Source organism: Kocuria sp. CPCC 204721, assembly GCF_040980945.1.
Lineage (GTDB): Bacteria > Actinomycetota > Actinomycetes > Actinomycetales > Micrococcaceae > Kocuria > Kocuria marina.
Window position 1 is genome coordinate 115,344 of the sequence record NZ_JAVKPO010000004.1, and the last position, 115,343, is coordinate 230,686.

100 protein-coding genes, 5 tRNA genes and 1 pseudogene (2 of these 106 cut by a window edge) are annotated in these 115,343 nt (G+C 69.3%); 78 read left to right on the forward strand and 28 right to left on the reverse strand.

All coding sequences use genetic code 11. The features are described from left to right. Positions 1-3,473: the 5' portion of an ATP-dependent RNA helicase HrpA gene (hrpA, locus tag RF637_RS05735; protein ID WP_368844366.1), read on the reverse strand. 655 nt of this gene lie to the left of the window's left edge; only the first 3,473 of its 4,128 coding nucleotides appear in the window; its start codon is at positions 3,471-3,473; the stop codon falls past the left edge of the window. Between the two features lie 165 nt (positions 3,474-3,638). Here hrpA and RF637_RS05740 point away from each other — a divergent pair, with 165 nt between their 5' ends. The 4 genes from RF637_RS05740 to RF637_RS05755 are packed head-to-tail and all read left to right on the forward strand — an operon-like array spanning position 3,639 to position 6,879. Next, positions 3,639-4,625, forward strand: a complete 987-nt coding sequence (locus RF637_RS05740; protein WP_098056156.1) for an ABC transporter substrate-binding protein — start codon at positions 3,639-3,641, stop codon at positions 4,623-4,625. A gap of 5 nt (positions 4,626-4,630) precedes the next feature. Further along, on the forward strand, positions 4,631-5,590 hold the full coding sequence (locus RF637_RS05745; protein WP_313361902.1) for an ABC transporter permease: 960 nt from the start codon (positions 4,631-4,633) through the stop codon (positions 5,588-5,590). Positions 5,591-5,594: 4 nt separating this feature from the next. Continuing rightward, positions 5,595-6,503: an ABC transporter ATP-binding protein gene (locus RF637_RS05750; RefSeq protein ID WP_368844367.1), complete on the forward strand. Its 909-nt coding sequence runs from the start codon at positions 5,595-5,597 to the stop codon at positions 6,501-6,503. 4 nt (positions 6,504-6,507) lie between these two features. Then, a complete protein-coding gene (locus tag RF637_RS05755; RefSeq protein ID WP_064845341.1) occupies positions 6,508-6,879 on the forward strand; it encodes a hypothetical protein in 372 nt (123 codons plus the stop codon). Between the two features lie 97 nt (positions 6,880-6,976). Here the strand turns inward: RF637_RS05755 and RF637_RS05760 are convergent. Further along, positions 6,977-7,052 (reverse strand) — tRNA-Arg (locus tag RF637_RS05760). 123 nt (positions 7,053-7,175) lie between these two features. On the opposite strand from RF637_RS05760, the gene argS reads away from it, so the two are divergent. The 9 genes from argS to RF637_RS05805 all read left to right on the forward strand — a co-directional run bounded on the left by argS (position 7,176) and on the right by RF637_RS05805 (position 19,593). After that, positions 7,176-8,846 carry an arginine--tRNA ligase gene (gene argS / locus RF637_RS05765; RefSeq protein ID WP_167318347.1) on the forward strand — a complete coding sequence of 557 codons (1,671 nt, stop codon included), beginning with the start codon at positions 7,176-7,178 and terminating at the stop codon, positions 8,844-8,846. A gap of 4 nt (positions 8,847-8,850) precedes the next feature. Then, complete coding sequence (gene lysA / locus RF637_RS05770; RefSeq protein WP_368844368.1) at positions 8,851-10,281, forward strand: diaminopimelate decarboxylase; 1,431 nt, start codon at positions 8,851-8,853, stop codon at positions 10,279-10,281. 170 nt (positions 10,282-10,451) lie between these two features. Beyond that, positions 10,452-11,768 (forward strand): homoserine dehydrogenase, encoded by a 1,317-nt coding sequence (locus RF637_RS05775; protein ID WP_368844369.1) that lies wholly within the window; start codon positions 10,452-10,454, stop codon positions 11,766-11,768. 62 nt (positions 11,769-11,830) lie between these two features. Beyond that, positions 11,831-12,940, forward strand: a complete 1,110-nt coding sequence (gene thrC / locus RF637_RS05780; RefSeq protein WP_064845337.1) for a threonine synthase — start codon at positions 11,831-11,833, stop codon at positions 12,938-12,940. A gap of 89 nt (positions 12,941-13,029) precedes the next feature. Then, positions 13,030-13,992 carry a homoserine kinase gene (thrB, locus tag RF637_RS05785; protein WP_240919133.1) on the forward strand — a complete coding sequence of 321 codons (963 nt, stop codon included), beginning with the start codon at positions 13,030-13,032 and terminating at the stop codon, positions 13,990-13,992. A 291-nt stretch (positions 13,993-14,283) separates the two neighbouring features. Further along, a complete protein-coding gene (gene rho / locus RF637_RS05790; RefSeq protein ID WP_368844370.1) occupies positions 14,284-16,428 on the forward strand; it encodes a transcription termination factor Rho in 2,145 nt (714 codons plus the stop codon). Positions 16,429-16,476: 48 nt separating this feature from the next. Next, positions 16,477-17,583 carry a peptide chain release factor 1 gene (gene prfA / locus RF637_RS05795; RefSeq protein ID WP_144998098.1) on the forward strand — a complete coding sequence of 369 codons (1,107 nt, stop codon included), beginning with the start codon at positions 16,477-16,479 and terminating at the stop codon, positions 17,581-17,583. A 6-nt stretch (positions 17,584-17,589) separates the two neighbouring features. Beyond that, the gene (gene prmC, locus RF637_RS05800) at positions 17,590-18,456 is read left to right on the forward strand and encodes a peptide chain release factor N(5)-glutamine methyltransferase (protein WP_368835580.1); all 867 of its coding nucleotides are present in this window, start codon (positions 17,590-17,592) and stop codon (positions 18,454-18,456) included. Between the two features lie 108 nt (positions 18,457-18,564). Beyond that, positions 18,565-19,593 carry an L-threonylcarbamoyladenylate synthase gene (locus RF637_RS05805; RefSeq protein WP_368844371.1) on the forward strand — a complete coding sequence of 343 codons (1,029 nt, stop codon included), beginning with the start codon at positions 18,565-18,567 and terminating at the stop codon, positions 19,591-19,593. A gap of 127 nt (positions 19,594-19,720) precedes the next feature. Here RF637_RS05805 and RF637_RS05810 read toward each other — a convergent pair whose 3' ends face one another. Next, positions 19,721-20,689, reverse strand: a complete 969-nt coding sequence (locus RF637_RS05810) for an NAD-dependent epimerase/dehydratase family protein (protein WP_368844372.1) — start codon at positions 20,687-20,689, stop codon at positions 19,721-19,723. Between the two features lie 244 nt (positions 20,690-20,933). Between RF637_RS05810 and RF637_RS05815 the strand changes: the two genes are divergently transcribed. The 15 genes from RF637_RS05815 (at position 20,934) to murA (RF637_RS05885) (ending at position 35,307) form a co-directional block, all read left to right on the forward strand. Then, positions 20,934-21,866 carry a glycosyltransferase gene (locus RF637_RS05815; RefSeq protein ID WP_131332675.1) on the forward strand — a complete coding sequence of 311 codons (933 nt, stop codon included), beginning with the start codon at positions 20,934-20,936 and terminating at the stop codon, positions 21,864-21,866. Continuing rightward, positions 21,853-22,710, forward strand: coding sequence for a glycosyltransferase (locus RF637_RS05820; RefSeq protein ID WP_368844373.1), 858 nt, complete (start codon positions 21,853-21,855; stop codon positions 22,708-22,710). Before RF637_RS05815 ends, RF637_RS05820 begins: the two co-directional genes overlap by 14 nt. A 26-nt stretch (positions 22,711-22,736) precedes the next feature. Beyond that, entirely contained in the window at positions 22,737-24,695 is a 1,959-nt protein-coding gene (locus tag RF637_RS05825) for a polysaccharide biosynthesis protein (RefSeq protein ID WP_368844374.1), read from the forward strand. Then, positions 24,692-25,822 (forward strand): glycosyltransferase family 4 protein, encoded by a 1,131-nt coding sequence (locus tag RF637_RS05830; protein ID WP_368844375.1) that lies wholly within the window; start codon positions 24,692-24,694, stop codon positions 25,820-25,822. Before RF637_RS05825 ends, RF637_RS05830 begins: the two co-directional genes overlap by 4 nt. Then, the gene (locus RF637_RS05835; protein ID WP_085106347.1) at positions 25,819-26,412 is read left to right on the forward strand and encodes a hypothetical protein; all 594 of its coding nucleotides are present in this window, start codon (positions 25,819-25,821) and stop codon (positions 26,410-26,412) included. The genes RF637_RS05830 and RF637_RS05835 overlap by 4 nt, the downstream gene beginning before the upstream one ends. Continuing rightward, a complete protein-coding gene (locus tag RF637_RS05840; RefSeq protein WP_064845328.1) occupies positions 26,409-26,789 on the forward strand; it encodes a hypothetical protein in 381 nt (126 codons plus the stop codon). The genes RF637_RS05835 and RF637_RS05840 overlap by 4 nt, the downstream gene beginning before the upstream one ends. 30 nt (positions 26,790-26,819) lie before the next feature. Beyond that, complete coding sequence (gene atpB / locus RF637_RS05845) at positions 26,820-27,611, forward strand: F0F1 ATP synthase subunit A (protein ID WP_144930710.1); 792 nt, start codon at positions 26,820-26,822, stop codon at positions 27,609-27,611. Between the two features lie 113 nt (positions 27,612-27,724). Continuing rightward, positions 27,725-27,925, forward strand: coding sequence for an ATP synthase F0 subunit C (gene atpE, locus RF637_RS05850; protein WP_035964663.1), 201 nt, complete (start codon positions 27,725-27,727; stop codon positions 27,923-27,925). A gap of 49 nt (positions 27,926-27,974) precedes the next feature. Further along, positions 27,975-28,526, forward strand: coding sequence for a F0F1 ATP synthase subunit B (locus tag RF637_RS05855; RefSeq protein ID WP_035964661.1), 552 nt, complete (start codon positions 27,975-27,977; stop codon positions 28,524-28,526). Between the two features lie 38 nt (positions 28,527-28,564). Next, positions 28,565-29,338: a F0F1 ATP synthase subunit delta gene (locus RF637_RS05860; protein ID WP_240505585.1), complete on the forward strand. Its 774-nt coding sequence runs from the start codon at positions 28,565-28,567 to the stop codon at positions 29,336-29,338. Between the two features lie 169 nt (positions 29,339-29,507). Beyond that, positions 29,508-31,133 (forward strand): F0F1 ATP synthase subunit alpha, encoded by a 1,626-nt coding sequence (gene atpA / locus RF637_RS05865; protein WP_368844376.1) that lies wholly within the window; start codon positions 29,508-29,510, stop codon positions 31,131-31,133. Between the two features lie 57 nt (positions 31,134-31,190). Next, positions 31,191-32,102 (forward strand): F0F1 ATP synthase subunit gamma, encoded by a 912-nt coding sequence (locus RF637_RS05870; RefSeq protein WP_144998107.1) that lies wholly within the window; start codon positions 31,191-31,193, stop codon positions 32,100-32,102. A gap of 42 nt (positions 32,103-32,144) precedes the next feature. After that, positions 32,145-33,611 carry a F0F1 ATP synthase subunit beta gene (atpD, locus tag RF637_RS05875; RefSeq protein WP_085106342.1) on the forward strand — a complete coding sequence of 489 codons (1,467 nt, stop codon included), beginning with the start codon at positions 32,145-32,147 and terminating at the stop codon, positions 33,609-33,611. A gap of 2 nt (positions 33,612-33,613) precedes the next feature. Then, positions 33,614-33,892 carry a F0F1 ATP synthase subunit epsilon gene (locus tag RF637_RS05880; RefSeq protein WP_064845716.1) on the forward strand — a complete coding sequence of 93 codons (279 nt, stop codon included), beginning with the start codon at positions 33,614-33,616 and terminating at the stop codon, positions 33,890-33,892. Between the two features lie 131 nt (positions 33,893-34,023). Beyond that, positions 34,024-35,307, forward strand: a complete 1,284-nt coding sequence (gene murA / locus RF637_RS05885; RefSeq protein WP_144998111.1) for a UDP-N-acetylglucosamine 1-carboxyvinyltransferase — start codon at positions 34,024-34,026, stop codon at positions 35,305-35,307. A gap of 262 nt (positions 35,308-35,569) precedes the next feature. Here murA (RF637_RS05885) and RF637_RS05890 read toward each other — a convergent pair whose 3' ends face one another. From RF637_RS05890 to RF637_RS05900, 3 genes are all read right to left on the reverse strand, one after another. Beyond that, complete coding sequence (locus tag RF637_RS05890) at positions 35,570-35,773, reverse strand: cold-shock protein (protein ID WP_064845714.1); 204 nt, start codon at positions 35,771-35,773, stop codon at positions 35,570-35,572. Positions 35,774-36,065: 292 nt separating this feature from the next. Then, positions 36,066-36,761, reverse strand: a complete 696-nt coding sequence (nucS, locus tag RF637_RS05895) for an endonuclease NucS (protein ID WP_064845713.1) — start codon at positions 36,759-36,761, stop codon at positions 36,066-36,068. Between the two features lie 199 nt (positions 36,762-36,960). Continuing rightward, complete coding sequence (locus tag RF637_RS05900; RefSeq protein WP_368844377.1) at positions 36,961-38,142, reverse strand: AI-2E family transporter; 1,182 nt, start codon at positions 38,140-38,142, stop codon at positions 36,961-36,963. Positions 38,143-38,292: 150 nt separating this feature from the next. On the opposite strand from RF637_RS05900, the gene RF637_RS05905 reads away from it, so the two are divergent. The 4 genes from RF637_RS05905 (at position 38,293) to RF637_RS05920 (ending at position 42,542) form a co-directional block, all read left to right on the forward strand. Further along, a complete protein-coding gene (locus RF637_RS05905; protein ID WP_368844378.1) occupies positions 38,293-39,252 on the forward strand; it encodes a co-chaperone YbbN in 960 nt (319 codons plus the stop codon). 186 nt (positions 39,253-39,438) lie between these two features. Further along, on the forward strand, positions 39,439-40,440 hold the full coding sequence (locus RF637_RS05910) for an ABC transporter ATP-binding protein (protein WP_368844379.1): 1,002 nt from the start codon (positions 39,439-39,441) through the stop codon (positions 40,438-40,440). Beyond that, positions 40,422-42,167: a hypothetical protein gene (locus RF637_RS05915; RefSeq protein ID WP_368844380.1), complete on the forward strand. Its 1,746-nt coding sequence runs from the start codon at positions 40,422-40,424 to the stop codon at positions 42,165-42,167. The genes RF637_RS05910 and RF637_RS05915 overlap by 19 nt, the downstream gene beginning before the upstream one ends. A gap of 24 nt (positions 42,168-42,191) precedes the next feature. Then, the gene (locus RF637_RS05920; RefSeq protein WP_186368835.1) at positions 42,192-42,542 is read left to right on the forward strand and encodes a DUF3039 domain-containing protein; all 351 of its coding nucleotides are present in this window, start codon (positions 42,192-42,194) and stop codon (positions 42,540-42,542) included. Positions 42,543-42,600: 58 nt separating this feature from the next. On the opposite strand, the gene RF637_RS05925 is transcribed toward RF637_RS05920, so the two are convergent. Next, positions 42,601-42,780 carry a hypothetical protein gene (locus RF637_RS05925; protein WP_121544245.1) on the reverse strand — a complete coding sequence of 60 codons (180 nt, stop codon included), beginning with the start codon at positions 42,778-42,780 and terminating at the stop codon, positions 42,601-42,603. Here RF637_RS05925 and RF637_RS05930 point away from each other — a divergent pair, their 5' ends adjacent. Then, positions 42,781-44,568, forward strand: a complete 1,788-nt coding sequence (locus RF637_RS05930) for a DEAD/DEAH box helicase (protein ID WP_167318356.1) — start codon at positions 42,781-42,783, stop codon at positions 44,566-44,568. Positions 44,569-44,647: 79 nt separating this feature from the next. On the opposite strand, the gene RF637_RS05935 is transcribed toward RF637_RS05930, so the two are convergent. Together RF637_RS05935 and RF637_RS05940 are read right to left on the reverse strand one after the other, a co-directional pair. Further along, the gene (locus RF637_RS05935) at positions 44,648-45,265 is read right to left on the reverse strand and encodes an isochorismatase family protein (protein ID WP_368844381.1); all 618 of its coding nucleotides are present in this window, start codon (positions 45,263-45,265) and stop codon (positions 44,648-44,650) included. Positions 45,266-45,279: 14 nt separating this feature from the next. Then, on the reverse strand, positions 45,280-46,620 hold the full coding sequence (locus RF637_RS05940) for a nicotinate phosphoribosyltransferase (RefSeq protein WP_144998125.1): 1,341 nt from the start codon (positions 46,618-46,620) through the stop codon (positions 45,280-45,282). A 112-nt stretch (positions 46,621-46,732) separates the two neighbouring features. Between RF637_RS05940 and clpS the strand changes: the two genes are divergently transcribed. From clpS to RF637_RS05980, 8 genes are all read left to right on the forward strand, one after another. Continuing rightward, positions 46,733-47,035, forward strand: coding sequence for an ATP-dependent Clp protease adapter ClpS (clpS, locus tag RF637_RS05945; protein ID WP_183085797.1), 303 nt, complete (start codon positions 46,733-46,735; stop codon positions 47,033-47,035). Then, the gene (locus RF637_RS05950) at positions 47,035-47,610 is read left to right on the forward strand and encodes a DUF2017 domain-containing protein (protein WP_085106333.1); all 576 of its coding nucleotides are present in this window, start codon (positions 47,035-47,037) and stop codon (positions 47,608-47,610) included. The genes clpS and RF637_RS05950 overlap by 1 nt, the downstream gene beginning before the upstream one ends. A gap of 68 nt (positions 47,611-47,678) precedes the next feature. After that, entirely contained in the window at positions 47,679-48,569 is an 891-nt protein-coding gene (murI, locus tag RF637_RS05955; RefSeq protein ID WP_098054744.1) for a glutamate racemase, read from the forward strand. A 25-nt stretch (positions 48,570-48,594) separates the two neighbouring features. Then, on the forward strand, positions 48,595-49,434 hold the full coding sequence (locus tag RF637_RS05960) for an MBL fold metallo-hydrolase (RefSeq protein WP_064845704.1): 840 nt from the start codon (positions 48,595-48,597) through the stop codon (positions 49,432-49,434). Positions 49,435-49,444: 10 nt separating this feature from the next. Continuing rightward, a complete protein-coding gene (gene rph, locus RF637_RS05965) occupies positions 49,445-50,254 on the forward strand; it encodes a ribonuclease PH (protein ID WP_085106331.1) in 810 nt (269 codons plus the stop codon). Next, positions 50,244-50,945 (forward strand): RdgB/HAM1 family non-canonical purine NTP pyrophosphatase, encoded by a 702-nt coding sequence (rdgB, locus tag RF637_RS05970; protein ID WP_098054742.1) that lies wholly within the window; start codon positions 50,244-50,246, stop codon positions 50,943-50,945. Before rph ends, rdgB begins: the two co-directional genes overlap by 11 nt. A gap of 3 nt (positions 50,946-50,948) precedes the next feature. Continuing rightward, positions 50,949-51,809, forward strand: a complete 861-nt coding sequence (locus RF637_RS05975; RefSeq protein WP_144930731.1) for a phosphotransferase family protein — start codon at positions 50,949-50,951, stop codon at positions 51,807-51,809. 39 nt (positions 51,810-51,848) lie between these two features. Further along, positions 51,849-52,430 (forward strand): 3'-5' exonuclease, encoded by a 582-nt coding sequence (locus RF637_RS05980; RefSeq protein ID WP_368835565.1) that lies wholly within the window; start codon positions 51,849-51,851, stop codon positions 52,428-52,430. 28 nt (positions 52,431-52,458) lie between these two features. On the opposite strand, the gene RF637_RS05985 is transcribed toward RF637_RS05980, so the two are convergent. From RF637_RS05985 to RF637_RS05995, 3 genes are all read right to left on the reverse strand, one after another. Further along, positions 52,459-53,667: an ADP-ribosylglycohydrolase family protein gene (locus RF637_RS05985; RefSeq protein WP_368835564.1), complete on the reverse strand. Its 1,209-nt coding sequence runs from the start codon at positions 53,665-53,667 to the stop codon at positions 52,459-52,461. Positions 53,668-53,881: 214 nt separating this feature from the next. Continuing rightward, a complete protein-coding gene (locus RF637_RS05990; protein WP_368835563.1) occupies positions 53,882-54,853 on the reverse strand; it encodes a hypothetical protein in 972 nt (323 codons plus the stop codon). 131 nt (positions 54,854-54,984) lie between these two features. After that, positions 54,985-55,764, reverse strand: coding sequence for a DUF6318 family protein (locus RF637_RS05995; protein WP_368835562.1), 780 nt, complete (start codon positions 55,762-55,764; stop codon positions 54,985-54,987). Between the two features lie 314 nt (positions 55,765-56,078). Between RF637_RS05995 and RF637_RS06000 the strand changes: the two genes are divergently transcribed. From RF637_RS06000 to RF637_RS06010, 3 genes are read left to right on the forward strand one after another with little or no spacing between them, the layout of a single operon-like run. After that, positions 56,079-57,302, forward strand: coding sequence for an exonuclease SbcCD subunit D (locus tag RF637_RS06000; protein ID WP_368835561.1), 1,224 nt, complete (start codon positions 56,079-56,081; stop codon positions 57,300-57,302). Next, the gene (locus RF637_RS06005) at positions 57,299-60,586 is read left to right on the forward strand and encodes an AAA family ATPase (RefSeq protein WP_368844382.1); all 3,288 of its coding nucleotides are present in this window, start codon (positions 57,299-57,301) and stop codon (positions 60,584-60,586) included. The genes RF637_RS06000 and RF637_RS06005 overlap by 4 nt, the downstream gene beginning before the upstream one ends. Positions 60,587-60,595: 9 nt before the next feature. Beyond that, positions 60,596-61,882, forward strand: coding sequence for a hypothetical protein (locus tag RF637_RS06010; protein ID WP_368844383.1), 1,287 nt, complete (start codon positions 60,596-60,598; stop codon positions 61,880-61,882). A gap of 79 nt (positions 61,883-61,961) precedes the next feature. Here RF637_RS06010 and RF637_RS06015 read toward each other — a convergent pair whose 3' ends face one another. The 8 genes from RF637_RS06015 to bcp all read right to left on the reverse strand — a co-directional run bounded on the left by RF637_RS06015 (position 61,962) and on the right by bcp (position 70,022). Beyond that, positions 61,962-62,645 carry an MBL fold metallo-hydrolase gene (locus RF637_RS06015; protein WP_085106324.1) on the reverse strand — a complete coding sequence of 228 codons (684 nt, stop codon included), beginning with the start codon at positions 62,643-62,645 and terminating at the stop codon, positions 61,962-61,964. Then, complete coding sequence (locus RF637_RS06020; protein ID WP_167318364.1) at positions 62,642-63,739, reverse strand: S-(hydroxymethyl)mycothiol dehydrogenase; 1,098 nt, start codon at positions 63,737-63,739, stop codon at positions 62,642-62,644. The genes RF637_RS06015 and RF637_RS06020 overlap by 4 nt, the downstream gene beginning before the upstream one ends. 257 nt (positions 63,740-63,996) lie before the next feature. Next, a complete protein-coding gene (locus RF637_RS06025; protein WP_167318365.1) occupies positions 63,997-65,076 on the reverse strand; it encodes a YihY/virulence factor BrkB family protein in 1,080 nt (359 codons plus the stop codon). Positions 65,077-65,388: 312 nt separating this feature from the next. Next, on the reverse strand, positions 65,389-65,739 hold the full coding sequence (locus tag RF637_RS06030; protein ID WP_231885488.1) for a MarR family winged helix-turn-helix transcriptional regulator: 351 nt from the start codon (positions 65,737-65,739) through the stop codon (positions 65,389-65,391). A 307-nt stretch (positions 65,740-66,046) separates the two neighbouring features. Continuing rightward, positions 66,047-67,531: a malate:quinone oxidoreductase gene (locus RF637_RS06035; protein ID WP_144998145.1), complete on the reverse strand. Its 1,485-nt coding sequence runs from the start codon at positions 67,529-67,531 to the stop codon at positions 66,047-66,049. 115 nt (positions 67,532-67,646) lie between these two features. Beyond that, complete coding sequence (locus tag RF637_RS06040; RefSeq protein ID WP_368844385.1) at positions 67,647-69,254, reverse strand: ABC transporter substrate-binding protein; 1,608 nt, start codon at positions 69,252-69,254, stop codon at positions 67,647-67,649. 52 nt (positions 69,255-69,306) lie between these two features. Beyond that, positions 69,307-69,391: transfer RNA gene (locus RF637_RS06045), tRNA-Leu, on the reverse strand. A 157-nt stretch (positions 69,392-69,548) separates the two neighbouring features. Then, positions 69,549-70,022, reverse strand: a complete 474-nt coding sequence (bcp, locus tag RF637_RS06050; protein ID WP_368844386.1) for a thioredoxin-dependent thiol peroxidase — start codon at positions 70,020-70,022, stop codon at positions 69,549-69,551. 287 nt (positions 70,023-70,309) lie between these two features. On the opposite strand from bcp, the gene RF637_RS06055 reads away from it, so the two are divergent. Further along, positions 70,310-70,825, forward strand: a complete 516-nt coding sequence (locus RF637_RS06055; RefSeq protein WP_064845690.1) for a MarR family winged helix-turn-helix transcriptional regulator — start codon at positions 70,310-70,312, stop codon at positions 70,823-70,825. Between the two features lie 127 nt (positions 70,826-70,952). Here RF637_RS06055 and RF637_RS06060 read toward each other — a convergent pair. Next, positions 70,953-71,025 (reverse strand) — tRNA-Lys (locus tag RF637_RS06060). Between the two features lie 165 nt (positions 71,026-71,190). On the opposite strand from RF637_RS06060, the gene RF637_RS06065 reads away from it, so the two are divergent. The 13 genes from RF637_RS06065 to RF637_RS06125 all read left to right on the forward strand — a co-directional run bounded on the left by RF637_RS06065 (position 71,191) and on the right by RF637_RS06125 (position 86,871). Then, positions 71,191-72,168 carry an NAD(P)-dependent oxidoreductase gene (locus RF637_RS06065; RefSeq protein WP_131332693.1) on the forward strand — a complete coding sequence of 326 codons (978 nt, stop codon included), beginning with the start codon at positions 71,191-71,193 and terminating at the stop codon, positions 72,166-72,168. 364 nt (positions 72,169-72,532) lie between these two features. Further along, positions 72,533-74,410, forward strand: a complete 1,878-nt coding sequence (locus RF637_RS06070; protein WP_368844387.1) for an acetolactate synthase large subunit — start codon at positions 72,533-72,535, stop codon at positions 74,408-74,410. A 3-nt stretch (positions 74,411-74,413) separates the two neighbouring features. After that, positions 74,414-74,923 carry an acetolactate synthase small subunit gene (ilvN, locus tag RF637_RS06075; protein WP_064845687.1) on the forward strand — a complete coding sequence of 170 codons (510 nt, stop codon included), beginning with the start codon at positions 74,414-74,416 and terminating at the stop codon, positions 74,921-74,923. A 98-nt stretch (positions 74,924-75,021) separates the two neighbouring features. Next, positions 75,022-76,047, forward strand: coding sequence for a ketol-acid reductoisomerase (ilvC, locus tag RF637_RS06080; protein ID WP_368844388.1), 1,026 nt, complete (start codon positions 75,022-75,024; stop codon positions 76,045-76,047). Positions 76,048-76,191: 144 nt separating this feature from the next. After that, positions 76,192-77,745, forward strand: a complete 1,554-nt coding sequence (gene metG / locus RF637_RS06085; protein WP_368844389.1) for a methionine--tRNA ligase — start codon at positions 76,192-76,194, stop codon at positions 77,743-77,745. Positions 77,746-77,957: 212 nt separating this feature from the next. Next, the gene (locus RF637_RS06090) at positions 77,958-79,046 is read left to right on the forward strand and encodes a 3-isopropylmalate dehydrogenase (protein WP_368844390.1); all 1,089 of its coding nucleotides are present in this window, start codon (positions 77,958-77,960) and stop codon (positions 79,044-79,046) included. A 108-nt stretch (positions 79,047-79,154) separates the two neighbouring features. After that, positions 79,155-80,252: a branched-chain amino acid aminotransferase gene (locus tag RF637_RS06095; RefSeq protein ID WP_167318372.1), complete on the forward strand. Its 1,098-nt coding sequence runs from the start codon at positions 79,155-79,157 to the stop codon at positions 80,250-80,252. Positions 80,253-80,369: 117 nt separating this feature from the next. Next, positions 80,370-81,143: a fumarylacetoacetate hydrolase family protein gene (locus RF637_RS06100; protein WP_368844391.1), complete on the forward strand. Its 774-nt coding sequence runs from the start codon at positions 80,370-80,372 to the stop codon at positions 81,141-81,143. A 216-nt stretch (positions 81,144-81,359) separates the two neighbouring features. After that, entirely contained in the window at positions 81,360-82,880 is a 1,521-nt protein-coding gene (gene gltX / locus RF637_RS06105) for a glutamate--tRNA ligase (RefSeq protein ID WP_368844392.1), read from the forward strand. Between the two features lie 143 nt (positions 82,881-83,023). Beyond that, positions 83,024-83,095, forward strand: a tRNA-Gln gene (locus tag RF637_RS06110). A 164-nt stretch (positions 83,096-83,259) separates the two neighbouring features. Continuing rightward, positions 83,260-83,332: transfer RNA gene (locus tag RF637_RS06115), tRNA-Glu, on the forward strand. Between the two features lie 120 nt (positions 83,333-83,452). Beyond that, positions 83,453-85,207 (forward strand): dynamin family protein, encoded by a 1,755-nt coding sequence (locus RF637_RS06120; protein WP_167318373.1) that lies wholly within the window; start codon positions 83,453-83,455, stop codon positions 85,205-85,207. Continuing rightward, complete coding sequence (locus RF637_RS06125) at positions 85,204-86,871, forward strand: GTPase (protein ID WP_368844393.1); 1,668 nt, start codon at positions 85,204-85,206, stop codon at positions 86,869-86,871. The genes RF637_RS06120 and RF637_RS06125 overlap by 4 nt, the downstream gene beginning before the upstream one ends. Before the next feature lie 63 nt (positions 86,872-86,934). On the opposite strand, the gene RF637_RS06130 is transcribed toward RF637_RS06125, so the two are convergent. Next, positions 86,935-87,669 carry an IclR family transcriptional regulator gene (locus RF637_RS06130; RefSeq protein WP_167319135.1) on the reverse strand — a complete coding sequence of 245 codons (735 nt, stop codon included), beginning with the start codon at positions 87,667-87,669 and terminating at the stop codon, positions 86,935-86,937. A gap of 238 nt (positions 87,670-87,907) precedes the next feature. Between RF637_RS06130 and leuC the strand changes: the two genes are divergently transcribed. From leuC to RF637_RS06165, 7 genes are all read left to right on the forward strand, one after another. Beyond that, positions 87,908-89,341 (forward strand): 3-isopropylmalate dehydratase large subunit, encoded by a 1,434-nt coding sequence (leuC, locus tag RF637_RS06135; RefSeq protein WP_368844394.1) that lies wholly within the window; start codon positions 87,908-87,910, stop codon positions 89,339-89,341. 46 nt (positions 89,342-89,387) lie between these two features. Then, a complete protein-coding gene (leuD, locus tag RF637_RS06140) occupies positions 89,388-89,987 on the forward strand; it encodes a 3-isopropylmalate dehydratase small subunit (RefSeq protein WP_368844395.1) in 600 nt (199 codons plus the stop codon). 97 nt (positions 89,988-90,084) lie between these two features. Beyond that, positions 90,085-91,404, forward strand: coding sequence for a UDP-N-acetylglucosamine 1-carboxyvinyltransferase (gene murA / locus RF637_RS06145; RefSeq protein ID WP_368844396.1), 1,320 nt, complete (start codon positions 90,085-90,087; stop codon positions 91,402-91,404). A gap of 72 nt (positions 91,405-91,476) precedes the next feature. Next, positions 91,477-92,220, forward strand: a complete 744-nt coding sequence (locus RF637_RS06150; protein ID WP_144998166.1) for a 1-acyl-sn-glycerol-3-phosphate acyltransferase — start codon at positions 91,477-91,479, stop codon at positions 92,218-92,220. Next, complete coding sequence (locus RF637_RS06155; RefSeq protein ID WP_368844397.1) at positions 92,217-93,287, forward strand: NAD(P)H-dependent glycerol-3-phosphate dehydrogenase; 1,071 nt, start codon at positions 92,217-92,219, stop codon at positions 93,285-93,287. Before RF637_RS06150 ends, RF637_RS06155 begins: the two co-directional genes overlap by 4 nt. After that, the gene (locus RF637_RS06160; protein ID WP_085106304.1) at positions 93,284-94,435 is read left to right on the forward strand and encodes a D-alanine--D-alanine ligase family protein; all 1,152 of its coding nucleotides are present in this window, start codon (positions 93,284-93,286) and stop codon (positions 94,433-94,435) included. Before RF637_RS06155 ends, RF637_RS06160 begins: the two co-directional genes overlap by 4 nt. A 59-nt stretch (positions 94,436-94,494) precedes the next feature. Further along, a complete protein-coding gene (locus tag RF637_RS06165; protein ID WP_368844398.1) occupies positions 94,495-95,577 on the forward strand; it encodes a sulfite oxidase in 1,083 nt (360 codons plus the stop codon). Positions 95,578-95,586: 9 nt separating this feature from the next. On the opposite strand, the gene RF637_RS06170 is transcribed toward RF637_RS06165, so the two are convergent. Further along, positions 95,587-96,210: a DUF3515 family protein gene (locus RF637_RS06170; RefSeq protein WP_368844399.1), complete on the reverse strand. Its 624-nt coding sequence runs from the start codon at positions 96,208-96,210 to the stop codon at positions 95,587-95,589. Between the two features lie 74 nt (positions 96,211-96,284). On the opposite strand from RF637_RS06170, the gene thiL reads away from it, so the two are divergent. The 4 genes from thiL to rsmD all read left to right on the forward strand — a co-directional run bounded on the left by thiL (position 96,285) and on the right by rsmD (position 101,200). Next, positions 96,285-97,400 carry a thiamine-phosphate kinase gene (thiL, locus tag RF637_RS06175; protein WP_368844400.1) on the forward strand — a complete coding sequence of 372 codons (1,116 nt, stop codon included), beginning with the start codon at positions 96,285-96,287 and terminating at the stop codon, positions 97,398-97,400. After that, a complete protein-coding gene (locus RF637_RS06180; protein WP_368844401.1) occupies positions 97,390-98,337 on the forward strand; it encodes a DAK2 domain-containing protein in 948 nt (315 codons plus the stop codon). Before thiL ends, RF637_RS06180 begins: the two co-directional genes overlap by 11 nt. Before the next feature lie 65 nt (positions 98,338-98,402). After that, positions 98,403-100,610 (forward strand): ATP-dependent DNA helicase RecG, encoded by a 2,208-nt coding sequence (locus tag RF637_RS06185; RefSeq protein WP_368844416.1) that lies wholly within the window; start codon positions 98,403-98,405, stop codon positions 100,608-100,610. Beyond that, positions 100,607-101,200 (forward strand): 16S rRNA (guanine(966)-N(2))-methyltransferase RsmD, encoded by a 594-nt coding sequence (gene rsmD, locus RF637_RS06190; RefSeq protein ID WP_064845671.1) that lies wholly within the window; start codon positions 100,607-100,609, stop codon positions 101,198-101,200. The genes RF637_RS06185 and rsmD overlap by 4 nt, the downstream gene beginning before the upstream one ends. Before the next feature lie 140 nt (positions 101,201-101,340). Here rsmD and RF637_RS06195 read toward each other — a convergent pair whose 3' ends face one another. Continuing rightward, entirely contained in the window at positions 101,341-102,609 is a 1,269-nt protein-coding gene (locus RF637_RS06195) for an aminotransferase class I/II-fold pyridoxal phosphate-dependent enzyme (RefSeq protein ID WP_368844402.1), read from the reverse strand. Positions 102,610-102,647: 38 nt separating this feature from the next. Here RF637_RS06195 and coaD point away from each other — a divergent pair, with 38 nt between their 5' ends. After that, a complete protein-coding gene (gene coaD, locus RF637_RS06200; RefSeq protein ID WP_368844403.1) occupies positions 102,648-103,118 on the forward strand; it encodes a pantetheine-phosphate adenylyltransferase in 471 nt (156 codons plus the stop codon). Positions 103,119-103,132: 14 nt separating this feature from the next. Here coaD and RF637_RS06205 read toward each other — a convergent pair whose 3' ends face one another. After that, complete coding sequence (locus RF637_RS06205; protein WP_368844404.1) at positions 103,133-103,339, reverse strand: hypothetical protein; 207 nt, start codon at positions 103,337-103,339, stop codon at positions 103,133-103,135. A gap of 227 nt (positions 103,340-103,566) precedes the next feature. Here RF637_RS06205 and RF637_RS06210 point away from each other — a divergent pair, with 227 nt between their 5' ends. From RF637_RS06210 to RF637_RS06240, 7 genes and pseudogenes are all read left to right on the forward strand, one after another. Continuing rightward, positions 103,567-103,770 (forward strand): hypothetical protein, encoded by a 204-nt coding sequence (locus RF637_RS06210; RefSeq protein ID WP_368844405.1) that lies wholly within the window; start codon positions 103,567-103,569, stop codon positions 103,768-103,770. 60 nt (positions 103,771-103,830) lie between these two features. Continuing rightward, positions 103,831-104,421: a DUF177 domain-containing protein gene (locus RF637_RS06215; RefSeq protein ID WP_064845669.1), complete on the forward strand. Its 591-nt coding sequence runs from the start codon at positions 103,831-103,833 to the stop codon at positions 104,419-104,421. 2 nt (positions 104,422-104,423) lie between these two features. Continuing rightward, on the forward strand, positions 104,424-104,627 hold the full coding sequence (gene rpmF, locus RF637_RS06220) for a 50S ribosomal protein L32 (protein WP_012398114.1): 204 nt from the start codon (positions 104,424-104,426) through the stop codon (positions 104,625-104,627). Position 104,628: 1 nt separating this feature from the next. After that, a complete protein-coding gene (rnc, locus tag RF637_RS06225) occupies positions 104,629-105,333 on the forward strand; it encodes a ribonuclease III (protein WP_368844406.1) in 705 nt (234 codons plus the stop codon). Positions 105,334-105,340: 7 nt separating this feature from the next. After that, positions 105,341-106,270, forward strand: a complete 930-nt coding sequence (gene mutM / locus RF637_RS06230) for a bifunctional DNA-formamidopyrimidine glycosylase/DNA-(apurinic or apyrimidinic site) lyase (RefSeq protein ID WP_368844407.1) — start codon at positions 105,341-105,343, stop codon at positions 106,268-106,270. Positions 106,271-106,399: 129 nt separating this feature from the next. Further along, positions 106,400-107,056: a cation transporter gene (locus tag RF637_RS06235; protein WP_144930780.1), complete on the forward strand. Its 657-nt coding sequence runs from the start codon at positions 106,400-106,402 to the stop codon at positions 107,054-107,056. A 71-nt stretch (positions 107,057-107,127) separates the two neighbouring features. Continuing rightward, positions 107,128-107,223, forward strand: a pseudogene (locus RF637_RS06240) (type II toxin-antitoxin system YoeB family toxin); the annotation flags it as partial. Positions 107,224-107,308: 85 nt separating this feature from the next. Here RF637_RS06240 and RF637_RS06245 read toward each other — a convergent pair. The 3 genes from RF637_RS06245 to RF637_RS06255 all read right to left on the reverse strand — a co-directional run bounded on the left by RF637_RS06245 (position 107,309) and on the right by RF637_RS06255 (position 112,528). Next, complete coding sequence (locus RF637_RS06245) at positions 107,309-108,469, reverse strand: NAD(P)-dependent oxidoreductase (RefSeq protein ID WP_259462897.1); 1,161 nt, start codon at positions 108,467-108,469, stop codon at positions 107,309-107,311. A gap of 245 nt (positions 108,470-108,714) precedes the next feature. Next, the gene (locus RF637_RS06250; RefSeq protein ID WP_240919112.1) at positions 108,715-111,456 is read right to left on the reverse strand and encodes an alpha/beta fold hydrolase; all 2,742 of its coding nucleotides are present in this window, start codon (positions 111,454-111,456) and stop codon (positions 108,715-108,717) included. A 46-nt stretch (positions 111,457-111,502) separates the two neighbouring features. Next, positions 111,503-112,528: a 3-oxoacyl-ACP synthase III gene (locus RF637_RS06255; protein ID WP_368835536.1), complete on the reverse strand. Its 1,026-nt coding sequence runs from the start codon at positions 112,526-112,528 to the stop codon at positions 111,503-111,505. A 344-nt stretch (positions 112,529-112,872) separates the two neighbouring features. Between RF637_RS06255 and smc the strand changes: the two genes are divergently transcribed. Continuing rightward, positions 112,873-115,343, forward strand: the 5' portion of a protein-coding gene (gene smc, locus RF637_RS06260; RefSeq protein ID WP_368835535.1) for a chromosome segregation protein SMC. Its footprint extends 1,180 nt past the window's final position; only the first 2,471 of its 3,651 coding nucleotides appear in the window; it begins with the start codon at positions 112,873-112,875; the stop codon falls past the right edge of the window.

Below are 115,343 nucleotides of genomic sequence, written 5' to 3' on the forward strand. Positions count from 1 at the left end.
GACGGCAGGGTCCGGTGCAGCAGGGCGATCACGCCGTCGCGTTGCGCGGCGCGCTGTTCCTCCGCGTCGCTCAGGATCCGCAGGTCCACGCGGGGTGGCTGCGAAGCATCGGTGTCCCGCACCGCCACGAGTGTGGGGTATCCCGTGACCGTCTGACCCGCCACGGTCGTCTCCACGCGGCGCGGCGGATCGGGTTCGGGCCACGCCGTGAGGTCGGTGCGTTCCAGCGAGGCGGCCTGGGGTGCGCCGGATCCGGGGGAAGTCCCTGGGGCCGGTCGCGCCGAGCCCCGCTTGCCGCGACCGCGACGGGCCGCGGCGGCGTCGTCACCGGACGAGGCCGAACCCTCGGCGCTGCCCCGAGCGGCGTCGTACAGCTGGGCCGCAGCGCCCCCGAGGGACTCGGCGAGCGCCGCGCGGACCTTGGGCCGCAACCGCTGTTTGAGCTCCGTGAGGTCGTCGCCCCGGCCCAGTACCGAGTTGCGGGCGTCGCGCACCTCGAAGCGCATGCGCAGGTGGGCGGGCAGGGCCTCCGGGTGGAAGTCCGAGGCCTGGACGGGGTGGCCCCGCAACCGCCGCAGAACGGTGGCCAGGGACTCCAGGAGGGAGTCGCGGGCCGGATCGAACTCGGCGTCCAGGTGCTTCACGGCGGTGACGGCGGTGTCCGGGGCGGGCACGAAGTTGCGCCGCACGGCCTTGGGCAGCGATTTGATCAGCGCGGTCACGAGCTCCACACGCAGCCCGGGGATGTGCCATTCGAACTGCTCGGGGGCCAGTCGGTCCAGGAACAGCACGGGGACCCGCACCGTGACGCCGTCCGCGGTCTCCGCCCCGGGCGCGAATTCGTAGTCCAGGTCCAGACTCAGCTCGCCGTCCGGGGATGCCACGGTCCAGGACCGCGGGAAGGAGGCCGTGTCCAGCTCCGCGACCTCGGGCGCGATCAGGTCCTCGGGAGTGAGGTCCAGCAGGTGCTCGTCCCGCTGGCGGGCCTTCTTCCACCACGCATCGAAATGCCGCTGGGAGACAACGTCCGCGGGCACGCGCGCGTCGTAGAAGTCGAACAGCACCTGGTCGTCCACGCGCAGGTCCTTGCGGCGCATGCGGTTCTCGAGCTCCTCGACCTGGGCCAGGGCCTTGCGATTGCGCTTGACGAACGTGTGGCGGGTCTGCCAGTCGCCCTCCACGAGCGCGTGGCGGATGAACAGTTCCCGGGAGAGTTCGGGATCGATCCGGGAGAACAACACGGGCCGCTCGGACACCACGGGCAGCCCGTAGAGCGTGACCTTCTCGTACGCCATCACGGCCCCGCGGGAACGGGACCAGTGGGGTTCGGAGTAGCTGCGCTTGACGAGCTGCGGCGCGATCTCCTCGGCCCACTCGGGCCTGATCGCCGCGTTGGTGCGCGCCCACAATCGGGAGGTCTCCACGAGCTCCGCGGACACGAGCCAGTCCGGGGACGTCTTGAACAGGGCCGAGCCCGGGAAGATCGCGAACTTGGTCCCGCGCGCGCCGCGGTACTCGCGCGTGCGTTCGTCCCGCACGCCGATGTTGCTCAGCAGCCCGGACAGCAGGCTCTTGTGCACGGCCTCCTGGTGCGAGGCGACGTCGATCTCCCGGGACGCCCCGGCATCGATCCCCACCTGGCGTGCGATCTGTCGCAACTGCGCGTAGAGGTCCTGCCACTCGCGGATCCGCAGGAAGTTCAGGTACTCACGTCGGCACAGCTTGCGGAACTGGGACGAGGACAGCTCGCTCTGCTGCTCCTGCAGGTACTGCCACAGCAGACCGTAGGACAGGAAGTCGGAGGTCTTGTCGCGGAAGCGCGCGTGGAACTCGTCCGCCGCCTGGCGCTTCTCGAGCGGGCGTTCCCGCGGGTCCTGCACCGTGAGCGCGGCCGTGAGCACGAGCACCTCGCGCACGCACCCCCGGCGCTGCGACTCCACGATCATCCGGCCCAGTCGTGGGTCCACCGGCAGCGCGGCGAGCACCTCGCCCGTGCGGGTCAGCGGACCCCGCGGTCCGCTCTGCCGACCGCGGTGGCGCCCGGACCGCGAGCGCCGCCCCCGGTGCCCGTCACGCGCGGACGACGACGCCGCGTCGTCGCCCGCGTCCGCCGCGCCCGAGCGCAGGGCACCGAGTTCGCGCAGCAGCACCACGCCGTCCTTGACCGCGCGCGCATCGGGTTTCTGCACGAACGGGAACTGGGTGATGTCGTGGGGTTGCTCCACCACGCCCACCGAGATCATCTGCAGGATGACCGCGGCGAGGTTCGTGCGCAGGATCTCCGGGTCCGTGTACTCCGGCCGGGACTCGAAGTCCTCCTCGGAGTACAACCGGATGCACACGCCGTCGGACGTACGCCCCGAGCGCCCCGCGCGCTGCCGCGCCGACGCCTGGGAGATGCGCTCGATGGGCAAGCGCTGGACCTTGGTGCGCGCCGAGTACCGGGAGATCCGGGCGGTGCCCGGGTCGATCACGTACTTGATGCCCGGGACCGTGAGCGAGGTCTCGGCCACGTTGGTCGCGAGCACGATCCGGCGGTGCGAGGACGGCGCGAACACGCGGTTCTGTTCGGCCATGGACAGCCGCCCGAACAGCGGCAGGATCTGGGTCCCGGCCAGGGAGCGGTGCGAGTCGATGACCTTGTGCAGCGCGTCCTGGGCGTCCCGGATCTCACGCTCGCCCGCGAAGAACACGAGGATGTCCCCGCGGGGTTCGCGCGAGAGTTCCACGACGGCGTCGCACACGGCGTCGATCGGGTCGCGGTCCTCGTCCACGAGCCCGTCGCCGGTGTTGTCCTCGTCCTCGCCGCCGTCCCCGCTGCGCTCCTGGGCCAGTGGCCGGTAGCGGATCTCCACGGGGTAGGTGCGCCCGGAGACCTCGATGATCGGGGCGGGCTCTGGGTCGGCGTCCGGGTGCTGCGGGTCCGGCAGCACGAAGTGCTCGGCGAAGCGTTGCGGGTCGATCGTCGCGGACGTGATGACGACCTTCAGGTCCGGGCGCTGGGGGAGCAGTCGCTTGAGGTAGCCCAGCAGGAAGTCGATGTTGAGGGAGCGCTCGTGGGCCTCGTCGATGATGATCGCGTTGTAGCGCGACAGCTGCGGGTCGTGGCCGATCTCGGCCAGCAGGATGCCGTCCGTCATGAGCTTGATCCGCGAGTCCTTGCCCACCTCGGACGTGAAGCGCACCTGGTAGCCCACGGTGTCGCCCACGCGCTGCCCGAGTTCATGGGCGATGCGCTCGGCCACCGAACGCGCCGCAATCCTGCGCGGCTGGGTGTGACCGATCAGACCGCCGTCCCCCAGACCCAGCTCCAGACACATCTTGGGCAGCTGGGTGGTCTTGCCGGAACCGGTCTCACCCGCGATGACCACGACCTGGTGATCGCGGATCGCGGCCATAATGTCCTTCCGGCGCGCGCTGACGGGGAGGTCGTTCGGGTACACGATGCGGGGCTGGATGCGAGGCTCAGTCATGTCAACGGAAGAGTCTACGGGCCCCGGCGGACACGCGCCCACGGGCCGCTGCGGGAGCCCGACGACGCGCCCGATTGTCCGCACATGTGAGCTGCGTCTCTTTTTCGACCGATTGTTAGATAATATCCACTCATCATTGATCCTCGGGGAAAGGAATTACCCGTCATGAAGCGTTTACTCCCGGTCGCCGCCGTGGCCACCACCGCGGCGTTGCTGCTCACAGGTTGCGGATCCGACAACGGTGGGCAGTCCGGTGAGACCAAGAAGGTCACCGTGGGCATTTCTCAGTTCGTGGAGCACCCCTCGCTCGACGCCGCCCGCGAAGGTTTCGTGCAGGCCCTCAAGGACGGCGGCTACACGGAGGGTGAGAACCTGACCCTGGACGTGCAGAACGCCTCCGGCGACCAGGCCACCGCGACCAACATCGCCTCCAACTTCGCGTCCTCCAACGACGATCTGATCCTGGGCATCGCCACGCCGTCCGCCCAGTCCTTGGCCCAGGCCGTCACGGACAAGCCCGTCCTGTTCACCGCCGTGACCGATCCCGTGGACGCGGGGCTCGTGAACTCCATGGATGCGCCCGGCGCCAACGTCACCGGCACCACGGACATGAACCCCGTGGCCGAGCAGATCCAGCTCATCAAGAAGCTCAAGTCTGGCGCCAAGTCCGTGGGCATCATCTACAGCTCCGGTGAGACCAACTCCCAGGTGCAGGTGGACGAGGCCAAGAAGGCCGCGCAGGCCGAGGGTCTGAAGGTTGAGGAGAAGACCGTGACCACCACGGCGGAGGTGGCCCAGGCCGCCGAGTCCTTCGACACCGACTCCATCTACGTGCCCACCGACAACAAGGTCGTAGCCGGGCTCGAGGCCGTGATCTCCGCGGCGGAGGCCAAGAAGATCCCGTTGATCGCGGGTGAGGGCGACTCCGTGGAGCGCGGTGCCCTGGCAACCCAGGGGATCAACTACACGGACCTGGGTAAGCAGACCGGTGAGATGGCGGTGCGCATCCTCAAGGACGGCGCCAAGCCCGGCGAGATGGCCGTGGAGTCCCAGAAAGAGACCAAGCTCATCATCAACGCCAAGGCCGCCAAGGCCATGGGCGTGGAGGTCCCGCAGAGCCTGCGGGACCAGGCCGACCAGGTCATCGAGTAACGCCGGTGATCGCTGGAATCGAACTGGGGCTGATCTACGCGATCATGGCCCTGGGCGTGTACCTCACGTTCCGCGTGCTGGACTTCCCGGACCTGACCGTGGACCAGTCCTTCACGAGCGGGGCAGCCACCGCGGCCATGGTGATCCTGCACGGCGGCAGCCCGTGGTTTGCGACCGTCGTGGGCTTCGTGGTCGGCGCCTTCGCCGGTCTGATCACCGCGCTGTTGCACACCAAGGCGCGGATCAACGGGTTGCTCGCGGGCATCCTGACCATGACCGCCCTGTACTCCGTGAACCTGCGGCTTATGGGTGGCAAGGCGAACCTCGCGCTGTTGCGCGAGGAGACCGTCTTCACGCCCCTGCGCGAGGCCGGGCTGCAGGGGACGGTCGTGGGAGTGTTGTTGTTGTTGGCCGGTGTGCTGCTCGTGAAGCTCGCACTGGACTGGTTCCTGTACACGGACGCCGGCCTGGCCATGCAGGCCACGGGTGACAACCCGGAGATGATCCGTTCCTTCGGGGTGAATACGGACCGGCAGAAGATCCTCGGTCTGTGCCTGTCCAACGCCCTCGTGGGCTTGTCCGGTGCCCTGATCGCGCAGTACCAGGGCTTCGCGGACATCGGCATGGGCATCGGCATGATCGTCGTGGGCCTCGCCTCCGTGATCCTCGGCCAGGGCATCTTCGGCACGCGCACCGTGGTGATCGCCACGCTCGCGGTGATCCTCGGCTCGGTGCTGTACCGCCTGGTGATCACCGTGGCGCTGCAGGCGGGACTGAACCCCTCGGACATGAAGCTGATCTCCGCGGTGCTCGTGGTGATCGCGCTCGTGCTGCCGCAGCTCGGCGTGTACAAGCGGTGGAAGCGCCACCGCACCCTCAGGGCCGCGCAAGCGGTGCAGGCGGACGTGCGATCCCGCGCCCGGCGCACCGTGGACGCCGGTGTGTCCGGACGAACGGGAGCGTGATCGGATGTTGAACGTACAGGACGTGCACAAGACGTTCTTCGCCGGGACGGTCAACGAACGCGTGGCGTTGAACGGGGTGAGCCTCACGGTCAACCCCGGGGACTTCGTCACGGTCATCGGCTCCAACGGTGCGGGCAAGTCCACCCTGCTCAACACGGTGTCCGGGACGATCATCCCGGACAGCGGCCGGATCATGGTGGGGGACCGGGACGTCACGCGGCTTCCCGAACACCGCAAGGCCACGTGGATCTCCCGGGTGTTCCAGGACCCCATGAAGGGATCCTCGCCCACCCTGAGCATTGAGCAGAACATGGCCATCGCGCAGCGCCGCGGTCGCTCCCGTGGTCTCGCGCGCGGCGTCACCCGCGCCCGACGCCACGAGTTCGAGCAGGAGCTCAAGACCCTCGAACTGGGTCTGGAGCACCGGCTGGGGGCCAAGGTGGGGTTGCTGTCCGGCGGGCAACGCCAGGCGCTGTCCCTGCTCATGGCCACGTTCTCCGCACCCGAGATCTTGTTACTGGACGAGCACACGGCCGCCCTGGATCCCGAGCGTGCGCAGCACGTCACGGAGATCACCGAGCGGATCGTGAACGAGCGTCACCTGACCACGCTCATGGTCACGCACAACATGGACCAGGCCCTGCGGCTGGGCAACCGGCTCATCATGATGCACGAGGGTCGCATCCTTTTCGAGCTGGACGCGCAGCAGAAGGCCGAGGCCACCGTGGCGGATCTGCTCGCCGAGTTCCGCAAGCTGCAAGCGGCCACGGGCGAACCGGCCCTGGATGACGCTACGCTTCTGGAGACAGCTCGCAGCGCCGAACCGGCCGGTGCCCCGTCCCGGGGTGCCCCCGCCCACGGCGCCCCAACGGGTGGTTCCTCCGCTCCGGGGGTGTCACCGGAAGGCCATTGATCGTATGAAGCAGCCCCACCGCAGACAACGTTTCACGTCCGTCATCACCGCGGTGGGGCTGCTTTTGTTGTTCGTGTGTTGTTTCACCCTCCCGGAGGCACTCGTGGCCATGAGCCGGGCCGCGGCTGACCACGGGGGAGAGCCCTTGAACACTCGCGGGTGGACCATGATCGCGGTGGGTTTCGGAACCCTCGCGGTGGGTGGCTTGCTCACGATCGTGGGGGTCGTGCTGCGGCGCACGGCTCCACCCCGCCCGGTGGAGGAGGACCAACTGCTCGAAGAGCACTATGGCAGCGACTCCGTGGTCAATGAGTACGACCCACTCGAGCTGAACCCCCACCTGAGGACCCGCGAGCAGCGCCGCGGTCACCGCTGACCCGCTAGCTCGAACCACCCGCGATCCGGGTGCCGGCCCCGTAGGGCGTGGGGGTCCCCAAAATGCGAAAATGCCCTCCCCGAGGGGAGGGCATTCGTGGTGCCCGCGACAGGATTCGAACCTACGACCTTCTGCTCCGGAGGCAGACGCTCTATCCACTGAGCTACGCGGGCGTGCGGTGTCACAGGATCCGAGAACGAGGCCCGCGACGACAACTCGACGATACTACCAGGTCGCGCGGGCGCACCAATCGGCGCGGATCGAGCGGGGTGCTCCCGCGCCGTTACACTGGCACAGTGACTCCTGAAGAACTTTCCTCCGCTGTGTCCGCATGCCTGCAAGACGCCGTGGCCGCCGGTGAACTGACCCCGGTGGACGGCGCCGAACTCCCGCACGCGAAGGTGGAGCGACCCAAGAACCGTGAGCACGGGGACTGGGCCACCACCGTGGCCATGCAGGTGGCCAAGAAGGTGGGCCGTTCCCCCCGGGACGTCGCGCAGATCCTCTCCGAGCGCCTGTCGGCCGTCCCCGGTGTGAAGACGGTGGACATCGCCGGTCCGGGCTTCCTCAACGTCACGCTCGACGCCGCCGCGGCCGGTGAGCTCGCGCAGTCGATCGTGGAACAGGGGCGCGCCTTCGGGACCGCGGACACCCTGTCCGGCACGACCATCAACCTCGAGTTCGTCTCCGCGAACCCCACCGGTCCGATCCACCTGGGTGGCACGCGGTGGGCCGCCGTGGGTGACTCCCTGGCCCGGATCCTGGATTCGCAGGGTGCCTCGGTCGTGCGGGAGTACTACTTCAACGACCACGGCAACCAGATCGACCGCTTCGCCCGTTCCCTGCTGGCCCGCGCCCGCGGGGAGGCCGCCCCGGAGGACGGCTACGGCGGGCAGTACATCTCCGAGATCGCGGACGAGGTCCTGGCCCAGCACCCGGACGCCCTGGAATCCGAGGACCCGCAGGAGGTCTTCCGCGCCGCGGGCGTAGAACTGATGTTCGCCCAGATCAAATCCTCGCTGCACGATTTCGGCGTGGACTTCGACGTCTTCTTCCACGAGAACTCGCTGTTCGAGGACGGCCAGGTCGAGAAGCTGCTCGACCAGCTGCGTTCCTCGGACGCGCTGTACTTCGAGGACGGAGCGTGGTGGCTGCGCTCCACCGACCACGGGGACGACAAGGACCGCGTGGTCATCAAGTCGGACGGTCACGCCGCGTACATCGCGGGGGACATCGCCTACTTCAAGAACAAGCGGGACCGCGGTGCGGACCTGTGCATCTACATGCTCGGCGCGGACCACCACGGCTACGTGGCCCGGCTCAAGGCCGCCGCGGCCGCGCTCGGGGACTCCCCGGACGCCGTCGAGGTGCTGATCGGTCAGATGGTCAACCTGGTCAAGGACGGCACCGCGGTGCGGATGTCCAAGCGCGCGGGCACCGTGGTGACCATGGAGGACCTCGTGGAGGCCGTGGGCGTGGACGCCGCGCGGTACTCGCTGACCCGCTATTCCGTGGACTCCAACATCGACATCGATTTGGACGTGCTGACCAAGCGCTCCAACGAGAACCCGGTCTTCTACGTCCAGTACGCCCACGCACGCACGTGCGCTGTGGAACGCAACGCCCACGCCGCCGGTGTCGCGCACACGGACGAGGCCGGTGCCACCCGGTTCGACGCGTCCCTGCTCGAGCACCCGCGTGAAGCGGACCTATTGGCCGCGCTCGGACAGTACCCGTCCGTCGTCGCCCAGGCCGCGGCCCTGCGCGAACCGCACCGCGTAGCGCGCCACCTCGAGGCCCTGGCCGGGGCGTACCACCGCTGGTACGACGCCTGCCGGGTCACCCCGCAGGGCGACGACCCCGTGGCGCCCGTCCACCACACCCGCCTGTGGCTCAACGACGCCGTGCGCCAGGTCCTCGCCAACGGGCTGGACCTGCTGGGCGTCTCCGCTCCCGAAAGGATGTGATCCCATGACCGAACTCGCTCCCGCCCACCCGCTCGCCCCGGCCTGGCTGCAGGTCCCCGCGGACCCCGCGACACTGGACCCCGTGGTCTTCACGTCCCAGTACGCCCGGGATGACACGGGGTGCGTCACCGTGGATTCCGTGCCCGTGACCGAGATCGCCGCGCGCCACGGTTCCCCGAGCTACGTGGTCTCTGAACGGACCTTCCGGGACCGCGCCCGCGGTTTCCGCGAGGCGTTCGAGGCCGCCCTGAATCCTCTCGGCGTGGAACTCGAGGTCTACTACGCCTCCAAGGCCCTGCTGAACACCGCCGTGGCGCGGTGGGCCACGGAGGAGGGCCTCAATATCGACACCGCCTCCGGCGGGGAACTCGCCGTGGCACTCGCCGCGGGTGTGGCCCCGGGCCGGATCGCGTTGCACGGCAACAACAAGTCCGCGGAGGAACTCGACCGGGCCCTCGAGGTGGGCGTGGGACGCATCGTCGTGGACTCGCTCGCCGAGATCGAGCTCGTGGCACGGCTGGCCCGCGACCGCGGCACCCGCGCGCCCGTGATGATCCGCGTGACCCCGGGGGTGCACGCGTCCACGCACGAGTTCATCGCGACCGCCCACGAGGACCAGAAGTTCGGACTCTCGCTGAACCCCGTGCAGGAGGGGGAGGACTCTCCCGCACTCGTGGCCGTGGCTGCATGCGTTCACGCCTCCGATGCACTGGACCTGCGCGGGCTGCACTGCCACATCGGATCCCAGATTTTCGCGGCGGAGGGCTTCGGTCAGGCCGCCGAGCGCGTCTTCGCGCTGCGCGAGACCGTGGCCGAGCGCTGGGACGTGACGCTGCCCGAGATCGACCTGGGTGGCGGCCACGGTGTGGCGTACACCGCCGCGGACAGCCCGCGCGAGGTCGCCGCGATCGCCGCGGACCTCGCCCCGCTGCTCACCTCCGTGCTCGAGTCCTCGGACCTGCCCACCCCGCACCTGTCCTTCGAACCGGGCCGGTTCATCGCCGGACCCTCCGGGTGCACGGTCTATACGGTGGGCACCGTCAAGACGGTCACGGTCAGCCCGGGCGTGCAGCGCCGGTACGTGTCCGTGGACGGCGGCATGAGCGACAACGCCCGTCCCGTGCTCTACGACGCCGACTACACCGCTGTGCTCGCCAACCGCGTGTCCGAGGAGTCGCCCGTGCTCTCGCGCGTGGTCGGCAAGCACTGCGAGTCCGGTGACATCGTGGTCAAGGACGTCTACCTCCCCGGGGACGTCACCGCGGGTGACCTGCTCGTGGTGCCCGTGACCGGTGCGTATTGCTGGTCCCTGTCCAGCAATTACAACTGGCTGCCCCGCCCGGGGATCGTGGCGGTCGCACCGGACGGTGCCACCCGCGAGATCGTGCGCCGCGAGTCCCTCACGGATCTGCTCGCCCGCGACACCGGGGTGTGAGCCGCCCGGCGCGGTCGAGGTACGCGAGCGACGTCGCACCCCGCCACCGCGCCGGACGCCGCCCCGCCGCGCCCGCCTCGCCGCGCCCATCGGGCCGCGACCGCCCGCGGGGCGCGGCCCCACCCATTGACACGCCCCGACAGCAAGCCCCCGACAGAACACCAGGAGCCATGAACACTTCACCCGCAACCGACCGCGAGACGCCCGTGCTGAAAGTGGGCCTGCTGGGTGCCGGCACCGTGGGCTCCCAGGTGGCCCGCGTGCTGCTCAACCACGCCCACGAGCTGGCCCTGCGCAGCGGCGTGTGCCTGGAGCTGAGCGGCGTGGCCGTGCGCAATCCGCAAGCCCCGCGGGACACGGAGCTGCCCGCGGAGCTGCTGACCACGGACGTGGACGCGGTGATCGACGCCGCGGACGTGGTGGTGGAGCTGACCGGCGGGATCGAACCCACGCGCACGCGTGTGCTGCGTGCCCTGAACGCCGGGAAGTCCGTGATCACGGGCAACAAGGCGCTGCTCGCGGAGCACGGGCGCGAACTGCACGACGCCGCGGCGGCGTCGGGCGCCCAGTTGTCCTACGAGGCCGCAGTGGCCGGCGCGATCCCCATCGTGCGCCCCATGCGCGACTCGCTCGCGGGGGACCGGGTCAACCGTTTCCTGGGCATCATGAACGGGACCACCAACTTCATCCTGGACCAGATGGACACCACGGGGGCCGCGTTCGACGACGCCCTCGCGCAAGCTCAGGAGCTCGGCTACGCCGAGGCGGACCCCACCGCGGACGTCGAGGGGCACGACGCCGCCGCCAAGGCCGCCGTGCTCGCGTCCCTCGCGTTCCACTCGACCTACACGATCGCGGACGTGCACTGCATGGGGATCACGGGCATCACGGCGCAGGACGTCGCGGCCGCCCGCGAGGCGGGGTACGTGATCAAGCTGCTGTCCGTGGGCGAGCGCTGCGGTGACGGCGTGAATCTGCGCGTGAACCCCGTGATGATCCCGCGCGACCACGTGCTCGCGGGTGTGCACGGCGCGTACAACGCGGTGTTCGTGGAGGCCGCGAACGCGGGTTCCCTCATGTTCTACGGACAGGGCGCGGGTGGTCACCCCACGGCGTCGGCGGTGCTGGGCGACCTCGTCTCCGCGGCGCGCGCGATCGCGCTGGGAGCTCAGGGCATCCCGCTCGACGCCTACGCGGCGCTGCCCGCCGTGAGCATGGACGACGCCACCACGCGGCTGTCCATCACGGTGGCCGTCACGGACCGACTGGGTGCGCTCGCGCAACTGGCCCAGGTGTTCGCGGACCACGGGGTCTCGATCTCCACGATGCTGCAGATCGAGGACCCGGACGCCCCCGGGATGTCCCAGCTGCGGCTCGTGACGCACAGCGGCCGACACGCGTCCCTCATGGCCACGGTCGCGGCCCTGCGCGAGCTGGACGTGGTGCGGGACATCGTGTCCGTCACACCGGTGGAAGCCGGAGAATAATTCTTGAGCGCCCCGCGCACCACGCGGCGCGGGGCCACGATTCGAACCGAGGAGCACGCGGCATGGCACACGTCTGGCAGGGCGTCATCAACGAGTACAAGGACCGGTTGCCGGTCACCAAGCAGACCGAGGTCATCACCATGGGAGAGGGTGGCACCCCTCTGATCCAGGCGCGGGCGCTGTCCGAGCTCACGGGCTCCACGGTGTGGCTCAAGTTCGAGGGCATGAACCCCACCGGTTCGTTCAAGGACCGCGGGATGACCATGGCCATCACCAAGGCCAAGGAGTCCGGGGCCAAGGCCGTGGTGTGCGCGTCCACCGGCAACACGTCCGCATCCGCGGCGGCGTACGCCAAGCAGGCCGGGATGCGCAGCGCGGTGCTCGTGCCGGAGGGCAAGATCTCCATGGGCAAAATGTCCCAGGCCGTGGCCCACGGCGCGGACATCATCCAGATCGACGGCAACTTCGACAACTGCCTGGAGGTCGCGCGCAAGCTCTCCGAGTCCTACCCGGTCTTCCTGGTCAACTCCGTGAACCCGTACCGGATCGAGGGTCAGAAGACCGCGGCCTTCGAGGTCGTGGACACACTGGGCGACGCCCCGGACATCCACGTGCTGCCCGTGGGCAACGCCGGGAACATCACGGCGTACTGGAAGGGCTACCGAGAGTACGCGCAGGAGACCCCGGCCACCTCGGGTGAGACCCTGCCCGCGGTGTCCACCCGCACGCCCGCCATGTGGGGCTTCCAGGCGGAGGGTGCCGCACCTCTCGTGCTGGGCCATCCCGTGACGGAACCGGAGACCATCGCGACTGCGATCCGGATCGGCAACCCCGCGTCCTGGGACACGGCCATCGCCGCGCGTGACGAGTCCGGCGGGCTCATCGACTCCGTGAGCGACGTCGAGATCCTCGAGGCCCACCGTTGGCTCTCGTCCCGCGAGGGCGTGTTCGTGGAACCGGGCTCCGCATCCGGAGTGGCGGGTCTGCTCAAGAAGGCCCGGGCCGGGGAGGTACCCACGGACGCGACGATCGTGGTGACCGTCACGGGCCACGGCCTGAAGGACCCCCAGTGGGCGATCAAGGGCGCCGAGGCCGAGGACCCCACGGCTGCCGAGCCCAAGCGCGTGGCCTTCGACGTGGTCTCCGTGGCCTCGGCCCTCGGCCTGGAATGACCGGCTCCGCCGTGAATAACGCACCGTTGCACGCCACCCGCACCGACATGTCCGACAGCGCACCCCGCATCGGGAGCGTGCCGGGCGCCATCACGCCCGTGGGTACCACCGTGAGCGTGCGGGTCCCCGGCTCCACGGGCAACGTGGGGCCGGGCTTCGACTCGCTCGGTCTCGCGCTGGGTCACTACGACACCGTGACGCTCACGCGCATCGAGCGCGGACTCGAGTTCGACCTCTCGGGGGAGGGCGCGGCGGGCGTGCCGCGCGGTCCCGAGCACCTGGTGATCCGTGCCATGCAGGCCGCGTTCGACGCCGCCGGGGCCGGTGAGCTGCCCCCGCTGCGCTTGCGCGCCCACAACGCGATCCCGCACGGCCGGGGCATGGGCTCGTCGGCCTCCGCGGTGGTCGCCGGTGTCCTCGCGGCCAACGCGCTGCTCCCCGCGTCCCACCGGCTCTCACCGGATGCGGTGCTGCAGGTGTGCTCCCACATGGAGGGACACCCGGACAACGTGGCCCCCACCCTGCTGGGTGGTCTGACGATCTCGTACGAGGACGAAGGTCGTTTCCACAGCGTGCCCGTGCGCGTGCACCCGGACGTGGTCCCCGTGGTCGCGGTGCCCGACTTCGAAGTCGCCACGTCGGTGGCCCGCGGGCTGCTGCCGGAGATGATCGCGCATCGAACGGCGGCCGTGAACGCCGGCCGCGCGGCGCTTCTGGTTGCGGCCCTGAGCGAACGGCCCGAGTTGCTCGTGCCCGCGACGTTCGACCTGCTGCACCAGCCCTACCGCGCACAGGCCATGGCACCGAGCTGCGAGCTCATGACCCGATTGCGCGACCTCGGTCACGCCGCCCTGATCTCGGGTGCGGGCCCCACCGTGCTCACGCTCGCGAACGGCGCGGAGCACGCTGGGCGAGTGGCTGCGGCAATCGAGGAGATCGCGGCGGACGCGGCGTCGTCGGCGCGCGAATACCAGGGGCGAACGGTGACGTGGCGTGTTCATGTCCTGCGGGTGCCCGAAGAGGGTGCTAAAGTGAGCGTATCCACGCAATAGGCCCCGGGTTCGCGTCCGTGCCGGACAGTGCAGCCCCGCAGCCGAGCCTCGTGCGCAGTTCCTCAACGCAGGTGTTCGACCGCGTCGCCTCTCTGCGATCCTCTTCCGCGTAGACCAGCCACCTCTGTAATGTGGCGTCCCGGCTCCGCGGGAGATTCGGGGGACTTCATTGCTGATGACGCGCGCCTCCGGCGCGCACTTTCGTGGCCCGCCGCGGGTGGCCCACACCATCATCGTCGGGTTGCTGGCGATCTGAGTGCCGCAACCCCCATCGAGTCAGAAGGAAGCTTCGTGACAGAAACCACCGCCCCCGAACAGGGAACGGACACCTCGAACGCCCAGAGCACCGGTCTGTCCGGGCTCAAACTCGCGCAGCTGCAGGCCCTCGCGGCCCAGTTGGGCATTACCGGCGCGCGTCGCATGCGCAAGTCCCTGCTGGTCGAGGCCATCGAGGCCCACCAGCGCGGGGGCGCCGTCGCCGAGCGCGACAAAGCCGTGGAGGCCAAGATCGAGCAGACCGCTCGCAAGGCCTCCCAGCGCCACTCCTCCGACGCTCCGCAGTCGTCCTCCGCCGACGACGCTCCGGCCGCCGCGTCCGCGGACGCGGCGTCGTCGGACTCCTCCTCGAAGCCCCAGGAGGGCTCGGAGGGCGAGAACGGCGAACAGAACGTCCCGCGGCAGGGCGGTTCGCGCCGTTCCCGGCGCGCCACGGCCAGCGGCACCGGTGAGCACGGGCGCTCCGGCCAGGACCGTTCCGCCCAGAACCAGCAGGACAAGGACCAGGCGGAGAAGGGCCGGGACGAGTCCGGGCAGGACTCCGCCCAGGGCTCTGACGACTCCGGCAACGAGTCCGGGCGCGGCCAGCGCAACCAGCGCGGTCGCCGCAACGAGAAGTCCGAGCAGAACGGCTCGTCCCAGGACGAGAACCGGCGCGAGAACAAGCAGGGTCAGGTGGACGGTTCCCGCCACGCCAACCACCAGAAGGATTCCAAGGACAACGGTCAGGACCGGGACAACCGCCGTGACTCCAAGGGCCAAGGCGGTTCCAACGATTCCGGTGACCCCAAGGACGGCGGTCAGGACAACCAGAACCGCAACGACCGGCGCAACCGCAACAACAACGATCGCAACAACGACGGTGAGGGCAACTCCCGCCGCAACCGGCGCAACCGCAATCGCAACGATCGCAACGATCGCAACGACCGTAACGATCGCAACGACCGCAACGAGCGGCGCAACCGTCGCAACCGGCACAACGGTCCGGACGTGGACGACGTCGAGATCACCGAGGACGACGTCCTGCTGCCCGTGGCGGGCATCCTGGACGTGCTCGACAACTACGCGTTCGTGCGCACCTCGGGCTACCTGCCCGGCCCGTCGGACGTGTACGTGAGCCTGTCCCAGGTCAAGAAGAACAACCTGCGCAAGGGCGACGCGATCGTGGGTGCCATCCGTGCTCCCCGCGAGGGCGAACAACACAACAACTCGCGCCAGAAGTTCTCCGCGCTCGTGCAGCTGACCACGGTCAACGGCCGCAAGCCCGAGGAGAACAAGGACCGGGTCGAGTTCAACAAGCTCGTCCCGCTGTACCCCCAGGAGCGGCTGCGCCTGGAGACCGAGCCCAAGAAGATCGGTCCCCGCGTGGTGGATCTCGTGGCCCCGATCGGCAAGGGCCAGCGCGGTCTGATCGTTTCCCCGCCCAAGGCCGGTAAGACGCTCATGCTGCAGTCGATCGCCAACGCGATCACGACCAACAACCCCGAGGTCCACCTCATGATGGTGCTCGTGGACGAGCGCCCCGAAGAGGTCACGGACATGCAGCGCACGGTCAAGGGTGAGGTTATCGCCTCGACCTTCGACCGGCCTGCGGACGACCACACCACGGTCGCGGAGCTCGCGATTGAGCGGGCCAAGCGCCTGGTGGAGATGGGCATGGACGTGGTGGTCCTGCTGGACTCCATGACCCGCCTGGGCCGCGCGTACAACCTCTCGGCACCGGCGTCCGGCCGCATCCTCTCCGGTGGTGTGGACTCCGCCGCGCTGTACCCGCCCAAGAAGTTCTTCGGCGCCGCGCGCAACATCGAGAACGGTGGCTCGCTGACCATCCTCGCGACTGCGCTCGTGGAGACCGGGTCCAAGATGGACGAGGTCATCTTCGAGGAGTTCAAGGGCACGGGCAACATGGAACTGCGCCTGTCCCGCCAGCTCGCGGACCGGCGGATCTTCCCGGCCGTGGACGTCAATTCCTCCGGTACCCGCCGCGAGGAGAACCTGCTGTCCGCGGACGAGATCAAGATCATGTGGCGGCTGCGCCGCGTGCTCTCCGGTCTGGAACAGCAGCAGGCCCTGGAACTGCTCACGAGCAAGCTGCGGGATACCCAGTCCAACACCGAGTTCCTGCTGCAGGTCCAGAAGACCACGCTGGCCGGTCACTAGGAACCCGCGAGCACCGCGTTCCACCCGTCGATCCCAGGAGAGCACCGTATGTCCGACCCCGTTCAGCCGCTGCTGGATGAGCACGCCGAGCTCCAGCGCGCCCTGGCGGATCCCGCCGTCCACGCGGACGCGAGCAAGGCCAGGAAACTGGGTCGGCGCTACTCCGAACTCAACGGCATCGTCGAGGCGCATCGCCGGGTGGAACGCATCTCCGAGGACCTGGGCGCCGCGCGCGAGCTCGGGAGCGTGGATCCCGAACTCGCCGCGGAGGTCAAGCCCCTTGAGGACGAGCTCGTCGTGGCGCGCGAGGAACTGCGCCGCAAGCTCATCCCGCGGGACCCGGACGACGGCCGCAACGTGATCCTCGAGGTCAAGGCGGGTGAGGGCGGGGACGAATCCGCCCTGTTCGCCGGGGACCTACTGCGCATGTACATGCGTTTCGCGGAACAGTCCGGGCTCAAGACCGAGATCCTCTCGTCAACCCCCACCGAACTGGGCGGCTACAAGGACGTCCAGCTCGCGGTCAAGGGGTCCTCCTCCGATCCGGCCGAGGGCGCGTGGGCCCGGTTCAAGTACGAGGGCGGGGTGCATCGCGTGCAGCGGGTGCCCGTGACCGAGTCCCAGGGGCGCGTGCACACGTCCGCTGCGGGGGTGCTGGTCTTCCCCGAGGTGGACGAGCCGGACGAGATCGACATCAACCAGAACGACCTCAAGATCGACGTCTACCGGTCCTCGGGTCCGGGTGGGCAGTCGGTGAACACCACGGATTCCGCGGTGCGGATCACGCACGTCCCTACGGGCATCGTGGTGTCCATGCAAAACGAGAAGTCCCAGCTGCAGAACCGTGAGGCGGCCATGCGCGTATTGCGCGCCCGGTTGCTCGCGCACCAGCAGGAACAGATCGACGCCGAGAACGCCGCAGCCCGCAAGTCGCAGGTGCGCACCGTGGACCGTTCGGAACGCATCCGCACCTACAACTTCCCCGAGAACCGCATCGCGGACCACCGCACCGGGTACAAGGCCTACAACCTGGACCACGTCCTGGACGGCGCATTGGAACCCGTGATCGCCTCCGCCGTGGAACTGGACGAGAAGCACCGGTTGGAACAACTGGGTCAGGACTCCGCACAGCACGGGTCCGTGGGCGGGAAGTAACTTCCCGTGGCCACGACTCTCGCCCAGGCGATCGCGTGGGGCCGGTCCCGGTTGCTTCGCGCGGGTGTGGCCTCCCCGGACGTCGACGCCGTGTTGCTCGCCGCCCACACGCTGGGCCTGGGCCGCGGGGACACCGAAGCGCGGGCCATCCTGGGCGCGCCGGAACCGCACGGGTACCGCGACCTCGTGGAACGCCGCGCACGGCGTGAGCCCCTGCAACACATCACGGGCACGGCCCCGTTCCGTAAGCTCGAGCTCGCGGTGGGTCCCGGGGTCTTCGTCCCCCGCCCGGAGACCGAACTGCTCGTCCAATTGACCCTGGATCTGGTGCGCGTATGGCGCGGGGCCGGCGAGACCCACCCGGGGGTCATCGACCTCGGGACGGGCAGTGGCGCGATAGCCCTGGCCGTGGCGAGCGAGGATCCCGCGAGTAGGGTCACCGCCGTGGAACGCGAACCGGCCGCACTGGAGTGGACCCGGCGCAATCTGGCGGGCTCCCGCGTGCGCTTGCTCGAATCCGACTACCGCGATGTCACGGTCGAGTCGGCGGGGCGGTTCTGCGTGGTCGTGACCAACCCACCCTACGTCCCGGACGGTGAGATCCCGGAGGATCCCGAGGTACGCGATTACGATCCACCCACGGCGCTGTACGGCGGGGACGAGACCGGGATGACGTTCCCGTGCGCCGCGATGGACACCGCCGTGCGGATCCTGCGTCCGGGCGGTTCGTTCGTCATGGAACACGCCGAGTCCCAGGTCGCGGCCGTCGCCCGCGCCCTCGAGGACCGGGGGTTCCGGGACATCCACACGCACCACGACCTGACCGACCGCCCGCGGGCCACGACCGCCACGCTGCCGGGGCCGGGGGGCTGAGAGACCGGGCGCCGCAGCGCCGTCGTGCCGGGAGACGTACCGTGAACGGGACGGCCGGGTGCGCGGAGCACGGGAAGAACACGAAACACGTCAGCAGAGGAGTTGCTCGTGAGTGAGATCCGATCCTGCGGGACCCCGCAGGAACTCGAAGCGGCCGTGACCGAGGCCGCGGGCGTCGTCGCGGACGGCGAATGCCTCGTGCTGCCCACGGACACCGTCTACGGCATCGGCTGCGATGCGTTCTCGGCGCCCGGTGTCCAGGGACTGCTGGGCGCCAAGGGCCGCACGCGGGAAATGCCCCCGCCCGTGCTGATTGCCCGCCCCGAGGTGATCGACGGCCTCGCGGACCAGATCTCCGACGACGCCCGCGCGCTCGCGCAGGCGTTCTGGCCCGGCGCCCTCACGATCATCTGCTGGGCCCAGCCCACCCTGGGCTGGGACCTGGGGGAGACCCATGGGACAGTGGCGCTACGCGTTCCCGACGACGCCGTGACCCGCGCGGTCCTCGAACGCGTGGGTCCCATGGCCGTGTCCTCCGCCAACCGGACGGGGATGCCCGCCGCGCGCACCGCCGAGCAGGCCCGCGAGATGCTGCAGGACCGCGTGGCGCTCTACCTCGACGACGGTCCGCGGCCCGCGGGTGAGGTCCCCACCGGTGCGCAGGACGTGGCCTCGACCATCGTGGACTGCACGGGGGAGACGCCCGTGGTGCTGCGCCACGGCGCGATCACGCTGGCGCGGCTGCGCGAGGTCGTCCCGAACGTGGACGGCGGCACCGAACCGGCAGCTCCGGCGACCGGTGAGAGCCCGGAGGCGGCCGCTGCAGCCGGCGGTGCCGGCGCGGCGGTCTCGGACGACGACGCCGCGGCGTCGACACAGTCCGCGCGTCAGAACCCCGAAGCGAATGCACCGGAATCGTTCGGCGAGGGCGCGGCCCTCTCGGCCGGCTCGACTTCCGCGGACGAGGACCTCGTGACCGACCTGGTCCGCAGTTCCCCCGCGGAGGCCCGTCCGTTCGTGGACCAGGGACGGGAACGCACACCGGACACCGAGCCGCGCTGGGACGGGACCGGGGCACTGAGCATGGAGGAGGCGCAGCGGCTCGTCGCCGGGGAACCCGAGAACCACGGGGCCTGAACAACAGGCGACTTGACGAGACGATCCCCGCACCATCCCATGACGGGTACGGTGCGGGGATCGTTCTGTCAGCGCGGGAGTGCTCCGGTCCGGGCGCGGCCGCGCTGCGAAGAACCCAACGCGCGGCTCAGCGACCCAGCGCGAGGTGCGCCTGGCGCAGCACCTCCTGCACGTGGGGCTCGGGGAGCACACCGTTCTCGTGGGCCCACCCGGGGACCTGGCGCTGACCGAACCACGTGACCTCCAGGCGGCGGATGAGCCCGCCGTAGCGGTAACCGGCAGCGGCCGAGGCCGTGCGCGCGGTCGCGATCACCGCCCGGCACACCCAGGACGGCAGCTGCAGGGGGTGGCGGCGTCCGGCGTCGCGCAGCACGGAACCGGTCGTGGCGCCCTCCCACGGTTGCAGGATCACGGGGGGCAGGACCTCAGGGAACTCGCCCACGGCCACCGTGAACTGCGCGAGGGCGGTCACGGAGGTCACGGGGGTGGGGGCGGAACCGTCCCCGGCGACCGAGCTCAGGGGCGAGGACGCGAACCGTGCGAGCATGCGCGTGGTGCGCCGCCCGCTGCCCATCACGGACGTCGCGCGGATGACGCTCAACTGCGGAGCGCCGGATTCCTCGCGCCATTGGGAGCGCAACCGGTAGAGCGCGGACTCGCCCAGGGCCTTGGAGAAGGAGTAGGGGGAGAACGGTGCGGTGCGGATGGACTCGTCCAGCACGGGTGCGTCGGCCTGCACGGACGCGGAACTCATGTGGATCACCCGGCGCACGCCCGTGCGGTGGGCGGCGAGCGCCACGAGGACGGGAAGCAGCGCGTTAGCCCCGGTGAGGGACTGCTGGTGCGTCTGATCGGGGGCGGCCAGACCGGCGGCGTTGACCACCACGTCCGCGCCGGCGAAGGAATCGGCCAGGTAGTCGATCACGGACTCGAGGCGGTGCGCGTGCTCAATGAGGTGGTGCACCGTGGTCGCGGGCGAGGCCAGTCGGGGGGTGGCCACCGGGGTGACCGGGATGTTCCGGGTCTGCAGGGCAGTGGTGATGGCGGAACCGATGAACCCCGTGGCCCCGAGAACGCGCCAGCTGTGAGTCGTCACTGTTGTGTCTCCTCCTGTGATGGTGTCTTCATCGTACGGTAGCGCCCCGGACCCGTTCTTGGTGGTCAGCCCGTGGTCGTCAGCACGGCACATCACCCGTACGGGTGACGTCGAGGTGGCGTCAAGGTACGCGTTGATAGACTCCCGGAGTTCACCGGCGTGCCGGGCGCCCGCGCGAGCGGCTGCGCGTGCGCCGCGGTCGAGCACATCTTCCTTGCACATCACGAGTCGTCCCGGGGGCGCCATGACCGAATCCACCGCGCGGGCGAGCGACCGTCCGGACGCGAACGTGAGCGTCGCGTGCGTCACGCAGGACCGCCCCGAGGACGTCGCGGCGCTGATCGACGCGCTGCGCGTCCAGACCGACCCGATCGCGAGTCTGTGTCTCGTGGACGCCGGGCGCACTGCCCTGGACGAGGCCGCGCTGGGGGAGCGGATCGGGGGAGCCTTCACGCTGCACTACCGCCGCTCCGTGGCCAATCTGGGCGGGGCGGGCGGATTCGCGCTCGCCATCCTCACGGCGCTCGCGAGCGGCGCGGACCAGGTGTGGCTCATGGACGACGACGCCCATCCCGAGGACCCCGAGTGCCTACACACCCTGCGCGAAACAGCGCGCGAGCGGGGGCTCGCCGTGGTGTCACCGCTCATCGTGGCGCCCCAGGACCACGACGCCCTCGCGTTCCCGTTCCGCTTGGACGGTGGGATCACCCACCGTCGCGCGGACCTGGAACCGCTGGGCTTCATCGATTCCTACGCCAATTTCTTCAACGGTGCGCTCATGGACGAGTCCGTGTTCTTCCGGGTGGGGTTGCCGGACCTGAAACTGTTCCTGCGCGGGGATGAGGTCGACTTCCTCGTGCGCCTGCGCAAGAGTGGGCTGCCGTTCGGCACGGTCACGACCACGGCCGTGTCCCACCCGCCGGGCTGGGCCGAGGAACACGTGGTGATCCCCGGCAAGCTGCAGGTGTTGATCCCGCCGGGGGAGTTCAAGCAGCGCCACTTCTTCCGTAACCGCGGGTACGTCTCGTGGCGTTACAAGCGCGTGGTGCAACTGGTCGCGGACGCGATCGGCTACCCCGCCCACTACGCGCGCCACCGTGATCTGCCCGGACTGGTGCGGTGGGCGCGGCTCTACGGCAACGGCATGCGCGGACGTGGTTTCGGTGGCCCTCGCTGACCCGCTGACCCCCGCGCAACTGCCGGCTCGGTTCTCGGTGCTGATCCCCGTGTACGCCGCGGACACCGCCGAGCGGATCCGGCGCGCGGTGGAGTCTAATTCGGTGGAGCAGACCCGCCCGCCCGCGGAGGTGCTGCTCGTCCAGGACGGTCCGGTGCCGGCGTCGGTCACGGCGGAGCTCGAGCGGCTCGCGAAAGAATCCCCGATCCCCGTCCGTGTGCTGCGGATCCCGGAGAACGGTGGCCTCGCCCAGGCGCTGACCGTTGCGTTGCCGCGGTGCGCGTACGACGTCGTCGCGCGCGCGGACGCGGACGACGTCTCCTACCCCCGCCGGTTCGAGAGGCAACTGCCCCTGATCGAGGACGGCGCGGACCTCGTGGCTGCGTCCATGCACGAGATCGGCGACGACGAGACTCGGCCCGTCGCGCTGCGCACAGCCCCCGTGGGGGCCGCGCGGATCGCCGCGGTGAGCCGATACCGCAACCCCATCTCCCACCCCACGGTCGTGCTGCGCCGCAGTGCCGCGCTCGCCGTGGGTGGTTACGAGGACGTCCCCATGGCCGAGGACTACTGGTTGTGGACGCGCATGCTCCATGCCGGGGCGGACGTGCGCAACGTGGCGGAACCGCTCGTGGGTTATCGCGTCTCCGCGGGCTCCTACGAACGCCGCGGCGGGTACCGCGTGCTGCGAGCCGAACTGACGTTGCAGCACCGGTTGCGCACCCTGGGCCACGTGGGGTTCCTACAATGGGCCGTGAACGTCATGGTGCGCGGCGGCTACCGATTCGTCCCCCTGAGGGTACGGGAAACGGCGTACCGGCTCATGGTGGGTCACCGCCACTGACCCGCACCCGAAAGGACTACGACTGCATGGTCACCCCCGCAAGCCCCATCCCCCGAGCGGACAAACCGGTCGCGTGGCTGTGGATCCAGATGATCTTGGATTCCGTCGCGTGGATCGTGGCGCTGTGGGTCGCGGCGTTCCTCCGGTTCGAGATGAACGTGGAGCTCATCTCCGTGGGGGGCGTGATCATCACGTGCGTGGTGGCGGTCGTGCTGCAACTGCTCGTGGGCTTCTCGTTCGCCCTCTACAAGGGCCGGTACTCGTTCGGCAGTTTCGAGGAGGCCAAGCTGCTCGTGGTCGTGACCGTGATCGTCACGGCACTGCTCGAGGCCGTCCTGCTGGTCTTCGGTGTGGCCCTGTGGATCCCGCGCTCGCTGGGGTTCATCGCGTTCCCGTTCGCGTGCCTGCTGATGGCCGCGTTCCGCTACCTCAAACGCATGTACCAGGAATCCACGGCCAAGCCGGGTGAGCAGGCGCAGAACGTGGTGATCTTCGGTGCGGGCGCGCTGGGCACGTTCCTGGTACACCGCATGATGCAGGACCCCGCCTCCGGTTTCCTGCCCGTGGCCCTGCTCGACGACGACCCCGCCAAGAAGCACCTGCGCATCTCCTCTGTCCCAGTCATGGGCACGCTGCACGACGCCGCGTCCGTCCTGGAGCACACGCGCGCCGGCGTGCTGATCGTGGCCGTCGCGGACGTGGACCCCCGCACCATGCAACGCGTCTCGGAAGCCGTGGAGGGCACCGGGACCCGCGTCATGACCGTCCCGCCCCTGACCGAGATGCTCACCGGCGCAAACCAGAGCGTGGACCTTCGTGACATCTCCATGGAGGACCTCATCGGACGGCGGCCCGTGGACATCCACGTGGAGGCCATTGCGGGGTACGTGACCGGCAAGCGCGTGCTCGTCACGGGCGCGGGTGGGTCGATCGGTTCGGAACTGTGCCGCCAACTCGTGGGTTTCGAACCCGCCGAGCTGATCATGCTGGACCGTGACGAATCCGGATTGCAGGCCACCCAGATCTCCATCACCGGGCGTGGCCTGCTGGACGGCAACGACACCGTGCTCTGTGACATCCGCGATCCGGACGCGCTCACCCGGGTGTTCCAGGACCGCCGCCCCCAGGTGGTCTTTCACGCTGCGGCGCTGAAGCACGTGTCCCTGCTCGAGCAGTACCCGGACGAGGCGTGGAAGACCAACGTCATGGGCTCGCTGCACGTGTTGAGCGCCGCGGCCGCCGTGGACGTGGACGTGTTCGTGAACATCTCCACGGACAAGGCCGCCAACCCCACCACGGCGCTCGGTCACTCCAAGCGCGTGGCGGAGAAACTCACCGCGTGGATGGGGGACCGCACGGGCAAGCGCTACGCGTCCGTGCGCTTCGGCAACGTCTTCGGTTCGCGCGGGTCCATGCTACCGCTGTTCGCGGAACAGATCCGCCAGGGCGGGCCGATCACCGTGACCCACCCGGATGCCACCCGGTACTTCATGACCATCCCCGAGGCGTGTCAGCTCGTGATCCAGGCCGGTGCGATCGCGCACGGGGGAGAGGTGCTCATCCTGGACATGGGGGAGCCCGTGCGGATCCTGGACATCGCCCGCCGGTTGCGGTCGATGTCCGGGCGCGAGGACATCAGCATCGAGATCACCGGGCTGCGCCACGGTGAGAAGCTGCACGAGGACCTCATCGGCACGGGTGAGACCGACGAGCGGCCCTTCCACCCCAAGATCTCCCACGCCAAGGCCGAGCGCCTGGATCCCGCGAACCTGGACCGTCACGTGTGGAAGGTGCGCGGCGGGATGATGTTCACGGGGTCCATCCCGCAGGTCGTGGTGAGCACCCAGCCCAAGGTCACGGACTTCTCCGTGCCGCGCGCCGCCGAGTGCGCCCCGGCCACCGGACCCCGCGCCGAGGACGCGGACGCTGACGGTGCGGACGGCGACGCCGCCGAGGGACACACGGGCTGGAGGCGCCACGCATGAGCACCGTCCTCGCGTCCACCGCGTTCCTGCCCGCCCACGGCGTACCCACGGCCCCCGCGGTCGACACCGGCCCCGCCGCTCTCACGGACGGCCAGGCGCTGAACCTGTTGCTGGCCCTCGCCCCGTGGACACTCGCCGCTGCCTTCGTGCTCTCAGTGCTCCTGCCGTTCGCGGTCAAGCCGTTGCTGCGCCGGTGGGGCGTGATCGACATCCCGTCCGACCGGTCCTCGCACTCGCGGCCCGTACTGCGCGGGATGGGACTCGCGGTGGCCATCGCCCTGATCCTCACGTACGGGTTGTCCCTGGGGTTCGGTCTGATCCCCGTGGACCGCTCGCTCGCCCTGTCCGTGCTCGCCATGACCGCGGCCAGCGCGGCCCTGGGCTGGGCCGAGGACTACCGCGGCGTGTCCATCGGAGTCCGGTTGGGCATGCAGGCCCTCGTGGGCGCGCTCGGGACCGCCGCCATGATCGTGGCCCTGGGCATCCCCGCGTGGTGGTGGCCCGTGGGTGTGCTCGCGACCGTGGCCTACGTCAACATCGCCAACTTCATGGACGGTATCAACGGGATCTCCGGGCTGCACGGCGGCGTGGTGGGGCTGTTCTACGCGTGGGCCGGTGCGGCAAACGGGATGCCGTGGATGGTGTGCGCGGGCCTCGCGCTCGCCGGTGCGTTCCTGGGCTTCCTACCGTGGAACCTGGGGCGCGGTACGGTCTTCCTGGGCGACGTCGGCTCCTACGTCCTGGGCGGTGCCATCGCCGCGATCGCGATCGGCGCGTTCCTCTCGGGCGTCTACGTGGAGTACCTGCTGTCTCCGCTGCTGGTCTACCTCGCGGACACCGCCGTGACGCTCGTGCTGCGGATCCGCCGCGGAGAGGTCTGGTACACACCGCACCGGCAGCACGTCTACCAGCGCCTCACGGACGTGGGCCTGTCCCACGTGCAGTCCGCCACGGTGGTCACGACCGCCACGGCGTGCGTCAGTCTGATCTCCCTCTACGGTCTGCGGGCCGCGGGCACGGGTTCCGTGCTCGCCGGTGTGGCCGTGGTGCTCGTGATCGTGCTGTACCTCGTGTCCCCGGTGCTGCTCGACTGCGCCCGGAGCACCGCACGGAGTCTGCGCCCGTGACCCCTGACCGCGCTCCGCGTTCGTCGGCGGAATCCGCCGCGCACGACGCCGCCCGCTCCCGCCCCCCTTCCTACGCCCGGGGTGTGCGGGCCGGGGCCGTCATGTTCCTGATCCTGGGTGTGATTCTGCTTACACTTTCAGCCGTCGTGGACATGCTCTCGGCACCGCGCTCGGTGCTGCTCGGGGCGGGGATCATCGCGGTCAGCTCCGCAGCCACCGCCCTCGTGGCGGCTCAGATGTACCGCGTGGCACCAGCGGCCACGGCTCCCGCGCTCGCCGCGCTGTACCTCCTCAAGGTGCTCGTGCTGGGCTGGTTCCTGCTGTTCCTGGGGGCCCCGCCGTGGCTCGTCCCGCGCGTGTTCGCCGTGACCGTCCTGGTGTGTCTCGTACTCGCCCTGGCCGGTTTCACCGTGCTGACCCGCGGTGTCACCCGGCAGGACGCGCCCGAGCCCGCACCCCACGCGGCGTCGTCGGCCGTCGAACACGCCCACGACGACGCCGCTGCCGCCCCGTCCGTCCCTCCCGCCCGTGACTCGAGTGGCGGCCGGGCGGGGCACGACCGACCCACTCACGAAAGGCGAACGCCATGAGTTCCGCACCGAACGAGCCGGGAGACCGGCGCCCCAGGGACCTGCGGGGGATGTCAACGCGCATGCGGGACAACGCGCGCAAGGAAACCCTCCACACCGCGGGGGAGCTCGTGGAGCGTGGCGGTCTGGGTGGTGGGATCGCGGTCCTGCTGTACATCGTGGTCGGTGCGGTGTTTTGGAGTTTGGTAGGCTGGTTCCTGGATCACCTACTGGGAACTCGGTGGATTGTGATCGCGGGAGCTGTCTTTGGGGCGGCCGCCGGGGTGTACCTCGGTTATCTTCATATGAGGGACGCCTTGAACCGCAGTACCGCCCCGCAAAAGACCCCGTCGGAGACGAAGAAGTCATCCGGCATGGGCCCCGAGCCCAGAGTGTGACCGGTCTGGATACCGCAGAAAGGACCCGTATTGAACCCCGCCCTGAGGATTCCGGCCGAATTCGTGGCCCCGACCACGGAAGATGCGCATCTGCCCCCGTTCTTCGAAGTGGGTTCCTTCGCCCTCGGTAAGCACTCGTTGCTGATCCTGTTGTCGGTCGTTCTGATCGCCGCGTTCTTCATGTACGTGGTGCGGCGGCGAGCGCTGGTCCCCACCAAGGGCCAGTACCTGGGTGAGATGGGCTACGGGCTCGTGCGTAACCACCTGGGTCGCGACATCATCGGCGAGAAGGACTTCCGCCCGTTCGTGCCCCTGCTGTTCACCTTCTTCTTCTTTATCCTGGTGAACAACCTCTTCGGGTCCATCCCCGTCCTGCAGCTGCCCACGTTCTCGCACCCCGGCACCGCGTACGTCTTCGCGGCAATCGCCTACGTCGTGTGGGTCGGGGTCGGCATCAAGCGCCACGGTCTGGGCCACTTCATGGCCAAGATGACCATGCCGCCGAACGTCCCCAAGGTCCTGTACCTCATCCTGATCCCGCTCGAGTTCCTCTCGAACATGATCATCCGCCCCGTGACCCACGCACTGCGTGTGTTCGCCACCATGTTCGCCGGCCACATGGCCATCATGGTCGCGGCGGCCTTCATGGCGTACCTCGCCACCGAGGTGGGCGGCGCCCTGGGCATCGGCGGTTCGATCTTCGGTCTGGTCCTCGGACTGTTCATCTACTTCCTGGAGGTTCTGATCCAGATCCTTCAGGCCTACATCTTCACCCTGCTGTTCGCCGTGTACGTACAGGGCGCACTGCAGGAGGGGCACTAGCCCCACGAAGGAGCGCGACCTCCGGGCCGCTCACGTGACCATCGACCATTCACGGTTTCCCGTAATGGCACCACGGCCCGCTCCAGCGGGCACCCAGAAAGGAAATATCCATAATGGAAGGTTCGCTCAGCGTTATTGGCTACGGTCTCGCTGCCATCGGCGGTGGCATCGGTGTGGGTCTCATCTTCGCGGCTTACATGCAGTCCGTGGCCCGTCAGCCCGAGTCCCAGCGCGTGATCCAGCCCATGCTGTTCATGGGCTTCGCCGTGGTCGAGGCGCTCGCCATTCTGGGCTTCGTCCTGGCGCTGCTCTAAGGGCTCTCCCTTTCGCACTCGCCCTAACTAGAGAACAGGAATCGCGCTCATGAACGCAATGGTGTTGGCAGCTGAAGAGGGGCAGAGCCCTCTGTTCCCCAACGGCTGGGAAATGCTGATTACCTTTGTGGGGTTCGCAATTCTGCTCTTCATCGCGTACAAGTTCATCGTCCCGGCGTTCGAGAAGGTCTTCAGGGACCGCGCTGACGCCATCGAGGGTGGACTGGCCAAGGCCAAGGCTGCTCAGGCCGAGGCGAAGGCCGCTCGCGACGAGTACAACCAGCAGCTCGAAAGTGCCCGGCTCGAGGCCCAGAAGATTCGTGAGGAAGCTCGCTCCGAGGGCGAGAAGATCCTGGCGGACTTCAAGGATCGCGCCAACCTCGAATCCGCGCGGATCACCGAGAACGCCCACAAGGCCATCGAGGCCGAGCGTGCGGCCGCTGTGGTCTCACTGCGTGACGAGGTCGGCACTTTGGCAACACAGCTCGCGTCCAAGATCGTCGGGGAGTCCTTGAACGACGACGATCGCGCCAACCGCGTGGTCGATCGTTTCCTGGCTGATCTCGAGGCCGAGCAAGGTCGCACGGGAGCTGCACGGTAATGGCAGAAGCATCGAACGAACCCTATCGTCCGCTCTCCGTGGACGTTGACCGCTGGGCATCTGCCGCGAGTCCCGAGATCGCACACCAGTTGTTCGAGATCCTGGACATCGTGGACGAGAACGGCGCACTGCGCCGCGCTCTCACGGATCCCTCCCGGCCCGCAGAGAACCGCGCCCGGTTCGTGCACACGCTGCTCGACGGCCGCGCGCACGAGGTGGCCGTGGACGTCGTCGCCGAACTCGCGTCCCAGCGCAGCGCCACCGAGCGCCAGCTGGGTGACGGGATCGAACGCACGGCCGTGTTGTTCGCGGCCGCGTCCGCCGAGAACCGCGGCGGCGTGAACGCGCTCGAGACCCTCGTGGACGAACTGATCCGGTTCAAGTCCGTACTGGAACACTCCACCGAGGTGCAGAACGCGTTCTCGGACTCGCGCGCGAGCGCGCAGGCCAAGGTCACCCTGGCCCGTCGTCTCATGACGACGAGCTCGGAGGAGGTCTCCTTGCTGATCGAACGCGCGGTGAGCGAACCCCGGGGCGCACTACCCGGTCGCCTGCTCGGGCACTTTGCCGAGTGGGTCGCGGACCGTCAGCAGCGCTGGATCGCGCGGATCACCACGGCTCGTCCCCTCCGGGAGGACCAGACGGAGAAACTGCGCCAGGGTCTGAACCGGCTGTACGGACGGGACCTGAAGCTCACCACGGAGGTGGACCCGTCGTTGGTGGGTGGCCTGCGGGTGCAGGTGGGCGAGGAGGTCATCGACGGATCGGTGACCCACCGGCTGGAACAGTTGCAGCAGCGGATCGCAGCCTGATCCCCGCGCGCAGCGGGGATCGCGGGGAGTCGGTCGATGCCGGCATCTCGTCACGTTGCCCCCCGACCGCTGAGGCGGCCGCACGGCGATGGGGCAACGCATCGCGACAAGTACAACCGTGGTCATGGCTCGAGCGATGATCACAAGACGTAGAGAGCAGGGACAGTAGATGGCCGATGTGACCATCAATGCCGATGAGGTCCGTAGTGCGCTGAATGAGTTCGCGGCGTCCTACGATCCCGGCAATATGGAACGAGTAGAAGTCGGACGCGTGTCGTCCGCCGCGGACGGTATCGCGCATGTGGAGGGCCTGCCCTCCGTCATGGCGAACGAGTTGCTCAAGTTCGAGAACGGGGTGCTGGGCCTGGCCCTGAACCTCGACACCCGCGACATCGGCGTCGTGGTGCTCGGTGACTTCCAGGGCATCGAGGAAGGCCAGGAGGTGCACCGCACCGGCGAGGTGTTGTCGGTGCCCGTGGGCGAGGGCTACCTCGGTCGCGTCGTGGACCCCCTGGGCGAGCCCCTGGACGATCTCGGACCCATCGCCACCGAGGGTCGCCGCGAACTGGAGCTGCAGGCTCCGGGCGTGACCATGCGTAAGTCGGTGCACGAGCCGCTGCAGACCGGCATGAAGGCCATCGATGCCATGATCCCGATCGGGCGTGGCCAGCGTCAGCTGATCATCGGTGACCGCCAGACCGGTAAGACCGCGATCGCGGTGGACGCCATCCTGAACCAGCGCTCCAACTGGGAGTCCGGTGACGTGGACAAGCAGGTGCGCTGCATCTACGTGGCCATCGGTCAGAAGGCCTCCACGATCGCCGCGGTGCGCCAGACCCTCGAGGACAACGGCGCCCTGGAGTACACCACGATCGTGGCCGCTCCCGCGTCCGAGTCCGCCGGTCTGAAGTACCTGGCCCCCTACTCGGGTTCCGCGATCGGTCAGCACTGGATGTACGGCGGCAAGCACGTGCTCATCGTGTTCGACGACCTCTCCAAGCAGGCCGAGGCCTACCGTGCGGTGTCGCTGCTGCTGCGCCGCCCGCCGGGACGTGAAGCGTACCCGGGTGATGTCTTCTACCTGCACTCCCGTCTGCTCGAGCGTTGCGCCAAGCTCTCCGACGAGCTGGGCGCGGGCTCCATGACCGGTCTGCCGATCATCGAGACCAAGGCGAACGACGTCTCGGCGTTCATCCCGACCAACGTCATCTCCATCACCGACGGCCAGATCTTCCTGCAGTCGGACCTGTTCAACGCCAACCAGCGTCCCGCTGTGGACGTGGGCATCTCGGTGTCCCGTGTGGGCGGTGCCGCGCAGGTCAAGGCCATGAAGAAGGTCTCCGGCACGCTGAAGCTGGACCTCGCGTCCTATCGTTCCATGCAGGCGTTCGCCATGTTCGCCTCGGACCTGGACGCCGCGTCCCGTCAGCAGCTGACCCGCGGTGAGCGGCTCATGGAGCTGCTCAAGCAGCCCCAGTACACGCCGTACCCCGTCGCGGACCAGGTCGTGTCCATCTGGGCCGGTACCACGGGCCAGCTCGACGACGTCGACGTCGCCAACGTCGCGGACTTCGAGCGCGCGCTGCTGGACCAGGTCCGGCGCACGACCAACGTGATGGACTCGATCAACTCCACGGGCAAGCTCGAGGACGACGCGGTCGAGGCGCTCAAGACGGCCGTGGCCGAGGTCAAGCGGGACTTCCACGGTTCCAAGTACGGGATCGAGGCCGGGGTCGAGGAGCACGAGTCCCTGGGCGCGACCGCTGTGAACCAGGAAACGATCGTCAAGAAGTAACCGTTCTCGTGGTGCGCCGGGATCCGGCGCACCACGGCGGTGCCGAAAGGAAATTTCATGGGAGCGCAGATTCGGGTCTACCGACAGAAGATCGCGTCCACGTCGTCGATGAAGAAGATCTTCAAGGCGATGGAGATGATCGCGACCTCGCGCATCAACAAGTCCCGTCAGAGTCTCGAAGCCGCGTACCCGTACGCCAATGCGCTGACCCGCGCGGTCTCCCAGATCGCCACGCAGCACAACATCTCCCACCCCCTGACCACCGTCCCCGACGATGTGCGGCGTTCGGCCGTCCTGGTGTTCACGTCGGACCGCGGGCTCGCGGGGTCCTACTCCTCCAACGTGCTCAAGCGCACGGAGGAGTTGCTCGAGCTGTTGCGTTCGCAGGGCAAGGAAGCGCGCGTGTACCTCGTGGGCCGCAAGGCCAAGGCGTACTTCGACTTCCGGCACCGTGACTACGACGAATTCTGGACGGGCAACACGGACAACGCCACGACCGAGCGCGCCGAGGAACTCACGGACCAATTGATGCGCGACATCAACGCCCCGTACGAGGACGGTGGCGTGGACGAGGTGCTGCTCGTGTACACGCAGTTCAACTCCATGGTGAACCAGGAGCCCCGGGTGTTGCGCCTGCTGCCCCTGGAGGTCGTGGACGCGAACGACCTCGGGGACGAGATCTCCGAGCGTTACGAGGCCCTCGAGGAGACGCAGAACAACTTCGAGTTCGAGCCGAACGCGGAGGAGCTCTTCAACCAGATCCTGCCCCGGTACGTGAAGGCGCGGATCTACTCCGCCCTGTGCCACGCGGCGTCGAGTGAGCTCGCCTCCCGCCAGCGCGCCATGAAGGCCGCCGGGGACAACGCGACCGAGCTCATCAAGAAGTACACGCGCTTGATGAACAACGCCCGCCAGGCCGAGATCACCACCGAGTTGACCGAAATCGTCAGTGGCGCCGAGGCACTGTAGCCCGCGCTGCCCGCCCTTGCCAGCCGAAACGAAGTGAGAGAAATGACTGCCACAATCAACGACCAGGCCACCCAGCCGGTCTCGGAAGGTGCCACCGGCCGCATCGCCCGGGTGATCGGGCCCGTGGTCGACGTCGAGTTCCCCGAGAACCAGGTCCCCGACCTCTACAATGCGCTGACCGCGGACTACGAGTTCAACGGTCAGCCCCGCCGGATCACCTTCGAGACGGCACAGCACCTGGGCACCAACGTGGTGCGCGCGATCTCCCTGCAGCAGACCGACGGTCTGGTGCGCGGGACCCCCGTGCAGGACACGGGCGCCCCCATCTCCGTGCCCGTGGGTGACGTGGTCAAGGGCCACATCTTCAACGTACTCGGTGACGCGCTGGACCTGCCCACCTCCGAGCTGGACATCAAGGAGCGCTGGCCCATCCACCGCAAGGCCCCGTCCTTCGCGGAGCTCGAGGGCAGCACCGAGATGATGGAAACGGGCATCAAGTCCATCGACCTGCTGACCCCCTACATCAAGGGCGGTAAGATCGGCCTCTTCGGCGGCGCGGGGGTGGGCAAGACCGTGCTGATCCAGGAGATGATCACGCGTGTGGCCCGTAACTTCGGCGGTACCTCCGTGTTCGCCGGCGTTGGTGAGCGTACCCGTGAGGGCAACGACCTGTGGGTCGAGATGGAGGAGGCGGGCGTTCTCAAGGACACCGCCCTCGTGTTCGGCCAGATGGACGAGCCGCCCGGAACGCGTCTGCGCGTGGCCCTGACCGGTCTGACCATGGCGGAGTACTTCCGCGACGTGCAGAACCAGGACGTGCTGTTGTTCATCGACAACATCTTCCGGTTCACGCAGGCCGGTTCCGAGGTCTCCACGCTGCTGGGCCGCATCCCCTCCGCCGTGGGCTACCAGCCCACCCTCGCGGACGAGATGGGTGTGCTCCAGGAGCGCATCACCTCGACCCGTGGTCACTCCATCACGTCCATGCAGGCCATCTACGTGCCCGCTGACGACTACACCGACCCGGCTCCCGCGACCACGTTCGCGCACCTGGACGCGACCACCGAGCTCTCGCGTGAGATCGCCTCGCGTGGTCTGTACCCCGCGATCGACCCGCTGTCCTCGACCTCCCGCATCCTGGACCCGCAGTACGTGGGCCAGACCCACTACGACGTGGCCACCCGTGTCAAGGGGATCCTGCAGGAGAACAAAGAACTGCAGGACATCATCGCGATCCTCGGTGTCGAAGAACTCTCCGAGGAGCAGAAGGTCGTGGTCTCCCGCGCCCGCCGCATCGAGCAGTTCCTGTCCCAGAACACCTACACCGCCAAGCAGTTCACCGGCGTGGAGGGCTCCACGGTTCCCCTCGAGGAGACCGTCGAGGCCTTCGGCAAGATTTGCGACGGCGAGCTGGACAACGTCCCCGAGCAGGCGTTCTACAACGTCGGCGGCCTGGATGACGTCATGCGGCGCTGGGACGAGATCAAGGCCGAGACGGGCGAGAAGTAATCATGGCCGAACTCATCGTGGAAATCGTCGCCCTGGATCGCAAGATCTGGACGGGTACCGCGCGCCTCGTGCGGGTACGCACCACCGAGGGCGACATCGGCATCATGCCGGGACACGAGTCCATGGCGGGGCTGCTCAAGCCGGGGGAGTTCGCCATCGACCGTGTGGACGGCGACCGTCTCGTGGGCAGCATCGACTCCGGGTTCGTCTCCGTGGACAACAACCGTGTCACGGTGGTTGCGGACGAGGTCTCCCTGGATTCGGAGGCGCGTTCCGCCTGAGCGGTATCGCGTGACCCGTCGACGTCGACCCTCGTGCCTTCGGGTGCGGGGGTCGACGTCGTTCGCGTACCGTGGTGCGCCGGCCCAGGTGTCGCGGCGGACTGTCCCGTACTCGTGATCGAGGAGAATGCATGGAAGAGAAGATCGAAGTACACGGGCCCACGAAGGTCAACGGTGAGCTGCCCGTGTACGGCGCCAAGAACAGTGTGCTCAAGCTCATGGCTGCGGCGCTGCTCGCCACGGGCCATTCCACGATCACCAACGTCCCCGAGATCCAGGACGTCACGATCATGGCGGAGCTGTTGCGCCGGCTCGGGTGCGAGGTCTCGTACGAGCCCTCGGCGCACACCGTGACCATCGACGTCCCGGAGGAGCTCGGTCACCAGGCCGACTACGACCTCGTGCGGGCCATGCGGGCGTCCATCTCCGTGCTGGGCCCGCTCATGGCGCGCTGCCTCCAGGCCGAGGTCGCCCTGCCGGGCGGGGACGCGATCGGAACCCGGGGCCTGGACATGCATCGCGCGGGACTCGAGGCCATGGGGGCCCGGCTGACCATCGAACGCGGGTTCCTGCGAGCTAGTGCACCGGACGGTCTGACGGGTGCGACCTATCGACTGGACTACCCCTCCGTGGGGGCCACCGAGAACCTGATGACCGCGGCCACGACCGCCCGGGGCGTCACGGTGCTGGACAACGTGGCCCGCGAACCGGAGATCGTGGACATCGGCCGGATGCTGCAGGCCATGGGTGCACGGATCGAGGGGCTCGGTTCCACCACGATCATGGTCGAGGGGGTCCCGCGGCTGCACCCGGTCACACACCGCACGGTCCCGGACCGTATCGTGGCCGGGACGTGGGCCTTTGCCGCCGCGGTCACGGGCGGTCGCGTGGAGATCGTGGGCGCGGAACCGGAACACCTGGACGTGGTGCTGGCCAAGCTGCGCTGCGCGGGTTGCGAGATCAACACCGCCGATGGGCGGTTCGTGGTGCGCGGTCCCGAGCGGCCCAAGGCCATCAACGTCTCGACCCTGCCCTATCCGGGGTTCCCCACGGATCTGCAACCGTTCGTGGTGGCGCTCAACGCGGTGGCCGAGGGTAGTGGGATCATCACGGAGAACGTGTTCGAGGCCCGGTGGGGATTCACCGCGGAGCTTGAGCGGCTCGGTGCGCGTGTGCGCCTGGACGGGCATCACGCCCGGGTGGACGGCGTCCCGTCGAACAAGCTGTCGGGTGCTCCCGTGGAAGCCATGGACATCCGGGCCGGCGCGGCTCTCGTGATCGCGGGGATGGCGGCCCACGGGGTCACCGAGGTCTCCGGGGTGGGGCACATCGACCGCGGCTACGAGCACTTCGTGGACCATCTGGCCGGAGCGGGAGCCAAGGTGCAGCGCCGCATGGCGCGCAGTTGGAACTGACCGCCCCCGCGGCGCTCCTCGGATAACCCACCGCGCCCACCCCCACCCCTGCTCCTACTCAGCAAAAGCAGATTTTGGCGCGCTGAGCTGCTTCTGCTCCACTTGACATTCTGTGGAGTGGGATTGCCGCGGCGTGCGAACGTCCCGTGCGTTCCGGCATCTGCCCCTCAGCTCACCCGGCCCCGCGACTCGCTCGCGTAACAGCGGGCACGAGAAAACCCCCGCCACCTCGAAAGGCGACGGGGGTTTCGTCCGGGGAATGTCAGATGACGTTCACGCCGGTGGCCTGCGGGCCCTTCTGGCCCTGACCGATCTCGAACTCGACGCGCTGGTTCTCTTCGAGGGTGCGGAAGCCGCCCGACTGGATTTCGCTGTAGTGCACGAAGACGTCGCCATCAGCGTCGTCCGGCGTGATGAAGCCGAAGCCCTTCTCTGCGTTGAACCACTTAACGGTGCCCTGAGCCATAATGGGGCATCTCCTTCTGGAGTATGTAGTGCGTGCACACGATTGTGCACCTGAACCGGTACCGCGAGAAGGCTGTGGATGCGGCTCACAAGATGTTGTGCCACAGCGCCAGTCAGAACTTCACGCTCGCTACCATTCCTGCGAGCATGTCAAACATGATGCGAGAACACCTCAAGCATCACATACTGCCGCCCCAGGGTCAATCGGCATCAGGTGATTTACTACGAGGTCCGAGAATATGACCGGTTTCCTCCCACGCTATCCGTAGACGGATTCCGACATAGGGGGCTGATCAGAAGAGGCGGGACTGGGTGTCCACGTTGCCGCGCATCTCGTCGTAGTCCAGGGTCAGGCACTCGATGCCGCGGTCGCGCGCGAGGACACGGGCCTGCGGTTTGATCTGCTGGGCCGCGTAGACACCTCGCACGGGGCTCAACAGAGGATCGCGGTTGAGCAGTTCGAGGTAGCGGGTCAGCTGCTCCACGCCGTCGATGTCACCGCGGCGCTTGAGTTCCACGGCCACCGTGGCCCCGCCGGCGTCCCGCGCGAGGATGTCCACGGGGCCGATGCTCGTGGGGTACTCGCGACGCACCAGGGAGAACCCGTCCCCGAGCAGGGTGATCTGCTCCGCGAGCAACCGCTGCAGATCGGCCTCCACACCGTCCTTGACCAATCCGGGGTCCGTGCCGAGGTCGTGGGTGAGCTGGGAGTGGACGGTCATGATGTGGATGATCAGCCGGTCGTCGGACTTGCCCGCCTGGACCTCCCACACCTCGCTCACACCGTCCGCGGCAAGCTCGTCGGACGGTTCGCGCACGTGCATCGTGGCGGGCGGGCTCATCCAATTCAGCGGTTTGTAGGATCCGCCGTCGGAGTGGATCAGCACCGAGCCGTCCGCCTTGAGCATAATGAGCCGACGAGCCAGGGGCAGGTGCGCGTTCAAGCGCCCTTCGTACCGGACCGAGCAGTCTGCAATCACTAAACGCACCAGGACAGCCTAGCGGTCCGGCTGCCCCCGGCTCACGCGCTCTTGTGCACCGGCGACGACGCCGCGCGTCGGCATGGGCGGCAACGGCACGGAGCTGCCGCCGCGGACGACGGCCCGCACCTGCCTGCTCGGACGACGACGCGCCCCCACCTGCACGGGCGACGACGCGGCGCGGCGGGGTACAGCGGCGTCGCCGCCGTCAGCGCGCGTCCTGGCGCGGGACGAAGACCTCGCGCACCAGCAGCAGTCCCGCGGCCGCGGTGGGGATGGCGATGAGTGCACCGAGGATGCCCCACAGCGCACCGCCGGCGGCCACCGCGATCACCGCGACCGCGCCGGGAACGGCCACCGCGCGGGCCATGATCCTGGGCGAGACCACGTAGGCCTCGAGCTGGAGGTACGCGAAGTAGCACAAGGCAAACGGGATCGCGGTGTCCCACCCGCCGAGCGTGGCCATGAGCGTCACGAGGATGCCGGCGAGCACGCCACCCACCAGGGGGACGAACGCGAGCAGCGCGACGAACAGGACCAGCAGTGTGGCGTAGGGGACCCCCGTGACGTTCATGAGGATGAACGCGACGAGCGCGTTGAGCAGTGCCACGCACGCCTGACCCATGACGTAGTTGCCCACGCCCTTGGTCATCTGGTCGCCCAGGTGCTTGACCCGGGCGCGCTTGCTCGCGGGGGCCAGGCGATAGCACCAGGCCTTGATCGTGGGCAGCGAGAAGAGGAAGTACAGGCTCAGCGCCATGACGATGAGCGTCCCGGTCACTGCATTGATCACCACGCCGCTCACGCTCACGACCGAACCGAACATCCCGCCCAGCAGGTTCTCGTCCGTGGCGAGGCGTTCCTGGAAGGCCCCGGTGGTGTGTTGCACGGACGCGGCGATGTCGAAGCGGTCGTCCAGGCCCTGGAACAACTCGGAGTTCATGAACTCGGTCACGAGCTCGGGGGCGCGGGCCACGAGTTGCTGGGCCTGCTCGATCATGCGGGGGACCACGACCATGATGAACGCGGTGATCACCAGGGCCAGGGCCAGGATCACCACCCCGGCGGCCACCGCGCGGGGCAACCCCTTGGTCTCGAGCCGGCGGACCAGGGGATCCATCCCCAGACAGATGAACGCGGCCGTGACGATCCACCCCACGAGTCCGCCCACGTTGGTCAGCAAGTAGTAGCCCAGCAGCGCGATCCCCACGCCCACGGTGAGCAGGAAGCCCGTCTGGATGGGATGCGTCCGCGTGTTCACGGGGTGGTCCCACGGCGCACGCCGCACGGGCTCTCCACCCGCAGCGGGTTCGGGCGGCACCTCGAAGCGGTGGCGGGTCGGACGGAAACGCGCGGGGGGCCGACCCTGCGCTCCTGGGGATGTGCTCACGCCGGAAGCGTACAACGCCGGGCCGCCGGGACTTCCAGCGTTCCCGGTGCACATAATGGGAGCAAAAGACACCCGTCCGTGCGCCCGGGAACAGGGCGCACGATCGAGTCCGCGTCCCATGTCGCGGACTCGCCGTCGAAGGAGGTTCCCATGAGCGAATTCCCCCGTTCCACCCCGGACCAGCAGCCCCCACGGGACGAGCAAGCGGTTCCTGCGTCCGTGCGCGGTGCCGTGGATCTCGGCGCGTCGGGCGGTGCCCGGACGGGTGCCCCGAACGACGACGCCGCGGCGGCGTCCGCGGGCGTCGGTAGCTACCGCGTGGAGCTGACCACCGCCAACTTCCAGCGCTACGCCGAGGCGTCCGCGACGTACCCTGTGGTCGTGGTGCTGCACGCGCCCCAGAGCCCGGAGTCGGAGACGTTCGTGGACGTGGTCGGGCGGGTCGTGGACGAGTTCCGGGGTCGGCTCATGCTGGGGACCGTGGACGCCGCTGCGGAACCGCAGATCGCGCAGGCGTTCCAGGCGCAGACCGTTCCCACCGTGCTCGCATTGCTCGGTGGGCGCGTGGTGCCGCTCGTGAACTCCACGGTCTCGGAACAGCAGTTGCGTGAGCTGCTGACCGAGCTCGTAAGCCTCGCGCAGCAAAACGGCGTCACGGGGACGGCCGAACCGGTCGCGGCGAACGAGCCCAAACCCCTGCCCCCGCTGCACCAGGAGGCCCTGGACAAACTCGAGGCCGGGGACCTGGCCGGCGCGGAGGCCAGTTACAACAAGGCGCTCGCGGAGAACCCGGGTGACCACGACGCCAAGCTCGCACTCGCTCAGGTGCACCTCTTGCAGCGCGTGAGCGCGATGGACGCGACCGCCGTGCGGGAAGCCGCGGCCGCTGATCCCACGAACGTGCAGGCCGCTCTGGACGTCGCGGACCTGGACCTCTCCGGTGGGCACGTGGAGGACGCGTTCCGGCGCCTGCTCAACCTCGTGCGCACCACGGCCGGGGACGACAAGGATGCCGCGCGGGCGCGTCTCGTGGACTTCTTCGACGTCGTCGGCGCGGAGGATACCCGCGTGGTGGCCGCGCGCGCCCAGTTGATGCGGGCGCTCTTTTAGGCTGCCGCTGATGTCCGGGCTGCGGCTGAAGTCGACCGGTACGGGCGGTGGGCCTTGCGCCGACGCGCGGCCCCGGACGGGCGTCGGCGCAAGGCCCCGGTGAAGGGTTGGCGGGATCCTCGGGTCGACAGTGATGAGGTCCGGTGAATCCGCCATGCCACGCGGGTCACTCAGTACATTGGTGACATGAGTAGCCCAGTGAACGGACCCACGACCCCGCGCCGCGAGCCCGCCCCCGGCGCCGGGGGACCCGTGGCGAACGACCCCTCGACAGAGCAGCAGGGAGCACCCCGGCACGCGGCGCCCTCTGAGTATGCGGCACCCCCTGGGGCCGCCCAGCGGTATGCGGCGCCCCATGCCACCACGCAGTACGCGCCCCGAGACCCCGCGCTGCACTCCGGCACGGGGACGCCCGCGCTCACCGTGCGGGACCTCACCAAGTTCTACGGCCAGTCCGGCCGACCCGCCGCGGATCATGTGAACCTCACGGTGCCGCGGGGCTCCTTCTACGGCCTCGTAGGGCGCAACGGCGCTGGCAAGACGACCACGCTGTCCATGGCCACGGGATTGCTGCGCCCTTCCGCGGGCTCGGTGCTCGTGGGCGGGGGAAGCCGCGACGAGCTCGTGGACGTGTGGCGTGATCCCGTGACCGCCAAGCGACGCATGGGTGTGCTGCCCGACGGCGCCCACCTGTTCGACCGGCTCACGGGACGCCAGCTCGTGACCTACTCGGGTCTGCTGCGCGGGATGGACCGCGAGCTCGTCGCGCAGCGGACCGAGGACCTCATCGTGGCCATGGACCTGCAGGACGCAGCGGGGCGCCAGGTGCAGGACTACTCCGCGGGTATGACGAAGAAGATCGCCCTGGCCGCGGCCATGATCCACGCACCGAGCCTGCTCGTGCTGGACGAGCCGTTCGAGTCGGTGGACCCGGTCTCCGCCGCGAACATCCGATCGCTGCTGCACCAGTACACGAATTCGGGCGGCACCGTGGTGGTCTCGAGCCACGTGATGGACCTTGTGCAGCGCATGTGCGATCACGTGGCCGTGATGGACCAAGGCCGTGTCCTCGCGCAGGGGACCATGAACGAGGTGTGCGTCGGCATGTCCCTCGAGGACCGGTTCGTGTCCTTGGTGGGCGGACGCACCGAAGCGGGGGAGGGGTTGCAGTGGCTGCGTCCCGAGTGAACGACCCGCGCGACGCCGCGGCTCCCGACCACCTCGACACCGCATTCGCAGAAGGCCCCGCACAGGACGTCGCGCCCGACGCCGCCGTTCCCGCCTCCGTGCGCCCCTCGCACGGCGGGGGTGAACCCGTCACGCGCAGCATCGGGGCGTTCGAGGAGGCCCGGCGGTTGGCCGGGCTGAAATGGCGCGTGCTCATCAACACCCTGACCCGCAGCACGTGGATCCTGGTGGGCACGATTCTGGGTGGCCTCTACGCACTGTTCCTCCTGGGGATGGCGCTGACCGCGTTGATCGCGCTCGGGGGTGAATCCCTCGAGACCGTGGTGGTCGCGTCGGTCCTGCTGGGTTCCCTGCTGCTCGTGGGCTGGTGGCTCGTACCGCTGGTCTCGTCCAAGGCCGACTCCACGCTGGACCCTTCCCGGCTCGCCCTGTTCCCCCTGAGCACCACGGGTCTGGTGGCCGGCCAGGTGGCAGGCGCGGTCGTCGGGATCCCGGGGGTGCTGACCGTGATCGCCCTGCTCGGCTGGCTGTTCTCGTGGCGCGGTTCCACGGTGGCGCTCATTGCGGCAATTCCGTGCGCGATCATCGGCGCCCTGCTCGCGTTCGTCGGTTCGCGCTGCGTTACGGCCCTGGGCGCGAACTTCGCGAAGGGGCGGCGCGCGAACGAGATCATCTCCATGGTCGTGCTGGTTCTCGTTGTGCTGCTGGGGCCCCTCATCTCCTTGTTTGCGACCGGCCTGGGCCAGGTGTGGCAGCTGCTGCCCACATGGGCGGGGGTTCTCGCGTGGACCCCCCTCGGTGCGATCTGGGCGGTCCCCGGCGACGTCGCGTCGGGTCACTGGCTCGCGGCCCTCGCCCGGGTGGCGATCTCCTTGGTCACGCTGCTCCTGCTCGTGGTCGCCTCGCGTGCGGGTCTGCGCCGCGCCCTCGGCGACGCCGCCGGCGGAGCCGCCCGGGGGACGTCCCGCCCGCAGGAGGGCGTCGGTCTGTTCGACCGGTTCCCGGCGAACCAATGGGGTGCGGTGGCCGCACGGTGTCTCACGTACTGGCTCAAGGACCCGCGCTACTCGGCGTCGCTGCTCATGATCCCCGCGATCGGGGCGGTCTCCTGGTTCATCGCGGGTGAGTCGGGGTTCAGTCTGTGGGCGCTGCCCCTGTTCGTGTCGCTGCTCATGGCGTACGCGATCTCCGCGGACGTCTCCTACGACAACACCGCGTTCAGCCTTCACGTGCTGGCGCCGGTCTCCGGGCGTGCGGATCGGCTGGGGCGCGTGGTGGCCCTGCTGATCGTGGCCGTGCCGCTGGTGCTGCTCTCGATCGTGCTCTGGCTCGCGGGCGTGCAGCGCTGGGACGCCCTGCCCGCCGTGGTGGGCGTGTGCGTGGGGATCCTGCTCGGTGGCGCCGGCGTGGTCTCGATCGTCTCGGCCCGGTACACGTATCCCACGCCGCCCCCGGGCGCGTCCCCCATGAAGACACCCCAGGGGTTCACGATCCTCAACCTGGTGGTGCAATTCGTGATCATGGGTCTGATGGCCCTGCTCGCGTTCCCGGCCGGGATCCTGCTGATCGTGTACCTCGTCACGGGAGCCGCCGTGTGGTGCTGGCTCGCGCTCGCGGTGGGCCTCGTGGAAGGCTTCGTGGTGTTGTGGATCGGCGTGCGTTCGGGCGGTAAGTGGCTGGACGCGCGCGGGCCCGAACTGCTCCAGGAGGTGGCCGCCTACCGGTGAGCCGGGCCCGGTGCGCGGGGTAGAGTGGGGGACATGGAAATCACCGAAGCCCAGGAATTCACGGGTCCTTCCGTGCGCTCCTCCCGGGTGATCAGCAACGGTCTGTTCGGCACGAAGCCCGAGACCGTGGGTGGCACCTCCACGATCGAGCGCGAGGACACCCGGCAGCTGCAGGAACCCGGTGATCACGAGCGGTTCGCGCACTACGTCCGGAAGGAGAAGATCATGGAGTCGGCACTGTCCGGCGAACCCGTGATCGCCCTGTGCGGCAAGGTGTGGACCCCGGGTCGGGATCCCCAGAAGTTCCCCGTGTGCCCGGAGTGCAAGGAGATCTACCAGGGCCTGCGTCCCGGCAAGGACGAGCCCGAGAACTGACCACCCTTCCCTTCTCGTGAGGTCCCGCGCCGGGCGGGACCACCGGCGGCGCCCGCGCTCAGCGGGCGCCTTTGCCGTGCAGGGTCGCGCGGGCGTCGTCGTCCGTGCCTCGTACGACGGCGATCCGAGCGTCGTCGTCCGCGCGAGCGAGACCCCCGATCCGTGTGACGGGACCGGAGTGGATGCGCGCCAACGAGCGCGCGGAGAGGACGAGCACCACGTGTCTGACAGCGATCAAATGTCCCTTTTCGGAGCCGCGGCGGATCTCCCGCCGGCCTATCCGGACCGGGCGGCGTGGGGGACCGCGCCCAAGTTGCGCGCGTGGCAGGCGGAGGCGATCCACCGCTACGAACAAGCCCAACCGCGTGATTTCATGGCCGTGGCGACCCCTGGTGCGGGTAAGACGACCTTCGCGTTGACCGTGGCCAAGAAGCTGCATGACGCGGGGACCGTTCAGCGCGTGACCGTGGTGACCCCCACGGAACACCTCAAGCGCCAGTGGGCCGACGCCGCGGCGCGCGTGGGACTCGCGATCGACCCCAACTTCAAGAACGCGGACGGCCAGCACGGCCGCGGCTACATGGGCGCGGCCGTGACGTACGCACAGGTGGCCAACAAGCCGCTGCTGCATCGCGCGCGCACCGAGGCCGGGCGCACGCTCGTGATCATGGACGAGATCCACCACGCCGGTGACTCCCTGTCCTGGGGCGACGGGCTGCGCGAGGCCTTCGAACCCGCGACCCGCCGGCTCGCCCTTACGGGTACACCGTTCCGCTCGGACACCTCGCCCATCCCGTTCGTGAGCTACGAGGAGGACGGGGACGGGATCCGCCGGTCCACGGCCGATTACACGTACGGGTACGCGGACGCCCTGCACGATCACGTGGTGCGTCCCGTGATCTTCATGGCCTACTCGGGTCAGATGCGCTGGCGGACCTCGGCCGGTGAGGAGATGGCCGCCCAGCTCGGGGAGGGGTTCACCAAGGACATCACGTCCCACGCGTGGCGTACCGCCCTGGACCCGCACGGGCAGTGGATCCCGTCCGTGCTGCGCGCCGCCGATCAGCGGCTCACGCAGGTGCGGCGCACCGTCCCGGACGCCGGGGCGCTCGTGATCGCCACGGACCACCAGGACGCCAAGGCCTACGCCGAACAGTTGCACGCCATCACGGGGGAGCGGCCCACCGTGGTGCTCTCGGACGACAAGACCGCGTCCAACAAGATCGACGAGTTCTCCGAATCCGACAAGCGCTGGATGATCGCGGTGCGCATGGTCTCCGAGGGCGTGGACGTGCCCCGGTTGGCCGTGGGCGTGTACGCCACGTCCACCTCCACGCCGCTGTTCTTCGCCCAGGCGGTGGGTCGCTTCGTGCGCGCCCGCAAGCGCGGGGAGACCGCGTCCGTGTTCCTGCCCTCGGTGCCCACGCTCATGGCGCTCGCCAACTCCATGGAGGAGGAGCGGGACCACGCGTTGGACAAGCCCAAGAACATGCCGGGGGTCGTGGACTTCGACCAGCCCATGGAAACGGGCTGGGACGACGACCTGCTGGATGAGGCCAACCGCGAGGACAAGGCGTCGTCGTCCCTGGCCCAGGGCAACTTCCAGGCCCTGGACTCGGACGCGTCCTTCCACGGTGTGCTCTTCGATGGCGGCGCCTTCGGCGGTGGCGCGGCGGTTGGTTCCGAGGAGGAAGCCGAATACCTGGGGATCCCCGGGTTGCTCGACGCGGACCAGGTCTCGGCCCTGCTGCGGGAGCGGCAATCGCGCTCGGCCCAGCGCAACGGTCGGAGCGGCCATGACGCACCCCAGACCCCCGCGGTGCCGGATCACCGCCGCCTGAAGGACCTGCGCTCGCAGCTGTCCAAGAACGTCTCCGCGTGGTCCGCGCGCACCGGAACACCGCACGGGGTGATCCACAACGAATTGCGCACCAAGTGCGGAGGCCCGGCCGTGGCCCAGGCCTCCGAGGACCAGCTGACCGCACGGATCGCCCTGTTGCAGCGCTGGTTCATCGGCCGGAAGTAGCCGACGCCGCGTAGTGGCCGACGCGGCGACGCGGCCAAGCGACGCAGCGTCGCGGCCCGCACGGCGGCGCGGCGGGCGTTCAGTCCAGGTCGGTCACGACCTCCGCGCCCGCGGCCTCGAGTTCCTCGACCGCCCGCTCACCGGACTCGGCTGCCACGGGCGCGGTGAGCGGCAGCAGCACCCGGGTCTCGTAGCCGGCCTCCACGGCGTCCTTGGCGGTGGCCAGCACGCAGTGGTCCAGCGCGAGACCGACGACGTCCACGGCCTCGACGCCGCGTTCCTGCAGCCAGTCGTCCAGGCTCACGCGTTCTTCGCCGGAGTCCTCCTCCGGTTCCCCCATGGGGACGTCCACGTCCGGGGCGGACAGGCCCTCGAAACCGGAGTAGGCGGCGTCGTATGCGCCCTTACGGAAGTACTCCGTGACGTACTCGGTGTCGAGATCGGGGTGCGTGTCAGCGCCGGTGGTCTCCGCGACGCAGTGCACGGGCCAGCTCGTGACGAAGTCGGGGGTGTCGCTGAAGTGCTCCCCGGGGTCAACATGCCAGTCCTGGGTCGCGGCCACGGCAACGTAGTCGCCGTGGTGGTCCTCGAGGTACTCGGAGACCTGCGCGGCGACCGCCGCCCCGCCTTCGACGGCCAGGCTGCCGCCCTCGCAGAAGTCGTTCTGGATGTCCACGATCAGCAATGCAGTGCGCATGGCTACCTCCCTGGTCAGTGTGCGGTTCCGGGTTCGATCACGGTGGGGATCACGGGCTCGCCCTCGGAGAGTCGGCGCGCCGCGCGGGGCAGTTCGGCCACGGAATCGACGTGGCGCTGCCGGGCACGGGTTACGGCCTCGGGGCCCGTGTAGCCGTCGTGCAGCTCGCCGCCGGTGACGTAGTCCACGAGCAGGGGGCGGTCATCGCCGTCGTCCTCGGGCATGTGTGACACGCCCACGATCTCGTGTGTGGCCACGCCCTTGGGATCACGACGGCGCAGCGCGTACTTCTCGCCGCCCACCGACTTCTTGCCGGAGGACGCCTTGGCCACGGGTTCCATGGCACCCGAGGCGCCCTCGCGCGAGACGAGCTTGTAGACCATCGACGACGTGGGGGCACCCGAGCCCGTGACGAGGCGCGTGCCCACGCCGTATGCGTCCACGGGAGCGGCGCGCAGGGCGGCGATCGCGTACTCGTCCAGGTCGCTGGTGACCGTGATCCGGGTGTTGGAGTTGCCGAGCTTGTCGAGCAGCGCGCGCACGGACGTGGCCTGCGTCACGAGGTCGCCGGAGTCCAGGCGTACGCCCCCGAGGTCCTTGCCCGCGATCTCGACGGCGAGCGTGACGGCCCGTTCGACGTCGTACGTGTCGACCAGAAGGGTCGTGGACACACCCAGCGCGTCCAGTTGGGCGCGGAACGCCTGCTCCTCGGAGTCGTGCAGCAGGGTGAATGAGTGGGCCGCGGTGCCCACGGTCTTGACCCCGTAGCGGAAACCGGCCTCGAGGTTGGAGGTCGAGTCGAAGCCCGCGACCACGGCGGCGCGGGCCGCGGCCACGGCCGCCTGCTCGTGGGCGCGGCGCGATCCCATCTCGATGCACGGGCGCTCTCCCGCGGCACCCACCATGCGGGAGGCCGCCGAGGCCACGGCGGAATCGAAGTTCAGGACGGAGAGGATGTAGGTCTCCAGGACGCACGCCTCGGCGAACGAGGACTCCACGCTCAGCAGCGGCGAGTGGGGGAAGTACGTCTCGCCCTCGGCGTAGCCGCGGATCTGGCCGGTGAAACGGAAGTTCTCCAGGTACGCCACGGTCTGGGCGTCCACCACGGCGGTGTCCCGCAGGAACCGCAGCTGCTCGTCGGTGAATCGGAACTGCTCGAGCCCCTCGAGCACCCGGCCCATCCCGGCGAACACCCCGTAGCGGCGGCCGTTGGGGAGTCTGCGGGCGAAGACCTCGAACACGCTGCGGCGGGACGCGGTGCCTGCCCGGAGCGCGGCCTGCAACATGGTGAGCTCGTAGTGGTCCGTCAGCAAGGACGTGGGCTGCGGGTGCCAGGAATAGGTGTGCTCGTTCACGTGGCCAGCCTAGTGGGCCGTCCGTCGTGCGCACATCCGTGTCCCCGTGACTACCATGGAGGCGATGTTCACTACGCACCGCGCCGTCCCCGCCCGGATCCCGGCCGTCCTGATGAGCTCCGCGCCGGCGGAGTCCCCCGTGCTCGAACGGGAGGAGCAGGCGGTCACGGCCATGAACGTGCCGTGGAACGTGGTGGTGTGGGACGATCCAGTGAACCTCATGAGCTACGTGGTCTACGTGTTCCGCACCCACTTCGGCTACTCCGACGCCAAGGCCCGCACACTCATGCTCGAGGTGCACAACCGGGGCCGCTCGATCGTGTTCACGGGAACCCTCGAGGAGGCGGAGACGCACGTGAGCTCGCTGCACGGCTACGGCCTGTGGGCCACGTACGAGAAGGCGGGGGAGCACTGATGGCGCACGGGTTCAAACGCACGCGCAAGGGCATCGTCGGTCGGTTCGAAGCCCCCGAGGTGCGGTTGTTGCAGAAACTGTTCTCGGACGTGGGGGAGACCCTGGCGCCCGCAGCGCGCGAGGACGGACCGGCTCGCAACGACGACCCGCTCGAGGCGCTGGTCGGCTGGGACGAGGAGGTGGCCGAACCCACGGACCCGGCGGTGCGCAGGCTGCTGCCCGCGGCGTCGTCGGACCCGGAACAGGCCGCGGAGTTCCGGCGACTCACGGACCGCTCGCTGCGCGAACGCAAGACCGCGGCGTTGCGTGCGTCCTCCCTGGCCCTGGAATCCCAGCCCGTGGTGCTGAGCCTGGCGCAGGCACAGGACTTCGCGCGCTCCCTCAACGACGTCCGCCTGGTGCTGGCCTCCCGGCTGAACATCGACTCGACCGAGGCCGCCGAGCGCGTGGCCGAGCTGACCGACTTCGGCCGGGCCGAGGACGTGGAGCAGTACATGGGTGTGGTCTACAACTTCGTCTCCTGGCTTCAGGAGACCCTCATGAACGCGCTGCTGAAGACCCTGCCGCCCCGGTGACCGGGGATCGCCAAGGTCACACGTCTCATGCGCGAGGGCGCGCGCGAAAAGCACTACAGTTTTCCGGTATGCAGGTGCACGAACGTCCCACCGGTCCCAATCCCAACTCGCCCATCGGCGTGTTCGATTCGGGTGTGGGCGGGCTCACGGTGGCGCGGGCGATCATCGACCAGCTGCCCAACGAGGAGATCCTCTACGTCGGTGACACCGCGCACGGCCCCTACGGGCCCCTGCCGATCGCCGAAGTGCGTTCCAACGCCCTGCGCATCATGGACGACCTCGTAGATTCCGGGGTCAAGCTGCTCGTGATCGCGTGCAACACCGCGTCCGCCGCAGTGCTGCGGGATGCGCGCGAGCGTTACACGCGCGGTTACAACATCCCCGTGACCGAGGTCATCCAGCCCGCGGTGCGCCGCGCGGTGGCCACCACGCGCTCCGGTCGGGTGGGGGTGATTGGCACCGAGGCGACAATCGGCTCGCGCGCGTACGACGACACGTTCGCGGCCGCACCCCAGCTCGAAATCACGTCCGTGGCGTGCCCCGAATTCGTGGAGTATGTGGAGCGCGGCGTCACCACGGGGCCCGATCTGTTGCGCACCGCCCAGCACTACCTCCAGCCCCTCAAGGACGCGAGCGTAGACACCCTGGTGCTCGGGTGCACGCACTACCCGCTGCTCACGGCGGTGATCTCTTACGTCATGGGCGAGAGCGTGAACCTGGTCTCGTCCTCGGAAGAGGCCTCGCGGGACGTCTACCGCTGCCTGTTGGACAACCACCTCGAGCGGGATCCCGAGCTCGCTCCCCACCACGAATTCCTGGCCACGGGGGACCCCGTGAGCTTCGAGGTCCTCGCCCAACGGTTCCTGGGCCCCGAAGTGGTCCGCGTCCGGCACACGGCGTCCGTCGCGGAGCAGTACCCCACCGGTTCCCTCGCCACGATCCACGCGGCTCAGCGCTGAGTCGGCACCAGAAAGGCGATCACCCATGATCCTCACAGTGATCGGTAACACAGGAAGTTTTCCCGGGCCCGATGCCCCCGCCTCGTGCTACCTGCTCTCCGGCGAAGACGCGCACGGGCGCACGTGGCGCATCGTGCTGGACATGGGCAACGGTGCCCTGGGTGTCCTGCAGCGCCACATCGACCTGCACGAGATCGACGCGATCATGCTCTCCCACCTGCACCCGGACCATTGCGTGGACGTGGGCGGTCTGCACGTGGCCGTGAAGTGGGATCCCCGCGGATGGCAGGGCGGTCGCATCCCGATCTACGGTCCGTCCATGCTGCACGGCTACCTCAACCAGCTGCACCTGTTGCCGCCCGAGCATTCGATGGACACCGAGTTCGACTTCCACGTGTGGCAGGCCAACCAGCCCGTGACCGTGGGTCCGTTCACGGTCACACCCCACCCAGTGAACCACCCGTGCCCCGAGCCCTATGCGCTGCGCGTCGAGTACCGCGGGGCCCAGGGCACGGAAGTCCTCACGTATTCGGGGGACACCGACGTGTGCGACGAGCTCGTGGCAGCGGCCCGAGACGCGGACGTGTTCCTGTGTGAGGCCGCCTACCAGGAGGGCCGCGAGGACCATCTGCGCGGGATCCACCTCACGGGCAAGCGCGCGGGAGAGACCGCGACCGCCGCGGGTGTGCGTCGGTTGCTGCTGACCCACCTGCCCGTGTGGAACTCGGTGGACACGGCCACGGCGGAGGCCGTCGGAGCGTTCTCCGGCCCGGTCACGGTGGCCCGCGTGGCCACGAGTTACGACGTCGCCGGGCCGACCGACCAGTCGTTCACTGCATTGGCAAGCGCGGTGACCGGGGACTAGGCTGAAACCCATGACTTCGCCTACCGAGCCGGCACGATCCACCGAGAATTCCACGGGCGAGGGTGGCTCCGCCGCATCGGGGCTGGTACGAGCGGACGGGCGCGCCGTCGACGAACTGCGGCCCATCACCATCACCCGCGGTTGGTCCGAACAGGCCGAGGGTTCCGCCCTGATCGAATTCGGCGGCACCCGTGTGCTGTGCACCGCGTCCCTCACGGAAGGCGTTCCCCGCTGGCTCAAGGGTGAGGGCCGGGGTTGGGTCACCGCGGAGTACGCCATGCTCCCGCGCGCTACCTCCACGCGCTCGGCCCGCGAATCGGTCAAGGGCAAGGTCGGTGGCCGTACCCATGAGATCTCGCGTCTGATCGGCCGCTCCCTGCGTTCGATCATCGACCTCAAGGCCCTCGGGGAGAACACCGTGGTCCTCGACTGCGACGTCCTGCAGGCCGACGGCGGTACGCGCACCGCGTCCATCACCGGCGCGTACGTCGCGCTCGCCGAGGCCATCCGCTGGGCCCACGACAACGGCATCCTCAAGCCGCGGGTCAACCCCCTCATCGACACGGTCTCGGCCGTGTCCGTGGGGATCATCGACGGTGTTCCCATGCTGGACCTGCCGTACGTGGAGGACGTGCGCGCGGAAACCGACATGAACGTCGTCGTGACCGGCTCGGGGGACTTCGTGGAGGTCCAGGGCACGGCCGAGGGCGCACCGTTCAAGCGCGCCGAACTGGACGTGCTGCTCGACCTCGCCGTGGCCGGGTGCGCCCAGCTGGCCGAGATCCAGCGGGAGACCCTGGAGGCCACCCGTGGCCGATGACGTACGCGGTGCCCGCGTGGTGCTCGCGACACAGAACGCGGGCAAGGTGCGCGAGCTGCAGGCCATGCTCCGCGACGCGGGGCTGACGGATCCCGGGATCGTGGTGGACGCGCGCACGGCCGGGCTGAGCGACGTCGTCGAGACGGGCGTGACGTTCCAGGAGAACGCGCTGCTCAAAGCGCGCACTGCCGCCGCGGAGACGGGACTCATCGCGCTCGCGGACGACTCGGGACTCAGCGTGGACGTCATGGGCGGCGCCCCGGGCATCTTCTCCGCGCGGTGGAGCGGGGTCCACGGCGACGACGCCGCCAACCTCCAGCTGCTGCTCGCCCAGCTCGGGGACATCGCCCCCGAAAACCGCCGCGGCTCCTTCCTGTGCGCCGCCGCGGTCGTCGCACCAGACGGCGCCGAGCACGTGGTCACGGGTGAGCTGCCCGGGAACATTCTGCGCGAACCCGCGGGGGAGAACGGGTTCGGCTACGACCCGATCTTCGCCCCGGACGGCCAGGACGGCCTCAGCTGCGCGCAGTTGAGCCCAGAGCACAAAAACAGGATCAGCCATCGTGCGCAGGCCATGGCCGCCGTGTTGCCGCACTTGTTGCAGCTGCTCACGGGTTCGAGTGGGACCGCGCGGCAGGACGGGCCGGAAGCCACAGTGGCGTCCCCCCTGGAACCGGAGCCAGAGGACTGACCCATGACTTTCGCGTGCGGACACCTACCTTTTGCTCCGGCTGTCGAGGCTGTGTTGGCGGAGGCCAGGGTGCGCGTGGATCGCTCCGAGTGGGAGCTGCACGCCGGCGGGTCCGCGCACATCGTGGTCAACGCGGGGCACGTGATGAGCGTGCGGATCGCCAAGAACCCGACCTCGGGGGAGAACGTGCGCAGGCGTACCCGTGCGCTGTCGCGGCTACCGGAGTTCGACTTCGCCGTGCCGCGCCCCCTGACCCCCGTGCTGCAGGACGGGCGGTACACCGCGGTGGGGATGACCTGGATCCCGGGCAGCCCCCGCCCGCCGGGGCACGCGGACCCGCGGGAGCTGCGCAGGGTCCTCGAGCAGATACATAATGCGGACGCGCGCGCGGCGGAACCGTGGCTGGACCGGCCCGGTCAGCACTGGGGCGGTCACCGCCGTCGCCACGTCCTGCTGGACCAGGTGCTGCCGCTGCTGCTCCCGCGGAACCGGGACCGCGCCATGAATGCGATCGAGGACCTCGTGGCCCTGGACAACGTCCCGCCGCGGCTCGTGCACGGGGACCTCATGGGCTCCAACATGCTGTGGCAGGACGATCACCTGGTGGGCGTGATCGACTGGGACCACGCGAGCATGAGCGATCCCGCGTACGACGTCGCGTCCCTGGGACTCTGGTTCGGATGGTCCAGCGTGCGCCAGGCCACGGACGAGGAGAACTATCTGCGCGCGCGGTTGCACTCCCGGATCTTCCCTCTGCAGGCCGTGGCATACGCGCTGCACCATGAGCTCGACACCGCCCAGATCCGCCAGGCCGTGGAGAAGGCGGACGCGTGGTACGAGACCCGAGCCATGGCCTCCGTGTGAGCGACATGCCATGTCGGAGGCGTTGCCTACCCTGATCGGGTGCCCGTCAGTTTCACCGCCATAGATTTCGAGACCGCCAATCGCAGCCCTGCGTCCGCGTGCGCCCTGGGGGTGGTACGGGTCCGGGACGGCCAGGTGGTGGACACCCGGTACTCACTCATCCGTCCGCCGCTCGGTCACGACGGGTTCGAGCCCGGCAACGTCCGGATCCACGGCATCCGGCCCGCGGACGTCGCCCACGCGCCCACGTTCGACCTGCTGTGGGACTGGATGTGCGAGAACATCAGCCCGGGGGATCCGGATTCGGTTCTGGTGGCACACAATGCCGTCTTCGACACCGGCGTGATCAAGGCGGCGAACCGGGCGTGCGGCGGAACCGCTCGGAACTGGGACTACGCGTGCACTCTTCGCTTGGCCCGTGCGGCCTACACGCTGCGTTCCTACGCTTTGCCGTCGGCGTCCCGTGCGGCGGGGGCGGAGGTCGTGGAGCACCACAATGCGCTCAGTGACTCCCTCGCGTGCGCCGGGATCGTGCTCGATCTCGCGCGCCGCAGTGGGGCGCGCAGCATGGCCGAACTCACGGCGCACTACGGGGTCAGGCTGCAGCGCGCGACCCTGTGACGCGACGCGCCTCCGATCGGGGTGATTCTCAGGCGTGCGGCCGCCACAGGGCGAGCCAGCGATCGGCCAGGGCGAGCAGTTCACGGCGGGTCGCCCCGCGGGTTCCGGAGGGATCCGTGCCGGATGTGTCCGTGCCGCTGTCCGTTTTTGTGGTGCGGCTGTTGTCGTCGGCCACGGCGTCCTGCCGGGCCATGCGGTCGTCGCCGGCGGCGCCGTTGCCGCCGGGCGCGCCGTTGCCGCTCTCCCCGATGTCCTCGCCGTGTGTGGCGTCGCCGAGCCCCCAGCGCGCGGCAGCAACACTGACCGCGACGGTACGTGCCGCGTCGTTCGCCGCCGGGTGACCGGACAGCAGCGAGAGAGCCCGCTGAGCGACGTCGTCCCCCGAGTTGTCCGCGTGCGGCGTATCCTCGGCGCACAGCACCGCCGCGAGCCCCAGTGCCAGGGCCGACGACGCCGCGGTTCCGTCCCCCACGGCCCGCGTGAACGCTCCCGCGGGTTCCGTCATCCCATCGAACAGGGAGTCCCGGGCGGATCGGTCCGCGCACAGGTCGAGCAGCTCCCGGGTGAGGGGCGCGGGCCGGGTCATGAGTGCGACCACTCGGCCGGTTTCCTCGACCACGTCCTGCAGTGAGGCCCCACTGCCCCGCGCACGGCCCGCCGCGTGAACGGTCAGGGCCGCACCAACAGCCGCGGTCTGTGCCTCGGCGCTGCCGTGGGTGATCGCGGCCGAGTCCACGGCGAGGGCCACGAGCGACTTCCACCCGATGTGGGGCACCAGTCCATAGGGCAGCGTGCGGGCCAGGATCTCGGCGCTGTCCGCGAGTGGCAGGACCGGACGAGTGACCTCGCCCAGGCGGCCCGTGGACAGGGCGGTGAAACCGTCCCCGGCGTGCTCACCCGGTGCGGTGAGGAGGGGGTAGTCGTGGTCCAGGTCGTCGTCGGGCGGGTGCGGTGCGTCGCCGGGGAGCTTGGCGCCGTTGCGCATGGCCCAGCGCAAGTACGCGAGCCACGCGCACGCCGTGGGATCCGCGGCCTGACCGTCATTCGCCCAGTGGGCCACCTCGTTCAGCGCCCCCGCGGTGCGCGCGAGGAGCTGGGTTCCCTCGCCGGGTCGTTCGGCCGCGGTCGCGCGCCACGGCGAGAGGAACACGCTCCTCACGAGCGACGGATACCACGACGACGCCGCGTCCAGACCGCGGTCTTGTTCCAACAGTTCGGGCGTGCGCGGTGAGGTCATGGGATCAGTCTATGAGGGCGGCAATGGAGCGTGCGGGGTGACGCAGCTCGGGCATGGGCCGTTCAAGAGGCCCGGGCGGCATGGGAGCCTGCCCGGGCTGGGGGCGCCTCGGGTACGGGACGGATTAAGTCGGCCGGGTGCCTCAGGAGATTGTGAGGGCTAACGGGCATGTCCGGCCTCGAGAGCGTGGGGGCGCGACCCTCCCTGGGCTCGGCTATTTGTCGGTGCCGGGGCAGCCGATGCCGGTGGGGTTGGTGTGGCAGTCATCGGCGACGTTGTGCACGGTGGCCCGCCACACACTCAACGCGACCGGGGGTGAGGTGACTTGGTTGTAGCCGGCGACCGGTTGCCAGCCGGTGTCGGCGATGTTGTATTCCCCGTAGAACGAGGTTGTCAGGGTCACGGTGAAGTCCCCGGTGGTCGTGTAGACGTGGGAGGTGTCGGTGGGCTCATCCCACGCACCGTCGGGTAGGGGTGCCCCGGTCAGGGGTGTGGGGCCCAGGGTGGTGCCGTCCCCGTAATACCAGGTGTATTGGACGGGGTAGGCCCGTACTTGGACGGGGTATCCGCCCAGGGTCGTGGTGAAGGTCTGGGGTTGGGCCTGCGCATAAACATTGGTGTGCATGTTCTTCAAGGTGTCCGGGGCGGGTTGGACATGACTGGCGGCGGGGGCGACGGCCAGTTGTTGGAAGTCCTGGAGGGTGAACACCGGCAGCGGCACGTACCCGTCGTCGCTGGCTTGATCGGCTTGGGTGTTGCTGACGCACAGTTGGGTACCGCGCGCGGCGCGGGTCCTGTCATTGGCCCCGCCAATGACGATGTCCATGTTCACACCGGCGGCCCCGGTGTCGTCGGTGCATTCTTGGGTGGTACGGCACCGTGTGAGTGCTGCCCCACGTTGGTCGGTGCAGGGGTCTTGGAGGCCGTAGACGGTTTTGTTCTTGGCGGTGTCCATCAGGCGGGCGTTGAAGAAGATTGAATCCTCGTTGGACATGAGCCGGTCACGCAGCGCCTTCTGGAACGCAGGATCGGTATCCGGATCCCACGCCGCAGCTTGGCGGGTCGCGTTCGAGGTAGTGCCTCCGTTGCGCTCATTGACCTCAGCCCTCGACATGGCAGATGAATTGCTTCGACTTTTCAGAATGACATTGATTGTTGCCCCGTGCGCATGGGCATTCGTTGACATCTGACTTTCCTTGGAAGAGATTCCGAAATCCGGAACGCCACCGTCATCGGCGGAAGCGGACTGAGGTAGTAAACCTGCGAATCCAAGAATTACAAGGGGCATGACAAACACCCTCAGGGACGATGACCATTTCACAGGGAGCCTCGTGGTGATCCGGTGAGGTACATCCAGCGATCCCCGTCGCGGTAGATGTAGCAATCGAACGCATCTTTTTCTGCGAACGGTAGTTGTCGTCTCGGGATGGCTTGGTCGACGAAGGCCACGGATCCCGAGCTCTTGACGTCGACGGGAAGGTTGTAGCCTCCGTCAGGCCGCTGACTGAAGGAGCCGGGTACGATCGTGGGCACTTCGAATCCACCCGCTGCCCAATTCCCCTTGGCGTACATGGCCTCATACGCGTCGTATTGCTCGGTGCACTTCTCGCAATCCGTCGAGGTGACTTCCCGAATCAGCGAGGTGTCCCCGGTCTGGATCGAGTACCACTGGGCATCGGCGCGGTAGTTCAGGAACGCCTGCGCGCCGGCCTCGGTTTCGTCCCTGGCCTCCGCGGGCATCACGGGCTTGGGAACATTGCGGGCCGGATGCTCCAGCGTGGCGGGTTCGTAATCCTCCGGGACCTGCTGGCCCGTGGCCAGCACCGTGGGTTCCTCCGGACGCCAGTCATCGGGCAATGCGCTGTCGGACCCGCTCGGGGACCCGCTCTGCGGCGTCGTCGGGGATGCGGGGGAGGCGTCCGGCGCGGGGGACGTGGGCTGCGCCGTCGTCCCCGCGGAAGTGACTCCCGTGGGCGCGGCGCTGTCACCCCCACCCGCTCCGGGCGAGCCGTTACCGCACCCGGTGAGTAGCAGCGCTGCGAGCAGGGCGAGGGTCGTTCCCCGGCCGGCCGTGGCGATCAGTCGTGGTGAATGCATCCCGGTGAACCCCCTCGTGCCACACCGTTGTGTGACGTACCAGACATCCCCCAGAGCATAGAGGCGCAAGACGGCGCGGGCCATGGCTGGGCCGTAGCTTGTGGACGACGAAGAACATGCGCATGCATGACCCCTGGTCACGGCGTGGAAGAGGGAACTAGCGAGTAGAAACAATCCGCCACGTGGCGCGCCGCCGGCCTAGCGAAGCGGTGGCGGCCGCGGTGGATCACACCGTCAGGGGCGCCCGCGCCGTGTGACCTGCACATGTGCGGGAGGTCGCTGTGGGTGTCCGAGACCGCGGTTACATTGACCCCATGCTGATCTTGCACACCTCCGACTGGCACCTGGGGCGTACCTTCCACGGCGTCGACATCCTGGACGTCCAGGCGCAGGCCATGGCCGAGATCGTCGAGTGGGTACGGCACCACGGTGTCTCCGCGGTCCTGGTCTCGGGGGACGTGTACGACCGCGCCCAGCCCCGCACGGAGGTGGTGGAGCTGCTCAGCGCCACCCTGGCGCAGATCCGCGAGGCGGGCGCGTACGTGATACTCACGAGCGGCAACCACGACTCCCCGGTGCGGTTGGGTTTCGGCTCCGGCATCATGTCCCACGGCGGCGTCCACCTGTTGACCCGCGTGCCGGACGCCCACGTCCCGGTCCTGCTCTCGCAGTCGACGGACTCCACGATCACGGTCGCCCGGGCGACGACGCCGCCCGCCCCCGGCCCGCGCGGTGCCACCCTGCCGGGGGCGTTCACGGTGGCCGTGTACGGCATCCCGTACATCGAACCGCGCGCGGCCGCGCCGTCGCTCGACTGTGCACCCACGCACCAGGCCGTGCTGGGCACCGTGATGGAGCGCATCGATGCGGACAGGAAAGAACGAGGCGACATCCCGTCCGTCGTCATGGCGCACGCGTTCGTGACGGGGGCGCAACCCACGGATTCGGAGCGCGTCGTCGATTCCGGGGGCCTCGGCACCGTCCCGGCGGAGGTCTTCGCCCGTCATGACTACACGGCGCTCGGCCACATCCACCGCCGGCAGCGAGTCGCGGACGCCGTGCGCTACAGCGGCTCGCCCGTGGCCTATTCCTTCTCCGAGGCCGGACACCCCAAGGGAGCGTGGCTCGTGGACGTCCAGGAGACCGGGGTCCATGAGGTCACCGGCTTGGACCACGCCGCGCGCATGGATCTGGCGTGCCTGCGGGGGACACTCGACGAGTTGTTACGGGATCCGGCGCACACCTCGGCGGAGGGTGCCTGGTGTCAGGTGGTCCTCACGGATCGTGACCGCCCGGCATCCGCGATGGATCGGATCAGGACGCGGTTTCCCCGCACGGTGGAACTGCGCTGGGAACCCGAGGGCGGCCGGACTCTGACCCAGCAGGCGTACAGCGCGCGGGTCGCGGAAGCCGCCGGTGCCGAGGAGCTGTGCGCGCAGTTCTACGACCACGTGCGGCACCGGGGGCTGTCCGGGCCGGAGCAGGACGAGATCGCGGACGCGGTGGCCGCCGCGCGCAGCAGGGGAGTGGAGCAGTGAAGCTGCATCGGATGGAGATCACCGCCTTCGGGCCGTTCGCCAAGCGGGAGACGGTGGATTTCGACGTCCTGAACGAGGCAGGGGTCTTCCTGCTCAACGGCGAAACCGGGTCGGGTAAGACCAGCGTGTTGGATGCCATTTGCTTCGCGCTCTACGGATCCGGGCCCACGACTGTCGCCAAGGGCGGGCGCAAGGCCCAGCACAGTGATCACGCGGATCCCCGCACCGGGCCGCGCGTCGAGTTGGAGTTCACGGCGGGTGGCCGGCGGTGGCACGTGAGCAGGACGCCCGCGTGGCGCGAACCGTCCTCCCGGGCTGCGTCCGGGTGGAGCGACCGTCACGCCACGGTGTCATTGCGGGAACACGTGGCGGGGCAATGGGTGGACCGCGGTTACCGCCCGGACGACGTGGGGCAGACCATCCACCACGTCGTGGGCCTGGACCGTGAGCAGTTCACCCAGGTGATGATGCTTCCCCAGGGCCAGTTCGCCAGGTTCCTGCAAGCCGGTTCCAAGGAGCGGGAAGACCTTCTGGAAACGCTGTTCGGCACGGACGTCTACGCGGACATCCAGGATGAGCTGAAAACGCGCTCGGATCGAGCCAAGAGCGTCCTGTACGAGGCGGAACGCGAGGCGGAAAGAGCGGACGAGGTCCTCGCCCGGCTCAGGGAACGCGTGGCCCACACGGTCGCCCGGTTACCGGAGGACGTCTTATCGGACCTCCCCGGGGCGCTCCGGACCCGATTGGATCTCCCGTCGGACGAGGGGTCGGTCGGCGACGTCGCCGTGGGCACCGCGGCGGACGCCAACGGTGGAGAAACCGACGCGGATTCGTCTGACCAGGGCCGAGCCTCGACCAGTGCTGCGTCGGCCGCTTCGGAGGAGGGGCCCGCGGACGGGAAATCGGGGGACGCCGACAACGAAGGGGGCCCGGATCGATGGCGTGAGCTGGTCGACGACTGCGTCACCCTCGTAAACACGGTGGGCCGGGCACGGGACGGCGCGGCGTCGTCGTACACAGGGGCCCAGCAGCGCTACGCACAATTGGAGACCCTGCATTCGCTGGTCAGGAGGCGCGGCGAACTCACGCGGCGCCGGGATGAACTCGCGGAGCACGCGGAGCAGTCGGAGGGTGCGGCCCGACAACTGCGCGAGCACGAGGCGGCACAGGAATTGCAAGCGCCGCTCGTGGAACTGCGTGACGCCCGACGGCGCGTCGCGACCCTTGACGCCGCCGTCACCGACCTGCGTGCCACTGTCACGGGGGACGCGCCGTCGGCCCGCGTGGCTCAGCACATTCTGGGCCCGAACGCGAGCCTCATGGACGCCGTGGACGAGTCCGGGCAGGTGCCCGCGGGTCTGCGCGATGCAGTCGTGACCGCGCGCGAATCCGCCAGGGGCGCCGTGGCCCAGGAGGAGTCACTCACGAGGGACGAGGAGGAGGCGGCTCGCGAACGCAAGGCCCTTTCGGCGCTCGAGGAGCGGGCGACGCACCTCACCCGGGATCTCGCCTCCGCGCGGGACGCCTTGACCCGCAGCGAGGAATCGCATCGCGAACTCCTGGGGGAGGTCAAGGACGAGGCCCTCGTGCGCGAACGGGCCCGCACCGCGCGGGAGGCCGTGGCCGCGAGTCGGGAATACGCACGGGCCCGGGCGGAGGAGCAGGAACGGGCGCGCCGGTACCGGGAGGATGAAACCGCACGGCGGGCCGCCGCCCAGCACGTGGAAGCGCTCGAAGCGCAGCGCTACGCGAGTGCGGCCGCGACCCTCGCCACCGGGCTGGAGCCGGGGGATCCGTGCCCCGTGTGCGGAGCCACGGAGCACCCGCACCTCGCCGGCGCCGGAACCGAGGACGAGGTCACCGATGACGCACTCGATCGCGCACGCGCCGCCCGGGACACCGCACAGGACACCGTGGATGCATCCCACGCAGCGTGGCAGCGGGCGCAGACCGGTGCGGCCGAGGCGCTCGCGCGCGGCGCGGACACGGACGTCGACGCCGCCGTGGACCGGTGTCGCCACGCCGATGAGGAACTGGCCCGACTCGAGCAGAGCCTGACCCGGGTGCGCCGGGGTGAGGCCGAGATCGCGGCTGCTCGGCGGGAGGTCCAAGATCTCGAGGGGGAGGGGACGCGGATCAACGGTGACATCGCGGGGACCCGTGCGCGCCTCAAGGGACTCCTGACACGGTGCGACCGGGCGCGTGAGGAGTTGGCCCGGCGCATCAGGGGTTTCGATTCGGCCACCGAGTTCCTCGAACGGTCCGAGCGCCTCGTGCGCACGGTGAGCGAGTGGGAATCGCAACAGCGGACGCTGGAGGCCGCGCAACACGAGGTCCGCACCGCGCAGGGTGCCGTGGAACGTGCCCTTGACGCGTCCCCGTTCGAGACCGAGAGCGCCGCGGACGAGGCTCTCATGGACCCGGCGGACGCGGCCGGACTCGCCGAGCGGCTCACCGCCCTGCAGGAGGAGCGGGACTCAGTCTCGGCGGAACTCGCGACCCAGGACATGCAACGTGCCGAGGGGCTCAGCGCCGAGGAACGCGCGGGCTTGTCCGAGGAAGCACTGGCTCGCACCGCCGCCGAACGGGACGGGTACGAACAGTTGCGGGATGCATTGAACCAGAAGCTGGGCGGACTGCAGACCCTCGCGGCCGACGCCGCATCCCACGCCGAGCACATGCCCGCCCGACACGCCGAACTCGAGCGTGCTCGAGAGAACGCCCAGCGCCTGAGCGGACTCGCGGATGTGGCCACGGCGAACTCCCCCGAGAACGCCCTGCGGATGACCCTGACCTCGTTCGTACTCGCCGCGAAGCTCGAGCACGTGGCCGCGGTGGCGTCCGAACACCTGGCACGGATGTCCTCCGGTCGCTTCACACTGGTGCATACGGATCGCACCCGAGGGGGTGGCAAGTCCGGGCTCGGACTCGAGATCGACGACTCGTGGACCGGTGTCCGCCGCGGCACGGAGACACTGTCGGGCGGGGAATCCTTCTTCACCTCGCTCGCACTCGCCCTGGCTCTTGCGGATGTCGTCCGGTCCGAGGCCGGGGGACAGGAGATCGACACGCTCTTCGTGGACGAGGGGTTCGGCTCCCTTGACGAACAAACCCTCGAGCAGGTCCTCGAGACCCTGGACGGGTTGCGCCGCACGGGGCGGGTCATCGGTGTGGTGTCCCACGTGAGCGAGATGAAACAACGCATCGACACCCAGCTCGTGGTCACCAAGACCCCCGGTGGCTCGCATCTGTCGGTCGTCGCGGGGCCGTGGGATGCCGCGTAGGCTGAGGTCGTGAGTACAGCGATCCGCCGCCCCGCGCCCGAGAAGCCCGGCAAGGTGCTCACCCCTCGTGAACGCACCGTGCGCAGTGATCGCAGGCTGGGCGCGATCACCCTGTTGCTCCGCCTGCCCCAGGTCATGGCCCCGTTGGGCCTGCTCACGCTCGTGGCGGTCTCGTCCTCCTCGGCGTGGACGGCCGCGTTGAGCTCGGCGTCCCTGTGTCTCGGCATAGCCGTGAGCGGCGTGGGCGTGGCCGCGCTGGCCAACGCCCGCTGGCGATTGTGGGCCTTGGCCGCGTTCTCCCTGATCCAGGGGATCATCCTCTGGGTGCTATCACGAGCCCAGGTCACCGAGATCCCGGTCTCGTGGGATGCCGTGCCCGCGCTCGCGCCGTTCTTCGTGGCCGGCGTGGTCATGACACCCATGGGACTGGCCGCGCGGCTCCGCTGGGCCTCCGTGTTGCGAGCACAGGACCGGTCACAAGCGTTCCCGGCGGCCATGCGCCGCGAATCCGTGAACGAGGGACTGGCCACGGTGCTGGGTGCCGCGCTCACGGGACTGCTCGCTGTGACCATGGGCCCGGCGGTGGTGCTGCGTTTCGCCGCCGTGTGGACCGTGCTGATCACGGCGGCATTCGTCCTGCATTCCTCCGCCCGCTGTCCCCGCGCGGACATGCCCCTCTGGCCCTGGCGACGCCCCCGCGGCGCGCCCGGGCGCAGCCGTGCCGTGTTCCGGTTGAGCCATGGATTGATCTACGGTGTGGCGGCGCTGAACGCCCTCATGGGCGCGGTACTCGGGTGCCTCGTGGTGTACTCAGTGTCCCTGGACAGCGTGGAGACCATGGGGGTCATCTATGCGTTGCTGGGGTTCGGGGCCGCCGTGGGGTCGAGCCTGGCCGTGCGTTTCCGCCGCCGGTTGAGCGCTGAGAACATGTGGATTCTCGCCGCCACGGGTGCACTGCTGGCATCCATGCTCATGTCCGGGCCGTCCGGTTTCGTGGGGTATTCCCTCGTGCTCCTCGCGCTCGGGTTGTTCTCAGGCCCGTGCCTGCTGTGCCTCCACAGCAGTGCCGGTTACGTCACTGCGGGCAGCGACTTCCTGGGACTCGTGGCACGCATGACTGTGACGTCGAGCATCGCCACGGCGCTGGGACTCACGCTCAGCGCGTACCTGGGCGTACACTTCGACGACATGACCGCGGCCATGGTCCCCATGGCGGCCGCTATGGTGCTGTTGGCCACCGCCCTCATCTTCAACTACACGCAACGCCGCAGCCCCGGGCCCAGGCCCCGCATCTGACGCTGCTCACACGACGACGCCGCCCGGGCCGGTTCGCAGGGGACCGGGCCGAGCGGCGTCGTACCGCAAGCGCGATCACTCAGTGGCCGCGGGCGATCCATTCACTCAGGTGTGGCTTCTCCTGGCCGATGGTCGTGGAGTCGCCGTGACCCGTGAGCACGAGGGTGTCCTCGGGCAGCGTGAGCAGCCGTTTCTCGATGGAGTCGATGATCGTGGGGAAGTCCGAATAGGACCGCCCCGTGGCACCCGGGCCGCCCTGGAATAACGTGTCCCCGGTGAAGACCACCCCGTTCTCACCCAGGTGCGGGGCGTGGAACACCACGGACCCGGGAGAGTGGCCGGGCGTGGCCAACACGGTGAACACCACGGTGCCCGCAAGGATCTCCTGTCCGTCTCGCAACGGCTCGGGCTCCGGCCCCTCCGGGTAGACGGCGCGCCACAGCATGAGGTCCTCGTGGTTCATCATGATCGGGGCGTCCGTGCCCGCGCGGTCGGTGAACTCGCGCACCGCCGCGATGTGGTCGTCGTGACCGTGGGTCAGCAGCACGTGCGTGATGGTGCGGTCCGCGACTGCGGCGAGCACGGCGTCGGGGTCGTGCGCGGGATCGATCACGACGCACTCGGCCTGGTTACCCACGACCCACACGTTGTTCTCCACGTCGAAGGTCTCGCCGTCCAGGCTGAACGTACCCTCCGTGACGCAGTTCGTGACGGTGACGCCGCCGCGCGGGTCGGTCAGGACGGTCTGCGGTGTGCGCGTCATCGGGCCAGTTCCACGACGGAACGCAGGACCTTGCCGGACTTCATGGTCCCGAACGCGGCGTCCACGTCCTCGAGGGCGATGCGCTCGGAGACGAAGGCATCCAGGTCCAACCGGCCCAGGAGGTACTGGTCCACGAGCATCGGGAAGTCGCGCGAGGGCAGGGTGTCCCCGTACCACGCGGACTTGATGGACCCGCCGTGGGAGAACACCTGGTCCAGCGGGATCTCCGCCACGGTCCCGGGATTGGGAACGCCCACCAGGACCATGCGACCCGCGAGGTCACGCGCCTGGAAGGCCTGCATGAAGGTGTCGGCCACGCCCACGGCGTCGATCACGAGATCCGCGCCGTGACCGCCCGTGAGCTCGCGGATGGTCTCCACGGGATCCACAGACCGAGAATTGACCGTGTGGGTCGCGCCGAGCCGCTGCGCGGTGCTCAGCTTGTCGTCGTCCACGTCCACCGCGATGATCGTGGTCGCACCAGCGAGCGCCGCACCCGCGACCGCGGCGGTGCCCACGCCGCCGCAGCCGATGACCGCTACGGACTCTCCGCGCTTGACCGCACCGGTGTTGATTGCCGCGCCGATCCCGGCGGTGAGGCCGCAGCCCAGCAGACCCACCGCGGCGTACTGCCCGTCCTCGAGCGGGGACTCGATGCGGGTGCACTGCCCGGCGGCGACCAGGGTCTTCTCCGCGAAGGCGCCGATCCCCAGAGCCGGCTCGAGTTCCGTGCCGTCCTCGAGGGTCATCTTCTGCTCGGCATTGTGGGTGTTGAAGCAGTACCACGGCTCACCGCGGCGGCAGGCCCGGCATTCGCCGCACACCGCTCGCCAGTTGAGGATCACGTGATCGCCCACGGCCACCTCCGTGACGCCCTCGCCCACGGCGCTCACCACGCCCGTGGCCTCGTGCCCCAGGAGGTAGGGGAAGGCGTCCCCCACGCCGCCCACCTTGTAGTGCAGGTCCGTCTGACACACCCCGCACGTAAGCACGTCCACGAGTGCCTCGCCCGGCCCCGGATCGGGGACCAGGATGGTTTCCACGGTGGCGGGCTCGTTCTTGGCCCGCACCACCACGCCTTTGACCTTGTGCATACGGTTGCCTCCGTCGTCTCGCAGCTTTCTAGGGTCCTTCCCAGTATGCGTGGTGGCCGCCACACGGCGCACGACGACGCCGCGTACGTTCGCCCCGCGACGAATACCGGGCGCGGATGACGAGCCGGGAGATGATCTGGGTCGACGCAACCAAGTCGGGGAAACCGGTCGGCGACACCGGATGGCAGGCCCTGAACATGAGAACGCGGGCCCGCACGATGGTGCGGGCCCGCGTTGTGAAGGATCGTCGTGGTGACTCAGGAGTCCTGCGAGTAGTCGACGTGCTCGGTGCGCAGCCGGATCTTGCGCCCCTCGGCCTCGAGCTTCTCCTCCTTCTCCTTCTGCTTCTTCACCTGGGTGGTGTCCCGGGGAGGCAGCTGGACGGCGTGCTCGGCACGGATCCCGCCCTGCAACTGGCGGCCACGCTCGAGTTCGGCGTCCACCTCGGCGCCGAAGAGGAGCACGTTGTTCATGATCCACAGGCCCAGGAGCAGGATGATCACGGAGCCGATGATGCCGTAGGTCGCGTTGTAGCTCGAGAAGTTCGCCACGTAGAAACCGAACCCGAGCCCGGCGATGATCATGAACACGAGCGCGATCGCTGCGCCCGGGCTCAACCACTTGAACTTGGGCTGCTTCACGTTGGGCGTCGCGTAGTACAGGATCGCGATGAGCAGCACGAGCAGGAACAGGATGACGGGCAGCTTGGCCCAGTTCCACACGGTCACGGTGGTGGAACCCAGACCCACCAGGTCACCCACGGTCTGCGCGAAGTCACCGGAGAGCAACACCATGAACATCACGGCGGCCACGATCAGCACGATGATCAGGGTGATCAGCAGCATGATGGGCTTGAGCTTCCAGAAGGGGCGACCCTCGGCGATCTCGTAGATGCGGTTCATCGCCCGGGAGAACGCACCGGTATAACCCGATGCGGTCCATAGTGCACCCAGGACACCGACGACCAGGGCCAGTCCGGCCCCGGACTGAGTGGTCAGCTGGGAGATGGGTCCGGAGAGCAGATCCACGACGGACGAGGGAGCATAACGGTTCAGGAAGTCTAGGATGGCGCTCGTGGTGGCCTCACCCTGGCCGAACACACCCAGCAGGGACACCAACGCCAGAAGCGCCGGGAAGATGGAGAGCACCGCGAAGTACGTCAGTGTCGCGGCGAGGTCAGTGCATCCGTCCTTACTGAATTCGGACAGGGCGCGCTTGAAGACGTAACCCCATGACTGCCCCTTGAGCTTGGTGGGGGAGTCGGGTTTGGCATCATGGTCCGGGTCCGGGGCCGCGTCCCCCCGACGCGCCGTGGACTCCAAATGCTGAGTTGTCATGGGGGTCCTCTCCAGGAGCGAATGTGGTGGCTGCGCAAAGCAGGTACTCCCAACAGTTTAGCGGCCTCCCGACCCCCGCCGACGCACCGTGCGCCTATACGGCGCCGGCCCGGTGCTGCCGCCGACGACGCCGCCCGGCGCAGCGCCATCGGGCGCGGCACTGCATCATATGGTATCGGGGCATGCGGCACCGCCGGGGCGCGACTCCGCTGTACGCGACGTCGCCGGACACGACACCGCGCCCACGACGAATCGTGGGCGCGGTGTGGGCCGCCGTACGGGCGGGTCAGTGCGTGCAGCGGTGCGGATCGGTCACCGTGACAACGACAACGCGTACTGATGGATGCGTTCACTCAGTCGCGTAAGCACCCTGATCTCCTGGGCGTCCAGAGCGGTGCTCATGACGTCCGCGACCATCTGGTCGTTGTCCTGCGAGATCTGCTCGTAGAGCTGGGTCCCGGCATCGGTCAGGGCGACCCGCACACCGCGCAGGTCCTGGGAATCCTGGCGCCGGGTCACGAGCCCCTTGTTCTCGAGACGCTCGAGCATGCGTGAGAGGCTCGATTGCGTCAACAGCACGTGGCTGTTGAGATCGCGTAACCGCAGGCCACCCCGGCCGGTGGTGCACAGCGCGGCCAGGACCTCGAACTCACGACGAGACAAGCCGCGTAAATCCACTCCGCGTTGGAGCTGACGTGTCACCGACACATGGCAGCGGCTTAGTGCATCCCACGCTTCGACACTCCCCCTTGATGTCATTCTTCCCCCTTTGGCAACGTCCACCCCCTATGGACGTTATCTACATGTTACGAGAGGGGATGAGCGCGCCCCCAGCGAGCGGTGTCCACACTTGTGGCCGGGAGGACAGAGCCTGTCCACGCATTGGGGCACAGCTGATCAGGGGTGGAGACGACGGAGGGCCTTTGTGCGCAGTGCACAAAGACCCTCCGTAACGTCCGCCGGAACGGGACTACTTGATGCCGAGCACCTGGGCGGTGTGACCCATGATCTCGTCCGCGAGCTGCGGGTTCTCATCGAGCTTCTTGCCGTAGGAGGGGATCAGCTCCTTGATCCTGGGCTCCCACTCGGACATCTTGGCCGGGAAGCAGCGGGAGAGCAGGTTGAGCATGATCGGCACGGCCGTGGACGCACCGGGGGAGGCGCCCAGCAGAGCACCAATCGAGCCGTCCGCGCTGGTCACGAGTTCGGTGCCGAACTGCAGCACGCCACCCTTCTGTCGATCCGACTTCATGACCTGCACGCGCTGACCGGCCTCGATGAGCTCCCACTGGGACTCCTCGGCGGTGGGGTAGTACTCCCGTAGGGCGTCCATGCGTTGGGACCGGGTCTTGGTCAGTTCGCCCACGAGGTACTTGACTAGGTCCAGGTTGGCCAGACCCGCACGGGTCATGGGGTAGAGGTTGTGCGCGCGCACGCTCTTGGGCAGGTCCAGCAGGGAACCGTGCTTGAGGAAGTTGGGCTTGAACCCGCCGTAGGGCCCGAACATCAAGGTGCGCTCGCCGTGGACGTAGCGCGTGTCCAGGTGGGGCACGGACATGGGCGGGGCGCCCACGGAGGCCTGGCCGTAGACCTTGGCGTTGTGCTGGGACGTAACGGTGGGATCGGTGTTGCGCAGGAAGAGACCGGAGACGGGGAACCCGCCGAAGCCCTTGGCCTCCCGGATCCCCGACTTCTGCAGCAGGGACAGCGCGCCGCCGCCGGCACCCAGAAAAACGAAGCGCGCGTGGATGACGCGGTTGTTGTCGCTGTTGAGCCTGTCCTCGACCGAGACGTTCCAGGAACCGTCGCTCTGGCGTTTCAGGGTGGTGACCTCCTGGCCATAGCGCACGGTCACGTTGCGCCCGGTCAGGTGGGTGAGCAGCTGGTTGGTGAGGGCACCGAAGTCCACGTCCGTGCCCTCGGGGGCGAAGGTCGCCGCCACGCGACCGGCGCCGCGGCCGTGCATCGTGAGGGGCGCCCACTCGGCGATCTGGTCGCGGTTCTCGGTGAATTCCATGCGCTCGAACAGCTTGTGAGGCTTGAACGCGTCGTAGCGGGCGCGCAGGTAGTCCGCGTGGTCCTCACCGAACACCATGGAGATGTGGGGCACGGGGTTGATGAACGTGCCGGGGGACTCGAGCGTGCCGTTCTCCACGAGCGAGCTCCACAGCTGGCGCGTCACCTGGAACTGCTCGTTGATGTTCAGGGCCTTCTTGGCGCTCACAGTGCCGTCCGCGGCCTGGGGTGCGTAGTTCAGTTCGCACAGCGCAGAGTGTCCGGTGCCCGCGTTGTTCCAGGCATTGGAGCTCTCGAGACCCGCGGCGTTGAGGCGCTCCAGGACGGTCATGGACCAGTCCGGCTGCAGGTCGCTGAGCAGGGTCGCGAGCGTGGCGCTCATGATGCCGGCGCCCACCAGGACGACGTCAACGGTTTCGGTGGGTTGAGATGAAGTCACATTGTCTCCCGTGCGTGCATGACCGACGCGGCACTGCGCCGAGGCTTTCCGGTGTCCAGGGTATCCCCAGCTCCGGCCAACTCCCAACGGAGCCGCCGGGCACACATGGTGCGGTTCAGGCCAGGCGCAGCTCGTTGAAGCGTTCGAACCCCGTGGAGGTCAACGGGAAGGACGCCACGCGCGAGTTCACGGCCACCGCCGAGACGGGGTGCGCGAGCGGCACGGCCGGGATCACCGCCGAGACGCGGTCATTGAGCGTGCGGTACGCGGCATTGCGGGCGTCGCCCTGGGGCATGGTGGCGGCGCGGTTGACCGCGGTGAGCAACCCGGCGTCGTCGTCCCCCAACTGCGCGTCGGGGGTGCCCAGCAACGGGCCCATGAAGCCGTCGGGGTCGCGGAAGCTCCCGCTCCAGCCCAGGAGGCTGAACGCGTGGCCCGCCGTGGGGTCGGTCACGGCGTCCACGTACCCGTCGTCCCAGTCCATGGGGACGGGGTCCAGACGGAAGCCCGCGCGGGTGAGCTGCGCCGAGATCTGCGCGTACACGCGCTCCGGTTCCTGCAGGTACATCCGGGGCGTATTGCGCGGGTAGTAGAAGCGCAGGGCCTGCCCCCGGTAGGAACTGGCCCGCAACTGGTCCCGGGCGCGCTGGGGGTCGTAGCCGGGGATCTGCAGGTTCTCGCCGTCCACGTTGAACCGGGCGGGGACGAACTGGTCCGCCACGTTGGTCCCGCTGGGGTACAGCTGGGACGCCAGGGCACCGCGGTCGATCGCAGAGGCGACGGCGCGGCGTACCGCAACGTCCCGCAGCACGGGGACGGAACGGTTGAACCCGAGGTAGGACACGGAGTAGGGGTCGCGGTAGAGCACCTGCACGCCGCGGCGCGCGAGGGGCGCGAAGGCGTCGAGCCCCACGAGGTCGTACGCGTCCACCTCACCCGTGAGCAGGGCCGCACAGCGCACATGTGCGTCACGGATGACCCGCATCTCGAGGGTGCCCACGTCCCCGAGCTCGCCCCAGTAGCCCTCGTGGGCGGAGAGCTTCACGGTGTCGGCGGTCGCCGAGTCGAAGCGGAAGGGGCCCGTGCCCACGGGGTGCTCGTTCTCCGTCCCCGCCTCGATGCTCGCGGGGGAGGCGATCCCGAACGCCGGCTGGGTCAGGGCGGCCAGCAGCGGCGTGTAGGGGCGGGTGAGCTTCACCACCACGGTGCGCTCGTCCGTGACCTCCGTGCCGGCGTAGGCCGAGGCCACGAGCGAGCTCGACGTGTCGTGGCGGAAGGCCGTCGCGAACGCACAGCGCGAGGCCCACGGTTCGGAGGACTCGGCCTGGGCCTGCCACTTGTCGAAGTTCGCCTTGACCGCGGCGGCGTCCAGCGCGGCACCGTCATGGAAGCGGACCCCCCGGCGCAGGGTGAAGGTCACGGACCGACGATCATCCGCGAGCTCCCACGACTCCGCGAGGCCCGGCGCGGGCTCACCGGTCGAGCGGTCCGCCGTCACGAGCCCCTCCAGGATCTGCGTGGCGATCCGGGCCGTCTCCTGCGAGTTCCTCCGGGAGGGGTCCAGCCCCGCCGGTGCCGCGGCGTGCGCCAGAACAAACGTGTTGCGGGGTGCGGTGGCGCTCGCCGAGGGGCGGGCGGTCGTGGACCCGCAACCGGTGAGCATGAGCCCCGCGCCCACGAGGGAGAGGAAGGAACGCCGTCCGAGGCGGTTCTCAGCAACCACGGCGCATCCTTTCTCTGGCCGCCGCGTCGTCGCACGGCAGTACGCGGCATCATGGTGCGCAAGACGGGAATCGAACCCGCACGCCGTGAGGCACAGGAACCTAAATCCTGCGTGTCTACCAGTTCCACCACTCGCGCTGACATCGGGACCCGGACCCGGCCTGAACGCGGAGGGGGTGCCCGGAATCGTCCACCATACTAACCAGTGACTAACCAGTGCTTCCTCCGCGCTCGCCGAGAAGCGCGCGCGGTGCGGCCCCGGTTCCGGGTCCCAGGCCGGGCGGCGGCCGCCCGCTCAGGTGTCGAGGCCGAGGTCCCGGCGCAGCTTGGCCACGTGCCCCTTGGCGCGCACGTTGTACTGGACGAGGCTCACCGTCCCCTGTTCGTCGAGTACCACGGTCGAGCGGATGAGACCCTCATAGACCTTCCCGTAGTTCTTCTTCTCGCCCCACGCGCCGTACGCCTCCGCCACGGCGTGGTCCTCGTCCGAGAGCAGCGGGAAGCCCAGACCCTCGTTCTGTGCGAAGCGCTCGAGGGCAGCGGGAGCGTCCGGCGAGATCCCGAGCACACGGTAACCCTCGGCATCGAACGAGGCCATGTTGTCCCGGAAGTCGCACGCCTGCGTGGTGCAGCCGGGGGTCGCGGCGCGGGGGTAGAAGTACAGGATGACCTTGCTCCCGCGCAGGCCCGCCAGGGCGACGGGCTCCCCGTGGGCGTCGGGCAGGGTGAAATCGGGAGCGGCGTCCCCGGGGGACAGACGAACGGTCACGGCGTGATCCTTCCTGGTGAGTGACAGGTGTTCCCTAAGGACGCGTTCTCACGTACAGTTCAGGGATGCACCCGAGCATGCCATGCTTCGGGTTCGCGCACCGGCTCCGGTCTCGGTCCCGCCGTACGACGTCGCTGCGTCCGCCCCGCGCCCAGTGCGCACGATCCCGGGCGGTTCCCGCAGTCGCACGAGAGGGGTTCGCAAGACGATGTTCGGCGCGGGGATTTGACTGGCGGGGTGCCCCGTAGTATTGTTCAGCGATTTCGTCGAGCGGATACGATAGTCCTATGTCCTACAAGAACCAGTGGCCCACGAACCGTCTGCTGTCCACGGCGGCTCGCCTCGTGGAACACGCGTGGAACGAGAACCTCGCGTCTCTCGGTATCACCCACGCGGGCGTGATGGCCCTGGACGTCCTCCGCTCGGAGGGCAGCATGACGCAGGCGCAACTGGCCCACCAAGTGCGCGTCCAGGCCCAGACCATGGGCAAGACCCTGCACCGGTTGGAGGTGCATGGTCACATCACGCGTTCCCGCAACGCGCTCGACCGCCGTTCCCACATGGTGAGCATCTCCCCGGCGGGGGAGCGGGTCCTTGTGGACGCCGCGCGGTTGGAGAAGGGGTTGCTGGGTAGCGACCGTGACACGGATGAGCAGTTCCGCCGCAAGCTCATCGACCTGATCTCCACCCTGGGTGGTGCACGCTGGCGCATGGAGGTCGAGGACGGCGCCGAGACCCCGGCCGGTCCCACGGAGGGTGCCGACTCACCGACGGAGTCGGAACACAGCGCCACGTCGCGCTGACCCGGGCGGCGCAGCGGCGTCGTCGTGACCCGGAACGCAACGAGCGGCGGGGCCACCGCGCACGCTCGTTGAGTTCAGACAGCGAAAGGACCGGATCACATGTGATCCGGTCCTTTCGGTCGTTCCGTGCGCCCCCAGGGACTTGAACCCTGAACCCATTGATTAAGAGTCAATTGCTCTGCCAATTGAGCTAGAGGCGCGGGCGTTGGACGGGTCAGCGGGCGGTGTTCGCCGTTGCTTTCTCCCTCGCAACGAGAGATTACTTTAGCACCACGGCGGGGGGAGTCAAATCGGGCTGCGGGGTGCCGAGGGCCACGTCCGTTGTACAGGTCCTACGGCGTATACCGGACCGTAGAATCGGGGGCATGAGCCACTCCCAGGATGTTCCGCTGTCCGACCTGCGTGTGATCTCCTTGCCCGAGCAGCAGCTCTTCGACGAGATCAGCGCCGAAACCACCGATTTTACGTGCGTGCTGTGGGATCTGGAGAACGAGCCGGAGGGCTGCGCCCGGGAGGACGTGGACATCGCCGTGGCTCCCTACTACAGCGGGCGTTGGCTCAAGGACCCCTCCGTCGTGCGGGACGTGAGTCTGGTGCAGTTGCAGTCCACGGGCTTCGACGGCGTGCCCGAGAAGATCGGTGAGGACGTGGCCCTGGCCGCCGGCGGCTGGGTGCACGCGGCCGGGACCGCGGAGATCGCCCTGGGACTGATCATCGCCGCGCAGCGCAACCTGGACCGGGCCGTGTTGCAACAGCACGAGGGTGTCTACAAGCGGTACTTCTCGCGCGCGGTGGCTGACTCCCGCGTCACCGTGGTGGGCGTCGGGGAGATCGGAGGCGCGGTCATCTCCCGACTCGCACCGTTCGAGGTGGAGCTCACCCGAGTGGCTTCCCACGCCCGCGAGGACGAGGCTGGCCGTATCCACGGCATTGACGAACTCGACGAGATCCTGCCGCGCACCGACATCCTGGTGCTTGCGCTACCCCTCGGTGATGCGACCCGCGACCTGGTGGGCGAGCGGACCCTGGCGCTGCTGCCGGACGACGCCCTCGTGGTCAACGTGGGCCGGGGTCCCGTGGTGAACACGGACGCCCTGACCGCGGAGGTCGTCTCGGGCCGTCTGCGCTGCGCGCTGGACGTGGTGGACCCCGAACCGCTTCCCGGTGACCACTCCCTGATGAGCGCGGCGGGCTCGATCGTGCTGCCCCACGTGGGTGGCTCCAACGTCTCCTTCCGGCCCCGGGTGCGCAAGCTGATCCTGGAGCAGCTGGAACTGATCCGGCAGGGTCGCTCACCGCAGTTCCTCGTGCAGCCGGGCCGACTGGCCCTGCAGGACGAGTGAGCACGGACACCCACGGTCCCGCACGGTCGACCACGGACGGGCTCGCGCACGCGGACGGGGGTGCCACGGTGGGGGACACAATGTTTCACATTGTGAGAAGGGGTGTCCGTAGTTTGACACCCGCGTTCTGCGGGTCACACCATGGGCGGTATGACAACGGCACTGCGCATCGTGGTAGACCTCGTACCGGTCGTCCTCATCGGACACCGGGCCTGAGGAGTACTCGACGCGCGTACCCGCCAGGCCCTCAGCCCACGGAACCCGTGGCAAGGGCCTTTTTCCATGTATGACGACCTGTCACCGGCTCGCCCCGCGCCACCCCGCTCGGCATCTCGCACAACACAGCAGGTAAGGACACAGCACTATGAGTAAGGATCAGCCGATCTCACCGGCGGTGATGGCCCAGCGGCGGCCGCCCGCGGCTTCGGTGCCCCGGCCCGCGGAGACGGACCAGGCACGGCTGACGGGTACCGCGGCGGAGGTCGTGGCCCCGGAGGAGATGACCGGTTCCCAGGCGATCATCCGCTCCCTCGAGCAGCTCGGTGTCACGGACGTCTTCGGTCTGCCGGGTGGTGCCATCCTGCCCACCTACGACCCGTTGCTGGACACCGAGAAGATCAACCATATCCTCGTACGCCACGAGCAGGGTGCGGGGCACGCTGCGGAGGGCTACGCCCTGGCCTCAGGTCGCGTGGGCGTGTGCATCGCCACGTCCGGTCCCGGTGCCACGAACCTCGTGACGGCGCTCGCGGACGCCAACATGGACTCGATCCCCATGCTCGCGATCACCGGTCAGGTGGCCAGCTCCGCGATCGGTTCGGACGCCTTCCAGGAGGCGGACATCGTGGGCATGACCATGCCGGTGACCAAGCACTCCTACCTGGTCACGGACGCCCAGGAGATCCCCCGGGTCATCGCGGAGGCTTTCCACCTCTCCTCGACCGGGCGTCCGGGACCCGTCCTGGTGGACGTGGCCAAGGACGCCCAGCAGGCGATGATGACCTTCAGCTGGCCCCCGCAGATGGAGCTGCCGGGCTACCGTCCCGTGACGCGCGGGCACTCCAAGCAGATCAAGGAGGCCGCCCGCATGGTCGCGGCGGCCCAGCGTCCGGTGCTCTACACGGGTGGCGGCGCCATGCGGGCGGACGTGCCCGCGGAACTGCTCGAGCTCGCCGAACTCACCGGCGCGCCGGTGGTCACCACGCTCACGGCGCGCGGGATTTTCCCCGACTCGCACGACCAGAACCTGGGCATGCCCGGGATGCACGGGACCGTGCCGGCGGTGTACGCGCTGCAGCAGTCGGACCTGCTGATCACCCTGGGAGCGCGCTTCGACGACCGCGTGACCGGTCAGCTGAGCTCGTTCGCCCCGAACGCCAAGGTGATCCACGCGGACATCGACCCCGCGGAGATCTCCAAGAACCGCGTGGCGGACGTGCCCATCGTGGGGGATCTCAAGTACGTGATACCGGACCTCACCCAGGCCGTGCGCCAGGAGTTCGAGGAAACCGGCACGCCGGATCTGGGTCTGTGGTGGGATACCCTGAACTCCCTGAGCGAGACCTATCCGCTGGGCTACACCAAGACCGATGACGGTCTGGGCAGCCCCCAGTACGTGATCGAGCGGATCTCCGAGCTGACCGGGCCGGATGCGGTCTACGTCTCCGGTGTGGGACAGCACCAGATGTGGTCCGCGCAGTTCGTGGACTACGAGCGGCCCCGGCAGTGGCTGAACTCCGCGGGCCTGGGCACCATGGGCTTCGCGGTCCCCGCGGCCATGGGTGCACAGGTGTCCCAGCCGGACCGCGTGGTGTGGGCGATCGACGGTGACGGGTGCTTCCAGATGACCAATCAGGAGCTTGCCACGTGCGTGATTAACAATATCCCCATCAAGGTCGCGGTGATCAACAACTCGTCCCTGGGCATGGTGCGCCAGTGGCAGACCCTGTTCTACGACGGTCGCTACTCCAACACGGAGCTGAACACGGGTCACAACTCCCGCCGCATCCCCGACTTCGTCAAGCTCGCGGAGGCCTACGGCTGTGCCGCCCTGCGCTGTGAGAAGGACGAGGACGTGGACGAGACCATCAAGAGGGCGCTCGAGATCAACGACCGCCCCGTGGTGATCGACTTCGTGGTCTCCGCGAACGCGATGGTGTGGCCCATGGTCCCCGCCGGGGTCTCCAACGACCAGATCCAGATCGCCCGCAACATGACGCCCGAGTGGAACACGGAGGACTGATCGATGAGCCGACACACTCTTTCCGTCCTGGTGGAGGACAAGCCGGGCGTGCTGACCCGCGTGGCGGGGTTGTTCGCGCGGCGCGCGTTCAACATCCACTCGCTCGCGGTGGGCCCCACGGAGCTGAACGGGATTTCCCGGATCACCGTGGTGGTCGACGCTGAGGGTGAGCTGCTCGAGCAGGTCACCAAGCAGCTGAACAAGCTGATCAACGTGATCAAGATCGTGGAGCTGTCGCCGGAGTCCTCCGTGCAGCGGGACCACATCCTGGTCAAGGTCCGTGCGGACGCGGCCACCCGGTTGCAGGTCACGCAGGCCGCGGACCTGTTCCGCGCCACGATCGTGGACGTCTCCACGGAATCCGTGGTCATCGAGTCCACCGGATCGCGCGACAAGATCCACGCCCTCATGGACGTCCTGGAACCCTTCGGGATCCGGGAGATCGTGCGAGCCGGCACCGTGGCCCTGGGCCGCGGCCCCAAATCCATGTCCGATCGCGCCCTGCGTCACTGACCGCTCGGCCGCAGGACACCGCATCTCGCGCAACGCCCGTGCCGTTGCGCCCCGACGTGCAATGCCCATCCGCTATTCGAAGGAGATAGAGCAAGCCCATGGCAAAGATCTACTACAACGACGACGCCGACCTGTCGATCATCCAGAACCGCTCCGTGGCCATCATCGGCTACGGTTCGCAGGGCCACGCCCACGCGCTGAACCTGCGTGACTCGGGCGTGGACGTCCGCATCGGCCTGTCCGAGGACTCCAAGTCCCGCGCCAAGGCGGAGGCCCAGGGCCTGCGCGTGCTGACCGTGGCCGAGGCCGCCAAGGAAGCGGACGTCATCATGATCCTGACCCCGGACCAGGTCCAGGCGCAGGTGTTCGAGGAGTCCATCAAGGACAATCTGGACGAGGGTGACGCGATCTTCTTCGCGCACGGCTTCAACATCCGTTTCGGTTACATCACGGCCCCCGAGGGCGTGGACGTGGCCATGGTCGCCCCCAAGGGCCCGGGCCACACCGTGCGCCGCGAGTTCGAGGCCGGGCGCGGGGTCCCGGACCTCGTGGCCGTCGAGGTGGATGCGTCCGGTCAGGCGCTGCAGCTCGCGCTGTCCTACGCCAAGGGCATCGGTGGCACGCGCGCTGGCGTCATCAAGACCACCTTCACCGAGGAGACCGAGTCGGACCTGTTCGGTGAGCAGGCCGTGCTGTGCGGCGGCATGTCCCACCTGGTCCAGTACGGCTTCGAGACGCTGACCGAGGCCGGCTACCAGCCGGAGATCGCGTACTTCGAGGTGCTGCACGAGCTCAAGCTCATCGTGGACCTCATGGTCGAGGGCGGCATCGCCAAGCAGCGCTGGTCCATCTCCGACACCGCCGAGTACGGCGACTACGTCTCCGGCCCGCGCGTGATCGACCCCTCCGTCAAGGAGCGCATGCAGGACGTTCTCAAGGACATCCAGGAGGGCGTCTTCGCGGACCGCTTCATGAAGGACCAGGCCGCCGGCGGCAGCGAGTTCAAGGAGTTGCGCGCCAAGGAGGAGAAGCACCCCATCGAGACAACGGGCCGCCAGCTGCGCTCGCTGTTCGCGTGGGAGCAGACGGACGAGGACTACACCGAGGGCACCGCCGCTCGCTGATCCCTCCTTCCGTTGCCTCCGCGCCGACAGAGCGTGACATGACTGACGACGACGCCGCGGTGCCCCTCCCGCGGGAGGGGCACCGCGGCGTCGTACCCACTTCAAGGGCGACGGGCACCGTGCGCGGGTCGATAGAGTGGTGGGGTGACTGAGCAGACTCCCTTCTACGTGACCACGGCCATTTCCTACCCCAACGGCGCGCCGCACATCGGCCATGCCTACGAGGCGATCGCCGCGGACACCCTGGCCCGGTTCAAGCGGCTGGACGGCTTCGACGTCCGCTTCCAGACGGGGACGGACGAGCACGGCCAGAAGATGCAGCAGACCGCCGAGAAGCTGGGCGTGAGCCCTCGTGACCTCGCGGACGCCAATTCCGCGCGCTTCCTGGCCATGGACGACAAACTGCAGATCGGTTACGACCGCTTCATCCGCACCACGGACGAGGACCACTACGCGGCGTCGCAGGAGCTGTGGCGGCGCATGGAGGCCAACGGGGACATCTACCTGGGCAAGTACGCCGGGTGGTACTCCGTGCGGGACGAGGCCTACTACGCCGAGGACGAGACCGAGGTGCGCGCGGATGGTCAGCGCTACTCGATCGGTACGGGCACGGAACTCACGTGGACCGAGGAGGAGAGCTACTTCTTCCGGCTCTCCGCGTACCAGGACCGCTTGCTCGAGCTCTACCGCACCGGGTTCGTTCAGCCCGAGACGCGCTCGCACGAGATCGCGTCCTTCGTGAGCGGCGGACTGCAGGACCTGTCCATCTCCCGCGCCACGTTCGACTGGGGCGTGCCCGTGCCGGGCAACCCCGAGCACGTGATGTACGTGTGGGTGGACGCCCTGACCAACTACCTCACGGGTCTCGGCTACCCGGACACGGAAGCCGAGCTGTTCCGGGCGTTCTGGCCCGCGGACGTGCACCTGATCGGAAAGGACATCGCGCGCTTCCACGCCGTGTACTGGCCGGCGTTCCTGATGTCCGCAGGGCTCGAGCTGCCCCGGAAGGTCTTCGCGCACGGGTTCCTGTTCAACCAGGGCGAGAAGATGTCCAAGTCCGTGGGCAACGTGATCGATCCCCACGCCCTGATCGGCGAGTACGGGCTGGACCAGTTGCGCTTCTTCCTATTGCGAGAGGTCCCGTTCGGCCAGGACGGCAACTACTCGCACGACGCGATCGCCGGACGCATCAACTCGGATCTCGCCAACGACCTCGGCAACCTGGCCCAGCGCAGCCTCTCGATGATCGCCAAGAACCTCGGGGGCGCGGTGCCGGAACCGCGGGACTTCACTGCCGAGGACCTCGAAATGCTCGAACAGGCGGAGTCGGCGGTGGGGGACTACCGCGCGGCGTTCGACGAGCTCGCGTTCCACCGCGGTCTGGAGACCGTGTGGCGGGTCATCGCATCGGCCAACCGCTACTTCACGGCGCAGCAGCCGTGGGTGCTGCGCAAGACCGATCCGGAACGGATGGCCACCGTGCTGTACGTGACGGCGGAGGTGCTGCGCATCGTCGCGATCCTCGTGCAGCCGGTCATGCCGGATTCCATGGCCAGGCTGCTGGACCAGCTCGGTCAGCCCGAGGGGCAGGCGCGGCAGTTCTCGGCCCTGGGGACGCGGCTCGCCGCGGGGACCGAACTGCCCAAGCCCTCCGGCGTGTTCCCGCGCTACGAGGCCCCGGAGGCGCTCCAGGACTGAGGTACTGCGGTATCGAGGTGCGGTGGCCGGGTCGTCGTCGGTCGGCCCGGCCGTTGCCTGTCCGCACGACGCCGCAGCGACCGTCGCGGGCCGGCCGAGCGTCGTCGGGTCGGTCGGCTGTCAGCGGATCTCGCACCCACTGTTCGTCTCGCTATATGAAACCCGGGTTCACCATGTGGAAGGCCGCGGCGGGCGCACCTAAGCTGGCCTCCATGAGTCCGACGTCACCTTCCGCACCCGCCCGCAGCCACTCGATCGCCGTCCTGCCCGGTGACGGTATCGGCCCGGAGGTCGTGGCCGAGGCCGTCAAGGTCCTCGACGCCGTGACCCGCCCCGCGGGGGTGACCCTCGAGAAGACGAGCTACCCGCTCGGCGCCGAGCACTGGCTCGAGACCGGTGAGGTGCTCAACGAGGACACCATGGAACGGTTGCGTTCCCACGACGCGATCCTGTTCGGTGCCGTGGGTGCCGCCCCCAACGACAAGCGCATCCCCTCCGGGATCCTCGAACGTGATCTGCTGCTCAAGCTGCGCTTCGGGTTCGACCACTACATCAACCTGCGCCCCGCGGTGCTGTACCCCGGTGCCACGAGCCCTCTGTCGGACCCGGGGGAGATCGACTTCGTGGTCGTGCGCGAGGGCACCGAGGGGCTCTACGCGGGTAACGGTGGCACGCTGCGCACGGGCACCGAGCACGAGATCGCGACCGAGGTGTCCGTGAACACCGCCCACGGTGTCCGCCGCCTGGTGCGCTACGCGTTCGACCTCGCGAACAGCCGCACGCGCAAGCGGCTGACCCTGGTCCACAAGCACAACGTCCTGGTCAACGCCGGGCGCCTCTACCAGCGAACCGTGGACGAGATCGGGGAGCAGTACCCGGACGTCACCGTGGACTACATGCACATCGACGCCGCCACGATCTTCATGACCACCGACCCCGCGCGCTTCGACGTGATCGTGACCGACAACCTGTTCGGGGACATCCTCACCGACCAGGCCGGCGCGGTCACCGGGGGTATCGGTCTGGCACCCAGCGGCAACATCAACGCGGACCGCACCGCGCCGTCCATGTTCGAGCCCGTCCACGGCTCCGCCCCGGACATCGCCGGTACCGGCACCGCCCAGCCCACGGCCGCGATCCTCGCGGGCGCCATGATGCTCGAGCACCTGGGCCACCCCGATCTCGCGGAACAGGTCAACGCCGCCGTGCGCGCAGACCTGGAGGCGAACGGTTCCGCGCAGCGCAGCACGTCGCAGGTGGGCGACGACGTCGTGGCGCAGTTGGGTGCGCGCAGCGCCTAAGGTCCGCGTCCCGGCCACCGCGGGCGGGATACTGGGAGCACATCATCACGTGCCAGCGCACCGCCTCAGCAGGGATGCCCGGCAGCACGCCGTCGAAGGAGAACACCCGTGAGCACTGAATTCGTCAAGCAGCTCAACCCCCACCCCGCAACCGATGAGGTGCGCGAAGCCGTGTTGCAGAACCCCGGTTTCGGCAAACACTTCACGGACCACATGGTGTGCATCGACTGGCAGGGGGACGTGGAAGCGAACACCGGCCGCTGGGACAACGCACGGCTGCAGCCGTACGGCCCGCTGAGCCTGGACCCGTCCACCGCCGTGCTGCACTACGGCCAGGAGATCTTCGAGGGACTCAAGGCCTACCGGCACGCGGACGGATCCGTGTGGAGCTTCCGCCCCGAGGCCAACGCCGCGCGGCTGAATCGCTCGGCGCAGCGGCTGGCCCTGCCCACGCTGCCCGAGGAGACGTTTGTAGATGCCATCCGCGAGCTCGTGGCCCAGGACGAGAAGTGGGTTCCTTCCGGGGAGGGCGAGTCCCTCTACATCCGTCCGTTCATGATCGGTACGGAGCCGTTCCTGGGGGTGCGTCCGTCCAGGCAGGCGCTGTTCTCCGTAATCGCGTCCCCGGCGGGCAATTACTTCGGCACGGTCGAACCCGTGGACATCTGGCTCTCGCGCACGTACGCCCGCGCGGGCAAGGGCGGCACGGGCTCCGCGAAGTGCGGTGGCAACTACGCGGCGTCGTTGATCGCCCAGATGGAGGGGGACGCGCACGGGTGCAGCCAGGTGCTCTTCCTGGACCACGAGCGCGGGGACGCGGTCGAGGAACTCGGTGGCATGAACGTGTTCTTCATCTTCGACGACGGCCGGCTCGTGACCCCCGAACTGACCGGGACCATCCTCGAGGGGATCACGCGCGACTCCGTGATCCAGCTGGCCAAGGAGCGCGGGCTGCAGGTCGAGGAACGCGCCTTCACCCTGGACGAGTGGCGCGAGGGCGTGAACTCGGGTCACCTCACGGAGGTCTTCGCGTGCGGCACGGCCGCGGTGATCGCACCCGTGCGGCGGCTCGTGAGCCACGACGAGACCATCGGCCCGGAGGACGCGGCTCCCGGCGAGGTGACCATGTCCATCCGCAAGCAGTTGCTGGACATCCAAACCGGTAAGGCGGAGGACACGCACGGTTGGTTGACCCGCTTGGCGTGATCCACGTGGCGTGATTCCCTCGGCACGCTTCGCGTGGCGGGGTCCGTGCCACCCGTTCGACCAGCCGCCCCCGGTCCGACCTCGGTTGCACCGGGGGCGGCTGTGTAGCCTGTGAGCATGCGCATCGCACGGTTCACACACGACAACGAAATCCACTTCGGCACGGTGCACGGGGAACCCGGCGCCGAGACGCTGCGGTACCTCACCGGCGACCCCCTGTACGTGGGGATCCAGGAGCTCGAACGCACCGTGGCCGTGTCCGAGGCCCGGTTGCTCGCCCCGGTGATCCCGCGCTCCAAGATCGTGTGCGTGGGGCGCAATTACGCAGCGCACGCGAAGGAGCTCGGCAACGAGCTACCGCCCGCTCCCATGCTGTTCTTCAAACCGAACACCGCGGTGTCCGGTCCCGGCGATCCCGTGACCCTGCCCAGCTGGACCGAGGAGGTCTCGTACGAGGCCGAGCTCGCCGTGGTGATCGGGCGCATGTGCAAGGACGTTCCCGTGGAACGCGTTCCCGAGGTTGTGTTCGGCTACACCGCCGCGAACGACCTCACGGCCCGCGACGCCCAGCGCACCGACGGCCAGTGGGCCCGGGCCAAGGGGTTCGACGGCGCGTGCCCGATCGGCCCGTGGATCGAGACCGAGCTGGACACCTCCGCCCTGTCCGTGCGCTCCACCGTGAACGGGCAGCTCAAACAGGACGGCAACACGCGGGACATGATCTTCGACGTGGCCACGCTCGTCTCCTACGCGTCCGAGGCCTTCACGCTGTTGCCCGGTGACGTCATCCTTACGGGGACCCCCGCGGGGGTCGGGATCGTGGACGAGGGCGATCAGCTCTCCGTGCAGGTCGAGGGCGTCGGCGAGCTCACCACGGTGCTGCGGCGCTGACCCGGCGCGCCGCCGGCCCACCCCGGGCCACCCCGGGGCGCGCCGTCGCCTGACGACCCCCGGGGCGCACGCGTTGCCGAGCCGTCCCTCGGCGCGCCGTCGTCGGAACCGGCCGGGGTGGTGCGGCAGCGCTCGCCGACACCCGCGCGGGCAGTCCCCGCGGGCAGTCCCCGTACCCGCCGCGGGGATGACTCCTACCCGTAGAATAAACGCATCATGACTGACGACGCAGCGACTTTGCACCCCACCGTTCCCGCCGACGCACCCGTGCGCGTGCGCTTCTGCCCGTCCCCCACGGGCACCCCGCACGTGGGTCTGATTCGCACGGCCCTGTTCAACTGGGCGTGGGCCCGCCACACGGGCGGCACGCTGGTGTTCCGGATCGAGGACACGGACGCCGCCCGCGATTCCGAGGAGAGCTTCCAGCAGATCCTGGACGCCCTGGACTGGCTGGGCATCACGTGGGACGAGGGCGTCAACGTGGGCGGACCCCACGAGCCCTACCGGCAGTCCCAGCGCGGCGAGATCTACCAGGACGTCTTGACCCGGCTCGTGGCCGGCGGCTACGTCTACGAGGACTTCTCCACGCCCGAGGAGGTCGAGCAGCGTCACCGTGCCAAGGGTGAGGACCCCAAGCGCGGGTACGACAACTTCGATCGCGACCTCACAGAGGAGCAGAAGGATGCGTTCCGGGCCGAGGGCCGCAAGCCCGTGCTGCGCCTGCGCATGCCGGACGAGGACATCACGTTCACGGACCTCGTGCGCGGTGAGATCACCTTCAAGGCGGGCTCGGTCCCGGACTTCGTGGTGGCCCGCGCGAACGGCCAGCCGCTCTACACACTCGTGAACCCCGTGGACGACGCCCTCATGGGGATCACCCACGTACTGCGCGGCGAGGACCTGCTGTCCTCCACGCCCCGGCAGATCGCGCTGTACCGCGCCCTCATGGGCATCGGGGTCGCCGAGTTCATCCCCGAGTTCGGGCACCTGCCCTACGTCATGGGGGAGGGCAACAAGAAGCTCTCCAAGCGGGACCCGGAGTCCAACCTCTTCCACCACCGCGACAACGGGTTCATCCCCGAGGGTTTGCTGAACTACCTGGCCCTGCTCGGGTGGTCGCTGTCCGCGGACGAGGACATCTTCACCGTGGACCAACTCGTGGCGAACTTCGACATCCACGACGTCCTGGCCAACCCTGCGCGCTTCGACCTCAAGAAGGCCACGGCGATCAACGGCACGCACGTGCGCATGCTGGACCCCCGGGACTTCCGGGACCGGCTGATCCCGTACCTGCGCTCTGCCGGCCTCGTGGGGGAGACCCTGACCGAGAAGGAGAACGACGTCCTGGATCGGGCCGCCCCGCTCGTGCAGGAGCGCATGAACCTGCTCGGTGAGACCCCCGGCCTGCTGGGCTTCCTCTTCCTGCCGGACGAGCAGATCAAGATCGCCCCGGACGCTGCCAAGCAGCTCAAGGACAGCGCACCCCAGGTGCTCGACGCCGCTCTCACGGCTCTCGAGTCGCTGGAGGAGTTCTCGGCCGAGAAGATTGAGATCGCCCTGCGCGAGGCGATCGTGGATGGCCTGGGGATCAAGCCGCGCCTGGCGTTCGGCCCGGTCCGCACGGCAGTGTCCGGCCAGCGGATCTCCCCGCCCCTGTTCGAATCCCTCGAAATCCTGGGGAAAGAATCGTCGCTCAAGCGCATCCGCGCGCTACGCGAGCACCTCGCCGCGTCCTAACGCGATCCGTCCGCGACGGGTGGGTGTCACCCGGGAGGCGACCCCCACCCCGCGGACCGGTTTGGCAGCGGCGGGTTCCCCGGGTATAGTTATTGCTCGTTGCGCGGCCGATCCGGTGCGGACCGGGCGGGCAACGAGACCATTGGGATATGGTGTAATTGGCAACACAACGGTTTCTGGTACCGTCATTCTAGGTTCGAGTCCTGGTATCCCAGCGCTTTATGGCATCGGACGGACTACGGTTCGAACGGACCGAGCATCGCTGTTCCACGGTGGGTTTTCCCGAATTGGAGCAATACCGCGAAGATGTTACCGTTTGGTGCGTCAACGCGGGACCGCACAGGAACGAGTTTCCGACCGCGGTCCACGGAAAGTACACGGCCCCATCGTATAGCGGCCTAGTACGCCGCCCTCTCACGGCGGTAACGCGGGTTCGAATCCCGCTGGGGTCACTACGGAAGAGCCTCGGTTTCCACGGAAACCGGGGCTCTTCGCATGTCTGCCACCCACTGCTCCCGTCCGTTCCCGGCGCGCTGCCGCGACGCCCGCGTGACGACTGGCACAATGATCGTGTGAACACCGAGAACGCACCGGCCGTGCCGCTCATCGAGTCCCTCGAGACCACGCGCGAGCTCTTGCGCTCCACGACCCTGCCGCTCGCCACGGCGAGCGCGGCGCAACAGCGCGAGAACGCGGCTCGTGCCGTGGCCCAGTTGGACGACTACGTCCTGCCGCGTGTCCGTTCGTTGGACGCCCCGCTGCTGGCCGTGGTGGGCGGTTCCACGGGCGCGGGGAAATCAACCCTGGTCAACGCCCTCGTGGGCCACCCGGTCACACGCTCCGGGGCCATTCGCCCCACCACGCGCAGACCCCTGCTGATCCATCACCCGAGCGACGCCGGGGCGTTCACCACTCAGCGTGTGCTGCCGCACCTGGCCCGGGTCCAGGGGACCCTCGTGGATCCCTCTCGCCCCGCGCCGGCGCCCGACGACGGTGGGACGGCCGTGGAGGACATTGGGTCCCTCGTGTTGCTCGCGGACCAGAACATCCCCAAGGGCCTCGCGATCCTGGACGCCCCGGACGTAGATTCCGTCTCGGACAATAACCGGGCCCTGGCCGCCCAGTTGCTCTCCGCCGCGGACCTGTGGCTGTTCGTCACGACCGCCAATCGCTACGCGGACGCCGTGCCGTGGCAGCTGCTGCGCAACGCTGCGGGGCGCGACATCACGGTGGCCGTGGTGCTGGACCGGGTGCAGGCGTCGTCGGCCGCGGAGATCGAGGAGGACCTGCGGCGGATGCTCAATGAGGAGGGACTGGGTGGCGCCCCCATCTTCGTGGTCGAGGAGTCCCCGCTCAACGAGCTGCGCATGCTGCCCCCGGCCGCCGTGGAACCGCTGCGTGAGTGGCTCGAGACGCTCGGCGCGGACGCGCAGGCCCGCTCGGAGATCGCCGCGCGCACCCTCGGGGGTGCGGTGCGGGAACTCGCGGACACGACCGACCGCACCGCGGAGGCCGTGGCGGGCCAGCAGCACACGGAGGAGCACCTGCGCCGCGAGGTGACCACGTCCTTCGACGAGGCGCTGCGCGCGATCATCGACTCCACTCGGGACGGGACCCTGTTGCGCGGTGAGGTGCTCGCGCGCTGGCAGGACTTCGTGGGAACCGGCGAGTTCTTCCGCAGCCTCGAGGCGGGAATCGGGCGGGTCCGGGACCGGATGACCGCGTTCTTCAAGGGCCAGCCCGCACCCGAGGTGCGCGTGGAGGAAGCCATCGAATCGGGTCTGCAGGCCGTGATCGTGGAGAACACGGCCCGTGCCGCGGAATCCGCCGAGCGGCGCTGGCGTGACGAGCCCGCCGGACAGGTGTTGCTCGCGGGCCGGGATGCGGCCGCCCTGCCACCGGACTTCCCCGACCAGGTCGCGGAGAGCATCCGGTCGTGGCAGTCGGACGTCATGCTCATGATCCAGCAGGAAGGCGCGGGCAAGCGCACGCGGGCCCGCGCAATGTCGCTGGGCGTGAACGCGCTCGCCGTGATCCTCATGATCGCCGTGTTCTCGACCACGGGCGGGCTGACCGGCCTGGAGGTCGGGATCGCGGGTGGTTCGGGTGTCGTGGGGACCAAACTGCTCGAGGCGGTCTTCGGTGAGGACGCCGTGCGCCGGATGAGCGACCAGGCGCGCAAGAACCTGGAGACCCGGATTCGGACGATGCTGGCCGGTCGGGCCAAGCAGTTCCTGGACACGATCGACGAACTCGGGGAGCACCCCTCGGCCGAGCAACTGCACGCAGCGGCCGCCCGCGTGCGCGCAGAGAGTGAGGCCCTGTGAGCCCGCGTTCCCGGGACCAGGACGTGTCCCTGCCCGATCGGATCTCCGGACTTGCGCAGGCCGTGGAGATCGCGGAGGGTCGCCTGGACGCCGAGGTGATCCGGGGTGCGCGGGAGACCCTCGAGCGCGCCGCGCAGCGCCGGGCGCTGTCCGCGGACCACACCGTGGTGGGCTTCTTCGGCGCCACGGGCTCCGGCAAGTCCTCCCTGTTCAACGCCGTGGTCGGTCAGGACCTCGCCCGTAGTGCGGCGCGCCGACCCACGACCTCCGCACCGCTCGCCGCGATCTGGGGGGATGAGGGCAGCCAGCCGCTGCTCGACTGGCTCGACGTCGCTGACCGCAGGGTCGTGGGTCCCGCGCTGAGCACGTCCACCGGGCGCGGGCGCAAGGCGAGCACCACGAGCGGTGGGCTCGTGCTGCTGGACCTGCCGGACTTCGACTCCGTGACGCGGGAACACCGGCAGATCGTCCAGCGCATGGTCGGTCTCGTGGACGTGGTCGTGTGGGTCGTGGACCCCCAGAAGTACGCGGACGCGGTGTTGCACCAGGACTTCGTGCAGCCGCTTGCGCGCCACGGCGCCGTGACCATGGTCGCGCTCAACCAGGCGGACCGGCTCGATGAGCGGGACGTCCCTTCGGTGCTCGCATCGCTCACGGAACTCGTGGCGCAGGACGGTCTCCCCGCGACCGGGCCGAGCGCGCCCGTGGCCGTCTCCGCTCTCACGGGTCAGGGTGTCCCGCAGCTGCGGGACCGGATCCACGCCGTGGCCGCCCAACGCGCCGCCGCCGGGCAGCGGCTCGAGGCGGACGTCATCCACAGCGCCGGGGAACTCGCGCGCGCCGCGGGGGAGGGCGATCCGCGCGGGATCACCAAGGACGCGAGTGAACGGCTCACCGCCGGGCTCGCGCGTGCCGCCGGCATCGACCTGGTCGCGGACGCCGCGGCCCGTTCGTACCGGTTGCGCGCGGGGCGGCACACCGGGTGGATCGCCACGCGTTGGCTCACCCGCCTGCGCAAGGACCCGCTCAAGCGCCTGCACATCGAGAGCCATGACAAGCACTCGGACCCCGGGGTGCACCGCACGTCCCTGCCGCCCATGAACGCGTCCCAGAAGGCCGCCGCGGACTCCGCCGTGCGCGGTTTCGCGGACGATATCTCCCAGGGCGCCGGGGAGCCGTGGCGGCGCAGCATCCGTGGCGCCGCCCGCAGCAACGAACAGCGGTTGCCGGACGCGCTGGACCAAGCCGTCGCACGCACCAAGTTCTCCGCGCGCGGGGCGTCCTGGTGGTGGATCGTCTTCGACGTCCTGCAGTGGCTCGCCATGCTCGTCACGGTGCTCGGTCTGTTGTGGTTGCTGGGTCTGTTCCTGGCCGAGTACTTCCAGATCCCCCTGCCCCCGCCACCCACGGTCGAGGGCTTCCCACTACCCATGCCCACGCTCATGGTGCTCGCGGGGGTCGTGCTCGCGCTCTTCCTCGCGCTCACGGGCGCGGTGATCGCGTCGCTCGCGTCCCGTGTCCGGGCCTCGCGGGTACGACGTCGCTTGCAGCGTTCCGTCCGCACGACCGCCGAGGAGACGGTCCAGGCCCCGGTGGAACACGAACTCGAGGCGCACCGCGAGTTCACCGGGGCCGTGGCACGGGCGGCGCTCACGCGGCGCTGACCTGCACGGCGTGCTCGGGGCTCACCCTTGCCGATGCGCCCGGCCCGGGTTGCGCCCACGGGCTCACGCGGCGCTGACGCGCACGGCCTCCGTGAGGTGCCGGGCCGCCTGGACCACGATGTCCGCGTGCTTCCGACCGGGCTGCTTGGACAGGCGTTCGATGGGTCCCGAGATGGACACCGCGGCGATCACCCTGCCCGAGGGTCCACGCACGGGCGCGGAGACCGAGGCGATCCCCGGTTCGCGTTCGCCGATCGACTGGGCCCAGCCGCGGCGTCGTACCCCGGCAAGGGTCGTGGCGGAGAACCGCGCGTGATGCAGCCCCTCGATCAGGCGCGCGTGGTCCTCCCACGCCACGAGCACCTGCGCGGCGGAGCCCGCCTTCATGGACAACTGGGTGCCCACGGGGATCGTGTCGCGCAAGCCGATGGGCCGTTCGGCCGAGGCCACGCACACGCGCCACTCGCCCTGGCGGCGGAACACCTGGGAGGACTCACCGGTACTGTCCCGCAACTGCAGGAGCACGGGGGCCGCGGCAGAGATCAGTCGGTCCTCACCAGCGGCCGAGGCGAGCTCCACGAGGCGGGACCCGAGGACGAAGCGCCCGTGCACGTCCCGGCCCACGAACCGGTGATGGGCGAGCGCCACCGCGAGCCGGTGGGCGGTGGGTCGCGCGAGCCCCGTGGTCTCCACGAGATCCGCGAGGGAGGCCGCACCGGCCTCGAGGGCGTCCAGGATGAGGGAGGCCTTGTCGATGACCCCCACGCCGGAGGGGGAGAACGAGGACTCCTCGGGCATGCCCGAGCCCGTCCCTCGGCCGCCCAGGGGAGAGCCCAGGGGGGCTCCGGAAGGATCCATCGCGTGCGTCGTGTCCATGCCTTGATATTGCCGTCTCACAATGCGAGAAGCAAGTCCGAGGAGTGGAACTGCTCGCCGCGAGCGATGACCATGATGGCAACGGTCACGTGCGGGACGCGCGAACGCCGCCCACGCGGCGTCGTCCACCGCACGCCAGGACACGAGCAGGAGTGACGAGATGACGAGCACACAGACCACCGCGCCGCGGACGCTGGCGGAGAAGGTGTGGAACGACCACTTGGTGCGCCAGGGCGAGGCCGGACGCCCCGACCTGATCTACATCGACCTCCACCTGCTCCACGAGGTCACGAGCCCCCAGGCCTTCGAAGGCCTGCGGCTGGCCGGACGCGGACTGCGGCGCACCGATCTGACGATCGCGACCGAGGATCACAACACGCCCACCGAAAACATCTTCTCGACCATCGCGGACGAGACCTCCCGCAAGCAGATCGAGACGCTGCGCCGCAACTGCGAGGAATTCGGTGTGCGGCTGCACTCCCTGGGGGACGCCGAACAGGGGATCGTGCACGTGGTGGGTCCGCAGCTGGGGCTGACCCAGCCGGGGATGACCGTGGTGTGCGGTGACTCCCACACATCCACGCACGGAGCCTTCGGGGCGCTCGCGTTCGGGATCGGCACGTCCGAGGTGGAGCACGTCATGGCCACCCAGACCCTCTCGCTCGCACCGTTCAAGACCATGGCCATCAATGTGGAGGGCACGCTCAAGCCGGGGGTCAGTTCCAAGGACATCATCCTGGCCGTGATCGCCAAGATCGGCACGGGCGGCGGGCAGGGTCACGTGCTCGAGTACCGCGGGTCCGCGATCCGCTCCCTGTCCATGGAAGCGCGCATGACGATCTGCAACATGTCGATCGAGGCGGGTGCGCGGGCGGGGATGATCGCGCCGGACCGAACCACGTTCGACTACGTCGAGGGCCGCCCGCACGCGCCGCAGGGTGAGGACTGGGTCGCCGCCGTGGAGTATTGGAAGACCCTGCACACGGACGAGGGCGCCACGTTCGACCGCGAAGTGTTCATCAACGCGGATGAACTGGAGCCGTTCGTCACGTGGGGCACCAACCCGGGTCAGGGCGTGCCGCTGTCCCAGGCGGTCCCGGATCCAGAGGACGCCGGGGACGACAACGCCAAGGACGCCGCGCGGCGCGCCCTCGAGTACATGGGCCTGGAAGCCGGAACACCCATGAAGCAGATCCCCGTGGACACCGTGTTCCTGGGCTCGTGCACCAACTCCCGCATCGAGGACCTGCGGGCCGCCGCGGCGATCGTCAAGGGCCGCAGCAAGGCCGAGAACGTGCGGGTCATGGTTGTCCCCGGTTCCGCCAAGGTGCGCTTGCAGGCCGAGGCCGAGGGGCTGGACAAGGTGTTCACGGACTTCGGCGCGGACTGGCGCTTCGCGGGATGCTCCATGTGCCTCGGGATGAATCCGGACCAGTTGGCGCCGGGGGAGCGCTGCGCCTCCACGTCCAACCGCAACTTCGAGGGGCGCCAGGGCAAGGGCGGGCGCACCCACCTGGTGTCACCGGTGGTCGCGGCGGCCACGGCCGTGCGGGGGACCCTCAGCGCGCCGTCGGACCTCGAGCCGGTGGCCTGAGCCCCGCAACCCGCCGCGACGTACACCACCAGAAAAGGACACAGCCATGGAGAAGTTCACCACCCACCGGGGCGTGGGTGCCCCGCTCAAGCAGTCAAACGTGGATACCGACCAGATCATCCCCGCCGTTTATCTCAAGCGCATCACCAAGACCGGTTTCGACGACGCCCTGTTCGCCGGATGGCGCAAGAACCCCGAGTTCGTGCTCAACCAGCCCGAGTACCGCAACGCTTCCGTGCTCGTGGCCGGCGCGGACTTCGGTACGGGGTCGTCGCGCGAGCACGCCGTGTGGGCGCTGCGCGACTACGGGTTCAAGGCCGTGATCTCCTCCCGTTTCGCGGACATCTTCCGCGGCAACTCGGGCAAGCAGGGATTGCTTGCGGCTCAGGTGGACCAGTCGGACGTGGAGTTGCTGTGGAAGCTCATGGAGGAGCAGCCCGGCGTGGAGATCCAGGTGGACCTGGAGTCGCGCACCGTCATGTGCGGGCCCGTGACGGTGCCCTTCCAGATCGACGACTACACCCGCTGGCGGCTCATGGAGGGTCTCGACGACATCGGGTTGACCCTGCAGCATGAGGCGGACATCGATGCGTACGAGCGCACCCGCCCCGCGTTCAAGCCCACCACGCTGCCCGCCCGAACCTGAGTGGCGGCTGGACCGATCAGCGGTTCGAGCCGGTAGAATGTCGAGGTCCCGTGCGTGTTCCGCGCCCGGGAGATCCCTTCCCGCAGATCGGTAGGTCATGACTTCTTTGCGCATCACCGGCGGCGTTCCGCTGTCGGGTCAGGTGACGGTACGCGGCGCCAAGAACCTGGTTCCCAAGGCTATGGTGGCCGCGCTGCTCGGCTCCACTCCTTCCACGCTGGGCAACGTGCCGGAGATCAAGGACGTCAAGGTCGTCACGGACCTGCTGAGCCTGCACGGTGTGGAGGTCACGCGCGACGACGCCCGGGGTGAGTTGACGCTCGACCCCACCAACGTGACTCGTGCCCGCCATGCGGACATCGACGCCCACGCCGGCGACTCGCGGATCCCGATTCTGCTGTGCGGCCCGCTGTTGCACGCCCTGGGAGAGGCGTTCATCCCGGACCTGGGCGGGTGCCGGATCGGTGACCGCCCCATCAACTACCACCTCGAGGTGCTGCGCAATTTCGGCGCCAAGGTGGAGAAGCTCGATTCGGGGATCCGGATGAGTGCACCGCACGGGTTGCAGGGCGCCAAGATCGACTTGCCGTACCCGTCCGTGGGGGCCACGGAACAGGTGCTGCTCTCCGCCACGCGTGCCGAGGGCCACACCGAGCTGCGCGGTGCCGCGACCGAGCCCGAGATCATGGACCTGATCGCGATCCTGCAGAAGATGGGCGCGCTCATCACCGTGCAGACGGACCGTGTGATCCGCATCGAGGGCGTTCCTGAACTCACGGGGTACGTGCACAGCGCGCTGCCCGACCGCATGGAAGCGGCGTCGTGGGGTTCCGCGGCACTGGCCACCGGTGGTGACATCTTCGTGGCCGGCGCCAAGCAGCCGGATATGATGACCTTCCTCAACACCTTCCGCAAGGTGGGCGGTGGGCTGGACATCCGCGAGGACGGCATCCGCTTCTATCACCCGGGCGGGGACCTCAACCCCCTGATCGTGGAGACGGACGTGCACCCCGGATTCATGACCGACTGGCAGCAACCGCTCGTGGTCGTGTTGACCCAGGCCAAGGGCGTGTCGATCGTGCACGAGACTGTGTACGAGAACCGTTTCGGCTTCACGCGCGCGCTCAACCGCATGGGCGCCGTGATCCAGTTGCACCGCGAGTGCCTGGGCTCGGTGCCGTGCCGCTTCGGGCAGCGCAACTTCCTGCATTCCGCCGTGATCTCCGGCCCCACGCCGTTGCATGCCACCGACATCCACATCCCGGACCTGCGCGGCGGGTTCTCCCACCTGATCGCGGCGCTGTCCGCGGAGGGCGTCTCGCACGTGACCGGTGTGGAACTGATCAAGCGCGGCTACGAGCACTTCACCGACAAACTGGGTGGGCTGGGCGCGAACTTCACCGTCGACGAGCGGTGAGCCCCCGCCCGCACCGCACGGCTCACCCGATCGAGGGAACTGCAATCCGTCCAGCAAGGAGTGACAGCCCGGATGAGTAGGACCTCGCAGCGTTCAACGTTCCGCGTCCTCGCGGGGACGGTGATCCCCGTCTACCGACTGTTCGCCAGATCCCACTGGCGTGGCCGGGAGAACTTCCCGGACTCCGGCGGTTTCGTGGTGGTGGCCAACCATCTCACGGAGCTCGATCCGATCACCGTGGCCTACCCGGTGTACGCGTCCGGGATCATGCCGCGGTTCCTGGCCAAGGAGTCGTTGTTCCGGGTCCCGGTGGTGGGCACCATCATCGCGAAGATCGGGCAGGTCCCCGTGTACCGAGGAACCTCGCGCGCCAAGGACTCCTTGGTGGCCGCCCTGGCCGAACTCGACAGCGGCGGCGCCGTAATCGTCTATCCGGAGGGCACCATCACGCTGGACACCGAGATGTGGCCCATGCGCGGGCGCACGGGAGCCGCTCGTCTCGCGCTCAAGGCCGGCGTCCCGGTGGTGCCCATGGCGCACTGGGGGGACCAGGAGATCCTGTACCGGGACCCCAGCGGTCACCGCACGGTGAGCCTGTGGCCCCGTAAGCGCGTGGACGTGCTCGTGGGAGAGCCGATGCACCCGGAGGACCTCGTCCCCGGCGGTCTCCAGCGCCCTGGTCATCCGTCTTCCGACGAGCTCACGAAGGCCACCGAATCCATCATGGGTGCGATCACCGATCTGCTGGGTGAGTTGCGGCAAGAAGAAGCACCGCGCGAGCTCTTCGACCCGCGAGCCGGGAAGGTGGCCCCGTGACGCCGGATCCGAACGGTCCCCGCAAGGTCACCGTGCTGGGAGCGGGTTCGTGGGGCACCACGTTCGCCAAGGTCCTCGCGGACGCCGCCGCGGATGCCGGCGCCCAGCGCACCGTGTGTCTGTGGGGCCGCGATCCCGAGTCGATGCAGCGGATCGCCCGCGAGCACCGCAACGACCGTTACGTCCCGGAGATCGAGCTACCGGAAACCCTCGAGTACTCGAGCGACCTGCGCTCGGCGCTCGCGGGAGCGGACCTCGTGGTCGCCGCGATCCCCGCCCAATCGCTGCGCGCGCAACTGGGCGCGGCGGCGTCGTACGTGGAACCGGAGGCCGTGATCCTGTCCCTGGCCAAGGGACTCGAATCCGGGACCGGGCTGCGGATGACCCAGGTGATCGCTCAGGTGCTCGCCGAACACACGCAGCGCACCACGGAGGAGTGGGCCCGGCGCACGTGCGTGCTCTCGGGGCCCAACCTGGCCATGGAGATCGCGCGGGAGGAACCCACGGCGTCCGTGGTCGCGGCCACCGCTCACGACACCGCCGCGTGGGTTGCGCGCTGCTGTGCCGCACCCTATTTCCGGCCCTACACGAACACGGACGTGATCGGCACCGAGATCGGCGGTCTCGTGAAGAACGTGATCGCCCTGTGCGTGGGGATCTGCGACGGCCGCGGCTACGGGGACAACTCCAAAGCTTCGGTCATGACGCGCGGCCTGGCCGAGACCACACGGCTGGCCCTGGCGCTGGGCGGCGACCTGACCACCTTGTCGGGGTTGTCCGGGATGGGCGACCTCGTGGCCACGTGCTCGTCCTCCCTGTCCCGCAACCACACGGCCGGTAGGCTCCTGGGGGCCGGACTGAGCCTCGAGCAGGTGCAGGACGCCATGACCCAGACCGCGGAGGGGATCAAGTCCGCCCCCGCGGTCCTCGCCCTCGCGCGCCATCACGGCGTGGACATGCCCATCACGGAGGCCGTGGTGAGCGTGCTGCGCAACGACGTTCCGGTCCACGAACTGGCGCCCAGGCTGTTGGGCCGCGATCTGAAATCCGAAGGGAACAGCGCATGAGCACCACCCACGAGAACCCCGAGTCCACCGCCGCGGGCAGTAAGCCGTGTGTCGCGGTCGTGTTCGGCGGGCGCTCGTCGGAACATTCCGTCTCCCTCATCACGGCGCGCTCGGTACTGCGGGCCATCGACCGTGACACGTGGGACGTGGTGAGTGTGGGGATCTCCACGGACGGCGCATGGTTCCTGTACTCCCAGGAGGAACTCGAGGCGCTGCTGGACGAGCAGCCCATGGCGCAGCTGCCCGTGGGGCGGCGACGAGTGAGCCTGCCCCTGCAGACGGGGGACAGCCGGCTGCTGATCCACGATTCGGACGAGCACGGTGCCGCCCTGACCCGCGGCCGCCACGTGGACATCGTCTTCCCGTTGCTGCACGGTCCGTTCGGTGAGGACGGGACCCTGCAGGGGCTGCTCGAGCTCGCGGACCTGCCGTACGTGGGGTGCGGCGTGGCGGCCTCGGCGATCGGGATGGACAAGCACTTCATGAAGCTCGCGTTCCAGGCCGCCGGACTCGAGGTGGGTCCGTACACCGTGGTCCACGACCGCACGTGGCGCACCAACCCGCAGGGCGTGCACCGCGCCGTCGCCGAGCTGGGCTTCCCGGTCTTCGTCAAGCCCGCGCGCGCCGGGTCGTCCTTCGGGATCACCCGGGTGGACGACCCCTCCGGACTGGACGCGGCCATCGAGACCGCGCGCGAACACGACCGCAAGCTCGTGATCGAGGCGGGCATCGACGGCCGTGAGATCGAGTGCGCCGTCCTGGGTGGCCACGGCACCGACGATGCCCGCGCGTCCCTGCCCGGGGAGATCGAGGTGCAGGGTCACGCGTTCTACGACTTCGAGGCCAAGTACCTTGAGGACGACGGCGCTGCACTTTCGTGCCCCGCGAAGCTCCCGGAGGACGTGATCGACACGCTGCGCCGCGAGGCGGTGCGCGCGTTCCACGCCGTGGACGGTGAGGGGCTTGCACGCTGCGACTTCTTCGTGACGCCCGATCACCGCGTGATCATCAACGAGATCAACACCATGCCCGGGTTCACCCCCATCTCCATGTACCCGCGCATGTGGGACGCGAGCGGGCTGCAGTACAGTGCACTGATCGACGAGTTGATCACCCTGGCGCTCGAACGGCCCGTGGGGCTGCGCTGAATCCGCCCACGCACGCCGCGTGAGGGTCGCGTGAACGCCGGGGTCGGAAGGGGCACCCCGTGTGGCACAAACGCGATGACATGATCGTCCACGAGACCGACCCGTACAACGCGGAACCACCCCGGTCGGGACTCCACGATCCGATCACGACCCCCGATTCCTTCTACGTGCGCAATCACGGCCCGGTGCCCGAGAACGACCCCGGGGACTGGGCGGTCACGGTCGACGGGCTCGTCGACGAGTCCGCGAGCTTCACGCAGGAACGGTTGCGGGAGGAGTTCACGCACCACACGCTCACGGCCACGATGCAGTGCGCGGGCAATCGCCGTGCCGGTTTCCTGCCCGTGCGAGACATCCCGGGGGAGGACCCGTGGGGACCCGGGGCCACCTCCACCGCGCCGTGGACCGGGGCTCGATTGTGCGACGTCCTGCGGTCGGTCGGTGTCGCGGACGGCGCCCGGCACGTGGAGTTCACGGCCTCGGACGTCTCCGACCTCGCTGATCCCCCGCAGGCCTACGGCGGGTCGATCCCGCTCGCCAAGGCGTTGTCGTCCGAGGTGCTGCTCGCGTGGGCGATGAACGGCGAACCCCTGCCCGTGGTGCACGGGGCGCCCGTGCGCGTCGTCGTCCCCGGGTACGTGGGGGCGCGCAGCGTCAAGTGGTTGCGCGGGATCACGGTGCGCGCGGACCCGTCCGAGAACTACTTCCAGGCCACGGCCTATCGCGTCCTGCCGCCCGGGGCGGACCCGGATCACGCCGGGCCGGGGGACGGCATCAGTCTGGGATCCGTCGCGTTGAACTGCGACATCCTGAGCCCGGAGGAGCACGAGCACGTTCCGGGCGGTCCGGTGCGCGTCACCGGGTACGCGTACGCGGGGGACGATCGCACGGTGGCGCGCGTGGACGTCTCCGGGGACGACGGGCGCACGTGGCACCAGGCCGAGCTGGATGCGGCGGCCTCCCCGTGGGCGTGGCAGCACTGGGAGGCATTCGTCCCGGTGACCGGGGCCGGGTCCCACGTCCTGATGGCCCGTGCGTGGGACAGCACCGGCGCGTGCCAGCCGGAGTCACCGCGAGCGCTGTGGAACCCCAAGGGTTACGTGAACAACTCGTGGGCCCGGGTGGAGGTCGCGGTCGAGTGAGGCCGCCTTCTAGGGGCGGCCCTGCTGCTCCAGGGTGTCCTTGACGGACAGGCACTGCCGGGTCTGCTCGATGTTCTGCATGGCGGATCCCGTGTCCACGAGCGCGGTCGAGGATGGCACGCGGCTGCTGTCGAAGAGCACCTCCACCGCGGGGGAACGGCCGTAGGTCACCGCGCGCCACTGGTCCTTCTGATCCGGCACCTCGGAGATCAGCCAGTCCACGCCGTTGACGTTCGTGCACGGGTCCGTGGTGGGTCCCGGTTCCTCCGCGCCGCAGCGCACGATCATGGCCGACGGGTCCCCGTAGGCCGTGGTGCCCTGGCTCGAGGTCTCCCGCTGATCCATCCCGCTCACCGACTCGGGCATCGCGAGCATCACGGACGCGCAGTCGGGGTTGGCGTTGTCCGGGGCGCCGTCCACGGTCACGGTCGAACCGCACCCGGTGAGCACGAGCGCACCCACCACAGCCGCGCCGGCCACGCGGCGGCGGGACGACGACGGTCGCGCCCTCCCGCGCCCCGCGGCGGCGGCGTGCCCTGCGCCCCGTATGACGCCGCGCAGCCGCGGTCGAGTCCCGGGGGCCTGCGCGGCGGATGTGGGCGTGGACGGGTGCTGCGAGGCCGGGGGAATCATGGCACCCAGGATAGGTGCTGCACCCGGGAGTTCGGTGACTGTGCCCGTCGGAGTGGCTCGCTAGTGTAAGGGACATGACGCACGAGCCCGCCGCCCCGCCCGGGACCACCGTGTCCCAGCTCAGCGAGACCGAGCTGCTGGACGCGTTCCTCCCGGGCGCCACCACGGACGGACCGCACGTCCTGGTGGGACCCGGGGACGACTGCGCCGTGATCGCGGCCCCCGGCGAGCGGGTCGTGGTCACCACGGACACGCTGACCGTGGACCAGGACTTCGCGATCGTGTGGCCGTGCGGTTACCGCACCACCGGCGCGGACGTGGGGCACAAGTGCGCCGCGCAGAACCTCGCGGATATCGCCGCCATGGGGGCCGTGCCCACGGCCATGGTCGTGTCCCTCACCATGCCGGGGGAGACCCAGGTCGCATGGGTTTCCGAGTTCGCGGCGGGACTCTCGCGGGCCTTCGGTGAACTGGGCGCGGCGGAGTGCGCGCTCGTGGGCGGGGACCTCGGGTGGGGGCGGGAACTGTCCGTCACGGCCACGGTCCTGGGCAGGCTCGAGGGTGAGCCCGTACTGCGCAGTGGGGCCGGACGGGGCGGGACCCTCGTGCACGTGGGCGTGCTCGGCCGCGCGGCGGCCGGACTGGACGCCCTGCAGACCCCCGTGCCGGGGCGCTGGGACGGCGTCCCCGAGCCCGAACGGACCGCGCTGCACCGCGCCCAACTGCGACCGGCCCCGCCCGTTTCCGTGGGGGCGGAACTCGCTCGGGCGGGGGCGATCGCCATGCTCGACATCTCGGACGGTCTGTTGCGCGATGTCCGCCGGATCGCACGAGCGAGCGGCGTGAGCATCGACCTGGACCCGCAGGCCCTGGAACCCGCGGTGCACACGCTCGCCCACGCGGGGGAGGCCGTTGGGGTGGACCCGTGGCAGTGGGTGCTCACGGGGGGTGAGGACCACGGTCTGCTCGCCGTGCTCCCTGTGGATTCCCCGTTGCCGTCCGGGGTCCGTGCGATAGGCTCGTGTGCGCCCTTGCCCCGCGGGGACGGCCCCCGGGGCGGTGGCTCGTCAGCAGGGAACGGAGCACGGCAGCGGCGCCACGAGCGCGGCACCGTGACCATTGCGGGCCGGAGCCCACGGCAGTGGTTCGGTCGCGACGTCGTCGAAGGATGGGATCACTTTGAGCCATAGAGCCGGCTCGTCCACCACCGAGATACGCAACTGGCTCGACGCCGCGCACCGTCGGCTGCGCGAGCACGCGGACGTCCTAGACGATCTCAACGTCTTCCCCGTCGCGGACGCGGACACCGGGGCGAACCTCAGCGCCACGGTGGGATTCGCGGCGGAGGCCGCGCACCTGATCGAGGGCAGGGACGTGGGCGAACTGCTCGTCTACGCGGGCCAGGCCGCCCTCGAGCAGGCCCGCGGGAACTCCGGCGTACTGGCCGCGGTGGCGTTGACCGCCATGGGCCAGGCGGTGGAGGGTTGCGTGCGGCTGACCGCCGCGCAGCTCAAGGCGGCGCTCATGGCAGCCCAGGTCCGGTGCTGGTCCGCACTCACCGAGCCCGTTCCGGGGACCATGATCTCCGTCCTGCAGGCCGCCGGGGAGGTACCCGTCCCGGACACCGCCGCGGAAGGGTCCAATCAGCAGCTCGTCGAGTGGCTGGACCTCATGGTGCGGGCCGCCACGCAGGCCGTGATCGACACCGTGGACCAGATTCCGGTGCTCAGTGAACGCGGCACGGTGGATTCCGGCGCGCTCGGCATGCTCGTCATCCTCGCGGCGCTGCGCACCGAACTCAGCGGGGAGGACTCGGCCGCGGACCCCGTGCAGGACATCGTCCGGGACCACGCGCTGCCGCTCACGAGTGACGAGCAGGAGCCCTCGGAGGGGTACGAGGTCATGGGCACCATGGACCTCTCCGCCCTGGACGCCGCCGAACTGCGCCACGAGCTCGACGACGCCGGGGACAGTGTGATCGTCAGCGCGGTCAGTGAGAACGAGAACGGGTACACGTGGCGCGTCCACGTGCACGTCGCGGACCCGGACACCGCGCTGGACCTCATGCGCCGGCGCGGCACCGCGCGCAATGTGACAGTGACGTCCCTCGCGGCGGAGCCACGGTGACCAGCCACCAGCCGGACGGGGATGCGCCTGCCGCGCCGCAGGGGTTGCCCGCCTTCGCGGACCTGCTGGACCAGCCCCTGACCCGTTACGTCCCCGGGAAGTCCCCGCGCTCCACGGTGTCCCTGCTGGCCCAGGACCTGGGGATCACCACGGTGGGCCAACTGCTGGACCACGCGCCCCGGCGTTACATCCGCCGGGGGAAGATCCAGGCGCTCACGGACCTGGTGGCGGGGGAGCGGACCTCGTTCGTCGCACGCGTCGAGAGCACAAGCACCCGGCGCATGCGCAGTGATCCCCGGCGCAGTCTCACGGACGTCACGGTCTCGGACGACTCCGGTGCCTACCTGAAGATCACGTTCTTCAACGCGTACTCCGCCCAGAAGGACCTCCCCGTGGGGGCGCTCGCCCTGTTCACGGGGAAACCGGAGTTCTACCGGGGGAACCTGTCGATGGCGGGCGCGGACTACGCCCTCGTGGACACCCCCGAATCGGTGTCCCGTGCCACCTCGGACTCCGGTGAGCTCATGCCCATCCCCGTGTACCCGGAGTCCGGCAAGCTCACCACGCCGCGGATCGGAAAGGTGGTCCAGCAAGTACTGCTCACCGCGGACCTGGACGCGATCCAGGACCCGCTGCCGCCCGACGTCGTCGCCGCGCAGGGACTGCCGGAACCGGGACAGGCCTACCGGGATCTGCACGTTCCCGAGACCGTGGCGGCCTACGAACGGGCGCGCCATCGGTTCCGGTTCCAGGAAGCGTTCGTCCTGCAGGCCGAGCTCGTGCGCCGTCGCGCGGAGCACGCCGCGCATCCCGTGGCCCCACGACCCCCGCGGGAGGACGGCCTGTTGGCCCGCTTCGACGCCTCCCTGCCCTTCGCCCTGACCCCTGGCCAGCGGGCGGTCGGGGAGGAGATCTCCCGGGAGATCGCGGGCACCGCACCCATGAACCGGTTGCTGCAGGGCGATGTGGGCTCCGGTAAGACCGTGGTCGCGCTGCGGGCCATGCTCCAGGTCGTGGACCACGGCGGTCAGGCGGCCATGCTCGCCCCCACCGAGGTGCTCGCCGCGCAGCACCACGAGAAGATCACGGCCGCGCTGGGCCCCCTCGCCATGGCCGGGCAGCTGGGTGGGGACCCGGAGGCCACACGGGTCACCCTGCTCACCGGCAGCATGTCCGCACCCGCCCGCCGCAAGGCCCTCCTGGACATCGCCAGCGGCGCCGCGGGCATCGTGGTGGGCACCCATGCCCTGATCCAGGACGCGGTGCAGTTCGCGGACCTCGGCTTGGCCGTCGTGGACGAGCAGCACCGCTTCGGCGTGGAACAACGCGACGCCCTCCGGGACAAGGCCGGCCAGGCCCCGCACACCCTCGTGATGACGGCCACACCCATCCCGCGCACCGTGGCCATGACGGTCTTCGGCGACCTGGACGTAAGCACACTGCGGGAGTTGCCGGGCGGGCGCCAACCCATCGGCACGTTCGTCGTGGGCCTCGCCGAGCACGGCCCGGCCTGGGAACGCCGCGTGTGGGCGCTCGCCGCGGAGCACGTCGCGCGCGGTCGGCAGGTCTACGTCGTCGCGCCCAAGATCGGCGATGACGCCGCGGTGCCCCCCTTCGAGAGCCTGCGCGATTCCATCGAGACGCAAGAGGAAGATCTCGAGCCCGCGACCGTCACGTGGCTCACCGAGCTCGTGGCCGCACAGCCCGAACTCCGGGGCGCCCGCGTGGCCGTGCTGCACGGGCGCCAGGACGCGCCACTCAAGGCTCGCACCATGGCGGACTTCGCGGCGGGGAACACCGACGTACTGGTTTCCACCACGGTGATCGAGGTCGGGGTGGACGTCCCCAACGCCACGCTCATGATCATCGCGGACCCGGAACGGTTCGGGATTTCCCAACTACACCAGCTGCGCGGGCGGATCGGGCGCGGTGAGCACCCGGGCACGTGCTTGCTCGTGACCCGCACGCCCCCCGATCATCCCGGGCGCGCGCGTCTCGACGCCGTGGCCGCGACCACGGACGGCTTCGATCTCGCGGAAGTCGATCTGAGCCTGCGCAAGGAGGGGGACATCCTGGGCGCGTCCCAGTCCGGGGGCCGCTCCGGCCTACGGTGGATCAGTGCACTGCGGGACGAGGCCCTCGTCGCACGGGCCAGGGCCGCCGCGGAGATCGTGGTCCACGACGACCCGCAGCTCACCGAACACCCCGCCCTGCGTGCGGCGATCACACGGGTCCTGGACGAGGACCGACAAGCATTCCTGGAGCGAGGATGACACGGATCATAGCCGGACGAGCCGGCGGCCAACGCCTGAAGTCGGTGCCCGGCTCGGCCACACGACCCACGACCGACCGGGTCAAGGAATCACTGTTCGCCCGGCTCGACGCCTGGGGCATGTGTGAGGGCGCACGCGTCCTCGACCTCTTCGCGGGCTCGGGCGCCCTGGGCCTCGAGGCGGCGAGCCGCGGAGCCGCGACCGTCACGCTCGTGGAACGAGCGGCCGTGGCGGCGGCGGTGTGCCGGGAGAACGCGACGCTCGTAGCGGCGTCGTGCCCGGACACCAAGATCACCACCGTGCAGTCCGCCGTGGCCGGGTACCTGGGCCGCGCCGCGCACCACCGCTGGGACCTCGTGCTCGCCGACCCGCCCTACCCTCTGGACAACGATGAGCTCGCCCGGACGCTCTCGCGGCTCGCGGGTCGGCTGGGGCCGGGCGGGGTGATCGCGGTCGAGCGTTCCACACGCACCGAGGAGCCCGCGTGGCCCCGCGGCCTGCGCCGTTTCGAGGACGGCGAGCATGGCGAGACCCGCTTGTGGTTCCTCGAAGCGGACGACGACGCGCCCGGTGCCTCGGACGCGGACTGACCTCGGCGGCACCCCGGTCCGGGCGTCGTCGACCCGGGCCCCTGCGCGGTCGACCTGGTCAGCTGCACCGGCTCAGGCACCTCGCGAGCCGGAGCTGCGCGAGGCCGAGCGCGCCGCCGTCGGCGCCCGGTGACGGCCTGTCAGACCGCGGCGGCGAGTCCCGCCATGGCCCCGCGCAGCACGTCCGTGCGCTTGCAGAACGCCAACCGCAGCCAGTCCGCGTACAGCCCCCGGTTCGCGGGACCCGCGAACGCCGAGACCGGGATGCCCACCAGACCCGCGTTCTCGGCCCAGTGCCGGCCGAGGTCCGTGGCGTTGTCCACCCCGGCGAGCGCGTAGTGATCGCTCACGTCCGCGACCGCGAAGAACGTGCCCTCGGGAACCGGCGGGGTCAGCCCGGCCTCCCGCAGCCCGGCCACGAGCACGTCTCGGCGCTCGCGGTAGTCCTCGAGCAGCGCATCGTAGAACGCGGGCGGGAAACTCAGTGCATGGGCCACGGCGTGCTGCAGCGGGGCGGCCGCGCTGTGCGAAAGATAGCTCTTCACGGCGATGACCCCGCGCATCAGCTCGGGCGGGCCGCTCACCCAGCCCACGCGCCAGCCCGTGGCGGAGAACGTCTTCCCCGCGGAGGACACGCTCAGGGTGCGCTCCGCAGCCCCGGGCAGGGAGGCGATGGGCTCATGGGGCCCGGCGAACCGGAGGTGCTCGTACACCTCGTCGGTCACGATCACGGCGTCGAACTCCGTGGCGAGCTCCACGAGCAGTTCCTTGAACTCGCGGGACGCCACCGTGCCCGTGGGGTTGTGCGGGTCGTTGAGTATCACGGCGCGGGTGCGGGGGGAGAACGCGGCGCGCACGTCGTCCGGGTCCGGCGTGAAGGTCGGGGGGAGCAGGGGGACGGGCACGGGTGTGGCCCCGGCGAATTCCACGACCGCACCGTAGAGGTCGTAGCGCGGCTCGAACACGACCACTTCGTCCCCGGGTTGCAGCACGGACAGCAGTGCGGTGGTCATACCCTCGGTCGCGCCCGCGCTCACCGCGATCTGCGCGTCGGGATCGAGGTCCAGACCGTAGTGGTTCCGCTGGTGCTGCGCCACCGCCTGGCGCAGGGCGGGGATCCCGATGATGGACGCGTACTGGTGGTGCCCGGCGAGCAGGGCGGCCACCGCGGCGTCGACCATGGGCTGCGGCGGCGCGAAATCCGGGAACCCCTGACCGAGGTTCACCGAGCCGGTGCGCGTGGCGAGCGCCGTCATCTCCTCGAAGACCGTGGAACGGAGGGCCCCGGAGGGATCCAGCAGCCCGCCGCCTGCGGCCATGCGCTGCCACGGCTGGGCGCGGGGCAGCTCTCGGACGGGATCGGCGCGGGGTGCGGTCGCGGGCGAGTGGTCGTGAGCGTCTGCGGTCATGGCCCCAGTCTAGGAACCCCTGCCGCTATGGTGGTGCCATGCGACGCGCCATCTGCCCGGGGTCCTTCGACCCGCTGCACCTGGGACACTGCGCGGTGATCCACCGCGCTGCCCGTCTGTTCGACGAGGTGGTCGTGGCGGTGTCCACGAACCCCAACAAGTCCCACCGGTTCAGCGAGGACACCCGGATCGAGCTGGTGCGCGAGGTATTCGCGGACGAACCGGCCGTGGTCGTGGAACCACTCGCATCGGGGCTGATCGCGGACTACGCCGAACGCCGGGAGGCGGTGGCCCTGGTCAAGGGGCTGCGCAACGGCGCGGACTACGACTACGAGCTGCCCATGGCCACCATGAACCGTTCCCTCACGGGCGTGGAGACGGTGTTCCTGCCGGGGGAGCCGTCCCTGCTGCATGTCTCCTCGTCCCTCGTGATGGAGGTCGCGGCACTCGGGGGCGACGTCGCGTCGTTCGTTCCCGACCCCGTCCTGCGGGCCATCGAACGGCGCTGAGGGGCCCGACGGAATTACCAGGTCGGGGATGGCGAGATGTTCCCCGGCGTGACGGGCGCCCCGGCTGGGCGACCCACCCGGTGGCACATCACCGCACCCATCGCCCTGATCGTGCTGGGCATGGTCGCGGGGTGGGAGAGCTCGACCCCGTTGATCGAGTCCCTGACCAGCACCTCGGTGGAACGCACCGTGGAAGTGATCCTGTCCGTGTTGCTGTTCATGGACGCTTTGGACATCCGCGACGCCCCGCGTCGCAGCCGCACCCCGGTGCTTCACGTGTTGTTCCTGGCCCTGTCCCTCAGTTTCATCGCGGTGTTCTTCGCCGCCAGGTACCTGCTGCCGGACGTCCGGTTGTCCCTGTGCCTCGTGCTGGCCTGCATCCTGGTCCCGAGCGACCTGGCCCGAACGCGCCACGATCGCGTGGCTGGGTCCGCGCGGGATCGCCTCCGTGGTGCTAGCGCTCCTCGCTCTGCAGGACGGGACCGATACGCAGATCGGGATCATCCTGGAGAGTGTGGTCATGGTCGTGTTCTGCTCCGTGTTGCTGCGCGGTCTCACCGCGCCGCTGATCGGGCGGGCCTTCGCCCGGCGAGAGCCCGCGGGTGCCACGGCCGTGCGTCCGGAGGACATCCGGACGGGGCCCGTGGGATGAACCGACGAGGGTCGGCATGCTAAGGTGGTCTGTCGGCCAGTGTCGTTAGCCAGGAGTTTCGTGAATCACCGCAACAGTTCAGCCCTCACGTTCAACGTCAGGGATCTCGAACACCGACCGGGGACCATGGAAACCCTGGATGTCGAGGCACCCGCACCGAAGGACTTCGGTACGGCGCTCATCGGCTCGCCGGAGGGCGCGCCCATGGATCTGCAGCTGCGCCTGGAATCCGTCCACGACGGTATTCTGGTGTCCGGAACCGTGATCGTGAGCGTTCACGGGGAATGCAGTAGATGCCTCGACCCCATCGACTACGAACTACCGGTCGACGTGCAAGAACTTTTCGTCTTCGATCCGTCCCCCCAGGGTGACGAGAACGTCGAGGACGAGCAAGTGTATGAAGTGCGGGACGAGGAGATCGACCTCGAACCGATGCTTCGGGACGCAGTGATCACACAACTGCCGTTCCAACCGGTGTGCCGGGCTGACTGCCCGGGCCTGTGCGCCCAGTGCGGCGCACGGCTCGAGAACGACCCGGACCACCACCACGACGTCCTGGATCCCCGCTGGTCCGCCCTGCAGGGGCTGATGACCGAATCGGGGGATCCGCAGGCGTCGGAGCCGACAACCGACACGAGAGAAGAGAGATAGCCGTGGCTGTTCCCAAGCGGAAAATGTCCCGCGCGAATACCCGGATGCGCCGCTCCCAGTGGAAGGCGCAAGCCCCCAAACTGGTGAAGACCGTGGAGAACGGCAAGGTCAGCTACAGCCTGCCGCACCAGGCCAAGCTGGTCTCCGATTCCGCCGGCACCCCCTTGTTCTACGAGTACAAGGGTCGCAAGGTCGCTGACGCGTAAGGTGACCATTTTGCCGGATCCCGGCGAACTGCTTGAGCGTCTCGGTGTCGACCTCGACACCGAGACGCTTCGCATTGCGCTCACACATCGTTCGTACGCGTACGAGCATCCCGGGGAAGTCCACAACGAACGCCTCGAGTTCCTGGGGGACGCGGTCCTGCAGCTCGCGGTCACGGACGAGATCTTCCACCGTTACCCCGAGTGGGACGAGGGGAGCCTCGCGAAACTGCGGGCATCCGTGGTCTCCGCCCGCGCGCTCGCCGGGGTCGCCAAGACCCTCGGCCTCGGCCCCCACATCCGCCTGGGCAAGGGCGAGATCCGCACGCACGGGGCCGAGAAGGCCTCCATCCTCGCGGACACCACCGAGGCCCTGATCGGCGCCGTCTACGAGGCGTGTGGGCCGTTGCCCGCGCGCGATCTCGTGCTGCGACTGATCGTCCCCCTGCTCGAGGACACCCGCGTGCTGCACGAGGGCCGCGACTGGAAGACCCGCGTGGTGGAACTCGCCTCCCAGTACGAGCTGGGGACCGTGCGCTACGAGGTCGAGGGCACTGGCCCGGACCACGCGCGCCGCTTCGCCGCGGACGCCGTCGTACACGGTGATGTCCTGGGACACGGCGAGGGGACGTCCAAGAAGGCCGCCGAACGCGCGGCCGCCGCGGTCGCGTGCGAGGCAATCGTCGAACGTTTCGCCACCGAGAACTGAGCGCGCCGTGCCTGAGTTGCCCGAAGTGGAAGTGGTGCGCCGCGGCGTCGCACGCTGGGTCGTGGAGCGCACCGTGGAGGACGTGGAGGTCGTGGACCCCCGGTCCCTGCGGCGATACACCGACGGCCCGGAGGATTTCCGCCGCGAACTGACCGGGCTGACAGTTGTCGACGCGTGCCGGCGCGGCAAGTTCCTGTGGTTGCCCGTGCGCGCTGCGGATGGGTCAGAACCTTCCCGCGCACTGCTCGTGCACCTGGGGATGAGCGGGCAACTGCTCGTGGCCTCCCCGGAACACCCCAGGCCGCGCCACGAGCGCATCCGGCTGGAGCTGTCCCCGGCGCTCGACGAGTCAGGGCAGCCGTTGCCAGAACAACTGCGGTTCGTGGACCAGCGGATCTTCGGCGGGATGCTGCTGGATCGTCTGGTGCCAGCGTCGGACGGCCACGGCACGGTCCCGGAGCACGCCGTGCACATTGCGCGCGATCCGCTGGACCCGCTCTTCGATGTCGCGGCCTTCCACGCGGCGCTGCGGCGTCGTCGGACCGGGCTCAAGCGCGCGCTGCTGGACCAGGGGCTGATTTCCGGGATCGGCAACATCTACGCGGACGAAGCGCTGTGGGCGGCGCGCCTGCACTGGGCCGCACCCACCGAGACCATGACCGCGCCGCGCACATACACACTCGTGGCGGCGTGCCAGGAGGTCATGCGTCGCGCGCTGGACGCGGGCGGCACGAGCTTCGACTCGCTGTACGTCAACGTCAACGGCGAGTCCGGGTACTTCTCCCGGTCACTCAACGCCTATGGCCGCGCCGGCCAGCCGTGCCCTCGCTGCGAGGCCGGCGGGGACGACGGCGTCATCGTGCGTGAGCGCTTCGCCAACCGTTCCTCGTATCGCTGCTCGCGGTGCCAGCGGCGGCCGAGACGTTTCCGGCCCTGACGAGAGACCCCGCAGGCGGCACGCCCGTCGGGGTCGAGACCGGCATCGATGTCCCCACGCAGCCCAGGCCATCCGGATCACCCGCTGGCCCCGGGGCGACTCCGAGAGCCAATGACGAGAATTGTGCCCATGAACGCTCCCAGTGCACCGGACGAAAACCCGGGGAAGGCGCCCGGCGCCTTCGATGCACCCCGGGTCCGTCGAGCGGTGCTCACGGTCGCCCTCCTGAACTTCGGGTACTTCTTCGTCGAGTTCTTCGTCGCGCTCGGTTCAGGGTCGGTGTCGCTGCTGGCCGACAGTGTCGACTTCCTCGAGGACACCTCGATCAACCTGTTGATCTTCGTGGCGCTTGGCTGGGCCCTGGCCAAGCGCGCCGTCATGGGCAAGGTCATGGCCGTCGTGATCCTCGCTCCGGCCGCGTTCGCGGCATGGGAAGCAGTTCAGCGGTTCGCCGAGCCTATGGCACCGGACGTGCTGCCCCTCGTCCTCGCCTCGCTCGGCGCCATTGTCATCAACGGGACGAGTGCTCTCGTCATCGCCCGCGTCCGCAACCACGGTGGCTCCCTCGGCCGCGCCGCGTTCCTCTCGGCCCGCAACGACGTGCTGGTGAACGTGGCGATCATCGTCATGGCCCTGGTCACCGCATGGACGGGCTCGGGGTGGCCGGACATGGTCCTCGGATGCCTGATCATCCTGCTGGCGTTGCACGCCGCCTACGAGGTGTGGGAGGTCAGTGAGGAGGAGCGCCTGGCCGCCAAGGCCCTCGCCGGCGAAGAGATCGATTGATCCGGGCATCTGTCCCGGCCCTGTCCGGACGTCGTACGCGGTCACTCACGCCAGGATGCACCGGAGGCAGAGGCGCGTGGTCGAGGAGAATTACTGCCGAACACCGGCTGGTCTACGTGGTCGTGGGTGACGATCTCGTCATCCTGCAAGCGCGCTACCACTACTGAGCAACCGCACGCGGATGCCGGGTAGCGAGGACTGCCCCCTGGTACGCATCGTGCCCGCGGCTCCACGCCGCGGGCACGACAGCGCCTACTGTGCGCGCACGATCTGCAGGTCGTTGCTCGTCCCGCTCTCTTCTTCGGGGGCGATCGAGGCGTCCTCGGCGCGGATGCGCTGGTCGTCGGCGACCTCCACCACGCGTGACACCGCGACCGATCCCGTGTTGCGCTGCGGGCGCGGCTTGTCGGAGTAGTACGCGGCGAGCCGCGCGAAGCCCTCGTCCAGGCTCACGGACGGCGTCCAGTCCAGCAGTTCGCGGGTCTCGCGCTGGTCGAACCAGTGGGCCGTGGACAGCTGCTCGGCCAGGAACTCGGTCATGGGCGGCTCGCCGTCCCCGCCGCGGAACTTCGCGGGCAGGTACGGCCAGACCTTCTCGATGACGCGGCCAGCGAAGCGTGCCACGCCACCGGGGATCGAGCGCGTGGGCGCGGGGGCGCCTGCGGCGCGGCACATCCGCGCGATGAGTTCGCCCACGGGGCGGGGCTCACCGTTGGTGATCACCAGCGCGCGTCCGCGCACGGTGTCAATGCGCTCGAGCGCCCGCACGATGCCCTCGGACGCGTTGTCGATGTAGGTGGTGTCGATCATGGCCGCACCGTTGTCCAGGTACGGCATCCGCCCGGCCGCCGCGCGATCCGCGACGCGCTCCACGAGCTGGGTGTCCCCGGGGCCCCACACGATGTGCGGGCGCACCGCGGCCACCTTGAGATCGCGCTGGCCGTCCATGCTCAAGGCGAGCAGCTCCGCTGCGGCCTTGGAACGCGCGTAGTTCCCGCGCGCCGTCTGGGGGTTTGCGGGTTCCGCGCCCGCGCCCTCGATCGACACGCCCGCGTGGGCCACGGACGGCGAGGACACGAAGACCACGTTCTGCACCCCGGCGTTCTGCGCCTGGCACAGCAGCACACGCGTCCCGGTCACGTTGACCCGCACGAAGTCCTCCCAGTCCCCGGTGAAGGAGACCTTGGCCGCGAGGTGGATGACGTCGTCCACGCCGTCAAGCGCGCGCGCCACGTCGTCGGGATCGGTCACCGAACCGAGCACCTCGTCGACGCCTTCGCGCTCGGCCACGGATGCGTGACCCCGCTGGAAGACGCGCACGCGCCAGCCGCGCGAGAGCAGGACGCGGGCGACGTCCCCGCCGAGCATCCCTGACGCGCCGGTCACCAGCACGGTGCGGCCGTCCCCGGTCAGCTCACCCTGGGTCGCGGTGGCGCCGCCACGCTCGGGATCCGCGATCTGCGCGACGCCGGGAGCGGTGTCCTGTCGGTCTCCGTTCGATGCGTTTGCATCGGAATTGCTTGCGTTCCCGTCGTTCCGGGGAGCCGACGACGCCGCCCCGGCCGCGGTGGCCCCGGGAGCCGGCGCAGCGGCGTCGTGATCGTCGGCGCGGTGGCGGCCGGCGCCGGAGCGGTCGGGAGCGGGGGTCTGGTCGTGGCTCACAGGGCACTCATCTTTCCGGTGGCCAGGGCCTGCTCGGCCCAGTCACTCAATTCGGCGCGGTCGATCTTGGAGTTGTGGCGGATGTCCGTGGGCTGCTCGGGGATCACGAGCACGGCGCTCACAGCCAGCCCGGTCGCGAAATCGATCGTAGCGCGCACGCGCTCGGCCAGATCCGCGGGGGCCACGTGGGGCTTGGTGGCCGGGGGCACCGTTTCGATCACGGCCACGGGGGACTGGGAACCGCGGGGGCCCACACCCACGACGGCCACGCGGCCCACACCGGGAACCGTCTGGGCGGCGTGCTCCGCCGCGACGGAAGACACCGGCCCGTCGGACATCGTGATCACATGGGCCAGGCGGCCCTCGTACCACAGCCGCTCACGGGCGTCGAAGTGCCCCACGTCCCCGGTGCGGTGCCAGCCGGGGGTCAGGTCGGAGGTGCGCTCCGTGATCCACAACCGGTCGTAGTGGTCCTTGGCGTGCGGGGCGCGCGCCACGATCTCGCCGGTGACACCCGGGGTGGTCACGATGTCGGGGGAGACGGAGCCGTCTGCGCGCAGCGGCAAGACGCCGAGCTGCGCTCCCTCGACCGGGGTGCCCACACACACGCCGCGGCCCGCTCCCTCGACGCCGCTCTGGGCGTCCTCCCGTGCCGCGCGGATCACGTCCAAGCTGACGTCGGTCAGGGGCAGCGCCTCGGTCATCCCGTAGGGGGTGTGCAGCTCGGCCGCGGGCATCAGCTCCTGCAACCGGGCGAGCAGCTCCTCGGGGATCGGCGCTCCGGCGGAGAGCATGAGGTCCACCCGGGCCAGCGCATCACGCTCGGCGGGGGACAGTTCGTCCGCGGTGGCCAGGACGTTGGCGATGGCCGCGGGGGACGCGAATACCGCGGTGGCGCCGATCGCCATCGTAGCTTCGGTGAGCGCCTGCGCGGTGAGCGTCTTGGGGCTCGTGACGTCCATGTCCGGTGTGACGGAGGCGGCACCAAGGGCGGGGCCGAGCAGCGCGAACGGCGCGAACCCGGCCACGAGTCCGGTTCCGGCCCGCAGCCCGTAGGTGTCCCGGATGGTGTCGCGCATCCCGGCCATCTGGCGGTGGGTGTAGACCACGCCCTTGGCGGGTCCGGTGGAGCCGGACGTAAACAGCACGGCGGCCGCGGCGTCCGGGTCCACGGCGGGGATGTCCTCCGGGCGCACGGTGGTCACCGAGTCCATGAGCTCGGCCACGGTGTGTTCTACGCCCAGCAGCTTCTTGGACACGGGGTCCAGCCGGTCCGCGGAGATCCGGCGTCCGGGCCAGCCCAGGGCGCGCGCACCCATGAGGGCCTTGCGGATGCCGATGAACCAGTCGGGGGACGAACCGCGCAGCGCCCGGGTCAGTCCCTTGCGGCCCAGCCCCTGGTCCGCGACCACGATCACCGCGCCCATGCGCAGGCACGAGTAGATCAGGGTGGTGAGCATGGAGCCCGGGGGGACCATGAGGTTCACACGGTCCCCGGGGCGCACGCCCGTGCGCAGCAGGGCCACCGCGAGCTGGTCCACGGACGTGCTCAGCTGGGCCCAGGTCACGGTGCGTTCCACGTTGAGCGCCGGTGCGGAACCGTCCACGGTTCCCATGACGGGTCCCATGTCCACGACGGCGGGGGAGGCGTCGCGGCGTCGTGCGTCGAGTTCGGCGAAGAACGGCACGAAGTCCCCGCGACCGCGCGCGCGGCGCTCACGGTGGGCCTGCACCACGGGCTCGTCCTGACCGAAACGCTCACCGAGCCACGTGAGGATCGCTGGGGCGATGTCCCGGGCCTCGGGCAGCAGGTGCTTGGCGCCTTCGAAGCGGTGGACGTCCGCGTGGGGTGCCCGCCGCATGAGGTCCTCGAGGTAACGCTGCTGGAACACGGGATCGTTGGTGCCCCACAGAAGCAGCGTGGGGACCTCGCGCGCGCTCATCCGCCCGGCGATGCGCTCGTACGCCGCGTTGGAGGGGTGGCCCGGTTCGGCGGGGATGTCGGCGACGAAGTGCGCGATGCCCTCGCGGCGCTCGCGGGAGGTGTACGGAGCCTTGTAGGCCTTCTTGAGGTCCTTGGCCGGGGCGGGATCGCACAGGGCCAGGGTGGTGTCCAGGAACGCGGTGGTCCCGGAGGTGAGGGGTTCGTGCACGGCGCGGTTGAGCGCGAGCCGCAGGGCCGAGGGGATGGGCTCGGCGTTGTCGTGGTGAACGGCGGTATTGGTCATGATGGTCGCCGCGTGGAGCTGCGGGTGTTCCTGCGCCCAGCCCTGGGAGATGAGCCCGCCCCAGTCGTGGGCCAAGGTGACCACCGGCAGTCCGGCGTCGTCGATGCCCAGCGCGTGCGTGAGGTCCCCGAGGTCCCGGACGCGGTCCTCGAGCCGGCGGAACAATCCCGTGCGCTCGGAGAAGCCCATGTCCAGCTGGTCCACGGCCACCACGCGCCACGGCTGCTCGGCCGTCTGGCCGGCGCGCACCACGTCCCGCCACAGGTAGGACCACGTGGGGTTGCCGTGCACGGCCAGGATGATCCCGCGGGGGCTGCGGCCCGCCTCGGTGATCGCGTCCCCGTTGTCCAGCACGTGCCAGCGGCGCTTCCTGCCGGGCACGGGTTCCACGACCGCCGTGGTCGGGACGCTCACCGTGGTGGACCACGCGGGGTCCACACCCGGCAGCGGGGTGTCGGTGAAGGGCAGACGCACCGTGGTGGTGCGTTCCGGGGAGGGTGTGGAGAGCACGTTGCTCCTCCGTTCTGTGAGGCGGTGACCGGGGGCTACGGGCGGGCTACCAGGCGATCTCCATGAGGGTCGTGTTCAGGCCCGAGCCCACGCCCAGGCACAGCACGCGCTGGCCGGATTCGAGCCGCTCGGCCTCGAGCGCGAGTGTCATGGGCAGGGCTGCGGCGGCCACGTTGCCCCAGTACGGGAAGGTGAGGGGGACACGGTCCGCGTCCAGGCCCATGTCCTGGATGAGCTTGTTGGTGTGCGAGTTGGAGACCTGGTGGGTCACGTAGGAGTCCATGTCCCGCCACTGCCAGCCGTCCTTCTCGGCCTCGAGCCACGCCTCGACCACGAGGCCCACCCCGTGGTTGAGCAGCCCGGTGGCGTCCGTGAACATGCCGTCGTCCCCGCCGATGCACAGGTGGTTGAACTCCGTGCCCGCGCGCGTGACGGATCCCACGATGCGGTGCCCGTTCGGGTGGCGGTCCGCGGGGCCCACCACGGCCGCGGCGGCACCGCACCCCAGCGTGAGCGTGGCGAACTCCTGCACCACCTGTGCGCGGGTGATGTCGTCCCCGCGCAACCGTTCCACCGCTGCGTGGTGCCACGGGGAGGGGTCCTCACCGGCGACCACCAGGGCGTACTCGATCGCCCCGGCGTCGATCATGGACGCCGCCACGGTGAGGGCATTGACGAAGCCCAGGCACGCGTTGGTCATGTCGAAGTTCAGCGCGGAGCTCGGCAGGCCCAACCGGTCGTGGATGCCCACGGCCACGGCGGGTTCGAAGTTGTCGCGGGTCACGGACGCGTTGATGAACAACCCGATCTGCTCCGGGGCCACCCCCGATTGCCGCAGGGCCTCCTGGCCGGCCTCCGTGGCGCCGTCCGTGAAGTGGCGTCCCGGTGCCCAACCGCGGCGTTCCTTGATCCCGGCCAGTCGCTCGAGCAGCCCCTTGGGCATGCGCAGCCGCCGGAAGGTCTCTGCCAACTCCTCATCGAACCGAGTAGACGGGATGACCACGTCCGCCTCCGTCTTGGTCACGGATAGGACTGCGGCATTTCGGTTTCTGATGGTGGAGTTACCGGTCAATGTGGCGCTTTCGATCAGACGCCACCCGTACCGTCAAGGAATCGATCGTGAGAGGAGAGCCTCGGCGCTCGGGTGAACTAGCGGGTTGGACCGGCTCAGTCTAACGGTCCCGACTGACAGCTCCCTTCGGATGTACGTGGCGTTTCTCTGCGGGCGCAGGCCGTTCCGGCCCCGGTGAGCCGCGGATGTGAGCCCCTGCACGCGCCCCGCACCGCCGCGGGGCCCGCCCCGGGTAGACTCGGGGGCTGCCCCCGCGCTCGTGATCGCCCAGGTCGGCGCGCCCGTCACCCGCCGGTGCGCGCGCCGAGGGGCGGCGTAAGCGACAACGACATTGGAGACCCCGCGTGCATCTGAAGACCCTCACCGTGCGTGGTTTCAAGTCCTTCGCGTCCGCCACCACGTTCCACATGGAGCCCGGGGTCACCGCTGTCGTGGGGCCGAACGGGTCGGGTAAGTCCAACGTGGTGGACGCCCTCTCGTGGGTCATGGGGGAGCAGGGCGCCAAGTCCCTGCGCGGCGGGAAGATGGAGGACGTCATCTTCGCAGGCACCTCCGGTCGCTCCGCCCTGGGCCGCGCACACGTGTCCCTGACCATCGACAACGCCGACGGCGCCCTGCCGATCGAATACTCCGAGGTCACCATCTCGCGCACGCTGTTCCGCTCCGGGGGCTCCGAATACGCGATCAACGGCCGTTCGTGCCGGTTGCTGGACATCCAGGAGCTGCTCTCCGACTCCGGGCTGGGTCGGGAGATGCACGTGATCGTGGGGCAGGGGCAGCTGGACCGGATCCTGCAGGCCACCCCCGAGGACCGCCGTGGGTTCATCGAGGAGGCCTCAGGGATCCTCAAGCACCGCCGCCGCAAGGAGAAGACCCTGCGCAAGCTCGAATCGGTGCAGGCGAACCTGGACCGGCTCGAGGACCTCACCGGTGAGATCCAGCGTCAGCTCACGCCCCTGGGCCGGCAGGCGCGCACGGCTCGCAAGGCGCAGCGGATCCAGTACGACGTCCGCGATGCGCGCGCCCGTCTGCTCGCGGACGATCTCGTGGCGGCGCGCGCCGGAATGGACACGGACCAGGACGCGAGCCGCGCGGCGCGCGAACGCAAGGCCGAGCTCGAGACCGCGGCCGCGGATCTCGCCCGGCGGCTGCACGAGACCGAGACCCGCGCTGCGCGCACCACTCCGGAACTGAACGCCGCCCGCACGAGCTGGTACGAGCTGAGCACGGTGCGCGACCGCTGCCGCGCGCTGGCCGCCCTGGCCGAGGAACGCCGTCGGCTGCTGGGCAGTACCGAGGAACCCACCGCCACGAACCGGGACGCGCAGACCCTCGAGGAACAGGCCGCCCGGACACTCGCCGAGGCCGAACAGCTGGCCGAACGGGTCGCGGGGGCGCGCGAGGACCTCGACCGTGCGCATGCGGCGCGTGAGGCCGCCGAATCGACCGCGCGGGACGCGGAAAAGGAATCGGCCGCGCTCGTGCGCCGTGCCGCGGACCGACGCGCGGGGCAGGTCCGGCTCGCCGCGGCGGTCACGGCCGCGCGGTCGGCGCTCACGGCCGCAGAAGCGGACGTGGAGCGTGTTCGCGGAGAGCTCTCCGACGTCGTGACCCGCGCCGAGAGTGCCCGCCTGGACACCGCGTCCCTGCGCGAGACAGCCGAGGCCACCGCGGTCGAGGCGCAGCGCCTCGGGGAACGGGCCCGCGAAGCCCAGGAAACGGCCGATGCCGCTCGCGCCCGCTCGCGGGAGGCGGACGACCACCGGCAGCAGACCGCGAGCGCGCTGCACGCCCACACCGTGCGCCTCGAGACCCTGCGCGAGTCCGTGCGGCAACCGGACGGCTCGTCCTCGGTGGCGGACGTCGTCCCCGTGCTGGGGGAGGTGCCGCGGGCCGTGCGCGTGAGCCCGGGGTGGGAACGTGCCGTGGCCGCTGCGCTGGGCCCGTGGTCCGACGCGCTCGCCGTGGCGTCCCACACCTCGGCCGCCCGGGTCTTCTCGCGGTTGCGCGATGCCGGGTCGGGTCGCGTGCACCTCGTGATCGCGCAGGAGGACGGCGCGGCCACCGAAGTCACCGGTCCAGCGCTGCCCGAGGGGTGCGTGCGCGCCACGGAGGTCCTCTCCTCGGCCCCGGAGGAATCCGACACCACGGGCCACGCGGCCGTCGTGGCCGCGGTGCGGGCCGCACTCGCCACCACGGTGCTCGCCCCGGACGCGACCGCCGCGCTCGCGGTCCTCGACGCCGCGGCGCAGGACGGGCGGGCCGACGCCGCGTGGCGCGTGGTCACCCGCGACGGTGACGTGTACGGCGTCCATCGGGTCCAGGGCGGAGCCACGGAAGCGGCCGGCAACCTCGAGATCCTCGCGTTGATCGACCGCGAGGTGGAAAAGACCGCGACCTTGCGGGACGCCGCAGAGACCGCGGCGGAACGGGCCCGGGAGGCCGAGGAACAGCGCGCGGGCGCGGAACGGGAAGCCCGCGAGACCGGCTGGGCCGCGCAGCGGGCCCAGCAGGAGGCCGCGGCGGCCGGGGCGGCGTCGAGCAGGGCGGAGGCCACGGCGTCGTCGGCGGATTCCGAACTGGAACGGCGCCGCGGTGTCCTGGCGACCGCACAGCAGCGTTTGACCCAGCGGGATGCGGAGCTGCGCGAGGCCGTGGAACGCGCCGAGGCCGCGGAGACCGGGGACGAGGAGGACCTCGACCGCGAGCAGCTCGCGGCCGCGTCCGCCAAGGACCGTGCCGAGGAGCAGGCCCGGACCGCCCGCGAGGTCGAGACCGAGGCGCGGCTCGCGCTGCGCGGGCTCGAGGAACAACA

What these genes read in the sequence shown, in the direction of transcription:
- RF637_RS05740 (WP_098056156.1), top strand. Translation starts at nt 3,639, where the DNA reads ATGAAGCGTTTACTCCCGGTCGCCGCCGTGGCCACCACCGCGGCGTTG.
- RF637_RS05750 (WP_368844367.1), top strand. Translation starts at nt 5,595, where the DNA reads ATGTTGAACGTACAGGACGTGCACAAGACGTTCTTCGCCGGGACGGTC.
- RF637_RS05755 (WP_064845341.1), top strand. Translation starts at nt 6,508, where the DNA reads ATGAAGCAGCCCCACCGCAGACAACGTTTCACGTCCGTCATCACCGCG.
- lysA (WP_368844368.1), top strand. Translation starts at nt 8,851, where the DNA reads ATGACCGAACTCGCTCCCGCCCACCCGCTCGCCCCGGCCTGGCTGCAG.
- RF637_RS05775 (WP_368844369.1), top strand. Translation starts at nt 10,452, where the DNA reads ATGAACACTTCACCCGCAACCGACCGCGAGACGCCCGTGCTGAAAGTG.
- thrC (WP_064845337.1), top strand. Translation starts at nt 11,831, where the DNA reads ATGGCACACGTCTGGCAGGGCGTCATCAACGAGTACAAGGACCGGTTG.
- prfA (WP_144998098.1), top strand. Translation starts at nt 16,477, where the DNA reads ATGTCCGACCCCGTTCAGCCGCTGCTGGATGAGCACGCCGAGCTCCAG.
- RF637_RS05815 (WP_131332675.1), top strand. Translation starts at nt 20,934, where the DNA reads ATGACCGAATCCACCGCGCGGGCGAGCGACCGTCCGGACGCGAACGTG.
- RF637_RS05825 (WP_368844374.1), top strand. Translation starts at nt 22,737, where the DNA reads ATGGTCACCCCCGCAAGCCCCATCCCCCGAGCGGACAAACCGGTCGCG.
- RF637_RS05830 (WP_368844375.1), top strand. Translation starts at nt 24,692, where the DNA reads ATGAGCACCGTCCTCGCGTCCACCGCGTTCCTGCCCGCCCACGGCGTA.
- RF637_RS05840 (WP_064845328.1), top strand. Translation starts at nt 26,409, where the DNA reads ATGAGTTCCGCACCGAACGAGCCGGGAGACCGGCGCCCCAGGGACCTG.
- atpE (WP_035964663.1), top strand. Translation starts at nt 27,725, where the DNA reads ATGGAAGGTTCGCTCAGCGTTATTGGCTACGGTCTCGCTGCCATCGGC.
- RF637_RS05855 (WP_035964661.1), top strand. Translation starts at nt 27,975, where the DNA reads ATGAACGCAATGGTGTTGGCAGCTGAAGAGGGGCAGAGCCCTCTGTTC.
- atpA (WP_368844376.1), top strand. Translation starts at nt 29,508, where the DNA reads ATGGCCGATGTGACCATCAATGCCGATGAGGTCCGTAGTGCGCTGAAT.
- RF637_RS05870 (WP_144998107.1), top strand. Translation starts at nt 31,191, where the DNA reads ATGGGAGCGCAGATTCGGGTCTACCGACAGAAGATCGCGTCCACGTCG.
- atpD (WP_085106342.1), top strand. Translation starts at nt 32,145, where the DNA reads ATGACTGCCACAATCAACGACCAGGCCACCCAGCCGGTCTCGGAAGGT.
- RF637_RS05880 (WP_064845716.1), top strand. Translation starts at nt 33,614, where the DNA reads ATGGCCGAACTCATCGTGGAAATCGTCGCCCTGGATCGCAAGATCTGG.
- murA (WP_144998111.1), top strand. Translation starts at nt 34,024, where the DNA reads ATGGAAGAGAAGATCGAAGTACACGGGCCCACGAAGGTCAACGGTGAG.
- RF637_RS05890 (WP_064845714.1), bottom strand. Translation starts at nt 35,773, where the DNA reads ATGGCTCAGGGCACCGTTAAGTGGTTCAACGCAGAGAAGGGCTTCGGC.
- RF637_RS05905 (WP_368844378.1), top strand. Translation starts at nt 38,293, where the DNA reads ATGAGCGAATTCCCCCGTTCCACCCCGGACCAGCAGCCCCCACGGGAC.
- RF637_RS05910 (WP_368844379.1), top strand. Translation starts at nt 39,439, where the DNA reads ATGAGTAGCCCAGTGAACGGACCCACGACCCCGCGCCGCGAGCCCGCC.
- RF637_RS05930 (WP_167318356.1), top strand. Translation starts at nt 42,781, where the DNA reads ATGTCCCTTTTCGGAGCCGCGGCGGATCTCCCGCCGGCCTATCCGGAC.
- RF637_RS05935 (WP_368844381.1), bottom strand. Translation starts at nt 45,265, where the DNA reads ATGCGCACTGCATTGCTGATCGTGGACATCCAGAACGACTTCTGCGAG.
- clpS (WP_183085797.1), top strand. Translation starts at nt 46,733, where the DNA reads ATGAGCTCCGCGCCGGCGGAGTCCCCCGTGCTCGAACGGGAGGAGCAG.
- RF637_RS05950 (WP_085106333.1), top strand. Translation starts at nt 47,035, where the DNA reads ATGGCGCACGGGTTCAAACGCACGCGCAAGGGCATCGTCGGTCGGTTC.
- murI (WP_098054744.1), top strand. Translation starts at nt 47,679, where the DNA reads ATGCAGGTGCACGAACGTCCCACCGGTCCCAATCCCAACTCGCCCATC.
- RF637_RS05960 (WP_064845704.1), top strand. Translation starts at nt 48,595, where the DNA reads ATGATCCTCACAGTGATCGGTAACACAGGAAGTTTTCCCGGGCCCGAT.
- rph (WP_085106331.1), top strand. Translation starts at nt 49,445, where the DNA reads ATGACTTCGCCTACCGAGCCGGCACGATCCACCGAGAATTCCACGGGC.
- RF637_RS05975 (WP_144930731.1), top strand. Translation starts at nt 50,949, where the DNA reads ATGACTTTCGCGTGCGGACACCTACCTTTTGCTCCGGCTGTCGAGGCT.
- RF637_RS05985 (WP_368835564.1), bottom strand. Translation starts at nt 53,667, where the DNA reads ATGACCTCACCGCGCACGCCCGAACTGTTGGAACAAGACCGCGGTCTG.
- RF637_RS05990 (WP_368835563.1), bottom strand. Translation starts at nt 54,853, where the DNA reads ATGTCAACGAATGCCCATGCGCACGGGGCAACAATCAATGTCATTCTG.
- RF637_RS05995 (WP_368835562.1), bottom strand. Translation starts at nt 55,764, where the DNA reads ATGCATTCACCACGACTGATCGCCACGGCCGGCCGGGGAACGACCCTC.
- RF637_RS06000 (WP_368835561.1), top strand. Translation starts at nt 56,079, where the DNA reads ATGCTGATCTTGCACACCTCCGACTGGCACCTGGGGCGTACCTTCCAC.
- RF637_RS06015 (WP_085106324.1), bottom strand. Translation starts at nt 62,645, where the DNA reads ATGACGCGCACACCGCAGACCGTCCTGACCGACCCGCGCGGCGGCGTC.
- RF637_RS06020 (WP_167318364.1), bottom strand. Translation starts at nt 63,739, where the DNA reads ATGCACAAGGTCAAAGGCGTGGTGGTGCGGGCCAAGAACGAGCCCGCC.
- RF637_RS06025 (WP_167318365.1), bottom strand. Translation starts at nt 65,076, where the DNA reads ATGACAACTCAGCATTTGGAGTCCACGGCGCGTCGGGGGGACGCGGCC.
- RF637_RS06055 (WP_064845690.1), top strand. Translation starts at nt 70,310, where the DNA reads ATGTCCTACAAGAACCAGTGGCCCACGAACCGTCTGCTGTCCACGGCG.
- RF637_RS06065 (WP_131332693.1), top strand. Translation starts at nt 71,191, where the DNA reads ATGAGCCACTCCCAGGATGTTCCGCTGTCCGACCTGCGTGTGATCTCC.
- RF637_RS06070 (WP_368844387.1), top strand. Translation starts at nt 72,533, where the DNA reads ATGAGTAAGGATCAGCCGATCTCACCGGCGGTGATGGCCCAGCGGCGG.
- ilvN (WP_064845687.1), top strand. Translation starts at nt 74,414, where the DNA reads ATGAGCCGACACACTCTTTCCGTCCTGGTGGAGGACAAGCCGGGCGTG.
- ilvC (WP_368844388.1), top strand. Translation starts at nt 75,022, where the DNA reads ATGGCAAAGATCTACTACAACGACGACGCCGACCTGTCGATCATCCAG.
- RF637_RS06090 (WP_368844390.1), top strand. Translation starts at nt 77,958, where the DNA reads ATGAGTCCGACGTCACCTTCCGCACCCGCCCGCAGCCACTCGATCGCC.
- RF637_RS06100 (WP_368844391.1), top strand. Translation starts at nt 80,370, where the DNA reads ATGCGCATCGCACGGTTCACACACGACAACGAAATCCACTTCGGCACG.
- gltX (WP_368844392.1), top strand. Translation starts at nt 81,360, where the DNA reads ATGACTGACGACGCAGCGACTTTGCACCCCACCGTTCCCGCCGACGCA.
- RF637_RS06130 (WP_167319135.1), bottom strand. Translation starts at nt 87,669, where the DNA reads ATGCCCGAGGAGTCCTCGTTCTCCCCCTCCGGCGTGGGGGTCATCGAC.
- leuC (WP_368844394.1), top strand. Translation starts at nt 87,908, where the DNA reads ATGACGAGCACACAGACCACCGCGCCGCGGACGCTGGCGGAGAAGGTG.
- leuD (WP_368844395.1), top strand. Translation starts at nt 89,388, where the DNA reads ATGGAGAAGTTCACCACCCACCGGGGCGTGGGTGCCCCGCTCAAGCAG.
- murA (WP_368844396.1), top strand. Translation starts at nt 90,085, where the DNA reads ATGACTTCTTTGCGCATCACCGGCGGCGTTCCGCTGTCGGGTCAGGTG.
- RF637_RS06150 (WP_144998166.1), top strand. Translation starts at nt 91,477, where the DNA reads ATGAGTAGGACCTCGCAGCGTTCAACGTTCCGCGTCCTCGCGGGGACG.
- RF637_RS06160 (WP_085106304.1), top strand. Translation starts at nt 93,284, where the DNA reads ATGAGCACCACCCACGAGAACCCCGAGTCCACCGCCGCGGGCAGTAAG.
- RF637_RS06170 (WP_368844399.1), bottom strand. Translation starts at nt 96,210, where the DNA reads ATGATTCCCCCGGCCTCGCAGCACCCGTCCACGCCCACATCCGCCGCG.
- thiL (WP_368844400.1), top strand. Translation starts at nt 96,285, where the DNA reads ATGACGCACGAGCCCGCCGCCCCGCCCGGGACCACCGTGTCCCAGCTC.
- rsmD (WP_064845671.1), top strand. Translation starts at nt 100,607, where the DNA reads ATGACACGGATCATAGCCGGACGAGCCGGCGGCCAACGCCTGAAGTCG.
- RF637_RS06195 (WP_368844402.1), bottom strand. Translation starts at nt 102,609, where the DNA reads ATGACCGCAGACGCTCACGACCACTCGCCCGCGACCGCACCCCGCGCC.
- coaD (WP_368844403.1), top strand. Translation starts at nt 102,648, where the DNA reads ATGCGACGCGCCATCTGCCCGGGGTCCTTCGACCCGCTGCACCTGGGA.
- RF637_RS06205 (WP_368844404.1), bottom strand. Translation starts at nt 103,339, where the DNA reads ATGAACAGCAACACGGACAGGATCACTTCCACGGTGCGTTCCACCGAG.
- RF637_RS06235 (WP_144930780.1), top strand. Translation starts at nt 106,400, where the DNA reads ATGAACGCTCCCAGTGCACCGGACGAAAACCCGGGGAAGGCGCCCGGC.